Origin of the sequence: Streptomyces sp. NPDC051219 (assembly GCF_040682335.1) — a bacterium.
Taxonomy (GTDB): Bacteria; Actinomycetota; Actinomycetes; order Streptomycetales; family Streptomycetaceae; genus Streptomyces.
This window is the reverse complement of record NZ_JBFBAS010000013.1, coordinates 55908-170034: the sequence shown is the minus strand read 5'-3', so window position 1 is coordinate 170034 and position 114127 is coordinate 55908. Positions and strand designations below refer to the sequence as shown.

Sequence of the window (114127 nt, the reverse complement as noted above, 5' to 3'; positions counted from 1 at the left end):
TGCTGCCCTCCCGGATCACGAAAGGTGCTGACCAGCGGCTGTGGCGGCTTGAGTATGCCCGATCGTGGCCGTTCCGTCACGGGTTCCAAGATCCACAGCTGAGATCGGTCGCCGGTGTGCTCGACCGGGGTGCGGGGCACTCCGGCACGAACTCCCCCGGGGCGCCGAGCGGGTCCCCCGGCGTCCGCGCGGGAAGCGCACCCACGGTGTCCCGGTCCGGCTGCTGGTGAGCCGGCGAGTCCAGCGTGCCCCCGTCGACGCCGTTCAGCCAGCCGACGAGGGCGAGGCGGGCGAGCGGCGGAAGGTCCCGGTGTCCGTACACGCCGTTTGCGATGCGCCGGCACCTGGACGTCGTACCGGCGCCCCCGGGGGACGACGGTGCGGTGGCGGACCGGTGGATGCCGGGCGCGGTGGAGGTAGCCGTCGACGGTACGCCGGACTCGCTCGGCGCGCCGCAGCCCGGTGCCCGCGAACAACTCCGGCCGGTTGCTAGCAGTTGCGCGACGCGCTCCTGCGGCTACATCAGGCCGGCCTGGGTGACGAACATGGCGAGCACGACCACGAGAGTCCAGCCGAGGATGTGCTCCAGCAACTTGGAGTCTTCCTCGGGGCCGCCCGTGCGGGCGCGCGAGGCGGTGGTCGTGGCGGTGGCCGTGGCCGTGGTCGCAGTCATGGAAACTCGCTCGGTCGTCTGGCAGTGGACGTCCCCCCGTGGCCTTTCCAATGTGCCAGGAAACCCGGCGGCGAGGGAGAGAGGTTCGTCACTCCGCACCCCGCACGGCGGCTTGGCCGAGCCTCACGGACAGGGCCTAGCCTCGCGTGCATGGAGAAGACTCTGCACGGCGCCGAGGTGACACTCCGGCCCGCCATCCCCGCGGATGTTCCGGCACTGGCCGCCATCCGGGCAAAGCCCGAGGTCTACGCGCGCTGGCGCGGCGAGGCCGACCTCGCGGCGGAGACGGCCCGCGACCTCGACGATCCCGACGTCCGCGTACTGGTCGTCGAGCGGGGCGGCCGGACGGTCGGAGCCTGGCATCCCGAGCCCCCGTCCCCCGGCTCCGGGGTTTCCCGGCTCCCTCACCCGCGCGGTCAGAGGAGGCCGAGCGACCTCAGGGCGAGCCGCTGCCGGGCGGTCGGGTGGGCCGGAAAGTAGACGTAACAGACGCCACCGGTGCCGGACGCCACCTTGCCGCTCGCGTTGTACCTCTTGGTCCTCAGCCAGATGTTCTCCCATTCCCGCCGCCGGTAGACACGGCGTACCGCCGCGTTGCTGGGTGAGGCCGGGTCGTTGGCGATCACGTCGCCGTCCGCGGTGAAGCCGATCACGGTCATCAGGTGGCCGGCCGTGCCGTAGCCGGCCCCGGTCAGCTCCTCCTTCAGGAAGGACTGCGACGTTATGGCGGGGATGCCCGCACCGATCAGCGTCTCCAGGTCGGTGAGCGAGCCGAGCCGGGTGACGACGGCGCTCATGTCCTTGTACGTCGAGGCGTAGGCGGCATTGAAGGGCCAGTTGCCACAGCCGTTGTACTGGTAGTCGAAGGTGTACCGGGCGGCATGGCAGACCTGGGGGTCGGCGAAGGCGGGATTGACCCAGGCGAGGTCCTCGGCGGTGGGTCCGCGGCCCCAGTATTCGATGATCATCTGGGACGAGGTGGGGCTGCACCAGGCCTCGCCGCCGTTGTCGTACTCGGGGTACTGGCCGACATGGGTGTTCTGCGAGTAGCGCGGGACGACCAGTTCACGGGCCTGTCCCGGTGCCGAGGCCGGGACCGTAAAGCGGTCCGGGATGTCCGAGGCCATGGCGCCGATCCGCCAGACGGTCGGCGTGAGCTTGCTGCCCGGCTTGCGGTACAGCGTCAGACGCAGTTGGTACGAGGCAAGACGCAGACCATTGCTCGCATCGTCGATGGAGAAGGTGTCCGTCCAGATCGTGCTCCGGCCGTCCGTCTGGTCGTCCACGGATGTCCGCCGGACGTCCGCGTCACCCGCCGCCCAGCGCCCCATCACGTACCAGGGCGTCGCAGTGGCGTCCGAGTAGGTCCCGCGCAGCTCCACCATCAGCCAGGTACCGGTCGGCGTGCGGGCGTTCCAGGAGGCGATGACCTCCGTGGCCGGGACCCTGGAGCGGTGCACCGGCGAGGTCCAGGTCGCGTACTCCCAGGTGGCGGTCTTCCCGGTGTGCGGGTCGGTGTAGTCGGTACGGCCTGCCGGGGCGTCGATCGCCACTCCGGGACGGAGCCCGGCCACCGCCCTGGTCCCCTTCCGGGTGCCGGAGCGCCAGTCGGTGTACGAGGTCCAGAAGCGGTTGTCCACGGGCGAGGCCGGGCCACGCCGCATCGCCTCCTCCGCTCGGGCCGGCTCGGCCGGTCCGGCGGCAACCGCGGGCGAGGCCGCTGATCCCGCGGTCGCCGCCGCCGCGGCCGCGAGTGCGGCGGCCAGCACGGTTCTGCGCGGAGTGGGACTGGTCATGGGTGAGGCCCCCTCGTCATACCCGAGCCGTGTCCGGTCGGGGCAGCAGGTGCACGACAGTGGGCCAACTATTGCGGTTCCCCACGCAGTTCTGCCAGGGTCCCGGCGCTCGCCACGACCACCAACATAGGACTGGACCACTGGCGTGACCTGCGACGGCGCACCCCCGCTTAGGCTGAGAGGGTGGCCTCTCTCGACACGCTCGCCGCGGAACTGCGCGCCCTTCCTCCTTCCTGCGGCCCGGTCCGGCTGATCGCCGTCGACGGGCACGCCGGCTCGGGCAAGTCCACCTTCGCCGCCCGCCTCGCGGCGGCTCTCGGCGGCGCCCCCGTGGTGCACCTCGACGATGTGGCCACCCATGAGGAGCTGTTCGGCTGGACCCAGCGGCTCCTGGACCGGGTGATCGGTCCGCTGTCCCGCGGGGAGGCCGCGCGATACGCCCCGTACGACTGGACGCTGCGCCACTTCGGGCCCGACCGCACCCTGGAGCCCGCTCCCGTGATCATCCTGGACGGGGTGGGAGCCGGGCGTGGGGCGCTGCGTCCGTTTCTCACACGTCTGCTGTGGATGGAATTGGCGGAAAACCAGGCGTGGGAGCGGGGTCGCGACCGCGACGGAAAGGCTCTCGCGGGCTTCTGGGACGGCTGGGAGGCGGCGGAACGGCGGCACTTTCGCAATGACCCTTCCCGCCCCTTCGCCGACACCCTGGTACGACAGTGTGAAGAGGGGTACGAGTGGTCTTCCGGGGCTTCCGCGCCGACAGGATCAGGCCTCCACCCTCACCGAGGGTGACCGCCGGACGCAGGGGCTCCGAAGGGGCCGAAACCCGCCCCTGCGACCCGCCAACTCTGCTTGACCTCGGGGCCGTACTGGTCTTACGTTCTCAATGTGCGGTCTTTCGGACCGTCGCAGACGCGAAGCCCCCGGTTGTTCCCCCGTGATCGGGGGCTTCGTTCTGCCCTCTCCCCCTCTGTGCGGGCGCTGCGCGCCGCCATTCCCTCACCCTGGGTCACCGTGCTGTCGGCCGCTGTGGCCGCCCGCCGCCGAAGTGCGCTCTACGGCCGACCCCGTCTCCGCAGGTACGATGCCTGTCGGCACAACTCCCGTCCACGACGCGGCGGTTCAGCAATCCTGCCGGCGGGCGCTCGCCCGGCGGCACACCACGGGGGCACGGCTTGTGGGGGACTGATGGATTTCGGCACGCAGGGCACGCACGCCCCGGCCGATCTCGCGTGGCTGCGCGGCGTCGACGCCTACACGATGGGCGCTTATCCGCAGGCCGAGGAGGAGTTCCGGGCGGCCGTGCGGATCGATCCCGAGATGGCGGACGCCTGGCTCGGCCTGCACGCGCTGCGCATCGACACCACCACCGCACTGCTGCGGATGTTCCGCCACCGCGAGCGGTTCGGCGAGCAGCGCGCCCGTCACCGGCGCACTCTCAACTCCTGGTACTGGCTCGGCTGGTGGGTGCAGCCCGTGCTGGAGAGGCCGCGTGATCTGCTGCTGGCGCACGCCTCGCACTGGCTCGACGGCCGCCACGTGCCCGAGCTGGACCGTGCGCTGGCGGGGCTGCCGCCGGTGGACGCCGACCCCCAGGTCCGCTTCCTGCACGCCTGCCGCGCGTACCTGGTCAAGGACTGGGAACAGCTGGTCCGGCACACCGAGCCGCTGGTCGACGATCCGCTGCTCGGAATCGAGTCCGGGCTCTTCGGCGGCATGGCGCGGGTCCGCCTGGAGATGTACGGACAGGCCGAGCCGCTGCTCTCCGCCGCGCTGATGCGCTGCCGCAGCGAGCAGCCACAGCGCAAGGAGTTGCGCTACTGGCTCGCGAGGGCGCACGAGGGCACCGGCCGCAGCGCCGCCGCGCTCCCCCTGTACCGGGCGGTGCACCGGGTCGACCCGGCGTTCATGGACACCTCCGCCCGCCTCGCGGCGATCACGGACAACGACGGCTACGACGAGCAGGCCGACTACGCGGCCGTCTCGCCGGCGCTGGTCGGCCAGGACACCGCCGACGGTCCGGGCGATCCCGACCCGCTGCCGGCGTCCGACCCGCTCGACGGCCGCGACCTGAGGTTCGGGTCTGCGCCCGAGGTACCGCGGGGAGGAGCCGTACCGTCCGAGACCGCACGTCGCAAGGCGGCCGTGCCCGCCCAGCCCTTACGGTTGCCGTCCGGTCCCTCGGATCCCGAGCTGCTGGCCGAGGCGCTCGGGGAGCTGGAGCGGATGGTCGGCCTGGAGCCGGTCAAGCGACAGGTCAAGGCGCTCTCCGCGCAGCTGCACATGGCCAGGCTGCGGGCCGGCCTGGACCTGCCGGTGCAGCCGCCGAAGCGCCACTTCGTCTTCTCCGGTCCTTCCGGCACCGGGAAGACGACCGTCGCCCGGATCCTCGGCCGGGTCTTCTACGCGCTGGGGCTGCTCGGCGGCGACCACCTGGTGGAGGCCCAACGGTCGGATCTCGTGGGCGAGTTCCTCGGCCAGACCGCGGTCAAGGCCAATGAGCTGATCGACTCGGCGATCGGCGGGGTGCTGTTCGTCGACGAGGCGTACAGCCTCTCCAACTCCGGCTACAGCAAGGGCGACGCGTACGGCGATGAGGCACTTCAGGTGCTGCTCAAGCGCGCCGAGGACAACCGTGACCACCTCGTGGTCATCCTGGCGGGATATCCGGAGGGCATGGACCGGCTGCTCGCCGCCAATCCTGGCCTCTCGTCCCGTTTCACCACCCGGGTGGACTTCCCGTCGTACCGGCCGCTGGAACTGACGGCCATCGGCGAGGTGCTGGCCGCCGAGAACGGCGATCTGTGGGACGAGGAGGCGCTGGACGAGCTGCGCAGCATCAGCGGGCATGTGGTCGACCAGGGCTGGATCGACGAGCTGGGCAACGGCCGTTTTCTGCGCACCTTGTACGAGAAGAGCTGCGCCTACCGCGATCTGCGGCTCTCCGGCTACACCGGGACGCCGACGCGGGAGGACCTGGCGACCCTGCGGCTGCCCGACCTGATGCAGGCGTACGGCGAGGTGCTGTCGGGCCGCGGTCCTGTCGACCGCGGCCCGCAGGACCCGTCCGCCACGTAGGCGGAGGCGGGATTCAGCGGCCGGGAATCAGCCCGCGAGGGCCTGTTCGGATGATTCCCTGCGCGGATCCGCCAGCCGGGTGAAGGCCACCGGGGCCGTCCGGTGCGCGGGATCCCGTACCTCGCCCACCAGCATCTCCAGGACGTCCTCCAGCGCGACCAGGCCCAGCACGCGGCCGTTCGCGTCCGCGACCTGCGCCAGATGGGTCGCGGCGCGGCGCATCACGGTCAGGGCGTCGTCCAGCGGGATGTCCGCGCGCAGCGTGGTCATCGGGCGCCAGATGTGCTGCGGCACGGCCCGGTCACCGTCCTCCAGGTCGAGTACGTCCTTGACGTGCAGGTAGCCCATGAAGGGACCACTGTCCGACGCGCGCACCGGGAAGCGGGAGTACCCGGTGTGGACCGTCAGTTCCTCGACCTGGCGAGGCGTGACGGAGGGGTCCACGGACACCAGCGAGGCACGGTCCAGCAGGACGTCGGTGACCGGCCGGCTGCCCAGCTCCAGGGCGTCCTCCAGCCGCTCCTGCTCGACCGGAGCCAGCAGCCCCGCCAAGCGGGAGTCCGCGACGAGGCGGCCCAGCTGGGCGCTGGTGTAGACGGCCTCCACCTCGTCCTTGGCCTCGACGCCGAACAGCCGCAGCACCAGCCGGGCGCAGGCACCCAGCGCGGTGGTGACCGGCCGGCACAGCCTGGCGAAGCCGACGAGACCGGGGCTGAGCCACAGCGCGGTCTTCTCCGGGGCCGCCATGGCGAGGTTCTTCGGGACCATCTCGCCGATGACGAGATGGAGGAAGACGACCGCGGCGAGCGCGATGGCGTAGCCCAGCGGGTGGATGAGGCCTTCGGGCACATGGGCCGCGTGGAACGCGGGCTCCAGGAGGCGGGCCACGGTCGGCTCGGCCACCGCGCCGAGCGTCAGCGAGCAGACGGTGATACCGAACTGCGCGGCTGCCATCATCTGCGGCAGGTTCTCCAGACCGTGGAGCACCTGGCGGGCGCGCGCCGAGCCCGGCCGGCCGTCCCCGGGCCGGGCCAGCGGCTCGATCTGGCTGCGGCGTACGGAAACGAGCGCGAACTCGGCACCGACGAAGAACCCGTTGGCGAGCACGAGCAGGAGGGCGAAGAGGAGGAGGAGCACGTTCATCGCACTGCCTCCGTGAGATCGGCCGGCACGTCGGCCGTGCGGACCAGCCGTACGCGCTCGGCCCGGTAACGGCCCACTTGGCGTACCGAGAGCCGCCAGCCGGGGAGTTCCGCCCGGTCGCCGGGGGCCGGGATACGGCCGAGCAGATCCGCGACCAGCCCGGCCACCGTCTCGTACGGGCCCTCCGGTACCTCCAGGCCTATCCGCCGCAAGGTGTGGACGCGGCAGCTGCCTTCGGCCTCCCAGGCGGGGCGGCCGTCCTCGGACGGGACGGCGGACAGTTCCGGCCGTTCGGCCTCGTCGCCGTCATGCTCGTCCCTGACCTCGCCGACCAGTTCCTCGACGATGTCCTCGAGGGTCACGACACCGGCCGTACCGCCGTACTCGTCGACCACGACGGCCATCGGCTGCTCGCTGCGCAACCGCTCCAGCAGGGGCTGCACGGGCAGGGTCTCGGGCACCAGCAGGGGCTGTACGGAGATCCGGCCGACTGGGGTGCGCAGCCGCTCGGAGACGCGTACGGCGAGGGCGTCCTTAAGGTGCACCATGCCCACCACTTCGTCGATGCGCTCGTGGTAGACGGGAAAGCGCGAGAGGCCGGTGGCCCGGGTGAGGTTGAGGACGTCCTCGGCTGTCGCGGAGGACTGCAGTGCGCTCACCTTCACACGGGGCGTCATGACGTGCTGGGCGGTGAGCCCGCCGAGGGAGAGGGTCCGTACGAACAGGTCGGCCGTGTCCTGTTCCAGGGTGCCGGCCCGAGCCGAGTGGCGGACCAGGGACTCCAGTTCGCCAGGGGTGCGGGCGGAGGCCAGCTCGTCGGTCGGCTCGACGCCCAAGGCCCGGACCAGCCGGTTGGCAACGGCGTTGAGCAAGGAGATCACCGGGCGGAAGACACGCGAGAAGGCGTACTGCGGACCGGCGACGAAACGGGCGACCTGAAGCGGCCGGGAGACCGCCCAGTTCTTCGGTACGAGCTCGCCGACCACCATCTGCACGGCGGACGCGAGCAGCATGCCGACGACCACCGCCACGCCGGGTACGGCCCCTTGGGGGAAACCGGCCGCGGTGAACGGACCCGCCAGAAGACCGGCCAGCGCGGGCTGGGCGAGCATGCCGACGACGAGTGAGGTGAGGGTGATGCCGAGCTGGGTGCCGGAGAGCTGGAAGGAGAGTTCTCGCAGCGCCTCGACGACGGTCCGGGCGCGGCGGTCGCCTTCGGCCGCAGCGCGCTCGGCGTCGGGTTTGTCGACGGTGACGAGTCCGAACTCCGCCGCCACGAAGAAGCCGTTGGCGAGGATCAGGACGAAAGCTGCGGCGAGCAGCAGGAGGGAAGTGGTCATGCCGCCGCCTCCGGGCTGGGGGCGGCGCAGGTACTACCGGACGATCCGTCCATTGCTGGAGGGAGTCACTCCTCAAGTCGCAGGTGCCCCGGTGGCCGCGGAATCTCCCGCGGCACGGGGCGGAGGCGCACTCGGCGCCTCCGCCACCAGGGTAGTCATTGGGATGGGCGCCGCAATGTCGGGCCCGACACGCCTCAGTCGGTGTCGCGGGTACCGGTGCCTCGCGATTCGGCGAGCGCGCGCAGTGCGCGGGCGTCGGTGATGGCCTGCCGGCGGGCGATGCCCGGCTGGATGCCCATAGCGGGCAGGCTGGTGCCGTCGCTGAGGTCCAGGAAGACCCAGGGGTCGCCGGGGCGCAGGTTGACCCGCAGGATCTGGGCCCAGTCGAGCCGTCGCTTGCTGGTGAGGTTGACCACGGTGACGCCGGAATCGTCGGCGACCACCTTGGGGCGGCTCAGCAGCAGCAGGACTGCGAAGAGAAGGGCGGCGGTGAAGACGAAGCTGACCCGCTCCGCCGCGCTGAGTGTGGGAAGCAGCAGGGCGATGACCGTGATGGTGGCGAACACGACCGCACCTGAGGTCAGCAGAACGACCCGGGTCCGTGTCGGCCTGAAGGTGACCGGCAGAGCGGGGAGTTCGGGCCGGTTCGGGGGAGCAGACATGGGTTCTGTGGTCTCGGTCCTCAGAGGCGGCAGGCGTGGATTTCCGTGGTGAGGATGGCGCGGGCACCCAGCGCGTACAGGTCGTCCATGATCCGCTGCGCCTCGCGGGACGGGACCATGGCGCGGACCGCGACCCAGCCCTCGTTGTGCAGCGGGGAGACGGTCGGCGACTCGAGGCCGGGGGTGAGGGCGACGGCCTGCTCGAGGTGCTCGGCGCGGCAGTCGTAGTCCATCATCACGTAGCTGCGGGCGACGAGGACGCCCTGCAGGCGGCGCAGGAACTGCTGCACCTTCGGGTCGTCGGTCGGAGATCCGGTGCGGCGGATGACGACGGCCTCGGACTTGAGGATCGGCTCGCCGAGGACCTCCAGGCCGGCGTTGCGCAGGCTGGTGCCGGTCTCCACGACGTCGGCGATGACCTGGGCGACGCCGAGTTCGATCGCGGTCTCGACCGCGCCGTCCAGGTGCACGACGGAGGCGTCGATCCCCTGGTCCGCGAGGTGCTTGGCGACGATGCCCTCGTACGAGGTGGCGATCGTCATCCCGCCGAACTCCTCCGGGCCCTTGGCGGTGCCGGGCTTGGTGGCGTAGCGGAAGGTGGAGCGTGCGAAGCCGAGCTGGAGGATCTCCTCGGCGTTGGCGCCGGAGTCCAGCAGGAGGTCGCGGCCGGTGATCCCGATGTCGAGGCGGCCGGAGCTGACGTAGATCGCGATGTCGCGCGGCCGCAGGTAGAAGAACTCGACCTCGTTCTCGGGGTCGACGAGGACGAGCTCCTTCGACTCCTTGCGCTGCTGGTAGCCGGCCTCATGGAGCATCGCCGACGCAGGTCCGGACAGTGAACCCTTGTTGGGAACGGCGATGCGCAGCATGAGGTCGGCTTCCTTTGCTCTGTTCGTACGTACGGCTGGGCGGGCGGGTCGATCAGAGGTGGGCGTAGACGTCGTCGAGCGTGATTCCGCGGGCGACCATCATCACCTGGACGTGGTAAAGCAGCTGCGAGATTTCCTCGGCGGCGGCTTCCTTGCCCTCGTACTCGGCTGCCATCCACACCTCGGCCGCCTCCTCGACGACCTTCTTGCCGATGGCATGCACCCCCTTGCCCACCAGTTCGGCGGTACGGGAGGTGCTGGGGTCGCCGTTTGCGGCCTTGAGCTGGAGCTCGGTGAAGAGCTCCTCGAACGTCTTGTTGGACATGGTGCTTTCTACCCTACGCGGCCGCATGCTCGCTCTCAGCGCCAGGGTTCGGACACCGAGCGGAGGATGGAGGCGGTGGCGACAGCCGCGGTGACCGCCTCGTGGCCCTTGTCCTCGTGCGAACCCTCAAGTCCAGCCCGGTCCAGCGCCTGCTCCTCGTTGTCGCAGGTCAAGACGCCGAAGCCGACCGGAACGCCGGTCTCGATGGAGACCTGGGTGAGGCCCTGGGTCACACCCTGGCACACATATTCGAAGTGTGGCGTTCCGCCGCGGATGACCACGCCCAGCGCGACGATCGCGTCGTAGCCGCGGCCCGCGAGGACCTTGGCGACGACCGGCAGCTCGAAGCTGCCGGGGACGCGGAGCAGGGTCGGCTCGTCGATACCCAGTTCGTGCAGGGCGCGCAGGGCGCCGTTGACGAGTCCGTCCATGATCTTCTCGTGCCACTGCGCCGCGATCACGGCGACCCGGAGGTCGCCGCAGTTCTTCACGCTCAGTTCGGGTGCGCCCTTGCCGCTCACAGCTCTCCTCGGTTCTTGTGCACTGTCACTTACTGGTTGCCGCAGGTGGACGCGGTGGCCGCGTCCAGCCAGGGCAGGTCGTGCCCCATCCGGTCCCGCTTGGTCTGCAGGTACCGGAGATTGTGCTCGCCCGCCTGGACGGCCATCGGCTCCCGTCCGGTGACCCTCAGGCCGTGCCGGGCGAGGGCCGCGGTCTTCTCGGGGTTGTTCGTCATCAGCCGCACGCTGCGTACGCCCAGCTCGTCGAGGATCTGGGCGCCGGCCGCGTAGTCGCGGGCGTCCGCCGGCAGGCCGAGTTCCAGGTTGGCGTCCAGGGTGTCCCGGCCGCGCTCCTGGAGTTCGTACGCGCGCAGCTTGGACATCAGTCCGATGCCACGTCCTTCGTGACCGCGGAGGTAGACCACGACGCCGCGGCCCTCCTCCTTGATCCGCTCCATGGAGGCGTGCAGCTGGGGGCCGCAGTCGCAGCGCAGGGAGTGAAAGATGTCGCCGGTCAGGCATTCGGAGTGCATGCGGACCAGGACGTCCGCACCGTCGCCGATGTCACCGTGGACCAGGGCGACGTGCTCGACGCCGTCGACGGTGGAGCGGTAGCCGTACGCCGTGAACTCCCCGAAGGCGGTGGGCAGCCGGACCTCGGCCTCGCGCCGGACGGTGGGCTCCGACGAGCGGCGGTAGGCGATCAGGTCCTCGATGGAGATGATCGTCAGGCCGTGCTTGCGGGCGAACGGGATCAGCTCGGGCAGCCGGAGCATCACCCCGTCCTCGCCCGCGATCTCGACGATGGCGCCGGCCGGGCGCAAGCCCGCGAGGCGGGCGAGGTCGACAGCGGCCTCGGTGTGGCCGTCGCGGACCAGGACGCCGCCGGGCTTGGCGCGCAGCGGGAAGATGTGGCCGGGGCGGACGAAGTCGCCGGCGGTGCTGTGGCCGTCGGCCAGCAGCCGGAGAGTGGTGGCGCGGTCCGCGGCCGAGATGCCGGTGCTGACGCCGTAGGCGGGGCCGGCGTCGACCGAGACCGTGAAGGCGGTGCGCATCGACTCGGTGTTGTGCTCGACCATCTGGGGCAGGTCGAGCCGGTCGAGCTCAGGGCCCTCCATGGGGGCGCAGATCAGGCCGCGGCACTCGCTCATCATGAACGCGACGATCTCGGGGGTGGCCTTCTCGGCGGCGATGACGAGGTCGCCCTCGTTCTCACGGCTCTCGTCGTCCACGACGACGACGGGGCGGCCTGCCGCGATGTCGCGGATGGCCTGCTCGACCGGATCGAGGGCGAAGTCCTCGATGCCGTCCTCGCTGTACCAGGTGGGCTGGGAGGTCATGCCGGCACTCCTTCCAGGGCGGGCTTGGCACTGGTGCGGGAGCGCTGCCACCAGTCGTACGCGCCCCACAGGACGAGGGCGAAGTAGACGACGTACACCAGGCCGGAGAAGGCCAGGCCGCTGTTGAAGGCGAGCGGGACGCCGACGAGGTCCACCAGCAGCCAGGCGAACCAGAACTCGACCAGGCCACGGGCCTGGGCGACCATCGCGACCAGCGTGCCGACGAAGATGTACGCGTCGGCCCACGGGCTCCACGACAGCGAGGGGTAGAGCGTGAAGAGCCCACCGACGGCAAGCGTGCCCAGGACGGCTCCCGCCAGCAGCAGCCCCCGCTCGCGCCAGGTCGCGAACCGTACGGCGATCGAGCCGTCCTGCGCCTGCTGCTTGCCGCGCTGCCACTGCCGCCAGCCCCACAGGGCGACGCCTATGACCAGCAGCTGCTTGCCGACACCGCCGCCGAGCTGCGCGGAGGCGTAGGCGGCGACGAGGATGACGCCCGACAGGAACTGGGCGGGCCAGGTCCATATGGAGCGGCGCCAGCCGAGCGCGAGGGCGGCCAGGCCGATCGAGTTCCCGAGCATGTCGGACCACAGGATGTGCTGGCCGAAGGCCGTGAAGGCCTCGGCGTTGAGCCAGTCCAGGGCACTCACTTCGCGGTCTCCTTGGCGGCGGTCCGGGCGTCGGTCCGGGCGTCCGCATCGGCACCGGTCGTGGCACCGGCGCCGAGCAGCCGCTCGACGTACTTCGCGAGGACGTCCACCTCGAGGTTGACCGGGTCGCCGGCCTGCTTGATGCCTAGGGTGGTCAGCGCGAGGGTGGTGGGGATGAGGCTGATGGTGAAGTAGTCGGGGCCGGCCTCGACGACGGTGAGGCTCACGCCGTCGACGGTGATCGAGCCCTTCTCGACGACGTACCGGGAGAGGTCCGCGGGGAGCGAGACCTGCACGATCTCCCAGTGGTCGGACGGCTTGCGCTCGACGATGGTGCCGGTGCCGTCCACATGCCCCTGTACGAGGTGCCCGCCGAGGCGCCCGCCTAGTGCCATGGGGCGCTCCAGGTTGACGCGCGAGCCGGCTTCGAGCACTCCGAGGCTGGAGCGGTTCAGCGTTTCGGCCATCACGTCGGCGGTGAACTCGCCGTCCCCCGAGTCGACGACGGTGAGGCAGACGCCATTGACGGCGATCGAGTCGCCGTGCTTCGCGCCCTCGGTGACGACGGGGCCGCGGAGGCGGAAGCGGGAGGCGTCGCCGAGGTTCTCGACGGCGGTGACCTCGCCCAGTTCTTCGACGATTCCGGTGAACACTTAGCTCTCCTTGAGGGCTGGGGAGGGGACGGCGGTGATGCGCAGATCGGGACCGATGCGAACGGCTTCCGCGATGTCGAGGCGCAACGCTTCGGTGAGAGTGGAGATTCCGGCGTCGGCGAGGGCCGCGGGACCCGCGCCGAGGAGCACGGGGGCGAGGTAGCCGACCACCCGGTCCACGGCTCCCGCCGCGACAAAGGCCCCCGCCAGCGTCGGCCCGCCCTCCAGCAGTACGGAGCGCACACCCCGCGCGTACAGCTCCGCGAGCAGGGCGTGCACATCGATTCCGCCGGTGCCGCGAGGCAGCCGCAAGACGTCCGCTCCGGGCAGCTGAGAGGTGTCGGCGTCCTCGGCCACGGCGACGAGCGTGGGCGCCGCCGCGTCGAGGACCCGGGCGGTCGGAAGGATCGTCGCGTGGGTGTCCAGCACCACGCGCAGCGGCTGGGTGGCGCCTTCGGCGCCGCGTACGGCGAGGTGGGGGTCGTCGGCGCGGAGCGTGCCCGAGCCGACCACTACGGCGTCCGCCTCGGCGCGCAGCCGGTGGACGTCGGCCCGCGACTCGGGCGAGCTGATCCATCGGCTGGTGGCGTCGGCAGCCGCGATCCGCCCGTCGAGCGTCGCCGCGTACTTCCACAGGACGAACGGACGGCCCAGGCGTACGGAGGTCAGCCAGGCGGCGTTGCCCGCCTCGGCCTCTTCCGCGAGCAGTCCGCCCTCCACCTCGACCCCGGCGGCGCGCAGTGTCCCGGCACCGCCGGTGGCCTGCTGGTCCGGGTCGCCGACGGCGTAGACGACCCGGGCGATCCCGGCGTCGACGAGCGCCTGGGCGCACGGGCCGGTGCGGCCGGTGTGGTTGCAGGGTTCGAGGGTGACGTAGGCCGTGCCGCCACGGGCCTTCTCACCTGCGGCGAGCAGGGCGTGGACTTCGGCGTGCGGGCCCCCGGCCCGCTGGTGGTAGCCGGTACCGGCGGTCTCGCCCGAGGCGTCGAGGATCACGCAGCCGACGACCGGGTTGGGGCTGGTTCTGCCGAGGCCGTGGGCAGCGAGCTCAATGGCTCGGCGCATGGCGTGTGTGTCGGCTGTGCCGGCCACCGGGTCCTCCTGCCTCTTCGGGCACGGACTCCGGGGCCTGTCGATGACGACAGAGAGACGGACCAACACACAGAGAACGCCGAGGCCGGGAAAACGGCTCGTCGCTGACGAACCGCCGACGGCGGCGTACCTGATACTGGCCCGCCGCGCACTGCCTCCCATCCGGACTTTCACCGTCGGTCCAGGAATTTCACCTGGTCAACCGGCCGCTGGCTGCGGACGGGTCGCGGACTATAACCGCCGGTTCGGAATTACACCGACCCCGGAGTGCGCTGCTTCTGGTACACGGTCAGTCTGCCACGCCCACTCGTCCGCCATGCGGGCGAATGGCTGTGGCTTGACTCACAGGGTCACCCCTTCCGAGATTGGTCCATACCTATTGACCTACTGGTCTAGTCCTCTTAAGGTCTGCGGCACCCCGCGGATACGCCCGCCCGGTGTGCGCACATCACGGGCCCAACACGACTCACCCCGCTGTTCGTTGTGTTTCGCCGACGCCCCGGCGGGCGTGGGAGGTGCCCCACCTCAGCACAAATCGCACCAGTGGAAGTCCAAGTGGTGGACGAAGGGCGAAGAGCCCGGTACCACCGGTGAGTGGGGTGTCTGGCGGGACCTCGGGGCCTGCTGACCCCCGGCGAAGAACGCCCGGCGGCGGAGACCCGGCCCTTGCCGCCGCCGGGTCTCCGCCGCTGCCGCTGTCGTGGCGGCCATACGCCCTTCTGGGAAGGGAGCCGGGGGCGCCGCGGGTCACTCCAACCGCCCGGCACGGCCGACCGTGCGTCTTCGCCCCGCGGATGTCAGACTCGAAGTGCCTCGCTCGCGGTGCGGCCGCGCGCGGCAGTCCCCGACCCGACAGTTCAGTGAGGCACGCACCATGGCCTGGGCATCTTGGACGACCAGCGGAGTCTTCGCCGGGCCCGGGGGAGTCCCCACGGCGGAAGCCGACATGATCAGTGGTGACCTGACCGTCCACACCACGTGGTCGGACGGCCAGGCACAGATCGCCGTTCAGTTCAGCGGTTCCTCGGACTGGTTCACTCTCGTCGGCAGTCCGCTGCCCTGCCCCTCCGAAGAGGACAGCCGCGATCTGCACCAAGGCGTGGTGGAAGCCGTCCGGGCCGGTGCCGCGGCAGTCAGTGCCCTCAAGCCGACGCCGAACCGTTGACCCCAGGTGTCACATCCTCGCAGCCTCGCCCGTCCTGGAGGGTGACTGCTGTTGTCCCCGCCTCGAAGGGCTGATCTCGCGATGACCACAATCCTGGTGACCGGTGGTACCGGCACCCTCGGCTCTCTGGTGACGGCCCGGCTGCGCGCGGCCGGGCACGAGGTGCGCGTACTGAGCCGGCACGCCCAGCCGTACGCGGTGGATCTGCGCCAGGGAACCGGCCTCGACGCGGCGCTGGCGGGAGCGGACGCGGTGGTGCACTGCGCGACCACCCCGCGCGGCGGCGACGACACGGCCGCGGGGCACCTCATCGAGGCCGCGAAGCGGGCCGGAGTCCCCCACCTGGTCTATATCTCGATCGTGGGCGTGGACCGGCTTCCGCTCGGCTACTACAAGGTGAAGCGCAAGGTTGAGGGCATGATCGAGGACTCGGGCCTCGGCTGGACCGTGCTGCGCACCACCCAGTTCCACGACCTCGTCCTGACCATCCTGCAGACCTCGGCGAAGCTGCCGGTAATGCTGCTCCCCGCGGGCGTGAGGGTGCAGCCCATCGACACGGCCGAGGTCGCGGACCGGCTGGCCGAACTGGTCGCGGGCCCGCCCGCGGGGCGGGTGCCGGACATGGGCGGCCCCGAGGTCCGCACCCTCCCTGAGCTGGCCGGCGCCTTTCTGCACGCCACCGGCCGCCGCCGCCCGGTGGTTCCCGTACGACTGGCGGGCATGGCGTACGCGGGCTTCCGACGGGGGCTGCACCTCACTCCGGACCGGGCGGTGGGGAAGGGCGCGTTCGAGGACTTCCTCGTCACGCGGGCGGGCCGCCCGGGCCGCTGACCCGCCTCAGGCGCCCGCGGCGAACAGGTCCTCCTGAGCCGCGTCCCGGGCCGCCAGCAGTGCCCCGCGCAGCACCGCCGTTCCTCCCAGAGTTCCCGCCCGCACCTCGGTGCGCAGCGGGGACAGCGTGGCCAGCCGGTTCGCGACCCGGCCGGCCAGGGCCTCGCCGCCCGCCTGGCCGACCTCGCCGCCCAGCACCACGCAGCCCGGGTCCAGCACCGCGCTGACCGCGGCCGCGCCCAGGGCCAGCCGGGCGGCGAGGGCGTCGAGGAACGGGCCGCCTCGCTGGCCCGCCGCCACGGCAGCCCGTACGACCGCCTCGGCGGGCGGCGCATGGGCCTCGGCGACGGCGGTCACGCCGTGTTCGGCGGCCAGCGCACAGACGGCGGCGCTGCCGACGAGAGCGTGGAAGCCCCCGTCGCATTCGGTGGCGGACGGCAGGCCCGAGGTGCCCGGTACGGGGAGGAAACCGATCTCCCCGGCGCCGCCGGAGGCCCCCCGGCGGAGCCGCCCGTCCAGGACGACGGCCGCGCCCACCCCGTGGCCGAGCCAGAGCAGGACGAAGGTGTCGCGGTCACGGGCTGCGCCGAGGCGCTGCTCCGCGACGGCGGCGAGGTTGGTCTCGTTCTCCAGCAGCACGGCGGCCGGCAGCCGTTCGTGCAGTACGGCGACCAGGGCCCGGTGCCAGGCCGGCAGGCCGGTGGTGTCGCGGAGCTCTCCGGTGGCGGGGTCGACCAGACCCGGCGCGCCGATGCCGACGCTGTGCAGCGAAGTCGCGCCTGCCTCGTGTGCGGTGCGTTCCAGCAGGGCGACGGCCTGCTCCACGGCCGGTCCGGTGCCGGTGTCGCGGTCGACGGGCAGGACGGCTTCGGCGAGGGTCCGGCCGAGGAGGTCGGCGACCACCACGGAGACGCTGTGCGTCCGTACGTCCAGCGCGGCCAGGTGCGCGCGGTCCGCGACGATCCCGTACAGCCGGGCATTGGGCCCGCGCCGCTGGGCACCTGCTTCCCCGACCACCGCGACGAGTCCGGACGCCTGGAGCCGCTCGACGAGGTCGGCCACGGTCGGCCGGGAGAGTCCGGTCAGCGTCTTGAGCTGCCCCGCCGTCAAAGGTCCCTCCTGCTGGAGCAGTTCGAGGGCCAGCCGGTCGTTCATGGCCCGGGCTGTGCTGGGCGAGGCAGGCGGCATACCGGCGATCCTTGCAGATCTATCTATCAGGCAGGGTCCCTGATAGTTTACTGCCCCATGATGAGTGCAGTGGTCTTCGATCGGCAGCAGCTGAAGCGGGCACGGATCGCAGTGGCCGCGGTCTTCTGCGTGCACGGCGCGGTCACGGGCAGCTTCGCCACCCGCATCCCCTGGATCCAGGACCACGCCTCACTCAGCGCCGGCCAGCTCGGACTCGCCCTCGCCTTCCCGGCCATCGGCGCCTCGCTCGCCATGCCGCTGGCCGGCGCGGTCAGCCACCGGTTCGGCGCCCGCGCCGCACTGCGCGGACTGCTCGTTCTCTGGACTCTCTCGCTCGTACTCCCGGGCCTCGCCCCGAGCCTCCCCGCGCTGTGCGGCGCACTGTTCGTGTTCGGCGCCACGGCCGGTATGTCGGACGTCGCGATGAACGCGCTCGGAGTCGAGATCGAGAACCGGCTCGACCGCTCGATCATGTCCGGCCTGCACGGCATGTGGAGCGCCGGCGCCCTGCTCGGCTCCGCCGCCGGTACCGTCGCCGCGCACGCCGGCGCCGACGCCCGGCTGCATCATGCCGTCGCGGCGGCGGTCCTCACCGTCCTCGGCCTGATCGCCTGTCAGGGTGTGCTGGACCTGCGCAGCGCCCCGGACGACAACCCCCCGCCACGATTCGCCCTGCCGCCGAGGTCGGCACTGCTCATCGGCGCGGTGGGTTTCTGCGCCGTGTTCGCGGAAGGCGCGAGCCTGGACTGGTCGGCGGTCTACCTCAAGGACGTGCTGGACACCTCGCCCGGTCTGGCGGCCGCCTCCACCACGGCCTTCGCACTGACCATGGCGGTGGCGCGGATCGCGGGCGACAGGGTGGTCGACCGGTTCGGCGCCGTACGCACCGTGCGGGCCGGCGGCGTCCTCGCCACGCTGGGCGGGCTGCTGGTGGTTCTGGCGCCCAATCCGCCGGTCGCCCTGACCGGCTTCGCACTGATCGGCCTCGGTGTCGCGGTCGTGGTGCCGCTCGCCTTCGCCGCGGCCGGGCGCAGCGGCCCGGCGCCCGCCCAAGCGATCGCGGGCGTCGCCACCATCACGTACACCTCGGGCTTGATCGCCCCCTCGGCGATCGGTGCCGTCGCCGACGCCACCTCGCTGGTGGTGTCGTTCGGGCTGGTGACGGCCCTCGCGTTCGGGTTGGTCCTCGGCGCCGGCGCGCTGCGGCAGGGCAGCCGGGAGAGCGTGCGGGCCAAGGCTCCCGGCAAGGCGCTCAGCCCCTGACCGAACCGATCAGCCGCGAGCCAGCTGGTAGGCGTAGGACGGGGTGAAGGTACCCGCCGCGCCCTTGCAGCCGTCGGACTCCCCCGGCAGCTTGATCCACAGGTAGGCGTCGATCCGCGCCTCGCCCGTGCGGGTGGCCGGCGCCCGGCCGAGGGCACGGCCCGCCGGATCGCACCAGTTGCCCGGTGCCGGTGCCCCGTTGCCGTTCCTGCTGGTGTCGATGACGGCGCCCAGGTGGGCGGGGCCGCCGAGGGCGGAGAGGACCCGGCGGGCGTACGCGGTCTCCTCGGCGGTGCGGTGAAAGTTTGCGACATTGGTGAAGATGCCGTCGCCACTCGACGCGGCGCCGGCCCTGCTCAACGCGGCAGCCTGCTTCTCGGCCGGGTGCCAGCCGGAGTGACCGGCGTCGTAGTAGACCTTGGCCTTCGGATTCGCGGCGTGCACGGTGCGGCCGGCCCTGGCGAGAGACGCGTAACGGGCCTTCCGGTCGCCCGGCGAGAGGCAGTCGGCGAGCGCGATCGAGTCGGGTTCGAGGATCACGATGACCGGTCCGTCGCCGAGACCGGCGGCGAAGTCGCGCATCCAGCCGTCGTAGGCGGCGAGATCCGGCGCACCGCCCTGGGACGCACCACCGCAGTCCCGGCCGGGAATCGCGTACGGAACGAGCACGGGCACGCGGCCGGCGGCGGCGGCACCGGCCGTCACGGAGCGGACCTTGCCGGTGACCGCACCGGGGTTGTACTCGGCGAACCAGACTGCGGCCGGGCGCGCCGCGATGCTCGACTCGATGAGCGGGCGCCTCGGATCACCGCGGTTCGCAGCCACCCAGTCCAGGACCCGCGATTCGGGGTGGCGATAGAGCCCGGCGTCGGCGGGCGCCGACCGGGCCCGCTTCCTCACCGCCGGCTTGGGCGACGTGCCGGACGAGGCGGACGCCGAGGGCGACGGTTTCGCGGACGCCGGGGCGGACGCCGACGCGGAGGCGCTGGGCAGCCCCGGCAGTGGCCGGAGTGTCGGGCGCTCGGTCACCCCGGGCCGGGCGGAGTCGTCCGTTCCGCCCTCACCGGCCACCGCTCCCACCACACCGGCCACCGTGCCGACGGCCACCACGGCCGAAGCGGCGACGACCATGGCGGTGTGCCGTGCTGCCCGTCGGCGCTCGGCACGCCGGACGCGGTTCTGCGCGCGTAAGCCTGACACAGCTGATGTCCCCCACTCCCCCGGTGCCCGTCCTTCGCCCGAACCGGCGAAGACCGGGCGCAATGCCACCCGGTCGAGCCTAGTCCCTGGGACGCTGCCCCCATGGCGCAGATGGAACAGTTCGCGGTGCGCAGCCGTCCCGGCCACACGTCGGTAGACGCGGTCGTCGCCCGGCTGCGCGCCCTGGGGTCCGGCTGGCCGCCCTCGGACGGAGTGGCGGTGTTCAACCGGGTCTACCTGGCCGTCACGGAGGAGATCGGCCGGCGGATCGACCTCGGGGCGTTCCCCGTACGGAGGTCCGCGGCGACGCTGGACGTCCGGTTCGCCGAGCGCTACCTCTCGGCCGTGGACGCGGTGGCCGCGGGCCGGCGGCCACCTGCCTGCTGGCAACCGCTCTTCCAGTACCGGCGTCATCCGGGGGTACGACCGCTGCAGTACGCGCTGGCCGGGATCAACGCGCACATCGGGCACGACCTGGCGCTCGCCGTCGTGGACACCTGCCACGTCCTGGGCTGTGAACCCGCGGCGCTGGAGGGGGACTTCGACCTGGTGGGTGACACCCTGACCGCCCTGGAGGAGCGCATCCGGGAGGATCTGATGCCCGGCCCCGACCTGCTGGAGATCGCCGATCCGCTCACCCACCTACTGGGGGCCTGGAGCCTGGAGAAGGCCAGGGACGCCGCCTGGTCCGCGGCCCGGGTGCTCTGGGGGTTGCGGGGCCTCCCGGAACTCGCCGGGGAGTTCAGAGAGCGGCTGGACGCCGGCGTGGGACTCGTCGGGCGCTGCCTGCTGACGCCCGCCCGCTGAACGGCGCCGGGACTGGACACGGCCCGCCGCCGCGCTCTGCGCACGGCGGGCGGGCCGAGTATGTGGTTCCCGTGGATCCGGAGCGTTCGCGGATCAGTCCTCGGGGAGTTCGACCGGGGCGATCTCGTCGTAGAGGTCACCGGGGCCGGGGTTGGCGGCGTCCGTCGTACCGCCGAAGTGGTGCATGACGCCCCACACCGCGTTGAGCGCGGTCTGCACGGCGCCCTCGGCCCAGCCCGCGGTCCAGGAGATGTCGTCGCCCGCCAGGAAGATGCCGCGCTTGTCCTCGGGCAGCCGGTCCTGCATGAAGTGCGTGAACAGGCGGCGCTGGTAGCGGTAGTGGCCGGGCAGGTTGGCCTTGAACGCGCCCATGAAGTAGGGCTCGTTCTCCCACGAGACGGTCACCGGGTTGCCGATGATGTGGCGTCGGATGTCGACCTTCGGGTAGATCTCGCCCAGCGACTTGAGCATGACCTCCATCCGCTCGTTCGCGGACAGCGGCAGCCACTTGAGGCTGTCGTCGCACCAGGTGTACGAGAGGCAGATGACCGCCGGCTTGTCGGGACCGTTGTCCAGCAGGTAGGTGCCGCGGGTCATCCGGTCGGTCAGCGTCATCGACATGACGTCCCGGCCGGTCTCCTCATCCTTGTCCAGCCAGAACGGCCGGTCGACCGGCACGAACAGCTTGGAGGACTCCATGTAGTGGGTCCGCTCCATCGCCGTCCAGTGGTCGATGGGGAAGAGCGTGTCGTCGCAGGCGATCTTCGACAGGAGCATCCAGGACTGCGCGGTGAAGACGGCCGCGCGGTACGTACGGATGTCGCCGGAGGCGTCGGTGACGGTGATCCGGTTCCCGGCGGTGCGGTGCAGCCGCGTCACGGCCGGCTTTGGCGTGCCGTCGTGCAGCGACGAGAGCGAGGTGCCCTGCGCCCAGTACACGATCTTCTCCGGCTCGCGCTCCCACAGCCGCAGCGGAAGCTGCTGGCTGCCGCCGACGATGCCGCGGTGGTGGTCGTCCGCCTCGGTGTAGACGACGCGCAGGATCTCCAGGATGGAGTTCGGGAAGTCCGTGTCCCAGCCGCCGGTGCCGAAGCCGACCTGACCGAAGATCTCGCGGTGCCGGAAGGATTTGAACGCCGGGGAGTCGCACAGGAAGCCGTAGAAGGTCTGGTTGTCGAGGTTCTCGACGAGCTTCGACCAGATCTCGCGGATACGCGGGATGTCACGCTCGCGCAGGGCCGTGTTCATGTCGGAGAAGTCGGCGCCCTCCTCCAGACAGGAGTTCCAGGCCTCCATGACCTCGCGGTAGACCGCTGGCAGCTCGTCCACCGACGTGGCGTAGTGCGACTCGCCCTTGAGGTCGACAACGGTCGACGGGGTGTCGGGGGCAAGCGGGTTGGGGAACGGCTTCGTCTCCAGGCCCACCAGGTCGATGTAGTGCTGCAGCGCGGTGGAGCAGGGCGGGAAGCGCATGGCGCCCATCTCGGCGGTGAGCTCGGAATCGCAGCCGTCGAAGCCGACGGTGCGCAGCCGGCCGCCGATCTGGTCCGCCTCGTAGACGACGGGCTTGAGGCCCATCTTCATGAGCTCGTACGCGGCGACGATGCCGGAGAGGCCGCCGCCGATGACGGCCACCTCGGCGCCGTGTTCGGTCGCGGGTATCTGGCCGATCCCCGCCGGGTGGGCCAGGTAGTCGTCGTACGCGTAGGGGAAGTCCGGACCGAACATGGTGATCGGCGGCAGGGCGGGCGGCTGCTCGTCGTGAGCGGCGGTGGGCACCGTGGACGTCATGGGGTACGGACTCCTTGCGCGGAAACTGGGGCAGCGGGGCGGGGAGGGGGTCAGACCAGCGACGCGTACAAGCCGGGGCGGCGGTCGCGCAGATACGGATTGTTCGCGCGGGAGGCCCTCAGCCGCTCGGGGTCGGCCTCGCCGAGTACGAGTTCCTCGCCCCGGCCCGCTCGGGTCCGGGTGGTGCCGTCGGGGCTCGCCAGGCAGCTCAGGCCGACGAACTCGAACTCGCCCTCGCGGCCGGTCCGGTTGACGTACGCGATGTACATCTGGTTCTCGAAGGCGCGTACCGGGACGACGGATTCGGCGACGAACTGGAAGGGGTGCATCTGAGCGGTGGGAACCAGCAGCAGGTCGGTGCCGGCCAGCGCGTGGGCGCGGACGTTCTCCGGGAACTCCACGTCGTAGCAGATCATGATGCCGATGCGGAGTCCGCCGAGGCCGGCCTGTACGACAGGGACCTCGCCAGGGGTGAACCACTCGTTCTCGAAGCAGCCGAACAGATGCGTCTTGCGGTAGTTGGCCAGGCGCTCGCCGTCCGGGCCGATCAGCTGGGCCGCGTTGTAGACCTGCTCGCCCTCGCGCTCGGGGTAGCCGTACAGCACGGCGAGGCCGTGCTCGGCGGCGATGCGGGCCACGGCGTCGGCGCCGGGGCCGTCGGCGGTCTCTGCGAGGCGGTGGACGTCCGCGCCGATGGCGTAGCCGGTCAGGAACATCTCCGGGCAGACGAGCAGTCCCGCCCCCGCGGCCGCGGCTTCGCGTGCGGCGCCGGTGAGGACCTCGAGGTTCTTCGCGACGTCGCCGGGCAGGCCGGAGCTCTGGAGCAGGGCGGTGCGCAGCGGCGGCATGGCAGAACCTCGGGGAGCGTCGGTGTCGGGGGGACGTTTAGACGGTACGGGCCGGTGTTCGCCCTGGACAAGGCGCGTCCGTTGCGCGCCAATGGGTGATTCGTTGCGCGTTTCGACGCCGGTACGGAGATTCGTTGCGCACCTCCGGTCGCCCCTGACCCGGCCGGTACCGCCCCGCGGTCGTACGGGGCGGCCGGCCCTGTTACGTGGGCGAACCGGACGAGAACCGCCGCAGCAGCGGCGAGAGCACCAGTACCGACTTGGTGCGCTCCACGTACGGCTCGCCCGCGATCCGCTCGAGCACCCGCTCGAAGTGCCGCATGTCGGAGGCGAAGACCTGGACGATGGCGTCCGCGTCTCCGGTGACGGTCGACGCGGACACCACCTCCGGGTAGCGCGACAGGCCGCGGCGGATGTCCTCGGGCGAGGTGTTGTGGCGGCAGTACAGCTCGACGTACCCCTCGGTCTCCCAGCCGAGCGCCGCCGGGTCCACCCGTACGGTGAAGCCGGTGATGGCGCCCTCGGCCCGCAGCCGGTCCACCCGCCGTTTGACCGCGGGCGCGGAGAGGCCGACCTCGGAGCCGATGTCCGCGTAGGAGCGGCGGGCGTCCTCTGCGAGGGCGTGCACGATGCGTTCGTCGAGTTGGTTCAGTCGCACTGCGGGTGGATCACTTCTCTGCCGTTGCCAGTCGGGAGCGGCGCATGCCGTAAGCGAAGTAGATCACGAGGCCCGCGGCCATCCAGCCACCGAAGACCACCCACGTGGCGCCGGGAAGGCTGTACATCATGTAGGCGCAGAACGCGAAGCCCAGGATGGGGGTCACCGGGAACAGTGCGACCTTGAAGGTGCGCGACATCCCGGGCCTGGTGTACCGCAGGATGATGACGGCCACATTGACCAGCGCGAAGGCGAAGAGCGTGCCGATGCTGGTGGCGTTGGCCAGCTCGCCCAGCGGGATGGTGGCGGCGAGCAGACCGCAGAAGACCGAGACGATCAGGGTGTTGGCCCGCGGGGTACCGGTGCGCGGGTCCACCTTGGCGAAGACCTTGGGGACCAGCCCGTCGCGCGCCATGGCGAAGAGAATGCGGGTCTGACCGTAGAGCACGGCGAAGACGACGCTGGCGATGGCCACGACCGCACCCGCGGCGAGGACGACTCCCCAGAAGCTGTGGCCGGTGACGTCCTTCATGATCTGCGCGAGCGCGGCCTCGGTGCCTTCGAAGTCCTGCCACGGCATGGCGCCGACGGCGATCAGGGCGACCAGGCAGTAGAGCACGGTGACGATGAGCAGCGACAGCATGATGGCGCGCGGCAGATCGCGCTTGGGGTTCTTGGCCTCCTCGCCGGCGGTGGAGGCGGCGTCGAAGCCGATGTACGAGAAGAACAGCGTGGCCGCGGCGGCGCTGATTCCGGTGATACCGAGCGGGGCGAGGGGGGCGTAGTTACCCGCCTTGATCCCGAGGAACCCGATCGCGCAGAAGAGTACGAGCGTGGCGATCTTCACCACGACCATGATCGTGTTGACCCTGGCGCTCTCCTTGGCACCGCCCATGAGGAACACCATGGCAAGCATGATCACAACGAGTGCGGGCAGGTTGACGAACCCGCCCTCGCCCAGCGGAGCCGACACGGCCTGCGGGATGGTGACGCCGAAGATGCCGTCGAGAAGCTCGTTGAGGTACTCACCCCAGCCGACCGCGACGGCCGCGACCGACACGCCGTACTCGAGGATCAGGCACCAGCCGCAGATCCAGGCGACGATCTCGCCCATGGTGGCGTAGGAGTACGAGTACGAGGAGCCGGACACCGGTATCGAGCCGGCCAGCTCCGCGTACGAGAGCGCCGAGAACAGCGCCGTGAGACCGGCGATCACGAACGAGATCGCGACGGCCGGGCCCGCCAGCGGCGTCGCCTCGCCGAGAACGACGAAGATTCCGGTGCCGAGCGTGGCACCGATGCTGATCATCGTCAGCTGCCACATGCCGAGCGAGCGGCGCAGTGACCCGCCATCACCCTGGCCGCCCTCGGCGACGAGCTGCTCGACCGGCTTGCGCCGCATCAGCCGGCTGCCCAGGCCCGGACGCTCAGCATCCGGTTGGGGAGTGAGGGGTGGCGCTGCACCGTGGTCCAACACTGGGGTGGCTCCTTATCGCTGCCGATCGGGAGGCGGCGACCGCGGCCGTCCCCCTCCTCCGCAGAAGAGCGCGTGAGCACGGCGTGGACAGCCGTGCGCGCGGGAACCGCCGAGCAGACGGTCCCCGCCACTCCACGTACAGCGAGTGAGCCTACGAGGTGGGCGTTCCCGCACGTAATGCATCAATCTTGCGCATCGGCGATCGATCATTGCGTGCTTACAGTCACGGCAGCCGAACATTGCGCCCGTACGACTGGTCGTGTCACAGCTCCCGCAGGCGGTCGACGATTTCACGCAGCAGAACGGGGTCGCTCATCGCCTCGTGGGCGACCGGCGCGGAGATACGGATGAGGCCCGCCTCGACCAGGTCGACGAGCAGAACCCTGACGACAGTGAGGGGCAGGTCGGCGTCGGCGGCGATCTCGGCGACCGGGCGCGGGCTCCGGCGCACCAGGTCGAGCAGGGAACTGCGGGCATGGTCGAGCCGCTGCTCCTGCCCGCCCGCCCCCACCGCCGTAACCTGTGACAGCAGGTCGACGACATGTTCGGCCGCGGGACGAGTACGGCCTCGGGTCACGGTGTACGGCCGGAGCATCGGCCCGGTTTCGTCCTCGTACCAGTGGTCGCTCACGGGTTACGCGTCGGACGCCTCGTCGATCGAGCGGGTTGGCACGGCCATGTGCCGCCCCACTCGCCTGACCAGCAACGACATTTCGTGGGCGAGCTGTCCGACGTCGGTCTCGATGTCGCTGAGCACAGCCAGTCTGCTGCCGTCGCCGGCCGGGGTGATGAAGAGATACGCGTCCTCGAGCATCACCATGGTCTGCCGCACGCTGCCGGCTTCGAACCGGGCTCCGGCCTCCTTGGCGAGACTGTGGAAACCCGCGCAGACCGCGGAGAGGTGGTCGACATCCGTTTTGGCCATCCCGGCGGATGCGCTGGTGGCGAGGCCGTCCGCGGTCAGCAGCACGGCTTGGCGGACGTGGTCGGTCCTGGCAAGGAGATCGTCCAGCAGCCAGCCGAGATCCGACCGGTCGGGGGTGCCTCTGCCTTCGTCAGCCATCGTCGTCCGTCCGTTCGTCGTTCGTGCGGGGGCGCGGCGTGGCGTCCGGGGACGCCGGGTCCACTGGGTCGCCGTTCCGGCCCCGGTCGAGACCGCGCTGGAAGGCACCGAAGATCGAGCGCATCTCCTCCGGCGACACGTCACGGGCGGGAGCTTCCGCCGCCTCCGGCCGGTCTGCGCGCAAAGGGGCGGCAAGCGAGGCCTGCCGCACGCGAGTGGGCAGTCCCCGCACGGGAGCAGCCGGAGCACCGGCGGCGTCGCCCGCCGCCGCCTCGCCGACGGGCCGCACGGCCGTTGCCTCCGCCGGGCGCACAGGCGGCGCCTCCGGCGGCCGGGCGTGTACCAGGGGCACCGGGGCGGGCGGCGGAGCCGGAGGTGCCTCGGCGCCTGCCGTCGGCTGGGCATACGCCGGCAGCTGGGCGGGCACCGGCGCCGGTGCGTACGCCGGTGCGTACGCGTGCGGCTCGGCAGCCGATGCTGCCTCGGCCGAGCCGGGGGCCGGCTCGACGGGGGCCAGGACGGTGTGGGGCAGGAGGACCACCGCGGTGGTGCCGCCGTAGGGCGAGCGGCAGAGGGTGACCCCGATGCCGTGCCGCTCGGCCAGCCGCCCGACCACGTAGAGGCCCAGGCGCTCGTCCTGCGCCGGATCGAAGTCGCCGGGTCTGGCGAGGGTCCGGTGGGCCTGCCCGAGTTCCTCCCCGTCCATGCCCAGTCCGCGGTCGTCGATCTCCAGGACGAAACCGTTGCGCGCCGACCCGGTCCGCATCGTGACCTGGGTGTGGGGCGGTGAGAACACCGTCGCGTTCTCCACGAGTTCGGCCACGAGGTGCACCACGTCGGCCACTGCCTCCGCACGGACTCCCACCGAGGGCATCGGCGGCAGCACGACGCGGGTGTAGTCCTCGATCTCGCCGACCGCCGCACCCACCACCTCGACGACGGGCACCGGCTTGCGCCACCGCCGCCCCGGCGTGGCGCCGGAGAGGATGATGAGTCCCTCCGCGTGGCGACGCATCCGGGTCGTCAGATGATCGATCCGGAACAGGTCCTCCAGGGTGTCCGGGTCGGCGGTCCGGCGCTCCAGGGTGTCGACCAGCTTCGCCTGCCGGTGGACCAGCGCCTGGTTGCGGCGGGCGATGTTGAGCAGTACGGCGAACACCCCACGCCGCAGGGTCGCCTGCTTGACGGCGGCCTCGACGGCAGCCAGGCGCGCGGTGTTGAGGGCCCGGCCCACCTGGCCGATCTCGTCCAGGCCCCGCTCGTCGTCGCCGAAGTCCAGCGGCGGCGCCGCCGCGGCCGCGTCGACATCCTCGCCCGCGCCGAGCCGTTCCATCACGTCGGGCAGCTGACGGGTCGCCAGGACGTCGGCGGCGTCACGGAGCTCCTCCAGCCGGCGGGAGATGCGCCGGCCGCTGGCCATCGAGAACCAGATGGACAGTCCCACCGCCAGGAGTCCCAGCCCGCCGACTACCCCGGCCTTGACCACCTCCCGGTAGGCGAAGGCGCGTCCGCGCTCGGCGGTGTTCAGCGCCGACTCCGTGCACAGCAGCATGTACCGCTTCACCGCCCGGTCCGTCGCGGTCCGCCAGGAGTCGGCTGCGATGGCCTCACCCGCGCCGGACGGGCCGGCTCTGAGCAGCGCGTCCTCACCGGCGGTCAGCGCCCGGTACTCGTCGCCCTGCTCGAACTGCTCGAACAGGGCCCGCGAGTCGCCCGGAAGGTCGGGGACGTAGGTGCGGTGGAAGACACGCCGGTCCTCGACCGTGGCGGTGAGGGTGTCGTACTGACGGTCGGTCAAGGTGCCCGCCGCCCGCGCCCCCGCCACCAGCGCGTCCTCGCGGGACACGAACTCCCTTACGCGTACGAGCTCGACGACCACCTGCGCCTCGCGGGCCATCTGTCCGGCCTGCAGCGCGGTCAGGGTGGACTGCACGTCGAAGGTCGGTTCGATGACGGCGGTGTACGCGTCGACGGCGTTGTCCCAGGAGATCTGCCGGGCCATCACGCGCCCCCGCAGGGCGTCCAGCCGGTCGGCGGCCTCGGCCATCGCGTCCAGGGACTGCCGCTGACGGGCGGAGAGGTCGCCACGGAGGTCCCGGCTGCCGATCGCGTCGCGCATCGCCTGGACGGCCCGGTCGGTGGAGCGCTGCTGACCGGTCAGGGCCGCCACGGTGGCCGCGCTGCCCTCCTCCCCCGCCCCCAGGTACTCCGCGGCGATCCGGCGTTCGATCTGGATCTGCCCGACGGCGGTGTCCACCGGAGTGCCGAAGCTCTCGTAGACGCTCTGGACCCGGATCAGGGCGCGCAGGTCGCCCGTCACCGACACCATGGCGAAACTCCACAGCGCCATGAGCGCAAGGACCGGTACGACCGTAAGGGTCACGATCCGACCGCGGATCGTGGGACGGCGCAGTCGCCGGCGCATGAACTCCCCAGAGCATGTTGAACGACGGATCGACGGTGTAGTTACCGTCCGGTAGGGGCAGTCAAGCTACGCGATTTGGCATGCACAACGCAATGTTTCCCGAGGTAACCACGGCTCATGGCTGCAACGGGGTAGGAGTGGGATTCCCGTATCCCACGCTCGGAGGCGATCGATGGACTGGCTGGCCCCGGAACCGTTCCTGCGCGGAGTGGCCTGGCTCGACGACGGCCGCGCCGTTCGTGCGGACCCGGCCGACCTGGCCCGGCTGCCGTGGGACATCTGCGAGCGGTCCGCCCTGCCGATCGGAGTGCGGCTCGAATTCACGGCCGAGGACGCCACAGAGGTCGAGATCCGCTACCGCGCCACGGTCCCGGCGGCGGCCGACGCGTTGCGCGACCTCGCTCATGTCTTCGCCCTGTGGCACGGCGACACCCAGCTCGCCGAGGTCATCGCCGAGCCCGCCGAGGAGGCGGTGGTACGGATCGAACTGCCCGCCTTGGATGGACTGTTCACCGTCCATCTCCCCGAGTCCCAGTCCCCCGTCGTACTGGGCCTGCGGGCGCCGCAGGGCGGCCGGCTGGTCCCCGCGCGGACGCGCCCCCGCTGGCTGGTCCACGGCGACTCCATCACGGAGGGCTGGTGGTCCACCCGCCCCGCGCACGGCTGGCCGGCGGTGGCCGGGCGCGCCCTCGGCCTGGACCCCGTCAACCTGGGCTACGCGGGGGCCGCCCGCGGCGAACTCGCCACCGCCGAGCAGATCGCACGACTTCCCGCCGACCTCATCACCCTCGCCTTCGGCACCAACTGCTGGTCCGGCGCCCCCTTCACGGCACCGCTCCTGCACGAGACGACGCTGGCGTTCCTCGGGCTCGTACGCCGGGGCCATCCGGACACCCCGCTGCTGGTCGTCTCCCCCGCGCTTCGTCCCGACGCCGAGCGGACGCCGAACGCACTGGGGGCCACGCTCGCCGACCTGCGCGCCGCGGTGGAACGGGCCGCGGGCGAGCGCATCGACGCGGGCGACGGGAAGCTCGCTCTGCTGGCGGGCGGCGGGCTGCTCCGCCCGGAGCACCTGGCGGACGGCCTGCACCCGAACGACGAGGGCCACGCACTGCTGGCGGCGGCCGTCGCGACCGCGTTGCGGAAAGCGGACTTTGTCGCGTAAGCCGCCCATGGAACGCCTGGTTGAGGGGTAGGTGTGGACTTGATGACTGATGAGCCGCATGTGGTGGTCAGCTCGGCACCACACAAGGACAGCGCGGCGGCCAGGCGGGCCGCCGCGGACTTCCTTGCGCAGCACTGTCCGTGGGCCGACAAGGACGCGGTTCTGCTGGTGGTGACCGAGCTGGTGACAAACGCCCTGCGGCACACCACCGGCTGGTGGCGGCTGCATCTCACCGTGCGCGACCGGGAGTTGGTCGTGGAGATGGACGATTCCAGCCCCAGGCCGCCGGTCCCGCGCCGACCGGACTTCGCCGGGGGCGGCGGCTTCGGCTGGCAGATGGTGCAGCGCCTCGCGGGCCGGGTGGAGGTCAAGTCCCTGCCCGAGGGCAAGCGGGTGGCGGCCACCTGGCTGCGGCCGGTCCCGTCGCTCGCGACGGGCTGAGGCCAACGCGACCCAACAGGCACACGTACCCCGGAGGCGGAACCGGCTCACGCAGGCAGAACCGGCCACATCGACGCGTGTACACAGGTCCGGCGCACGCGCGTACTAAGGACTGCAAAAGCGGCGGAAGAGGCCCCTTGAGGGTGTCTTTCCGCCGCTTTCACTCACGGAACCGGTCTCACTCCGGCGAGCTCCGGCAAGGCCCCGGGGCTCATTCCACGGCGAGGAGGCCGGCCCGCAGTCGCCCGGTGATACGGGACAGCAGCCGGGACACATGCATCTGGGAGACACCCAGTTCGGCCCCGATCTCGGCCTGGGTCATCTCGGCGCCGAAGCGCATCCGCAGGATCTGCTTCTCCCGGTCGTCGAGTTCCTCGATGAGCGGCTTCAGCGCCTGGACGTTCTCCGCGATCTCCATGTCCGTGTCGGGAGCGCCCAGCCGGTCGGACAGCGGCGCCGACGCACCGTCGGCCGTGTCGTCCATCGGCATGTCGATCGAGCCGGCCGTATAGCCGTTGCTCGCGACGACGCCCTCGATGACCATCTCTTCGTCGATGCCCAGGTGCTCGGCGAGTTCGGCGGTGGTCGGCGCGCGGTCCAGGTGCTGGGACATTTCGTCGGTCGCCTTGGCCAAGTCGATCCGAAGCTCCTGGAGCCGGCGCGGCACGTGTACCGCCCAGCTCGTGTCGCGGAAGAAGCGCTTGATCTCTCCCACGATGTACGGCACGGCGAAGGTGGCGAATTCCACCTCACGCGAGAGCTCGAACCGGTCGATCGCCTTGATCAGGCCGATGGTGCCGACCTGGATGATGTCCTCCATCTGTTCCGACCGGTTGCGGAAGCGGTTCGCCGCGTACCGGACCAGCGCGAGATTGAGCTCGATCAGCGTGTTCCGCGCGTACTGGTGCTCGTGGGTGCCTTCTTCGAGCTCGGCCAGTCGCGTGAAGAACAGCTTCGAGATTTCCCGCGCGTCCTTGGGAGCCACCTCCCCGGGGCTCTCCAGATACGGCAGTTCCTGGCCCTCCAACGACTGGCCCAAGGTCACACCGTACTGGGTGAGTTCGGTCGGGACTGCGCTCGCCGTGGACACGATGTCCTCCCCTTCTCTGTGGTTGATGCAGAAGCGCGTCTACCCCGGGTCATGCAAGGCATGCCTGCCAATCGGAAAAACGCCGCGTCCGGCCCCCAACACGGTGGAGGCCGGACGGTCGAGCCGGGCGGCATCAAGGCTTCGGGGCGGATCAGCCCCAGCTGGCGTGCAGCGGCTTGCCCTCGGCGTATCCGGCGGCGCTCTGTACGCCGACGACCGCCTTCTCGGCGAACTCCTCGAGCGAGGCGGCACCGGCGTAGGTGCAGGACGAGCGGACGCCCGCGATGATCGAGTCGATCAGATCCTCGACACCCGGGCGGGCCGGGTCGAGGAACATCCGCGACGTGGAGATGCCCTCCTCGAACAGCGCCTTGCGGGCGCGGTCGTAGGGCGACTCCTCGCTGGTGCGGTTGCGTACGGCACGGGCCGAGGCCATGCCGAACGACTCCTTGTAGAAACGGCCGTCGGCGGACTGCTGAAGATCGCCGGGCGACTCGTACGTACCGGCGAACCAGGAGCCGATCATCACGTTGGACGCACCCGCGGCGAGCGCCATCGCGACATCACGCGGGTGGCGGACGCCGCCGTCGGCCCAGACGTGCTTGCCGAACTTCCGGGCCTCCGTGGCACATTCGAGGACTGCGGAGAACTGCGGCCGGCCCACGCCGGTCATCATGCGGGTGGTGCACATGGCGCCGGGGCCCACACCGACCTTGATGATGTCCGCGCCGGCTTCGACGAGGTCGCGCACACCCTCGGCGGCGACAATGTTGCCCGCCACGATCGGGACCTGTGGGTCGAGCGCGCGGACCGCCTGGACCGCGCTGATCATCGACTCCTGGTGACCGTGGGCGGTGTCCACGACGAGCGTGTCCACACCGGCGTCGAGAAGCTGCTTGGCCTTGCCCGCCACATCGCCGTTGATGCCGACCGCCGCGGCGATGCGCAGCTTGCCGTCGGCGTCGGTGGCCGGGGTGTAGAGGGTCGCGCGCAGCGCGGCCTTGCGGGTCAGGATGCCGACGAGCCTGCCGTCCTTGTCGACCGCCGGAGCCAGCTTGCGATGGCCGGCGTCGAGCCGGTTGAAGGCCTCGCGCGGGTCGATGTCGGCGTCGAGGAGCAGCAGCTCCCTCGTCATGACTTCGGACAGCTGGGTGAAGCGGTCCACGCCCGTCAGGTCGTGCTCGGTGACGACACCGATGGGGCGGTTCTGGTCGTCGACGACGACGCCGGCCCCGTGCGCGCGCTTGTGGAGGAGCGAGAGCGCGTCGGCGACGGTCTGGCCCGGCACCAGCGTGATGGGGGTGTCGAGTACGAGGTGCCGTGCCTTGACCCAGGAGATGACATCGGTGACGACGTCGATCGGGATGTCCTGGGGGATCACGACGATCCCGCCTCGCCGGGCGACCGTTTCAGCCATCCGTCGGCCCGCGATCGCGGTCATGTTCGCGACGACCAGGGGGATGGTGGTGCCGGTGCCGTCGGGAGCGGCGAGGTCGACGGCCTGGCGGGAACCCACCGCGGACCTTCTCGGCACCATGAAGACGTCGTCGTACGTCAGGTCGTACGGCGGCTTCTGGTCATTCAGGAAACGCATACTGACTCTCTCACCTGCGGTTTTGCGTAGTGGGGCGGGTGGGGAGTGAGCACGGACCAGCACGGTTCCGGCTGCGGCTCCTAGGCCATCATCGCCGATGTGACCAGGTCCTGGCGAGCTGCGGTCCCATGTGTGGATGTTCCGTCGAGGGGGTCCGCACCGGCTTGTGGGATCAGACAGCGGTGGGCCCGGCGGGAAGGGGATCCGCCGGGCCACCGCCGCTTCCGCGAAGTCAGTGCTCTCCGCGTCACCGCTTCCCGGCGTCCTTGATCTTCTGAATCGCCTCGCGCACGTCACCCTTCGCGCGCTCGGCGCGGCCTTCGGTGGTCATCCGCTCGTTTCCCACGGCACGGCCGACGGTCTCCTTCGCCGCGCCCTTGGCCTGATCGGCCTTGGCAGCGGCCTTCTTGTCTGCGGTCACGGTCGCACTCCCTTGCGTGTTGAGCGGTCTCCTTGACGCCGAAGCGCCTGCCCCGCCCCGAATCGGGCAAACCCGTCTCAGGCCAGCAGAACGGCGAGCAGTGCCAGGGCGCAGCAGTCCATGAACGCGGCCTTGGTCGTGACTCCGTCGAGGTCGAGGACGACCGTGGTCCAGTCGGCGGCCCGGGCGGTCGAGCGCCGCCGCCGCGACCCGTGACGCTGAGACGCGCCCCGCGGCCGCGGGGCGCCCGGGGTGCGGACGATGTATTGCCGGGGCAGGCCCACAGGACCAGGCAGCCGATCAGAGGGCCACGCACGCCGGCAGCCGAGCGCGGGCGGCCGGTGCTGCATGACGCCGATGCTGCCCACCGAACTGCTGCGTCCGCGATCGCGCTGGGTAAGGATGAATCCATGCTGCTCGCAGACGTCGCCAGGACCTCGCGGGAGATCGCGGCCACCCGCGCCCGCTCCCGGAAGACCGCCCTGCTTGCCGAACTGTTCCGCGAGACCGAGCCGGCCGAGGCCCCGCTCGTGGTCACCTACCTCGCGGGCAGGCTCCCGCAGCGCCGGACGGGAGTGGGCTGGAGCCTGCTGCGGGAGCGCCCGGCACCCGCGGCCGAATCCCGCCTCACGGTGCGTGAGGTGCACGAGACGCTGGACCGGATCGCGGCAGTCGCCGGCAAGGGGGCGCAGGCCGAGCGCAGGAGCCTGCTCCGGACGCTGATGTCCGCCGCCACCGAGGAGGAGCAGCAGTTCCTCCTGGGCCTGATCGGCGGCGAGCTGCGGCAGGGCGCGCTCGACGCGCAGGCCGCCGAGGGGCTCGCGGCGGCGGTCGCCGCGAATCCCGCCGAAGTCAGACGGGCCGTGATGCTGGCCGGCTCGCTCGGCACGGTCGCCGAGGCCCTGCTCGCCCGTGGACCGGCCGCGCTCGCGGACTTCCGGCTGGACGTGGGGCGGCCGGTCCAGCCCATGCTCGCGCACACCGCGAAGGATGTGGACGAGGCGCTGGACCGGCTCGGGCCGTGCGCGGTGGAGGAGAAACTCGACGGCATCCGGATCCAGGTGCACCGGGACGGCGACGACGTACGGATCTTCACCCGCACGCTGGACGAGCTCACCGAGCGGCTTCCCGAAGTGGTCGCCGCCGCGAAGGAGCTGGCGACCGACCGGGCTGTGCTGGACGGCGAGGTGATCGCGCTGGACGAGGACGGACGGCCGCGGCCGTTCCAGGAGGTGGCGGGCCGGGTCGGTTCACGTCTCGATGTGGCGGGCGCGCATGCCTCACTGCCGCTCTTCCCGGTCTTCTTCGACCTGCTGTCCGTGGACGGCCGTGACCTGCTCGGCCTTTCCGCGCGAGAGCGCCACGACGAGCTGGTCCGGGTGGCCCCCGAACCGCGCCGGGTGCGCCGTCTCGTGGTCGAGGATCCGGCGGACGAGAAGTCCCGTACCGCCGCCCGGGAGTTCGCCGCCCGCACGCTGGAACGAGGGCACGAAGGGGTGGTGGTGAAGGGCCTCGACTCGCCGTACAGCGCCGGCCGGCGCGGTATGTCGTGGCTGAAGGTGAAGCCGGTCCACACGCTCGACCTGGTGGTACTGGCGGCCGAGTGGGGCCATGGGCGGCGCGCCGGAACCCTGTCGAACCTCCACCTGGGCGCCCGTCGCCCGGACGGCACCTTCGCGATGCTCGGCAAGACGTTCAAGGGGCTGACGGACGCCACGCTGGCCTGGCAGACGGACCGGTTGCAGCAGCTCGCGGTCAGCCACGAGCGCTGGGGGGTGACGGTCCGCCCCGAGCTCGTGGTGGAGGTGGCCTTCGACGGGGTGCAGCGGTCATCGCGGTATCCGGAGGGCGTGACACTCCGCTTCGCCCGCGTGGTGCGCTACCGGGAGGACAAGCCGGCGGCGGAGGCGGATTCGGTCGCGGCGGTCGTCGCGCTGCACGGACCGCAGGGGTGAGGCCCGGCATGAACGGCGCACTTAACGATGCTGCCCGCGCGGAGGCCCGGCGGCTCACCGGCCTCGGCATCCGGGGGCTCGCCCTGACGTGGGTGGACAACGCGGGCCTCACCCGCGTCAAAGCTGTGCCCGTCAGGCGGCTCGCCGAGGTGGCCGGACGCGGGGTCGGCATGTCGCCGGTGTTCGACGTCTACCTGGTGGACGACTCCATGACCAGCAGCCCGCACGTCGGTGGCCCGGACGGCGATCTGCGGCTCTTCCCCGACCTCGCCCGGGTGACACCGCTCGCCGGCCAACCGGGCTGGGCCTGGGCCCCCGCCGACCGGTACGACCAGCTGGGGCGTACGCATCCGGTGTGCCAGCGGCAGTTCGCGGGGCGGATGGCGACGCGCGCCGCCGAGCGGGACATTGAGCTGCGGATGGGTTTCGAGACGGAGTGGGTCGTCACTCGGGGCAGGGGCCGGGACGGGCCCGGGGACACGACCGGGGCCACGGGCCTGGGAACGGGCGGGGACGAGGACGGGGACGAGCCACGCTACGCGGGCATCGGGCCGGCGTACGGCATGGCCCGGCTCGTGGAGCTGTCGGACTACCTCGGTGACGTGCTGGAGGCGCTGGCCGCGCAGGGTGTCGACGTCCTGCAGATCCATCCCGAGTACGCACCGGGCCAGTTCGAGGTGTCCGTGGCCCCCTCCGATCCGGTGGGAGCCGCCGATCTGGCCGTACTCGTCCGCGAGACGATCCGCGCGGTGTCCGCCCGGCACGGGCTCACCGCCCTGTTCGGGCCGATCGTGGCGGCCGGCGGGGTGGGCAACGGCTGTCATGTGCACCTGAGCCTGTGGCGCGACGGCAAGAACCTCTGCCGGGGCGGCGACGGACCATTCGGCATGACACGCCGGAGCGAGGCCTTCCTCGCCGGGGTGCTGCGGGAGCTGCCCGCCCTGCTGGCCGTCGGCGCGCCGTCCGTCGCAAGCTATCTGCGGCTGGAGCCGTCCCGCTGGGCGGGTGCGTTCCAGTGCTGGGGACTCGAGAACCGGGAGGCTGCGCTCCGCTTCGTCGCGGGGGCGCCCGACGACCCGGCCGGGGCGAACGCCGAGGTCAAGAGCTTCGACGCGGCAGCCAACCCGTATCTGGCCACCGGTTCGCTCATCGCTGTCGGACTGGCGGGGATCGACGCGGACCTGCGGCTGCCGGATCCCGTCGCCGGCGATCCGGTTCACGCCGGCCGTGAGCGCCGGCTGCCCACGTCCCTGCCGGAGGCCCTGGAGCACTTCACGGGTTCGGCGGTCCTGCGTGAGGCGCTCGGCGATCCGCTTTTCGAAGCGATCGCCGCGGTGCGTCACGCGGAGGCCGAGCTGTTCGAGGGCGCCTCCCCCCAGGAGATCGCGAACGCCACCCGAGGGCGGTACTGATGGATCTCAACCTGCCACCGCTGGTGGACCACCACTGCCACGGGGTCGTGCGCACCGACCTGGACGCGACGGCGTTCGAGGAGTTCCTGACCGAGTCGGACGCCCCGGCCGCACCCGGCACCACCTACTTCGACACCCAGCTCGGTTTCGCGGTACGCCGCTGGTGCCCGCCCGTGCTGGGCCTCGCCCCGCACTGCCCGCCCGAGGAGTACCTCGCCAGGCGACGCGAACTGGGCGGCCAGGCGGCCACCGGGATGCTGCTGCAATCGTGCGGCATCGCCGAATTCCTGGTGGACACCGGTCTGCCGGGCGATCTGACCACGCCCGGAGCGCTGGCCACGGCCGCGGGCGGGAAGGCGCGCGAGATCGTCCGACTGGAGCGGCTGGCGGAGGTTACGGCCGACACCACCGACGACGGCGACGCGCTGCTCGCCGCGCTGGACCGCAGGATCACGGCTGCCGCGCGCACGGCCGCGGGCTTCAAATCGGTGGCGGCGTACCGCCACGGACTCGATCTGGCGCCCGATCCACCGGCGCCGGCCGCAGTCCGCGAAGCCGCCGCCCGCTGGCTCATCGGGCGCCAGCCAGGGGGCAGGCTGAGTGATCCGGTCCTGCTGCGCCATCTGCTCTGGTCGGCGGCGCTGACCGGCCTGCCACTGCAGCTGCACACCGGCTTCGGCGACCCGGATCTGCGGCTGCACCGCAGCGATCCATTGCTGCTCACCGAGTTCGTACGGGCCGTACGCCCCACCGGCTGCCCGCTGATCCTGCTGCACGGCTACCCGTACCACCGGGGTGCCGCGTATCTGGCGAGCGTCTTCCCGCACGTCTACGTGGACGTGGGCCTGGCTCTCGGCCACACGGGGGCTCGGGCCGAGGCCGTGCTCGCAGAGATGCTGGAGCTGACCCCGTTCGGCAAGCTGATGTTCTCCACGGACGCGTACGGGCTACCCGAGCTGTACGTCGTCGGTGCGCAGCTGTTCCGCGAGGCGCTGACCCGGTTGCTGACGGCCTGGGAGGGTAGCGGCGCGTGGTCGGCGGCCGACGCCCGGCGCGTGGGAGCGATGATCGCGGCGCAGAACGCCCGCCGGGTCTACAGCTGAGCAAGCCGGGCCCGGGTCAGACGCCGTCCGGATCCGCTCGCTCGAGCGCCGGGCGCGAGCCGGGCGCGGATTCCGTCAGCAGGAAGTCCGCCGCCGCCGTGTCCGTGACGAGGCTGGTGACGAGCCCGGACCGCAGTACGGCGCCAATGGCCGCGGCCTTGCGCAGACCGCCCGCGATCGCCACGACCTCGGGGATCCGGCGGAGCCGGTCCGCCTCCACGGTGATGCACCGCTCGCCCAGGTCACGGCCGACCCGCCGCCCCTCCGAGTCGAAGAGGTGCGCGGACATCTCCGCGGCCACGCCGAGAGACGCGTAGTGTCCGCGCTCCTCGTCGGTGAGCATGTCGTGGACGGTGGAGATGCCGGGCTCCCAGGAGCCGATGGAGACGGCCGCGACGGTGACCTTGTCGAAGTACTCGAAGGCACGGGCGATGCCCGTCTGGTTGCGCAGCGCGGCGGCGGTGGCCGGGTCGGGCAGCAGCATCGGCGCGTAGATCGGGTGCGCCTCACCACCCGACACCTGGGCGGCGCGGCGGACGGCCTCGACCGAGCCGCGCTCGGCGGTGCCGGCGTCGTACACGCCCGTCAGCTGGACGACGGTGCACGGCGGCAGCCGGTGCAGGGCGGCGGCCATGTGGATGGTCGATCTGCCCCAGGCGAGGCCGAGCACATCACCCTCGGTGACCAGTTCGCCCAGCAGATCGGCGGCCACGGCGCCCAGGTTTTCCGGGTCCGGGGCGTCGGCCGTCTCCACGTCCGGGGAATCGGCCGGGGATTCGACGACGACTGCGTGCCGCAGACCGTAGCGGGCCCGCAGCGCGTCGGAACGCTCCGCGTCCAGCTCGGCCGGCACCCGGATCTCGATCCGTACGAGATCGCGCTCGAGCGCCGTCTCGAGGACCCGGGCCACCTTGAAGCGGCTGACGCCGAACTCCTCGGCGATCTGGATCTTGGACTTGCCCTCGAGGTAGAAGCGGCGGGCCATGGCCGCCGCCTGCACCAGCTCCGCGGGTCCCATCCGCAGGGCTGACCGACCCGCCGACATAGCAGACACCGCGATCTCCTCACTGCTGTTCACACTCTGGACTCGCCGTTTATCCTGTCAGATGCGGCGAGCCTTGATCGGCCCGGTCGGGCCCCGTTCACCTAGCTGTGGCTCAGTGGTTGCAGAGCCAGGGCGCCGAGGCCGAAACCTCGGCCGCCTGGTTGCGCAGCATGCGTACAGCGGCGGCCGGGTCGTCCGTCCCGTACACCGCGGAACCGGCGACGAAGACATCCGCGCCCGCCTCCGCACAGCGCTCGATCGTCGTCGCCGAGACACCGCCGTCGACCTGGAGCCACAGCTCCAGCCCGTGCTTGGAGATGAGCTCCCGGGTACGCCGGATCTTGGGAAGCATGATGTCCAGGAAGGCCTGGCCCCCGAAGCCCGGCTCGACCGTCATGATCAGCAGCATGTCGAGCTCGGGGAGGAGGTCCTCGTACGGCTCGATCGGGGTGGCGGGCTTCAGCGCCATGGAGGCGCGGGCGCCCTTGGCCCGGATTTCCCGGGCCAGCCGGACCGGCGCGGCGGCGGCCTCGGCGTGGAAGGTCACCGAACCGGCGCCCGCCTCGATGTACTGAGGGGCCCAGCGGTCGGGGTCCTCGATCATCAGATGGCAGTCAAGCGGAATGTCCGTGGCCCTGCTGAGCGACTCCACGACCGGCACACCGAGGGTGAGGTTCGGCACGAAGTGGTTGTCCATCACGTCGACATGCAGCCAGTCGGCGCCCTCGACGGCCTTCGCCTCCTCCGCCAGGCGGGAGAAGTCGGCGGAGAGGATACTGGGATTGATCTGAACGGCCATGCCCCAAGCCTGCCATGGACTTCCGGCATTCCCCTCCTCGGTCCGGACCAAAGCCTCCCGGGATCGGCACATGCGTAGTCCTCCGGTTTTTCGGCACCTCGAAGGGGCGGCTCGCAGCCGGCGCGACGGGCGTCCATGACCGACGCACAGACTCGGCGCAACCGCGGGGCGGGCCGGCTGGTGTGCGGCCTGCGCACCAAGGGGCTCGTCGTGGTGGTGTGGCTGCTGGTGGTGGCCGTCGCGTTCCCCCTCGCGTCGAAGCTCACCGATGCCCAGGACAACGACGCCGCCTCATGGCTGCCCGGCGGCGCCGAGTCGACCCAAGTGTCGGAGGAGTCGCAGGGATTCAGGCCGGAGGTCGTCCCGGCGATCGTCGTGGACGCCCGCGACGGCGGCCCTTGACGAAGGAGGCCTGACGGGGCGTATCACGGCTGGGACCACGTTCCCCGAAGGAGACTTCCGCAGCCGCTACTTCCGCGACGACCGCCCGGCGCAGGTCGAACAGCACGTCGGTGCGATCACTGCGGATCTGGGCATCTCCACCGCCGAGATCGCGGAAACGGCACTGCGGTACGTGCTCAGCGCGCCCGCCGTCTCCACGGTCATCCCCGGCATGCGGACGGTACGGAACGTGGAGCGCAACACCGCCGTGAGCGACGGACGCCCCCTCACCGCCGACCAACTCGCCGTACTCGCCAAGCACCGCTGGCGGCGCAACTTCTGCGCATGACCCGCGGCCGGCGCCGCCTCGTCGTGCCGAACCGACGGAGCCGGCGCCCGGCCGCGTCCACCGACACGCTCCACCGCCGCATGGTGACCGCGGAACATTCCTGAGGTGCCCCGATGAGGAGAAGTTTTCCGCCGGAGCGGCGCCATAACAAGAGAATCACATCGGTTCGCCCCCGCTGCTTGTTTCGGTGGGCGCCATCTAGAGTCACGCCAGCCGCCGCGCCAGCGGCCGATCTCCGGCCCTGACAGCGCGGTTGGCGCCCCGAAGGTGAAAGGACCGATCGTGCGTAACCGTTCTCTCATAGCTGTCACCGCCGCGCTCGCCGCTGGAGCACTCTCGCTCACGGCGTGCGGCTCCCGTGACACAGGCAAGGCCGACGACGCCTCGGGCGGCGGCTCCACCGTCGTCACCATCGGTTTCGACGCACCGTTGACCGGGGAGCTCTCCGCTCTCGGCCTCGGCATGAAGAATTCGGTCGACCTCGCCGTAAAGCGGGCCAACAAGGACAAGGAGGTGCCGGGCGTCACCTTCAAGATCGAGGCTCTCGACGACCAGGCACAGCCCTCCTCCGGCCAGCAGAACGCCACCAAACTGGTCGCCGACAAGAGCGTCCTCGGAGTGGTCGGCCCGCTGAACTCCTCCGTCGCCCAGTCCATGCAGAAGGTCTTCGACGTCGCCCAGTTGGCCGAGGTTTCGGTGAACACCAACCCTGCCCTCACCCAGGGGGACAAATGGAACACGGGCGAGAAGGTCCGGCCGTTCAAGACGTATTTCCGGACCGCGACCACGGACGCCATCCAGGGTCCGTTCGCCGCCGAGTACCTGTACAACACGGCGAAGAAAAAGAAGGTCTTCGTCGTCGACGACAAGAAAACCTACGGCGCCGGGCTGGCCGCGACCTTCTCCGCCCACTTCAAGAAGCTCGGGGGCGCGGTCGTCGGCACCGATCACGTCAACCCGGACGCCAAGGACTTCGGCTCCGTGGCCACCAAGATCAAGAACTCCGGCGCGGACGTCGTCTACTACGGCGGTGAGTACCCGGTGGCCGGCCCGCTCAGCGCGCAGGTCAAGAAGGCGGGCGCCGCGATCCCGCTCATCGGTGGCGACGCTATCTACAGCGACGAGTACCTCAAGCTCACCGGCGCCCGCGGCGACGGCGACATGTCCACCTCCGTCGGCGCGCCCGTCGAGGACCTGCCCTCGGCCAAGAAGTTCATCGAGGACTACAAGGCGGCCGGGTACAAGGAGGCGTACGGAGCCTACGGCGGGTTCTCCTACGACTCGGCCTGGGCGATCATCCAGGCGGTGAAGGCCGTGACCAAGGACGGCATGCTGCCCTCCGACGCGCGCGCCAAGGTCACCGAGGCCCTGCAGAAGGTCTCCTTCGACGGAGTCATGGGCAAGGTCTCCTTCGACGAGTACGGCGACGCCACCAACAAGCAGCTCACCGTCTACAAGGTCGCGGGCGGCGCCTGGAAGGCCGAGACCACCGGCACGTTCGGAGGCTGACCGAACGCGCGGTCGTACGTCGTCCCGCCGCTGGCCGGCTGCGACTGGCCCCGCCGGGTCTGCGCCGGCCGGTGATCATCCACCACAGCGGCAGTACGAGGCCGGGCTGCTCCCTTCTGTACGGACGGAGGGAGCGGCCCGGCCCGGCCTCGCTGCCGTTCCGCGCGGTGCCCGAGCCGGGGCGTGCCGCCGCGTTTCGGCCTCATGCCGGTGAGGTCCAAGAGGTCACCGGCGTTACTGGTCAACGTCACCCGAGCCCGCCATCATGGCGCATACATGCCAATTACAGAGCTCGCCGGACGGGCGCTCCGCGACGGAACGGGTGGTCGTGAACAGGTCTTTCGTCATATCGGCGCTGGCCGCCGCGATGCTGGGCGTACTGGCAGGTGCCTCGGTCGCTCCTCCGGCGACGGCCGAGCCGGGTCCCGCCGCCCCCGCGCGTGCCGGGCACACCACCGAACTCGCCGCCGTCCGGCCGGCCGAGGCATGGACCCCTCCGCTGAGTACCCGGGGCCGGTACGTCGTCGACGCCGACGGCGACCGGTTCAAGCTGAAGTCGGGCAACTGGCACGGGGCGAGCGGTACATGGACCGGTGCGGGCAGCCCCGACGACCCGGCGAACATCCACGCGGGCGAGAAGTCGGACCGTATGCCGCTGGGCCTGGACCGCGCTCCGATGTCCGAGATCGTCGCCGGATTCCGCGAACTGGGACTCAACAGCGTCCGCCTGCCCTTCTCCAACGAGATGGTCCACGACACCCGCCCCGTCGCGGACGCCTCGGTGGCAGCCAACCCGGCGCTGAAGGGGAAGACCCCACTCCAGGGCTACGACGCCGCCGTCGGCGCCCTGACGGACGCGGGCCTCGCGGTGATCCTGAACAACCACACCAACACGACACGCTGGTGCTGCGGCGTCGACGGCAACGAGCGGTGGAACGCGAGCCGGAGCACCGAGGTCTGGGAGAGTGACTGGCTGTTCATGGCCGGACGCTACCGGGACGATCCGCGGGTCGTCGGCGCCGACCTCTACAACGAGGTACGCCGCTCCGTACTCGACGACCCCAACTGGGGCCTCGGCGACCGGCACGACTGGTTCGCCGCGTCACAGCACCTCGGGGACCGGATCCTTCAGGAGGCCAATCCAGACCTGCTGGTGATCGTCGAGGGGATCAACTGGACCGGGATTCCGGTGGACGGACTCCCTTACGAACGGCCCACCCTCGAGCCCGTTCAGCGGCTCTCGCACACCCTCGTGCGGTCCGGGAAGCTCGTGTATTCAGCCCACTTCTACGACTACACGGGGCCGAACCACACAGGCGCCACCGGCACGGGAGAGACCTCCGACCCCCGCAACCGCGACTTCAGCCGCTCTCAGCTGCACGATGTGCTGCGGCGGCAGGCCTTCTACGTCGCCTCGCAGGCGAACCGGCACTTCACCGCACCGGTGTGGATCAGTGAGTTCGGCGTCGGTGGCCGGGAGGAGACCGGAGCGAAGCAGCGGGCATGGTTCCGCCACTTCGTCGACTACCTGATCGAGACGGACGCCGACTTCGCCTACTGGCCGCTCGTCGGCTGGCACGAGGACCGAAAGGGCAACGGCTGGGCGCTGCTGCACTGGGACTCGTACCGGCCGGGGCTACGGGTGGCACGCGACGGGCCCTGGACGGCGAAGACCCGGAACTCCGGTATCCAGATCAGAGTAGACGATGCCTCAGCTGGTGATCTGAGGGATGCAGAGGCGGGCAGGTCGGCGCGAGGCCGCGACCGGCCCTTTGTTCCGGTCGCGGCCCTCGCTGGTGTGAAGGCCGGTGATCGTCAGGTCAGCAACAGCCGCCGGCGGCGACCGGTTGGGCCTCGCTGGCCTCGGCGTCCGCACCGGCGCAGCAGGTGCTGCCCTGTTGCTTGGCCAGGGTGTCGGCGTCGGCCTTGACGACGTACACCTCCCAGGGCTCGTGGCCGGGGCCGTGCACCCAGACCTTGTCCTGGAGGGCGTAGCAACAGGTGGTGTCGTTCTCCTCTGCCGTGGCCAGGCCGGCATCGCTCAGGCGCGTGGTGGCGGCGTGGACGGCGTCGGTTGTCCCGACTTCGACGCCGAGGTGGTCCATGCGGGTGTCTTCGCCGGCGGTGCCTTCGATGAGGACGAGCTTGAGCGGCGGCTCGCCGATGGCGAAGTTGGCGTAGCCGTCGCGGAGTTTGGCCGGCTCGGTGCCGAAGAGCTTGGTGTAGAAGGCGATGGACGCGGCGAGGTCGGGGACGCGGAGTGCGAGCTGTATGCGAGACATGACGAGCCTCCTGCGGTGTTGGGTGAGGCGGGAGTCAGCAGCCGCCGGAGGCTGCCGGGGCTCCGATGCCGATCTGGATGGTGGACGGGGTGGCGCAGCAGCCGCCGCTGTCGCCGTCGGTGTTGGCAGCGTCGGGCTCGTCGAAGAGTCCCGCGCCGCCGCAGACTCCGGTCTCGGGCAGGGTCAGCTCGACGCGCTCGGCGGCTTCCTGGTCCCCGGCGAGGGCGGCGGCGATGGAACGGACCTGCTCGTAGCCGGTCATCGCCAGGAACGTCGGGGCGCGGCCGTAGCTCTTCATGCCGACGAGATAGACGTCCTTCTCCGGGTGGGAAAGCTTGTTCACGCCGTGCGGGTGGACGGTTCCGCAGGAGTGCACGTTCGGGTCGATGAGCGGGGCCAGCTCCACCGGGGCCTGCAGCCGCTCGTCGAGCCCGAGGCGGAGCTCTTCGAGGAACGACAGGTCGGGGCGGAGTCCGGTGAGGGCGATGACCTCGTCGACCGGGTCGAGACGGTGGCCGTCCTCGCCCACCAGCACCAGCTGGTCGCCCGACTTCTCGATCGCGCTCGTACGGAAACCGGTGACCGCGTCGGCATGGCCGCCTTCGACGGCAGCCTTGGCACGAAGGCCGAGAGCACCGCGGGCGGGGAGCTGGTCAGCCTCGCCTCCACCGAACGTGCTGCCGCTGATGCCGCGCCGCAGGACCCACACGGCATGCGTGGCGGGAGCGTCCTTCGCAAGGTCGGCCAGGAAGGCGAGGGCGGTAAAGGCGGAGGCGCCGGAGCCGATGACGGCGGTGCGCTTGCCCGCGTACCGGGCGCGTACGGCTGGGTCCTTGAGATCCGGGACACGGTAGGAGATACGGTCGGCGGCTGCCCGCTCGCCGAGGGCCGGCAGGCCGTTGCCGCCGATCGGGCTCGGGGTGGACCAGGTGCCCGAGGCGTCGATGACGGCGAGGGCGGTGATTCGCTCCTCCGTGCCGTCGGCGTTCGTGACGTGGACTGTGAAGGGCTGCTGCTCACGATCGGCGTCCACCACACGGTCGCGGCCGAGGCGGGACACCCCGGTCACTGTTGCGCCGAACCGCACTCGGTCGCCGAGGACATCGGCCAGTGGCTGCAGGTACTTCTCAGCCCAGTCACCGCCGGTGGGACAGGCGGCGCCGTCGGGCGCGGTCCAGCCGGTGGGGGCCAGAAGCTTCTCGGCGGCGGGGTCGACGACCTCGGCCCAGGTCGAGAAGAGGCGTACGTGGTTCCACTCCCGTACGGCGCTACCGGCACTGTGTCCGGCCTCCAGGACCAGCGGCTCGATGCCGCGCGCGACAAGGTGGGCAGCGGCGGCCAGGCCGACGGGGCCGGCTCCGATCACCATGGTGGGCAGGTCGGTGGTGGGCACGTCGGCGATCGCGGACACGGTGACTCCCCTACTCTGTTTCGACATCTGTCGATGGCTTGCGTTGCCAGCATGGCACCTGTTTCGATGGGCGTCAACATAGACATTCATCGAATTAATACTCAGAGCGCATGACGCGGGGCTCCGGTCCAGTCGCCGTTACCGAGCAGGTGCAGCCGCGGTTCTGCGACGGCTCTGGTGCCGGTGGTGGGGATGCGGCCGGTGGCGTCCCGCAGCCTCAGCGGCGACAGGTGTGAGAGGGCCGCCCGGAACCCGGTGCACCAGATCAGCGCATCGGCCCTCGCCCTCGCCCGTCCCCCCACGCGACGCCGCGCTGGTTGAGCCGCAGAACATCGGTGAGGCCTTCAACAGCCTGCCACGCGCCGCCTGCCTCGGCGTGGGCGTCGAGGATGGCGAAGTCCAGGCCGAGGCGGCGCAGGTGGTAGCCGGCGGCAAGCCCCGCCTGGCCACCACCGACCACCACCACCTGGGTCGCGTGCGTCATGCGGCGGGCTGCGCCGAGTCCGTCCGCGCCCGCGTGAAAATGAGGGCTACTAGAGCCAGCCCTACTACGGCGCCCGCGAGTTGGGCGCCGATGAATCCCGGCACCGAGCCGGGCGCGATGCCCGCGAAGGTGTCGGTGAACGCGCGGCCGATCGTCACGGCCGGGTTGGCGAACGAGGTGGACGAGGTGAACCAGTACGCGGCGCCGATGTAGGAGGCGACGGCGACCGGGGCGAAGCGCAGGCTCTCGGTGCGCGCCAGGCCGAAGATCAGCAGGATCAGCCCGGCGGTGGCGACGACCTCGCCCAGCAGCAGGTTCCCGGCGGAGCGGTCGTGCGTGGACCACTGGACCAGCGGCTCGCCGAACATCGCATCGGCCAGTACGGCGCCCGCGATCGCTCCCGCGATCTGGGCGGGGACGTAGACGGCTGCCTCGCGGGCAGTGACGCCGGCGCCGCCGCGGCGGGCCGTCCACCACTCGGCGAGGGTGACGGCGGGGTTGAAGTGCGCGCCGGAGACCGGGCCGAGAAGAACGATGAGGACACCCAGTCCGAAGACGGTGGCGATGGAGTTGGCGAGGAGCTGGACGCCGACATCCCGGCTCAGCTCGGTGGCCTGGATACCGGAACCCACCACCACCGCCACCAAAGCGGCGGTGCCGACCAACTCGGCGGCGGCCCGGGCGACCAGCGGCGCGCGGGGTGGAGTGCCGCCCGGCGCAGGCTGGGGTTCGGTCGCGGGTATCGCGGATTTCGCTGTGGCATCGGGGCCGGCGGCCTGGGTGGCGCTCAACAGGTCTCCTTGGTGCGGACGCGACGGGCGCGGGAATCAGGGGCAGGACCGCTTGACGTCCGCCTCTGCGGAGGCGCGCGCGGTCTCAGCGAGGTCGGTGAACTGGCCGGCGAGCTGGGCGATGACGTCTGGCTTGAGCCGGTAGTAGGTGAAGCGGCCGCACGGCTCGGTCTCCACCACGCCGGCCTCTCGCAGCACCCGCAGGTGGTTGGAGAGATTCGTCTGCCGGGCGCCTGTCTCCTCCACGAGATGGCTGGTGCACAGGGTCTCGTGGGCGAGCAGGGTCACGATCTGGAGCCTGAGCGGGTCGGCCAGAACCCGGATCAGCTCAGTGTCGACTGACGTCATCATGGGCTGATACTGTCACATCAGCGGCAGCTGACGCCACCAGGCGCTGATGTCAACCGCGCCTGATCCCACCGCCTTACAGTCGTCAAGACAAAAAGTCGCGAGACAAGAGAGAGACCTCCGATGGCCGACAAGCCCTCCGTCCTGTTCGTCTGTGTCCACAACGCCGGCCGTTCCCAGATGGCCGCCGCGTGGCTGACCCACCTGGCCGGGGACCGCGTCGATGTCCGCTCGGCCGGCTCCGCCCCGGCCGACCAGGTCAACCCCGCCGCCGTCGAGGCCATGCGGGAGGTCGGCATCGACATCACCGCCGAGACCCCCAAGATCCTCACCGTCGACGCGGTCAAGGCCTCCGACGTCTGCATCACCATGGGCTGCGGCGACACCTGCCCGGTCTTCCCCGGTAAGCGGTACCTGGACTGGCCGCTGGAGGACCCGGCCGGTCAGGGCGTCGAGGCCGTACGGCCGATCCGTGACGAGATCAAGAAGCTCGTCGAAGGCCTGATCGAGGAGATCGCCCCGGAAGAAGCCGAGTGACCGTCGAGACGGACGTCCGGAACGTCATCGTCATAGGCTCCGGTCCCGCCGGCTACACCGCCGCCCCCTACACCGCGCGCGCCTCGCTGAAGCCGCTCGTGTTCGAGGGATCGGTGACGGCGGGCGGCCCCCTGGTCCAGACGACCGAGGTGGAGAACTTCCCCGGATTCCGGGACGGAATCATGGGCCCGGACTGACGGACAACACGCGGGCCGCGATCCATGGCGAGCAGCAGCTCTCCCGCCTCACGTTGCGCGACACCAGGACGGGCGAGACATCCGAGCCGGCGGCCACCGGACTGTTCGTGGCCATCGGCCATCGGCCACGACCCGCGCACCGAGCTGGTCAGGGGCCAGCTCGACCTGGACGACGACGGATCCCTCAAGGTCGCCTCGCCGTCGACCCGTACGAACATCCCCGGTGTCTTCGCCGCGGGCGACGTGGTCGACCACACCTACCAGCAGGCCATCACCGCTGCAGGCAGCGGCTGCTCCGCCGCGCTCGACGCCGAACGGTACCTCGCCGCTCTCGCCGACAGCGCCAAGGCCGCAGTGCCGGAGACAGGGTGAGGAAGGCGCGTCGTCAGGCGGTTCGCCTCAGCAGTGCCAGGTACATCGCGTCCGTACCGTGCAGATGCGGCCACAACTGTACGTCCGGACCGTCGCCCAGTGCCGGTACCCCGGACATCAGCGGCCGCGCGTCGATCCACTCCGCGTCGACCGGCTGGAGGCCGCCCCGGCCCTTCAGCACGTCCTCGACGACGACCCGCGTCTCGGCGAGGTGCGGTGAGCAGGTCACGTATCCGACCACGCCGCCCACCCGGACCGCCGCCAACGCCTCGCGCAGCAGCGAGCGTTGCAGGGGGGCGAAGCCCTCCAGGTCCTCCGGGCGGCGCCGCCACCGGGCTTCCGGACGGCGGCGCAGCGCGCCGAGTCCCGTGCACGGCACGTCCATCAGCACCCGGTCGAAGGATCCGGGCAGCCACGGCGGGCGGGTCCCGTCCGCGGCGATGACCTGGTACGGGCCGGGGTTGCCCGCGAGCGCCCGTTCGACCAGACGCGCCCGGTGCGGCTGCTTCTCGGAGGCGAGCAGGGTCGCTCCCCGCTGCGCGGCGAGCGCGGCCAGCAGGGCCGCCTTGCCGCCGGGGCCCGCGCAGCCGTCGAGCCAGCGTGTGTCGGAGCCCTCGACCGGCGCGTTGGCGAGGGCGAGCGCGACCAGCTGGCTGCCCTCGTCCTGAACGCCCGCGCGCCCCTCGCGCACGGCGTCCAGCCCGCCCGGCTCTCCGCCTTCGGCAAGCCGTACTGCATACGGTGACCAGCGGCCCGGCAGACCGGAGTCCTCGCCGAGCGCGTCCAGCAGTTCATCCGCGGTGGAGCGGCCCGGCCGGGCGACGAGGGTCACCTCGGGCCGCTCGTTGTCCGCCTCCAGCAGGTCCTCGATGCCGGCCCGGCCGCCGCCGAGGGAGTCCCACAGGGCGGAGACGACCCAGCGGGGGTGCGAGTGGACGACCGCGAGGTGGTCCTCGGCGTCCTCGTCGTAGGGCGGTGCGACCCGCTCGAGCCAGGCGTCCAGATCATCGGCGGCGATCTTCCGCAGCACCGCGTTCACGAACCTCGCCCGCCCGTCACCGAGCACCACCCGGGCCAGTTCCACACTGGACGAGACCGCCGCGTGGGTGGGGATGCGGGTGCCCAGCAGCTGGTGCGCCCCCAGCGCGAGGACATCCAGCACCGGCGGGTCGACCTCGCGCAGCGGCCGGTCGATGCAGGCCGAGATGATCGCGTCGTACGTGCCCTGCCTGCGCAGCGTCCCGTACACCAGCTCGGTGGCGAGTGCCGCGTCGCGCGTGTCGAAGCCGCCACCCTCGCGCGCCTTGCGGAGCAGGGGCGGCAGGACGAGGTTGGCGTAGGCGTCGCGCTCGTCGACCGCCCGCAGTGCTTCGAAGGCGAGAATCCGGACGGGGTCCTTCTGAGGGCGCCGGTACGGCTTCGCCTGCTTGGCGGGCCGGCGACGAGGCTGCTCGTTCACGTGAAAGGTGCTCCGCTGATGGTGAGCTGATGGTGAGCTCATGGTGAGAGGGGGCGAACCCTCTCAGCGTACGTCCGCCATGTCCAGGTGCTCACCAGGGGCAATGCGCACCCCACGCGCCCAGTCGGCGGCCCGCATCGGCTTCTTGCCCTGCGGCTGGACCCAGTGCAGCTCGACGGCATGGGAGCCGGTCCCGGCGTAGACGTTGTTCTTGCCGGCGGACAGCTCACCGGGCGCGAGGTCCGTCCTCTCGGGCAGCAGCCCGATGGAGATCAGCTTGAGCCGCTCGCCGCGGAACAGCGTCCAGGCCCCGGGTGCGGGCGTGCAGCCGCGCACCAGCCGGTCGACCCGGAGCGCCGGAGACGTCCAGTCGACCTGCGCGTCCTCGACGTTGATCTTCGGCGCGAGCGAGACGCCGTCGGCGGGCTGCGGTACGGCCTTGAGCGCGCCGTCCTCGATGCCGTCCATGGTGGCGGCGAGCAGCCCGGCGCCCGCGAAGGCGAGCCGGGTCAGCAGGTCACCGCTGGTGTCGGTGGGCCGTACCGTCTCGGTCAGCACGCCGTAGACCGGCCCGGAGTCCAGTCCCTCCTCGATCAGGAAGGTGGACGCGCCGGTCACCTCGTCGCCGGCCAGCACCGCGTGCTGCACGGGAGCCGCGCCGCGCCAGGCGGGCAGCAGCGAGAAGTGCAGGTTGACCCAGCCGTGGGACGGGATCTCCAAGGCCACCTGGGGGAGGATCGCACCGTAGGCCACGACCGGGCAGCAGTCGGGCGCGATCTCGCGCATCCGCGCCAGGAAGTCCTCATCGCGCGGCCTGACCGGCTTGAGCACCTCGATGCCGGCCTCCTCCGCGCGCTGGGCGACCGGGCTGGCCACCAGCCTGCGGCCCCGCCCGGCGGGCGCGTCGGGTCGGGTGACGACGGCTGCGACCTCGTGCCGGTGGGAGGCGATCAGGGCGTCCAGGGCGGGTACGGCGACCTCGGGGGTACCTGCGAACACAAGCTTCACTGGGGACTTCCTCGCTATCTCGTGCCGACGAGCAGCGCACCAGTCTATGGGCCCCGGTCGGCCCCGGTCCCTGGGGCTTCCGGATCAGGGCGGATACGAAAGGACACCCCCAGGGGGCGTGCGCAAGCGAGTGCGCCCCTCGCATATGCCCATACGCCCCCACAGCGTGACCACATCGACCGGTGGAGCGTTGGGGTCAAGAGAGATTGACCGAACGGGCCGCTGCCGGCGGCCCCATCCGTTTCCACGCCGGTTCGAGAGGCTTGTTCATGGCCGACCACGCAACCCACGACGCCCAAGCGCGGGCCAGCCTGCACCTGCTGGTGCGGGACATCGAGCGGGTCCGCCGGCAGGTGGACGCTTTGCGTACGCTCACCGCTCAGCTCGGCAACGTCTACCGTCCGCGCCGCTCCGGTCCCTCCACCGGCTTCGTCGTCTACGGCCGGGCCCCCGCCCCCACGGTGCGCCTCGCCCAGGAGCTGCGGGACAGCGTCGAGACGCTGGTCACCGCGGCGGTGGACTTCGATCGCTCGCTCGGCTTCTCGTGGGACGCGGTGGGTTCGGCCCTCGGTGTCACCAAGCAGGCGGTGCACCGCCGTTACGGCGCCCGCCGCGCGGCGGCGCAGGCCGGTACGGCCGAGGTGGCCGAGGTGGCCGAGGTGGCCGAGCACGGAGCCGAAGCCGTTACGGCCACCGCAACCCGGCCGCTGCCGGTCGGATTGGGCCTGCCGTCCGTACCGGCCGCCCGGTCCATGCCGCCGCAGCCGACTTCGGGCAGCCAGGCGCTGCGCGAAGAGACCCGGACCAGCGCGTTCCCCGGCCCGCGCAACGGCTGACGCTCCCTGCCCCCGCCCCTCCCGGCGGGGGCAGCCGTCTGTCCGCGCCCGGCGATGCCCTGCCGGGGACCGGCTGCCGGCCCCGTCAGCCGATGTCCGGGGGGTCGATCCTGATGCGTACCGGATCGGCTCCGCCGCGCGCGAGGCGTGCCGCCTGCGCCGCCTTGAGTGCGGCGGCGAGAGCGGACCCGCTGCCCGGCGGGACCCGCAGCAGCGCCCGCTCCCACACCTCACCCGGCGGAGGATCGCCGGGCCGTCGGGGCCGGCCCGGATCCGCGACAGGCAGCGGTACCGGTCCCAACACCTCGGCGTCCCGCGGCAGTTCCGCCGCAGCGAGGAAAGCCGCCAGGACCTCCGGGCGACCGGACACCGCGGCCATCCGGGAGACGGGCGGGAAGCCCAGCTCGGCCCGTTCGGCGAGCTCACGCACCGCGTGCCCCACCGGGTCCCAGCGCACCAGCGCCTGCACGGGCCGCAGCGTCGGCTCGGCGACCACGACCACCGTGCCGCCCTCGGCCTGTCCGCGCACCAGCGAGGCCGCCCCGATCCAGCGCCGCAGCGCCTCCTCCCCCGCCCTCAGGTCGGGCCGGCCGAGCATGGCCCAGCCGTCGAGCAGCAGCGCGGCCGCGTACCCGCCCTCGGCGACCGGCTCCGCACCCGGCGTACTGACGACGAGCGCCGGGCCGGCCGGCACGGTGTCGAGCACGTGCTCGCGCCCGGACGTACGCACCGGAACTGCCGGGAACGCCCGCCCCAGCTCCTCGGCAGTCCTCCTGGCACCGACGATCTGCGCGCGCAGCCGCGTGCTTCCGCACTCCGGGCACTGCCGGCCGGACTCGGACCGTCCGCACCACCCGCAGTGCAGTGTCCGCTCGGCGGGCGCCTCCAGCGGTCCCGCGCAGTGCGCGCAGCGCGCGGGCGTGCGACAGCGCTCGCAGGCCAGCCTCGGTACGTACCCCCGGCGCGGCACCTGCACCAGCACCGGGCCGGCCTTCAGGCCCTCCCGCACGGTCTGCCAGGCGAGGCTCGGCAGACGGGCGGCACGGGCCGCCTCGTCCCGCGCCAGCTCGCCGTCGCCGATGGTACGGATCACCGGGGCCGCGGCCCGGACCTGTTCGCGATCGGCGGCCACCGGCAGCGCCCAGCCGGTCTCGACCAGCTGAGCGGCCTCCACCGTGCAGGTCGTGCCGCCGAGCAGGAAGCCGCACTTGCCGGTGGCGGCGCGCAGCAGCAGCACCTCGCGGGCGTGCGGCAGCGGCGCGTGCTGCTCGCTGTGGCTCGAGTCGCCGTCGTCCCAGATGGCGACCAGCCCCAGGTCCCGGACCGGGGCGAACATCGCTGCCCGGGTGCCGACCACGGCCCGCACCGAGCCACGTCGCACCGCGAGCCACTGCCGGTAACGCTTCTCCGGGCCGGCCTCGGCGGTGAGCAGTGCGTGCCTCCCCTCGCCCATCACCTCGGTGAGCGCGGCGTCCAGCCGCGCGGCCGTCCGTCCGTCGGGTACGACGACCAGCGCTCCCCGCCCGGACGACAGCGTGGCGGCCACGGCGCGGGCCAGTTCGCCTGGCCAGTGCGGCCCGGGAAGCGCGGTCCACACCGCTCGTGGCGCCCCGCCGCGGGCGAGCGCCTGGAGCAATGCCGGGCCCTTCGCGTACCGCTCCCAGGTCCCCGGATCTGGGGGGGCGGGGGCGGGCAGCGGCTCCGGCGAGGGCTTCGACTCGGCGCGCGCGTTGCGCGGGGGTATGGCGAGCTGCAGTACGTCGGCGAGGCTGCCGGCGTACCGGTCGGCGACCGCGCGGGCGAGCGCCAGCAGGTCGGGGCCGAGGACCGGTTCAGGGGAGACGACCCCGGCCAGCGCGGCGAGCGGCCCGTCGTAGTCGGACTCGGCCCGCCGCTCGACGATAAAACCGTCGATCAGCCCGCCGCCCTCACGCCGCCCCTCGCGCACCCGGTGCGCCCCGGCGCCGAACCGCACGCGGACCCGCACGCCGGGCTGGGCGGCCTCGTCCATGTCCTCCGGCACGGCGTAGTCGAAGAACTGGTCGAGATGGAGCACGCCCTTGTTCACCAGCACACGGGCGACGGGCAGTTCCCCGGCCAGTGCGGCACCCCGCCAGGTGCGTGGCTTCGCCTTGGGCGGTTGCGCCTTGCGGACCGTCTCCCGGATGAGCGCAAGCTGCTCCGGCGCCCCGGTACCGGGGGCTTCGGGCTGCTCGTCTTCGCTGCTCACAGCCAAATTCCTACCAGATGCCACTGACACGGGCGGACGCGCGCGGGATGGCCCCGGCCATGCGTACGGCCCCGGACCGATCGGTCCGGGGCCGTACGGAAAAACAGGTGCGACTACTGGCCGACCGCCCTGCGCAGCGCGTCCACGCGGTCGGTGCGCTCCCAGGTGAAGTCCGGCAGCTCACGGCCGAAGTGGCCGTACGCCGCGGTCTGGGCGTAGATCGGACGCAGCAGGTCGAGGTCGCGGATGATCGCCGCCGGGCGCAGGTCGAAGACCTCACCGATGGCGTTCTCGATCTTGTCCACCTCGACGGTGTTGGTGCCGAAGGTCTCGACGAACAGACCCACCGGCTCGGCCTTGCCGATCGCGTACGCGACCTGCACCTCGCAGCGCGCGGCAAGGCCGGCTGCGACGACGTTCTTGGCGACCCAGCGCATGGCGTACGCCGCACTGCGGTCCACCTTGGACGGGTCCTTGCCGGAGAACGCGCCACCACCGTGACGGGCCATACCGCCGTACGTGTCGATAATGATCTTGCGGCCGGTCAGACCGGCGTCACCCATCGGGCCGCCGATCTCGAAGCGCCCGGTCGGGTTGACCAGCAGGCGGTAGCCGTCGGTGTCCAGCTTGATGCCGTCGTCGAGCAGTGCCTTGAGCTCCGGCTCCACGACGAACTCGCGGATGTCGGGGGCGAGCAGCGAGTCCAGGTCGATGTCGGACGCGTGCTGCGAGGAGACGACGACCGTGTCCAGACGGATCGCCTTGTCACCGTCGTACTCGATGGTGACCTGGGTCTTGCCGTCCGGGCGCAGGTACGGGATGGTCCCGTTCTTGCGGACCTCGGAGAGCCGGCGGGAGAGCCGGTGCGCCAGGTGGATCGGCAGCGGCATGAGGGCCGGCGTCTCGTCGCAGGCGTAGCCGAACATCAGGCCCTGGTCGCCCGCGCCCTGCTTGTCGAGCTCGTCCTCGTCGCCCTCGACCCGCTTCTCGTACGCCGTGTCGACGCCCTGGGCGATGTCGGGGGACTGCGCGCCGATGGAGACCGAGACGCCACAGGAGGCGCCGTCGAAGCCCTTCTTCGAGGAGTCGTAGCCGATCTCGAGGATCTTCTCGCGCACGAGGGAGGCGATCGGGGCGTACGCCTTCGTCGTCACCTCACCGGCGATGTGCACCAGACCAGTGGTGATCAGGGTCTCGACGGCGACGCGGGAAGTGGGGTCCTCGCGGAGAAGCGCGTCGAGGATCGTGTCGCTGATCTGGTCAGCGATCTTGTCGGGGTGGCCCTCGGTGACAGACTCCGAGGTGAACAGGCGGCGGGACACATCGCTCCCTGGGGTTGCAGCGGCTGCTGGCTGATCAATGGTGGACCGGCCGGAGGCTGCGCCCGGCGTGGTTCCGTGACCAGTTTATCTGGCGCTTCCGTGCAGCGGACCACTCGTCTCGCTCCGTGGGAGCTCTGTGACCTGCGGCACTGCATTCTGCGGTACGACGATCGTGCCCGACAAGGGGACAGATTGCCGTTCTTGCCCGAATTGGAGACACCCGCAAGAAGGAATATAGAAGATCACCCGAGCCGGGGCGCCACGAGGTCCCAGATCGTGTCGGCGAGGGCTTCCTTGGGGCCGAACGGTACTGGCGTCTCCTCGCCGTCGGCGGAGAGCACGACCGCCTCGTTCTCCTCCGAGCCGAAGGTCTTGTGCTCCCCCACCTCGTTGACGACGAGCAGGTCGCAGCCCTTGCGCCGGAGCTTGTCCCGGCCGTTGGCGAGCACGTTGTCGGTCTCCGCGGCGAAGCCGACGACGACCTGGCCGGCCCTCGCCCGTTCGGCGGAGATCTCGGCGAGGATGTCGGGGTTGCGCTCCAGGACGAGCGGCGCGGGTTCCTGCCCGTCCTTCTTCTTGATCTTACCTTCGGCGTAGCTGGCGGGCCGGAAGTCGGCCACCGCGGCTGCCATGACCACGGCATCGGCGTCCGCCGCCGCCTTGAGGACCGCCTCGCGAAGCTGGACGGCGGTGCCGACCCGGACGACGTCGGCGCCCGCCGGGTCCGGCAGTCCCGTGTTGGCCTCGATCAGGGTGACTCTGGCTCCCCGTGCGACCGCGGTACGGGCCAGGGCGTAGCCCTGCTTGCCCGAAGAGCGGTTGCCCAGGTAGCGCACGGGGTCCAGCGGCTCCCGGGTACCGCCGGCACTGATCACGACGTGGCGGTCCGCGAGGTCCCGCTCTCCCGTGCCGCATGCCAGCACCCGGCGGCAGACCTCGAAGATCTCCTCCGGGTCGGGCAGCCGGCCCTTGCCGGTGTCGACTCCGGTCAGCCGTCCTACGGCGGGCTCGATCACGACCGCGCCTCGCCGGCGCAGCGTCGCGACGTTCTCCTGGGTGGCGGGGTGCTCCCACATCTCGGTGTGCATCGCCGGCGCGAAGACGACCGGACAGCGCGCCGTGAGCAGCGTGTTCGTCAGCAGGTCGTCGGCGAGGCCGTGGGCGGCCTTGGCGAGCATGTCGGCGGTCGCCGGGGCGACCACCACCAGGTCCGCACTCTGGCCGATCCGTACGTGCGGGACCTCGTGGACGGCGTCCCAGACCCCCGTCGAGACCGGGTGGCCGGAGAGCGCCGACCAGGTCGCCGCCCCGACGAACTGCAGCGCCGAGTCCGTCGGCACCACCCTCACGTCGTGCCCGGACTCGGTCAGCCGCCGCAGCAGCTCGCACGCCTTGTAGGCGGCGATCCCGCCGCTCACCCCAAGGACGACCCTGACGACCCTCGGCTTGTCCACTGCGTCTCCCCGCACTCGGCTCCGTACCCCCACCCAGGTATGACACACCACAGGCCCGACAGTCGCGCTGCCGGGCCTGTGGATGAAGCGATTCCGACGCCTACTGTGCCGGGCCCTCGATGGCCTCGGAGGTCAGCAGACCCGCGTTGATCTCACGCAGGGCGATCGAGAGCGGCTTCTCGTGGACGTGGGTGTCGACGAGGGGACCGACGTACTCGAGCAGGCCCTCACCGAGCTGCGAGTAGTACGCATTGATCTGACGCGCACGCTTGGCCGCGTAGATCACGAGGCTGTACTTCGAGTCAGTAGCCTCGAGCAGCTCGTCGATCGGCGGGTTGATGATGCCCTCGGGCGCAGTGATGGAAGAGGACACGCTCTAGCCTTCCGAAGAAACTTCAGGGAAATCCGGGAAAAACAGACAAAAGATCAAACAACTTCCATCAAGGCTAGCAGCTCACGGGCTACGTCCTCGACGGAGGTGTTGACCAGGGTGGTATCGAACTCGGACTCGGCCGCGAGTTCGACCTTGGCGGCGCCGAGCCGGCGCTCGATGACCTCGGGCGCCTCGGTACCCCGGCCGGTGAGCCGGCGGACCAGTTCGTCCCAGCTCGGCGGCGCGAGGAAGACCAGCTGGGAGTCCGGCATGGACTCCCGGACCAGCCTCGCACCCTGCAGGTCGATCTCGAGCAGGACCGCCTCGCCGGCCTCCAGGTGCTCGAGTACCGCGCGCCGGGGCGTGCCGTAGCGGTTGCCCGCGAACTCGGCCCACTCCAGCAGCTCACCGTTGGCGATCAGCTTGTCGAACTCTTCGTCGGTCACGAAGAAGTACTGGACGCCGTCACGCTCACCGGGGCGCGGCTTTCTGGTGGTGGCCGACACCGAGAGCCATACCTCGGGGTGGACTTTGCGCATATGCGCGACGACCGTGCTCTTTCCCACCCCGGAGGGGCCGGAGAGCACGGTCAGCCGCGGACGAACCTCTGCTGCCATGCAGCGATTATCCAGGTTCTCAGGAGTGCCTGAGAACGTCAGGCGGCACCGCCGCCGAACTCGCGCTCCAAGGAGGCGATCTGGTTGGAGCCGAGGCCGCGCACACGGCGGCTCTCGGAGATGCCGAGTCGCTCCATGAGCTGCTTGGCGCGGACCTTGCCCACGCCAGGCAGGGACTCCAGGAGGGCGGAGACCTTCATCTTGCCGATGACGTCGTTCTCCTGGCCCTGCTTGATGACCTCGTGGAGCGAGGCGCCGGAGTGCTTGAGTCGATTCTTCACCTCGGCCCGCTCCCGGCGAGCCGCGGCGGCCTTTTCGAGCGCGGCTGCGCGCTGTTCAGGGGTAAGGGGCGGAAGAGCCACGCCTACGTCACCTCGGATGTCGAACTGTCGGATACGGACCGGTGAGGAACCTGGTCGCCCCACACCGGGCGAGCTACGAGCACCTCAGGTGCACGTTCGCTCTCGACGGAGACTAGCGGCCATGACCGCTCCAGTCAGCGAGAACAGACTAAAAGTCCTGGTCAGCATCGATCCAGCGGGACATTTCAGTCAAATCGCCCGGGTTTTTAGTCAGGAAGTGGTCAAGCGGCGTCCGCTACGCGCCGGCGACGGCCTTCCGGACCTCATCCGCGTACCGCGCCGCCGACTCACGCAGCGCCGCCGCGTCCGGACCGTGGCGGAGTACGCCGCGGCTCACACTCGGCACCACATTGCCCACCGCCGCGCCGAAGACGCCGGGCAGGTCGGCGGGCGTCGCCCCCTGGGCGCCGATGCCGGGTGCGAGCAGCGGGCCGTTGATGTCCAGGTCCGCGCCGGCGTCGCCGAGCGTCGCGCCGACCACGGCTCCGACCGAGCCGAGCGGCTGCGCGCCCTCGTTCTCGGCGGCCATGTGGTCGAGCATCACCTGGGCCAGCGAGCGTCCGTCGGCCGCGGCGGCGCGCTGCACCTCCGCCCCCTCGGGGTTCGAGGTAAGGGCGAGGACGAAGACGCCGCAGCCGTTGATCACGGCGGCGTCCAGCGCCGGACGCAGCGAGCCGAAACCGAGATACGGGGAGACGGTCACCGCGTCCGAGAAGAGCGGCGAGCCCTTGTGGAGGTAGGTCTCCGCGTACGCGCCCATCGTGGAGCCGATGTCACCGCGTTTGGCGTCCATCAGGACCAACGCACCGGCGGCCCGCGCCTCCTCGACCGCCTTCTCCAGTACCGCGATGCCGCGCGAGCCGAAGCGCTCGAAGAACGCGGACTGCGGCTTGAGGACGGCGACCCGGTCGGCCAGCGCCTCGACGACCGTCCGCGTGAAGCGTTCCAGGCCCGCGACGTCGTCGTCCAGGCCCCAGGCCGCGAGCAGTGACGCGTGCGGGTCGATGCCGACACAGAGCGGACCACGGGTGTCCATGGCGCGGCGCAGCCGGGCGCCGAAGGGTTCGGGAGTCACGGGGTGGCCTTTCGGGTCTCGGCGCCGACAGCCTCGGCGAGGGTGGCGTACGGGGAGGCCTTGAGCCGGGCGGCCAGGCCCTTGTGGACGGCGCGGGCCCAGAAGGGGCCCTCGTAGATGAAGGCGCTGTAGCCCTGGACGAGGGTGGCACCGGCCAGGATGCGCTGCCAGGCGTCCTCGGCGTTCTCGATGCCGCCCACCCCGACCAGGGTGATCCGGCCGCCCACACGCCCGTACAGGCGCCTCAGGACCGCGAGTGAGCGTTCCCTGACCGGGGCGCCGGACAGCCCACCGGTCTCCTTGACCAGGGCGGGGTCGGATTCCAGGCCGAGGCCGTCGCGCGCGATGGTGGTGTTGGTGGCGATGACGCCGTCCAGGCCGAGCTCCACCGCGAGGTCCGCGACGGCGTCGATGTCCTCGTCGGCCAGGTCGGGAGCGATCTTGACCAGAAGCGGGACCCTGCGGTCGGTCACCGTGCGGTCGGCGGCCTCACGCACGGCGGTCAGGAGCGGGCGCAGCGACTCGGTGGCCTGGAGGTTGCGCAGGCCGGGCGTGTTCGGCGAGGAGACGTTCACCACGAGGTAGTCGGCGTACGCGGCGAGGCGCTCGGTGGAAGTCACGTAGTCGCCGACGGCTTCGGCCTCGGGGACGACCTTGGTCTTGCCGATGTTGACGCCGACGGTGGTCCTGCCGCGCTTCTTCCCGAGCGCGGCCGCACGGGCCGCCAGGCGTTCGGCGACGGCCGCCGAGCCTTCGTTGTTGAAGCCCATGCGGTTGATGAGCGCGCGGTCCGCCACCAGGCGGAACAGCCGCTTCTTGGGGTTGCCGGGCTGGGGCTGCGCGGTGACCGTGCCGATCTCGACGTGGTCGAAGCCGAGCATGGTCATGCCGTCGATGGCGACGGCGTTCTTGTCGAAGCCGGCCGCGAGCCCGAAGGGGCCGTGCATGCGCAGGCCGAGCGCTTCCGTACGGAGCGACTCGTACCGCGGCGCGAGGACGGCCGCGAGGAACGTGCGCAGTACGGGGACTCCGGCGGCGAGGCGGATCCAGCGGAATGCCAGGTGATGGGCCTGCTCCGGGTCCATCCGCTTGAAGACCAGGTTGAAGAAGAACTTGTACATGGCGTGCCTTCTGGGCGAGGGTCGGGAGAGGTGCTCACGAAGAGGGGGACACCGGATCCGGTGTCCCCCTCGTGTGCCCTACTCCTCGCGGGCCGCGATCAGATGCCGCGCGTGTTCCTGGAGGGAACGGACGCCGACGTCGCCGCCGGTGAGCGCGTCGATGCCCTGGACGGCGGCCGCGAGGGCCTGGACCGTGGTCAGGCACGGGACCGAACGGGCCACGGCCGCGGTGCGGATCTCGTAGCCGTCGAGACGGCCGCCGGTGCCGTACGGCGTGTTGACGATCAGGTCGACCTGGCCGTCGTGGATGAGCTGGACGATGGTCCTCTCGCCGTTCGGGCCCTCGCCCTCGCTCAGCTTGCGCACCACGGTGGCGTTGATGCCGTTGCGCCGCAGCACCTCGGCGGTGCCGGAGGTGGCGAGCAGCTCGAAGCCGTGGGCGACCAGTTCACGCGCCGGGAAGATCATCGAGCGCTTGTCCCGGTTGGCGACCGAGATGAAGGCACGGCCCTTGGTGGGCAGCGGGCCGTACGCCCCGGCCTGGGACTTGGCGTACGCCGTGCCGAACACCGAGTCGATGCCCATGACTTCGCCGGTGGAGCGCATCTCCGGGCCGAGGACGGTGTCCACGCCGCGCCCCTGGATGTCGCGGAAGCGGCTCCACGGCATCACGGCCTCCTTGACGGAGATCGGCGCGTCGAGCGGCAGGGTGCCTCCGTCACCGTTCTTCGGCAGCAGGCCTTCGGCGCGCAGCTCGGCGATGGACGCGCCCAGCGAGATCCGGGCGGCGGCCTTCGCCAGCGGTACAGCGGTCGCCTTCGAGGTGAAGGGCACGGTCCGGGAGGCACGCGGGTTGGCCTCCAGGACGTACAGGATGTCGCCGGCCATCGCGAACTGGATGTTGATCAGCCCGCGGACCCCGACACCGCGCGCGATGGCCTCGGTGGAGGCCCGCAGCCGCTTGATGTCGAAGCCGCCGAGGGTGATCGGGGGCAGAGCGCAGGCGGAGTCGCCGGAGTGGATGCCGGCCTCCTCGATGTGCTCCATGACGCCGCCGAGATAGAGCTCGGTGCCGTCGTAGAGCGCGTCGACGTCGATCTCGATCGCGTCGTCGAGGAACCGGTCGACCAGGACCGGGCGGGTGGGGCTGATCTCGGTGGACTCCGCGATGTACGAGGAGAGACGGGCCTCGTCGTACACGATCTCCATGCCGCGGCCGCCGAGTACGTACGACGGGCGGACCAGGACGGGGTAGCCGATCTCGTCGGCGATGGCCTTCGCCTCGTCGAACGTCGTCGCGGTGCCGTGCTTGGGAGCGGGCAGCCCCGCCTCGGCGAGCACCCGGCCGAAGGCGCCGCGGTCCTCGGCGGCGTGGATGGCCTCCGGCGGTGTACCGACGACCGGTACGCCGTTGTCCTTGAGCGCCTGGGCCAGGCCCAGCGGCGTCTGGCCGCCGAGCTGGACGACGACGCCCGCGATCGGGCCGGCGAGGGACTCGGCGTGGACGATCTCCAGGACGTCCTCCAGGGTGAGCGGCTCGAAGTAGAGCCGGTCGGAGGTGTCGTAGTCGGTGGAGACGGTCTCGGGGTTGCAGTTGACCATCACGGTCTCGTAGCCGGCGTCGCTGAGCGCGAAGGAGGCGTGGACACAGGAGTAGTCGAACTCGATGCCCTGGCCGATACGGTTCGGACCCGAGCCGAGGATGATCACAGCGGCCTTCTCGCGCGGCGCGACCTCGCTCTCCTCGTCGTACGAGGAGTAGAAGTACGGGGTCTTGGCGGCGAACTCGGCGGCGCAGGTGTCAACCGTCTTGTAGACCGGGCGTACCCCGAGGGCATGCCGGACCTCGCGGACGACGTCTTCACGCAGGCCCCGGATCTCGCCGATCTGGGCGTCGGAGAAGCCGTGCCGCTTGGCGTCGGCGAGCATTTCGGGACCGAGCTTGTCGGCGGCGGCCAGCTCGTCCGCGTACTCCTTGATCAGGAAGAGCTGGTCGACGAACCAGGGGTCGATCTTCGTGGCGTCGAAGACCTCCTCGGCGGTGGCGCCGGCCCGGATGGCCTGCATGACGGTGTTGATCCGGCCATCGGTGGGGACCTTGGAGATCTCCAGCAGTTCGGCCTTGTCCCCCGGCTCTCCGGTGAAGGAGAACTGGCTGCCCTTCTTCTCCAGAGAGCGCAGCGCCTTCTGCAGGGCCTCGGTGAAGTTACGGCCGATGGCCATGGCCTCGCCCACCGACTTCATGGTGGTGGTGAGGGTGGCGTCCGCGAGCGGGAACTTCTCGAAGGCGAAGCGCGGCACCTTGACCACGACGTAGTCGAGCGTGGGCTCGAAGGACGCCGGGGTCTTCTCGGTGATGTCGTTGGGGATCTCGTCCAGGGTGTACCCGACGGCGAGACGGGCGGCGATCTTCGCGATCGGGAAGCCCGTGGCCTTCGAGGCCAGCGCCGAGGAACGGGAGACGCGCGGGTTCATCTCGATGACGATGATCCGGCCGTCATCGGGGTTGACCGCGAACTGGATGTTGCAGCCTCCGGTGTCGACGCCGACCTCGCGGATGATCGCGATGCCGATGTCGCGCAGCCGCTGGTATTCGCGGTCGGTCAGGGTCATCGCCGGCGCGACGGTGATCGAGTCGCCGGTGTGCACGCCCATCGGGTCGAAGTTCTCGATGGAGCAGACGACCACGACGTTGTCGTGCTTGTCGCGCATCAACTCGAGCTCGTACTCCTTCCAGCCGAGGATGGACTCCTCCAGGAGCACCTCGGTGGTCGGCGAGAGCGTGAGGCCCTGGCCGGCGATGCGGCGCAGCTCGTCCTCGTTGTGCGCGAAGCCGGAGCCGGCGCCGCCCATGGTGAAGGAGGGGCGGACGACGACGGGGTAGCCGCCGAGCTCGTCGACGCCCTTCAGGACGTCGTCCATGGAGTGGCAGATGACGGAGCGGGCGGACTCGCCGTAGCCGATCTTGGCGTTGACGGCTTCGACGACCCCCTTGAAGAGATCACGGTCCTCGCCCTTGTTGATCGCCTCGACGTTGGCGCCGATGAGCTCGACGCCGTACTTCTGCAGAACGCCCTGCTCGTGCATGGAGATCGCGGTGTTGAGCGCGGTCTGGCCGCCGAGAGTCGGCAGCAGCGCGTCGGGGCGCTCCTTGGCGATGATCTTCTCGACGAACTCCGGGGTGATCGGCTCGACGTACGTGGCGTCGGCGATCTCCGGGTCGGTCATGATCGTGGCCGGGTTGGAATTGACCAGGATGACGCGGATGCCCTCGGCTTTGAGGACGCGGCAGGCCTGGGTGCCGGAGTAGTCGAACTCGGCGGCCTGGCCGATGACGATCGGGCCGGAGCCGATGACCAGGACGGACTGGATATCGGTGCGCTTAGGCACGCTGGCCCTCCATGAGCTCTACGAAGCGGTCGAACAGGTACGCGGCGTCGTGCGGGCCCGCGGCCGCCTCGGGGTGGTACTGGACGCTGAACGCCGGCCGGTCGAGCAGCTGGAGGCCTTCCACCACGTTGTCGTTGAGGCAGACGTGGGAGACCTCGGCCCGGCCGTAGGGCGTGTCGGAGATCTTGTCGAGCGGTGCGTCGACGGCGAATCCGTGGTTGTGCGCGGTGACTTCGACCTTGCCGGTCGTACGGTCCTGGACCGGCTGATTGATGCCGCGGTGGCCGTACTTGAGCTTGTACGTGCCGAAGCCGAGCGAGCGGCCGAGGAGCTGGTTGCCGAAGCAGATGCCGAAGAGCGGGGTCTTGCGCTCCAGGACCGCCTTGACGACGGTGAGGTCGGCGGTCGCCGGGTCGCCGGGGCCGTTCGAGAGGAAGACGCCGTCGGGGTTGACCGCGTACACGTCCTCGGGGGTGGCGGTGGCGGGCAGGACGTGCACCTCGATGCCGCGCTCGGCCATCCGGTGCGGGGTCATGCCCTTGATGCCCAGGTCTATGGCCGCGACGGTGAAGCGCTTGGTGCCGATCGCGGGGACGACGTACGTCTCCTCGGTCGCGACCTCGGCGGACAGGTTCGCGCCCACCATCTCGGCGCCCTGGCGCACCTTGGCGAGCAGCGTTCCCTCGTCGGCCAGAGCGTTGCCGGAGAAGATCCCGACGCGCATGGCGCCGCGTTCGCGCAGGTGGCGGGTGAGGGCCCGGGTGTCGATGCCGCTGATGCCGACGATGCCCTGCGCGACGAGCTCGTCGTCGAGCGAGCGCCGCGAGCGCCAGTTGGACGGGACCCGCGCGGGGTCGCGCACGACGTACCCGGCGACCCAGATCTTCCTGGACTCGTCGTCTTCGTCGTTGACACCGGTGTTGCCCACGTGCGGGGCGGTCATCACGACGACCTGGCGGTGGTACGACGGGTCGGTCAGGGTCTCCTGGTAGCCCGTCATGCCGGTGTTGAAGACCGCCTCGCCGAAGGTCTCCCCCACGGCCCCGTAGGCGCGGCCGCGGAAGCTGCGGCCGTCCTCCAGTACGAGTACGGCGGAAGCCTTGCCGGCTCCCCGGGTGGAGGTGGTCATCGTGCGCCTTCCGTCGTGCTCTGCTGAGTGCTCATGGTGCGGATGGTGGTGATCGCCTCGACCCAGGCGGCGTGCTCGGCCGCGCGGTCGGAGCGGAAGCCGGAGTCGATCAGCCGGTCGCCGTGCTGCCAGGTGACGATCAGCAGCCCGCCCTCGGAGAGGACCTTCCCGGCGATTCCCTTGTCGAGCCTGGCCTCCCGCAGGGCCGCGGCCGGCACGAAGAAGTCGGCCGCGGCGGGGCGTACGACATCCAGTCCGGCGTCGGTCAGCGTCAGCTCGACCCGGCTGCGGGTGCCCAGGCCGTGGGCGACGATCCGGTCGAGCCACTCACCGGCGGTCGTCGAGCCGTGGTAGCGGCCGGTCATGGTCAGCCTGGCCTCGGGCAGGCCGTCCGGCCGGCCGACCAGCTCGGGCAGGTCACCCTGCAGGGTGCCGCGCCACTTCCAGCCCTGGCGCATCAGCCAGTAGACGAACGCGATGAAGACCAGCAGTCCGACGACCCAGCCGATGCGCGCCGCCCAGTCCGTCACCTCCGCCGACTTCTGCTCGGCAGCAAGGGCGGCCACCGGGGCCAGATTGCTCAGTGCAGGTGTCACGCCAGCTTCCCGTCCACGACCGTTGCCCGGCCCCGCAGGAAGGTGTGGGTGACGCGTCCCGGCAGCTCACGGCCCTCGTAGGGGGTGTTGCGGCTGCGGGAGGCGAAGCCCGCGGGGTCCACCACTCCACGGTATGCCGGATCGACGAGGGTGAGGTTCGCGGGCTCACCAGCCGAGACGGGCCGTCCATGGCCGTCCAGGCGGCCGATGGCGGCCGGGCGGAAGGACATCCGGTCGGCGACACCGGCCCAGTCGATCAGGCCGGTCTCCACCATCGTCTGCTGGACGACGGAGAGCGCGGTCTCCAGGCCCACCATGCCCATGGCGGCCGCGGCCCACTCGCAGTCCTTGTCCTCGTGCGGGTGCGGTGCGTGGTCGGTGGCGACGCAGTCGATGGTGCCGTCGGCGAGCGCCTCACGCAGGGCAAGGACGTCGGCCTCGGTGCGCAGCGGCGGGTTGACCTTGTAGACGGGGTTGTACGTGCGTACGAGCTCGTCCGTCAGCAGCAGGTGGTGCGGAGTGACCTCGGCGGTGACGTTCCAGCCCTTGGACTTCGCCCAGCGGACGATCTCGACCGAGCCGGCCGTGGAAAGGTGGCAGATGTGCACTCGGGAGCCGACGTGCGCGGCGAGGAGGACGTCGCGGGCGATGATCGACTCCTCGGCGACGGCAGGCCAGCCGCCGAGCCCAAGTTCGGAGGAGACGATGCCCTCGTTCATCTGGGCGCCCTCGGTGAGGCGGGGCTCCTGGGCGTGCTGCGCCACGACACCGTCGAACGCCTTCACGTACTCCAGGGCGCGCCGCATGATCACCGCGTCGTCGACGCACTTGCCGTCGTCGGAGAAGACCTTCACTCCCGCGGCGGAGTCGTGCATGGCACCGAGCTCGGCGAGCTGCTTGCCCTCCAGTCCCACGGTGACCGCGCCGACCGGCTGCACGTCGCAGTAGCCGGACTCCCTGCCGAGCCGCCAGACCTGCTCGACGACGCCGGCGGTGTCGGCGACCGGGAAGGTGTTCGCCATGGCGTGCACGGCGGTGTAGCCGCCGACCGCGGCGGCCTTCGTACCGGTCAGGACTGTCTCGGAGTCTTCCCGGCCGGGCTCGCGCAGGTGGGTGTGCAGGTCGACGAGGCCGGGCAGCAGGACTTGGCCGTCGGCCTCGATCACGGTGGCGTCGCCGGCCTCGAGGCCGGTACCCACCGCTGCGATGGTCTCGCCGTCGATCAGGACGTCCTGCGGCTCGCCGCCGAGGACCTTCGCGCCGCGGATAAGGATCTTGCTCATGACTACTTGTTCTCCTCGGTGCGGGAGTTGTTCGTGACGGCGGGTTCGGCACCGCCGAGAAGCAGATAGAGGACGGCCATCCGGATGCTGACGCCATTGGCGACCTGCTCGACGGCCGTGCAGCGGTCGGAGTCCGCGACGTCGGCAGTGATCTCCATGCCGCGGTTCATCGGGCCGGGGTGCATCACGACGGCGTGCTCGGGCATTCGCGCCATGCGGTCGCCGTTGAGACCGTAACGGCGGGAGTACTCGCGCTCGGTCGGGAAGAAGGCGGCGTTCATCCGCTCGCGCTGCACACGGAGCATCATCACCGCGTCGGACTTCGGCAGCACCGCGTCGAGGTCGTAGCTGACCTCGCACGGCCAGTTCTCGACACCGATGGGCACCAGCGTGGGCGGCGCCACGAGGGTGACATGTGCGCCCAGCGTGTGCAGGAGCAGGACGTTGGAGCGGGCGACCCGGCTGTGCAGGACGTCGCCGACGACGGTGATGCGGCGGCCCTCCAGGTCGCGGCCGAGGCCGGCGTCCGGCCCGACGAGGCGGCGGCGCATGGTGAAGGCGTCGAGCAGCGCCTGGGTGGGGTGCTCGTGGGTGCCGTCACCGGCGTTGACGACCGCGCCGTCGATCCAGCCCGAGGTGGCGAGCCGGTAGGGGGCCCCGGAGGCGCCGTGCCGGATGACGACGGCGTCCGCGCCCATCGCCTCCAGGGTCAGCGCGGTGTCCTTGAGGGACTCTCCCTTGGAGACGGACGAGCCCTTCGCGGAGAAGTTGATGACATCGGCGGAGAGGCGCTTGGCGGCGGCCTCGAAGGAGATGCGCGTGCGGGTCGAGTCCTCGAAGAAGAGGTTGACGACCGTACGGCCGCGCAGCGTCGGCAGCTTCTTGATCGGCCGGTCGGCGACCCGTGCCATCTCCTCCGCGGTGTCGAGGATGAGGACGGCGTCGTCGCGGGTGAGGTCGGCGGCCGAGATGAGGTGGCGCTTCATCTGGGAGTACTCCGGTGTGAGGAGGGCGCAGGCATGCGGGCGGGCAGGCGGGCGGACCGTACGCACCCGGGTCGGCAGGGGCGTACGCGGAAGTGCTACTGCTCGCCGGCCGGGGCGGTCTGCTGGACGCCGAGCAACACGGCGTCGCGGCCGTCCTCCTCGGAGAGCTGGACCCTGACCGTCTCCCGCAACGACGTGGGGAGGTTCTTGCCGACGTAGTCGGCTCGGATCGGAAGTTCACGGTGGCCGCGGTCGACGAGGACCGCGAGCTGGACGGCGCGCGGCCGGCCGATGTCGCCGAGCGCGTCCAGCGCGGCGCGGATGGTGCGGCCGGAGAAGAGCACGTCGTCGACGAGGACGACCAGGCGTCCGTCGACGCCGTCACCGGGGATCTCGGTGCGGCCCAGCGTGCGGGCGGGCCGGAGCCGCAGGTCATCGCGGTACATGGTGATGTCGAGGGAGCCCACCGGCATCTTCCGGCCGGTGATCTCTTCAAGCTTGGCGGCGATCCGGCCGGCCAGGAACACGCCGCGGGTCGGAATGCCGAGGAGCACCACGTCGTCGGCGCCCTTGGCGCGTTCGACGATCTCGTGGGCGATTCGGGTCAGCACCCGCGCGATGTCGGGGCCCTCGAGAACAGGGCGGGCCGCATCGGCTGCGACTGATTCGGAGCTTTGGATGGCGTCCATACGAAACGGACCTCCTTCTCCGCCTCACGGGACGGACCTTAAAGGACGTCGGATTTACGCCACCCACGGTACCAGGGGCTTGCGGCGGCCCTCCGGGCGCCCCCTCGAAAGGCGCGGTCGGCAGCATTCGGCTTGACGCAGCCAAGTAACGCTGCGTAACCTCACAGTGAGTTACCAGCCGCGCGGCGGAGCCGCATGTTGTCACAGCGTCCGGGAGCGTTATGTCCAGCGAATACGCCAAGCAGCTCGGGGCCAAGCTCCGCGCCATCCGCACCCAACAGGGCCTTTCCCTCCACGGTGTCGAGGAGAAGTCCCAGGGCCGTTGGAAGGCCGTCGTGGTCGGCTCCTACGAGCGCGGCGACCGTGCCGTGACCGTGCAGCGCCTCGCCGAGCTGGCGGACTTCTACGGCGTGCCCGTTCAGGAACTGCTGCCGGGCACCACACCGGGCGGGGCCGCCGAGCCGCCGCCGAAGCTCGTACTGGACCTGGAGCGCCTCGCCCACGTCCCGCAGGAGAAGGCGGGCCCGCTCCAGCGCTATGCCGCCACGATCCAGAGCCAGCGAGGCGACTACAACGGCAAGGTGCTGTCGATCCGCCAGGACGACCTGCGCACATTGGCCGTGATCTACGACCAGTCGCCCTCGGTTCTGACCGAGCAGCTGATCAGCTGGGGTGTTCTGGACGCCGATGCGCGCCGGGCCGTCGCTCACGACGACGTCTGACGAGACTGCAGAAACGTGCCGCCGGGTTGGGCGGAGCCCAAGGCTCCGCCCCACCCGGCGGTTTTTTGCCGAGTACGCGATGTGCCGAGTACGCGAAGGGCCCGCCGCGGATATCGTCGGATATCGTGGCGGGCCCTTCGCATTCAGCCGGACGCGCGCTAGGCGCGGCGCAGGCTCGGCTTGAGGTCCTTGAAGCGGCCCAGCAGTCCGTTCACGAACGCCGGGGAGTCGTCGGTCGAAAACTCCTTGGCCAGCTGCACGGCCTCGTCGATCACCACCGCGTCGGGGGTCTCGTCGACCCACACCAGCTCGTACGCACCGAGCCGGATGATGTTGCGGTCCACGACCGGCATCCGGTCGAGCGACCAGTCCACCGAGTAGGTGGCGATCAGGTCGTCGATCCGGTCCGCGTAGTCCGCGTATCCCTCGACGAGCTGCATCGTGTACTCGTTGACCGGCGGCTGCCGGTCGTCCGTCCGGGCATGCCGGATCCAGTCCGCGAGGACCGTCTGCACGGACTCACCGCGCTGGTCGGCCTCGAAGAGGATCTGGAAGGCGCGCTTGCGGGCCTTGTTCCGGGCAGCCACGGTTAGCTGTTCACCCGGCCGAGGTACTCACCGGAGCGGGTGTCGACCTTGATCTTCTCGCCGGTCGTGATGAAGAGCGGGACGCCGATCTCGTAGCCGGTCTCCAGCGTGGCCGGCTTGCTGCCGCCCGTCGAGCGGTCGCCCTGGACGCCCGGCTCGGTGTGCTGGATGACCAGCTCCACGGCGGCCGGGAGCTCGACGTAGAGCACCTCGCCCTCGTGGGTGGCGACGCTGGCGGTGAAGCCCTCGATCAGGAAGTTGGCGGCGCTGCCGACAGCCTTGCGGTCGACCATCAGCTGGTCGTACGTCTCCATGTCCATGAAGACGAAGTACTCGCCGTCCATGTACGAGAACTGCATGTCGCGACGGTCGACGGTGGCCGTTTCGACCTTCACGCCGGCGTTGAACGTCTTGTCGACGACCTTTCCGGAGAGCACGTTCTTGAGCTTGGTGCGCACGAAGGCAGGGCCCTTGCCGGGCTTGACGTGCTGGAACTCGACGACGGACCAGAGCTGGCCCCCGTCGAGCTTGAGCACCATGCCGTTCTTGAGGTCGTTCGTGGAAGCCACGGTTGCGGAATCTCCTGGACTGAAGCTGGCGGGACCACGGTGTGCGCACTAGAGAGCGAGCAGTTCCTTGGTCGTGATGGTGAGTAGCTCGGGTCCGCCGTCCGCCTCTGGGCGTACGACGAGCGTGTCATCGATCCGGACTCCGCCCCGGCCCGGGAGGTGAACCCCCGGTTCGACGGTGACCGGCACACAAGCGTCCAGTTTACCCATGGCAGAAGGTGCCAACTGCGGGTCCTCGTCGATTTCGAGTCCCACACCATGTCCGGTCGAGGGCGCCAGCCCCTCTCCGTGGCCCGCGGAGTCCAGAACCTGACGTGCCGCACGGTCCACGTCACGGTACGCGGCGCCCGGCGCCAGGGCCTCGCGGCCGGCCCGCTGAGCGGCGAAGACCACGTCGTACAGCTCGATCTGCCAGTCGGCGGGGGTGGTGCCGATGACGAACGTACGGCCGATCTCGCAGCGGTACCCGCGGTAGTTCGCACCGAGGCAGACCGAGAGGAAATCGCCTTCCTCCACCCGCCGGTCCGACGGGCGGTGGCCGCCGCGGCCCGAATTCGGCCCGGTCGCGACGGAGGTCGGGAAGGCCGGACCGTCCGCACCGTGGTCCACGAGCCGGCGCTCCAGCTCCAGGGCGAGATGGCGCTCGGTACGGCCCACCAGGATCGATTCCAGCAGCTCGCTGAGTGCCTGGTCGGTGATCTCGGCCGCGATGCGCAGGCAGGCGATCTCCTCCTCGTCCTTGATGATTCGCAGCTGCTCGACCGCCTGTCCGAGATCGGCCAGCCGCAGCCGGGGCGCCACCGAGCCGAGCGCGTGATAGCGCGCGACGGTCAGGTGGTGCTCCTCGACGGCGAGGGACTCGGCTCCGGTGCCCGCGGCCATGTCCGCCGCGGCGACCGCCGTGTCCCCGCCCGGTGCGGGCAGGACGGAAAGCCGTAGCTGCTCGTCGAGCCGGCCTTCGGACGGTTCTCCCGTCGGAGTTCCGGCGCAGAGCAGGACGTCCTCGGCCGGGCCGAGGAGCAGGACGGCCCCATGTGGCGAGGCGCCCGCGAGGTAGCGGACGTTCGCGGGGCGGGAGATCAGTGCGGCTGTACTGCCGGCGGCGGCGCAACGGTCGCGCAGCTGTCCGCGGCGGGCCGCGTACACCTCTGACATGAGACGAGCCTACGAGCCCCGGCCGGAACCGGCCCGGCCAGCGCGTCCGGACGGGCGGCGCGCCCGCCCGGGCTACCAGCTGGGCGGTGAGGCGATGGCACGGGCGAGCACGTCGTCCAGGACCCGGGCCGTGGTCTCCACGTCGTACTTCGAGTTGTCGATGATCGGCAGTCCGGAGCCGTACCAGCCGGCCATCCGCCCATGGATACGGGCGACTTCCTCGTCGCTCAGCCGCCGGTTTCCGCTGCGCTCGGCGTTGCGCTCGAGGACGATCTCCAGGCCCGGCAGCAGGACGACCGGCAGCAGCCCCGGACCGACGTGACGCTTCCAGCCGCCGAGCCCGACGACCGGGCGGTCGGGGAAGACGGCGTCGTCCAGGATGCAGGAGATCCCGTTGGCCAGAAAGTTCCGGGCGGCGAAGCCGCAGGTGCGGCGGGCCAGCCGGTACTGCGCCTCGGAGTGGTCGTTCCAGCCGGCCTGAGGGTCGGCGAAGCCGGAGCAGACCCATTCGCGGACGTCGTCGAGGCTGATGTGGGCCGTCGGGACCTGGCGGCTCCTGGCCCAGTGCTTGGCGACCGTGGTCTTGCCGGCTCCGGCGGGGCCGATGAGCAGCACCGCGAGGGTGGTCCGTCCGGTGTCGGCGTGGGTGGGCCCGGCCGGGGCGGCGGGTACGGGCACCGGGCCGCCCGGGGGAAGCGGAATGTGCCCGGTGGTGTCCCGGGGCGGCGGCGCGGCCGACGAGTGCGCGGCAGAACCGTTCCAGCCCGGTGCGGCCGGACCCGGGTGGGCCGGCGTCGGGCTGTTCGGCGCGGGCGACGGACCGGTGTGCTGCCCCGCCGGCGACGGACCGGGGTGGGCCGGTGGCGTACCGGGGTGGGGTGGCGGGCTCTGCGGTGCCGGCGGACCCGGGTGGTGCCCTGCCGGCGGCGGGCCGGGGTGGTGGGGCCCCTGGGACCATCCTGTGGCCGTGCCCTGCCCCGGTCCGTGGGGCGGCGGCAGCGGAGCCCCCACTGCGTGCTGCATCCGGTGCCACTCCGTCTCGTACAGGCAACTGGCGCTGCGGCGCAGGCCTTCCCCCAGGGACACTCCGCGCCTGCTACCGAACGGTACCTTCCCCGCCCGCCGTTCAGTGAACGGGCGGGGAAGCGCGATGGTGCCCGGTCAGCCGGACAGTTCGTCCGCGAGGGCGCGCAGCGCCAGCCGGTACGAGCCGATCCCGAAGCCGGCGACCGTGCCGCTCGCGACTGCCGCGACCACCGACGTGTGGCGGAACTCCTCGCGGGCGTACGGGTTGGAGATGTGCACCTCGATCAGGGGCGCGGTGCGCTGAGCCGCCGCGTCCCGCATTCCGTACGAGTAGTGCGTGAACGCCCCCGGGTTGAGAATGACCGGAATTGAACCGTCCGCCGCCTCGTGGAGCCAGCGGATCATCTGGCCCTCGTCGTTCGTCTCCCGCACCTGGACCTCGAAGCCGAGCTCCTTGCCGAGCGTCTGGCAGGCGTCGACAAGACCCGCGTAGGAGGTGGCGCCGTACACGTCGGGCTCCCGCGAACCGAGCCGCCCCAGATTGGGCCCGTTGAGGACGAGCACCTGTCGCGTCACTTGGACACCTCTCCGTAGGCGGCCAGCAGTACCGCGGGATCCGGGCCTTCGAGCACGGTCGGCTTGGCGAGACCGTCCAGGACGATGAAGCGCAAGAGGTCGCCCCGCGACTTCTTGTCGACCTTCATGTTCTCCAGCAGTTTGGGCCACTGGTCACCGCGGTACGTCAGCGGCAGCCCGACCGACTCCAGGACCGCGCGGTGGCGGTCGGCCGTCGCGTCGTCGAGCCGGCCTGCCAGCCGGCCGAGTTCGGCGGCGAAGACCATGCCGATCGAGACGGCCGCCCCGTGGCGCCAGTTGTAACGCTCGTTCTTCTCGATGGCGTGCGCCAGCGTGTGCCCGTAGTTGAGGATCTCGCGCAGCCCGGATTCCTTGAGGTCACTGGAGACGACCTCGGCCTTGACCCGGATGGAGCGCTCGATCAGCTCGGCGGTGTGCGGCCCGGCGGGCGTACGAGCCGCCTCCGGGTCCGCCTCGATCAGGTCGAGGATCGCCGGGTCGGCGATGAAGCCGGCCTTGATGATCTCGGCAAGCCCGCTGATGTAGTCGTTGACCGGCAGCGAGTCCAGCGCGGCCAGGTCACAGAGCACCCCGGCCGGCGGGTGGAAGGCGCCGACGAGGTTCTTGCCCTCCGCGGTATTGATGCCGGTCTTGCCGCCGACCGCCGCGTCCACCATGGCCAGCACCGTGGTCGGTACGGCGATCCATCGCACCCCGCGCAGCCAGGTCGCGGCGACGAAGCCCGCCACGTCCGTGGTGGCACCACCGCCCACACCGACGATCACGTCGGTACGGGTGAAGCCGGTCTGCCCGAGCGCCTTCCAGCAGTACGCCGCCACCTCGACGGTCTTGGCCTCCTCCGCGTTGGGCAACTGGATGGCGATGGCTTCGAAACCCTGCGACGCGAGATCCTCGCGGATCGCCTCGCCGGTCTCGGCGAGGGCCTCCGGGTGCAGCACGGCGACCCGCTTGGCCTTGGAGCCGATCAGCCCGGGCAGTTCGCCGAGCAGCCGGCGGCCGACGAGCACCTCGTACGGGTCGGCTCCCTCGGTACCGCCGATCCGGATGCGTGTGGGCGTGTTGTCGTCGGTCATGCGTCCTTCAGCTCCAGTGCGTCGAGGACCGCTTGTGCGACCTCTTCGGGGGTGCGCTCGTCGGTGGCGACGACGGCGCGTGCCACCTGGTTGTAGAGCGGGCGCCGCTGCTCCATCAACTGCCGCCACTGCTGGCGGGGGTTGACGGCGAGCAGCGGGCGGGCGGTGTTCAGGCCCACTCGTCGGACCGCCTCGTTGACCTCCACGTCGAGGAAGACGACCGGCAGTCCGGTCAGCAGCTCTCGGGTGGACGGATCGAGGATGGCCCCGCCGCCGAGGGCCAGCACACCGGTGTGCCGCTCGACCGCGGTCCGTACGGCCTCCCGCTCGCGGGCGCGGAAGTACTCCTCGCCCTCCTCGACGAAGATGTCCGAGATGGGCCGGCCCTCGGCCGCCACGATGTCGGCATCGGTGTCCCGGTAGGCGGCGCCGAGCCGTGCGGCCAGCAGCTCGCCCACCGTGGACTTGCCGACGCCCATCGGCCCGACGAGGACGACCAATGGCGAGTTCATCGGATCGCTCACCGGATTTCGAGGTTGTCGAGGAAGGACCGCACATTGCGACGGGTCTCGGGCACGGAGTCGCCGCCGAACTTCTCCGCCACCGCGTCGGCCAGCACGAGGGCGACCATCGCCTCGGCGACGATCCCGGCGGCGGGCACGGCGCACACGTCGGAGCGCTGGTGGTGGGCCTGGGCCGCCTCGCCGGTGGCGACGTCGACCGTGGCGAGCGCCCGCGGGACGGTCGCGATGGGCTTCATGGCGGCTCGTACGCGCAGCAGCTCACCGGTCGTGAGACCGCCCTCGGTGCCACCGGAGCGGCCGGAGGTGCGGCGGATGCCGTCATCGGTGGAGACGATCTCGTCGTGCGCCTTCGAGCCCGGTACCCGGGCCAGCTCGAAGCCGTCGCCGACCTCGACACCCTTGATGGCCTGGATGCCCATGAGGGCGGCCGCCAGCCGGGCGTCGAGGCGCCGGTCCCAGTGCACGTGGGAGCCGAGGCCGACCGGCACGCCGTACGCCAGGACCTCGACGACTCCGCCGAGCGTGTCGCCGTCCTTGTGGGCCTGGTCGATCTCCGCGATCATCGCCTTGCTCGCGTCCGCGTCGAGGCAGCGCACCGGGTCCGCGTCCAGCTTCTCGACGTCGGCCGGGACGGGGTAGACGCCGTACGGCGCCTTGGCCGCGGCCAGTTCCACCACGTGCGAGACGATCTCGATCCCGGCCGTCTCCTTGAGGTACGAACGGGCGACCGCGCCCAGCGCGACGCGGGCCGCCGTCTCCCGGGCGCTCGCGCGCTCCAGGATCGGCCGGGCCTCGTCGAAACCGTACTTCTGCATGCCGGCGAGGTCGGCGTGACCGGGGCGGGGGCGGGTCAGCGGCGCGTTGCGCGCGAGTCCGTCAAGAATCTCGGCATCGACCGGGTCGGCCGACATGACCTGTTCCCACTTGGGCCACTCGGTGTTGCCCACCATGATCGCGACCGGGGAACCGAGGCTCAGCCCGTGCCGCACGCCGCCGAGAAAGGTGACCTCGTCCTTCTCGAACTTCATCCGCGCGCCACGGCCGTAGCCGAGACGCCGCCGGGCAAGTGCGTCCGCCACCATCTCGGTGGTGATCGGTACGCCGGCGGGGAGACCCTCCAGCGTCGCGACGAGTGCGGGGCCGTGCGACTCTCCCGCGGTCAGCCAGCGCAACCTGCTCAACGGTGCTCCTCATGTTCGCGCCTGGAACTGCGACGGCGCGACCGGGTGCGCGGCCCCGGCCCGCCACCATTGATCCTCCCACGTCCGGGCCCATGTCCCGGCCGCCGGTCCAGCACTCGGACGCCCGTGGACGCACCCCTGGCCACCCGACGGCGCTCGACGGCGCCCCCGGGAGTCAGCCCGAGTCGCCGCCCCGGCGCTGCTGGGGGGCGTACGCACCGAGGAAGTCGGCGCCGCTTGGCTCCTCGCGCTGCGCCTGCCGCGCGGGCTGCGGTGCGTAGGGCCCCAGGTGGTCGGCGCCGCGCCCCTGGTCGTTCTGCGCGGCCGCCACGGGCCGCGCGGACCGCGCGGCGCGGCGCTCTGCGCGGTTGCGCCGGAGCTTGCGGGCCCAGCCCAGAAAGACGGCCAGAATGATCAGGCTGAGCAGCGGGATCTCCAGCCAGTCCGGCAGAAAACCGATGACGGCTTCGAGGACCTCTCTGACAACGCCGTCGAAGACGGCTGAGGCAATGGATGCCTGCGGCAAACCGGTTTCCATGAGTCTTTCTCCCCCCTGCGCGATGCCGGACCCGGAGATCCTAGCGGGCGCCGAGCGCCTGTTCGCCTGCTCTGCGCATCGCGGAGAGCGGCGCAGGAGTCCGGCCCGTCATCTGCTCGACCTGCAGCACAGCCTGGTGGACCAGCAGGTCGAGTCCGCCCACCACGCCCCCGCCCCGCTGCGACCACTGGGCGGCCAGCGCGGTGGGCCACGGGTCGTACAGCACGTCGAACAGTGTTCCGGGCGCGTCCGGCACCGACGCGGCCAGAGCATCGGTCGTCCCGGCCGGTGTTGTGGCGACGACCAGCGGGGCACGGAACGCCTCGGCGGCGTCCACCCAGTCGGCCGTGCGGACGCCGACCCCCAGCCGCTCGCCCCACTGCCGCATCTCGTCCGCGCGCGCCCGGCTGCGTACGTACGCGGTGACCTCGCCCGTACAGATTCGGGAGAGCGCGGCCAGCGCGGAGGAGGCCGTGGCGCCGGCACCCAGAACGGCGGCCGCCTCCACCTTCTCCACACCGCGCTCGCGCAGCGCGGCGATCATGCCGGGGATGTCGGTGTTGTCGCCGACCCGTCGGCCGTCCTCGGTGAGGACGACCGTGTTGACCGCCTCGACAGAGGCGGCGGTGTCGCTGATCCCGTCGAGCAGCGGGATGACCGCGCGCTTGAGCGGCATGGTCAGCGAAAGACCGGCCCAGCTCTCGTCCAGCCGCTCGAAGAAGCCGGGCAGGCCGGGCTCGTCGACTTCGAAACGGTCGTACGACCAGTCGGTGAGCCCGAGCGCCGCGTAGGCGGCGCGATGCAGCACGGGCGACAGCGAGTGGGCGATGGGCGAGCCCAGTACGGCGGCCCGGTGGCCTGACATGGATCTAGTCGCCATTCTTCTGCCGCTCGTTGAACTGATCAACGAGCTTCTCGTGCTCGGCCAGCGTCTTGGTGAACTTCGTGGTCTGCCCGTCGATGGACACGAAGAACATCCAGCCGCCCTTGTCCGGCGCCAGCGCGGCGGTCAGCGCCTCCTCGCCCGGGTTTCCGATAGGCCCGGGAGTCAGACCCTTGTAGAAGTACGTGTTGTACGGGTCGTCGTGGCTCCGGATCTCCTCGACAGAGATATTGATCTTGCTCTGGTTCTTCAGGTAGTTGAACGAGGAGTCGAACTCGAGCTTCTGGTTGGTGACCGTGTTCGTCGGCTCGAGCCGGTTGTAGACGACCGCGGACATCTTCTTGAAGTCGTCGTGGGTGATGCCCTCGGCCTGGACGAGGCTGGCGACCGTGAGGACCTCGAGGGGGGAGTCGAGACCCAGCGTCTTGGCCTTCGCCTCGAGGTTCAGGCTCCCGTACTTCTCGTTCGCCCGCGCGACCATCTGCTGGAGCACCTTCTCCGGCTTGGTCGACTTGCCGATGTCGTAGCGCGAGGGGAAGAGGAAACCTTCGAGCGGGTCCTTGATCTTCGGATTGTCGTCCGCCCACGAGGGCAGCCCGAGGTTCTTCACCTGGGACGTCGCCACACCCTTGGTGGTGCCGGCCTTGAGGCCCAGTTGCTTGTCGATCGCCGCGTAGACCTGGACGTTCCGCATGCCCTCGCGGACGATCAAACCGCTCCGGCTGGCGGGGTCGGTCATCAGTTCCACGGCTGCCCTGGCGGACATCTCCTTCTTGAGGGAGTAGACACCCGCCTGAATGAACTTGGCGTCCGGGTCGCTCGCCTGGGCTGCGACAAAGGCGTCGACGCTCTTGACGACACCCTTCCGCTTCAGGATGTTGCCGATTTCGTAGCCGCCCGCGCCCTTGGGGATCTCCACCTCGACCTGGCCGGTGCCTTCGCCCGCGAAGTCCTCGGCCGCGCCGAATCGGTCCTGCCAGAACTGGTAGCCGTAGTAGCTGACTCCCCCGAGGCCGCCCACGAGCACCAGCGAGACGATCAAGCACGCGCAGCCGTTGCGGCGCTTCTGTTTGGACTTGCCGCGGCGTTCGCCACCGCCCCGCCCGCGGCGCCTCTCACCCGGGTCGTCGTCGTACTCCCCGTCGTCGTCGCGGCCGTCGCCGCCCGCGAAGAAGGGATGCTCCGGCTCGTCGGGCCCGTCCGGCTGCCACTCGGGGGTCTGCTCCGGGGCGGCGGGCCGGCGGCCGGGGGGCTGCGGCGGGGGATACGCGTCCGGGGTGCCGTACCGGTCGGGCGCCTCGGGCGGGTAGCCGCCGGGCTGCTGGGCGTACGGGTCGGCCGCGCCTGCGCCATAGGGGACGGCGACCGGGTTCTGGCCGGTCTCCCAGGCACCGTTGTACTGCTGGTTCTGGTGCTGCTCGGGATACTGCTGGGCCGAGTACTGCTGCCCGGGATACGGACCCTGCTGACCGGTGTACTGACCCTGCGGATCTCCGTACTGCGGCTGCTGCGGCTGCTGCGGGTATTGCTGCTGCGGCGGGTACTGCTGCTGCGGCCGGTCGCCGTACGGACTCCGGCCGTCAGCGGCCTGGTGCCCTCTCCACCCCGGGTCCCCGTACAAGGGGTCCTCGGGATGCCACGGTTCGGAGCCTGCGCCCCGGCCATACTCAGTCATCGATCCCCTAGAGCCGCGAGACGGCGGCCGCTGGGCACCGCTGCCTCGGCTTCCGGTCCGCCTCATTCGTATGCGGCGGCTGTTCGAACACCGGCGCATCGCGCGGAACGTTACCGTATCGCGATCAGACAACCACTTCGACGCCCTCGCCGGGCGCTGTGCCTGACGCCCGTTCGGACTCCAGAGCGTTCTGAAGGATCACCACAGCGGCAGCCTGGTCGATGACAGACCGGCCCTTCTTGGACTTCACGCCCGAAGCGCGGAGCCCCTGACTGGCCGTCACTGTGGTCATCCTCTCGTCCACCAGTCGTACCGGAACGGGCGCGATGCCGCGGGCCAACTCGTGTGCGAAAACTCGCACCTTGGCCGCGGCCGGACCCTCGCCGCCGCTCAGGGAGCGGGGCAGGCCGACCACGACCTCGATCGGCTCGTACTCCTCGACAAGCTGCCGCAGCCGCCGGTGGGCGGCTGGGACGTCACGTCCCGGCACGGTCTCCACCGGCGTGGCGAGGACCCCGGAGGGGTCGCACGAGGCGACCCCGATCCGGGCGTCCCCGACGTCGATCGCGAGCCGGCGACCGATGCGCATCGTCATGGTCACGCCGTCTCGGCGACGAGTCGCTCGACGGCGGCCACGGCGTCGCCGATGGCCTGCGGGTTCTGTCCGCCGCCCTGGGCTACGTCCGGCTTGCCGCCACCGCCGCCGCCGAGAGTCTTGGCGGCCGTACGGACCAGGTCGCCGGCCTTGAGGCCGCGCTCGCGGGCGGCCTCGTTGGTGGCGATGACGGTCAGCGGACGGCCACTCGCGGTGGTGAACAGAGCCACGACCGCCGGGCGGTCGCCGGCCCCCGACAATTGACCGAGCCGGCCGCGGACGTCGAGGACGAGCCTGCGCAGATCGTCGGCTCCGGTGCCGTCGGGCACCTGGCCGGTGACGACGGCGACGCCGTGTACGTCCTTGGCACCCGCGGCGAGACCGGCGGCGGCCTGGAGGACCTTCTCCGCGCGGAACTTCTCGATTTCCTTCTCGGCGTCCTTGAGCTTGGCGAGCATCCCGGAGATCTTCTCCGGCAGCTCCTCGGGACGGCCCTTGACCAGCTCCTGGAGCTGGGCGACGACCGTGTGCTCCCGGGCGAGGAAGTTGTAGGCGTCCACGCCGACCAGGGCCTCGATACGCCGTACGCCCGAGCCGATGGAGGACTCGCCGAGCAGCTTCACCAGACCCAGCTGGGCGGTGTTGTCGACGTGCGTGCCGCCGCACAGCTCCTTGGAGAAGTCGCCGATGGTGACCACCCGCACGCGCTCGCCGTACTTCTCGCCGAACTCGGCGATGGCGCCCTGCTTCTTGGCCTCGTCGATGCTCATGACCTCGGCCTGAACATCCAGTTCACGGGAGAGGACTTCGTTGATCTTCTGCTCGACGTCGGTGAGGACCGTGCCCGGAACGGCGTTGGGCGAGCCGAAGTCGAAGCGGAAGCGGCCGGGCGAGTTCTCCGAACCCGCCTGGGCGGCCGTGGGGCCGAGAGCGTCCCGCAGCGCCTGGTGCGTGAGGTGGGTGGCGCTGTGGGCGCGGGCGATGGCTCGGCGGCGCCGGGTGTCGATGACGGCGTGGGCGGGAGCGCCGACCGTCACCTCCCCGACCTGGACCGAGCCCTTGTGCACGCTGACGCCGGGGACCGGCTGCTGAACGTCGCGGACCTCGATGACGGCGCCGGAGTCGAGCCGGATCCGGCCCTGGTCGGCGAGCTGGCCGCCGCCCTCGGCGTAGAAGGGGGTGCGGTCGAGGACGACCTCGACCTCGTCGCCCTCCGAGGCGGCCGGCGACGGCACACCGTCGACCAGCAGACCGACGACGGTCGCCTCGTTCTCGGTGTGGGTGTAGCCGGTGAATTCGGTGGCACCCGAGTCGTCGGCGACAGCGCGGTAGGCGGACAGGTCGGCGTGACCCGTCTTCTTGGCCCTGGCGTCGGCCTTGGCCTTGTCCCGCTGGTCCTTCATCAGACGGCGGAAACCGTCCTCGTCCACGGACAGGCCCTGCTCGGCGGCCATCTCGAGGGTGAGGTCGATCGGGAAGCCCCAGGTGTCGTGGAGCAGGAACGCCTTGTCGCCGGGCAGGACCTGGCCGCCCGCGGCCTTGGTGTCGGTGATGGCGGTGTCGAGGATGTTGGTGCCGGCCCGCAGGGTCTTGAGGAAGGCGGCCTCCTCGGCGAGCGCGACGGTCTCGATGCGCTTGTGCTCGGTGATCAGCTCCGGGTACTGCTCGCCCATGGACTTGATGACGGTGTCGACGAGCTCGGCGACCACCGGGCCCGTGGCGCCGAGCAGGCGCATGTTACGGATGGCGCGGCGCATGATGCGGCGCAGCACGTAGCCGCGGCCCTCGTTGCCTGGGGTGACGCCGTCGCCGATGAGCATCACGGAGGTGCGCATGTGGTCGGTGACGACGCGCAGCGAAACATCCGACTCGTGGTCGGCGCCGTAACGGACGCCGGTCAGTTCCGTGGCCTTGTCGATGACGACACGCGAAGTGTCGATCTCGTACATGTTCGGCACGTCCTGCAGGATCATCGCCAGGCGCTCGAGACCGAGGCCGGTGTCGATGTTCTTGGAGGGCAGGTCGCCGAGGATCGGGAAGTCCTCCTTGCCGTCTCCGGCCCCGCGCTCGTACTGCATGAAGACCAGGTTCCAGATCTCCACGTACCGCTCGTCGTTGACGGCCGGGCCGCCCTCGACGCCGAAGTCCGGGCCGCGGTCGTAGTTGATCTCGGAACAGGGTCCGCAGGGGCCGGGAACACCCATGGACCAGAAGTTGTCCTTCTTGCCCAGGCGCTGGATGCGCTCGGCCGGGACGCCGATGACCTCGCGCCAGATGGTTTCGGCCTCGTCGTCGTCCAGGTAGACCGTGATCCAGAGGCGCTCGGGATCGAGCCCGTAGCCACCGTCCGCCACGGAGCTGGTCAGCAGCTCCCAGGCGTACTTGATGGCGCCTTCCTTGAAGTAGTCGCCGAAGGAGAAGTTGCCGCACATCTGGAAGAACGTGCCGTGGCGGGTGGTCTTGCCGACCTCTTCGATGTCCGGCGTACGGACGCACTTCTGGACGCTGGTGACGCGCGGGGCGGGCGGCTTGGCCTCGCCGAGGAAGTACGGCTTGAAGGGGACCATGCCGGCGGGAACCAGCAGCAGCGTCGGGTCGTCCGCGATCAGCGACGCCGACGGCACGACCTTGTGCCCACGCTCCTCGAAGAAGCGCAGCCAGCGGCGGCGGATTTCAGCCGACTCCATCAGTGGTCCTCATTCCGGTTGTACGAGTGCTTCGTCGTCGAGTGCTTCGGGTGCTTCGGGTGGTCAATGGCGGCGACCCGGCGGGGCGCGGCGAGCTCATGGACGTCGGGGGCGTGCAGGCCCAGCGCGTCGTTGAGCTCGTCCTCACGCTGCGCCATCCCCGCCCTGACGTCGAGAGCGAAGTCCTTGAGCCGGTGGCCCGCCTCGATCGCCTTGTCCGCGGCCTGCGCGGCGAGGCTCTCCGGGGTCAGCTGCCTGAGCTTCCGGTTGACCTTGGTGGTGGCCCACACACCGGCAGCAGCGCCTGCGGTGAACCAGAACGTACGGCGGAACATGGCTGCGTCAGTCCTTCGGTCCGCGGGAGCCTCGGCCGGTCTTCTTCGCCCGCCGGGCCGACGGCAGGGTGCGGCCGACGATCACCGTACGGGACGGCTGCGGCGGCACCTCTTTACGGCCCAGCGCCCTGCGCACGCCGTATCCGAAGGCGGCGACCTTGACCAGCGGGCCGCCGAAGGTGGAGGCCACCGTGGTGGAGAGCGCCGAGGCGTTCGACGTGACTTCCTGGACGTCCGTGGCGATGGCGTCGACCCGGTCGAGTTGGGTCTGCGCGGAGCGGACGGTCGCGGAAGCGTCGGCCAGCAGCGGGACGGCCTGTTCGGTCACGTCCGCCACCAGCTTGGTGGTCGCCTTGAGCGTCTGGGCCAGCCTCACCAGCACTACGGCGAGGAACGAGACCAGGATCGCCCAGAAGACGGCCACGAGGATCCCGGCCACCTCTCCACCGGACACGTTGCACCGCTCCCTGCACGTCGAAGTCGTCCCCCGACCCTATCGCGCCGCGGGTCCGGGGCCGTACCGCATTAGCGCGGCCGGCGACGGCGGTTGTCCGGTTGGATTGTACGCAGTGCGTACGGACCAGTACCCTCCGTGTCCCATGCGAAGAACCAACCTCCCCGCGGAACTGAGCGGGTTCGTGGGCCGCGAGGCCGAACTCGCGCTGCTGGAGCTCCGGCTGGAGGAGTTCCGGCTGGTCACCGTGACCGGTGTGGGCGGCGTGGGCAAGTCGCGATTCGCCAGCCGGGCCGCCCGTGACCTGCGGGATCACTTTTGCGACGGGGTATGGCTGGCCGAGCTGTCGCCCGTCCGTGACGCGGCGCTGCTCGACCACGCGCTGGTCGAGGCACTCGGACTGACCGACCACACCACCCGGGCGCCCAGATCCGTACTGGTCGACCATCTGGCCGGACGCGAACTCCTCCTGGTGCTCGACGGTTTCGAACACCTGGTGGAAGAGTGTGCCGGGCTGGTGCGGGAGCTGCTGCGGCAGGCCCCCCGGCTGACGGTGCTGGCCGCCGGCCGGCGGCCGCTCCGCGTGGGCGGCGAACAGGTTCTCCCGCTCGCGCCGATGCCCGCGGACGACGCGGCGCGGCTGCTCGCCGTCCGGACCGCGGCCGGGAGGCCGGGTTTCGAGGTGACGTCCGCGAACTGGGCGACGGTGCGGGAACTGTGCGAGCGGCTGGACGGAATCCCGCTCGCCCTCGAGCTGGCCGCGGGGCGGCTGCGGACTCTCTCGGTCGAACAGGTGCTGGAACGGCTGGACGACCGGTTCCAGCTGCTCACCGGCGGAAACCGGGGCGCGCTGCCGCGGCACCAGGCGCTGCGTACGACGATCGGGTGGAGCCATGAGCTCTGTACACCGCAGGAGCGGCTCCTGTGGGCGCGGCTCTCGGTGTTCGCCGGGCAGTTCGACCTGGATGCCGCCGAGTACGTCTGCGCAGGTCCCGACCTGCCGGCCGAAGGCGTGCTCGACGTGCTGGGCGAGTTGCTCGCGCAGTCCCTGCTCGTACGGGACGACTCGCCCGGGGCGGCCCGCTACCGGATGCTCGACACGGTCAGGGCTTACGGAGCGGGCTGGCTGGAGGCGCTGGGCGACACCGGGCGGATGCGGCGCAGGCACCGGGACTGGTACATGGGGCTGGCCACCTGGTGCGAGCTGGACTGGTTCAGTCCGCGCCAGGCCGAAGTGGCGGCCCGTGTCGACAGCGAACTGCCGAACCTCCGTCTCGCCCTGGAGTGCTGTCTGGCGAATCCGGAGGAGGCGCATCTGGGCCAGTACCTGGCCGGCACTCTCTGGTTCTACTGGGCGGGCTGCGGTCGCCTCTCCGAGGGCCGGCACTGGCTGGACCGGAGCCTGGAGCTGGAGTCGGACCACGACGCCTCCCGCCTGAAGGCGCTGTGGGTGCTCGGCTATGTGGCCGCTCTGCAGGGCGACAGCGTGGCGGCGACGGCCGCGCTGTACGAGTGCCGGGAGGAGGCCGACCGTACGGACAATCCGGTGGCCGCCGCCTACGCCGTCCACCGCATGGGCTGTCTCGCGCTGGTCTCCGACGACATGGTGCGGGCCGGGGAGCTGCTGCGCGAGGCTGTCGACCAGTACCGAGAGGTGGGCGAACTCAACAGCAATGTGCTGATGGCCCAGGTCGAGCTGGCGATGTCACTGGTGTTCCGGGGCGACCTCGACGCGGGCCTGGAGCTGTGCGAGGAGGTCCGGGAGATCTGCGAGGAACGGGGTGAGCTCTGGACCCGCGCCTACGCCCTCTACGTGCTGGGGTACGCGGCGTGGACGCGGGGCGATCACGCCGAGGCCCGCGCGTTGCTCTCGCAGTGCATTTCGATCAACCACACGTTCCACGACCTGCTCGGCCTGGTTCTGGCTCTCGAGCTGCTGGCCCTGGTGGCAGCCGGCGAGGGCGACCCGTCGGAGGCCGCGGTACTGCAGGGGGCCGCCGAGCCGGTCTGGGACTCGGTGGGGCTGCCGCTGTTCGGCTCGGGCTACTTCAGCACGCCCCGCGCCAGGTGCGCACAGCAGGCCGGGCGACTGCTGGGGGCCGAGCGGTACGCAGAGTGCCTGCGGCGGGGGCGTGCGATGGGTCTGGAGGCGGTGGTGGACCGGGCGCTGCGGGTCCCGTCGGCCGCACAGGTTGCGGCGGTGCGCGGCGCCCGCTCCGGCGCGCAGCCGGAAACGCGGAAGCCCGCCGGTTCCCCCTCCGCACAGGGCGGCGGGGAAACGGCGGGCTGACCAGCCTGAGTGGCTACGTCCGGATCAGCGGGCGTAGTACTCGACGACGAGCTGCTCGTCGCAGATGACCGGGATTTCCTTGCGGTTCGGGTCGCGGTCCAGGCGGAAGGCCAGGGCCTTCAGGTTCACCTGGAGGTAGCGCGGGGTCTCGCCCTCGCCGGCGTAGCCACCTTCACGGGCAACCTGGAAGGGGTGCTTGTCGCGGCTGCGCTCGCGGACCGTCACGACGTCGTCGGGACGGACACGGAAGGACGGCTTGTCGACCTTGCCGCCGTTGACCTGGATGTGGCCGTGGACGACCATCTGGCGGGCCTGGTAGATGGTGCGGGCGATGCCCGAACGCAGGACCAGGGCGTCGAGACGGCGCTCGAGCTCGACGACCAGCGCCTCGCCCGTCTTGCCCTCGGCCTTCTTGGCGCGGTCGTAGGCGCGCGCCATCTGGCGCTCGCTGATGTCGTACTGCGCGCGCAGACGCTGCTTCTCGAGCAGACGGACCTTGTAGTCCGAGTTCTGCTTGCGGCCACGGCCGTGCTCGCCCGGCGGGTAGGGGCGGGCTTCGAAGTACTTGACAGCCTTCGGCGTCAGCGCGATACCGAGCGCGCGAGACTTCTTGACCTTGGGACGCGACTGGTTAGGCACGTTCTCCAGACCTCCGTTGTAGGTTAGGTTAGGCTCACCTTACTCAAGGAGATCGCATGTCTCGCCCTGGGAACACCAAGCGCATCACGGACAGCACAAAGAACACCGACGCTTCTGAGAGCGTCGAGGCGACGGAGGTCCGATCAGCTCATGGTCAGCCGCGTCCCAGCGGGCTTGAGATTACTCGGATGCCGTCAGCAGCCGAGCGCACACGAACTCTCGTACAGAGTACATGCTCAGCCGTACTGCTCATTACCGGCCTGGAAGGCGCACGCCCCGACCAGCTGATGCCGGCCGGGCGGAGCGTGGGTCCCGACGGCGAGGTGTACCTCGACTTTCCGGCCGACTCACCCGCGGTACGCGCCGCCACACACGCGCAGGACGACGAACTGGCCGCCGTGCTGGAGATCACCGATGTCGCGCCGGTTTCCGTCCCCAACCGCATCCGGGGCCGCGCCTGGATCTCCGGCTGGCTCACCCGCGCTCCCGGCCTGGCCGAGCCCGGCCGGATGATGCTGCGGCTCGAGGTGGGCGAGGCGTCGGTGGACGACCTGTGGGGCGCGTCGGCCGTCGAGGCGGAGGACTTCGCGCACGCCGCCGCCGACCCCCTCGTCGCGCACGAGGCGGAGCTGCTCCAGCACCTCCACGCGGCGCACGGCGACCAGGTCCAGGAGCTGTGCGGGCTGCTGGGCGAGCGGGAGCACGGCTCCCACCGGTCCGCGGAGCGCGCGGTGCCGCTGGCACTGGACCGGTTCGGGCTGCGGGTGCGGTTCGACGGTGAGCTGTGCTTCGACGCTCGGTTCGACTTCCCCGAACCGGTGCGCGACATCACCGGCCTGCGCCGGGCCATGCACACCCTTTTCCAGGCGGCCTCGCACTGACTCACTGAGCCGCGTCGGACGAGCCCTCCCCACCGCGCAGCCGCTCACGGACCTTTTCCACCACGTCCGCGTACCGCGCTTCCGCGCCGTACCGCGTGGGCTCGTAGTACCGCTTGCCGTGCACCGCGTCCGGCGCGTACTGCTGGGCCGCGATCCCGCCCGGCAGATCATGCGGGTAGAGATATCCCTGGGCGTGGCCGAGCTTGGCCGCGCCCTTGTAGTGGCCGTCGCGCAGATGCGGCGGCACCGGTCCCGCCAGCCCGGCGCGCACATCGGCGAGCGCGGCACCGATGGCCGTGGTCGCCGTGTTCGACTTGGGCGCCAGGGCGAGTGCGATGGTGGCGTGGCTGAGGGTCAGAGCCGCCTCGGGAAAGCCGATCAGCGCGACCGCCTGGGCGGCCGCCACCGCGGTCGGCAGCGCGGTCGGATCGGCCAGGCCGATGTCCTCGCTGGCCGAGATCATGAGCCGCCGTGCGATGAAACGGGGGTCCTCCCCCGCTTCGATCATGCGGGCCAGGTAGTGCAGCGCCGCGTCCACGTCCGAGCCGCGGATCGACTTGATCAGCGCGCTCGCCACGTCGTAGTGCTGGTCGCCGTCACGGTCGTACTTCACCGCGGCCCGGTCGACAGCCTCCTCCACGCTCCGCAGGGTGACCTCCTGCTCGCCCTTGGCGAGAGCGGACCCCGCACCCGCTTCCAGGGCCGTGAGCGCCCGGCGGGCGTCGCCGCCCGCGATCCGGAGGAGATGTGTCTCGGCGTCCGCGGACAGCGTGACGGCTCCGCCGAGGCCGCGCGGCTCCGTGAGCGCCCGGTGCAGCAGGGCGCGCAAATCCTCGTCGGTGAGCGGTTCGAGCGTGAGCAGCAATGAGCGGGAGAGCAGCGGGGAGATGATCGAGAAGTACGGGTTCTCGGTGGTCGCGGCGATCAGCGTCACCCAGCGGTTCTCGACGGCCGGCAGCAGCGAGTCCTGCTGAGCCTTGCTGAACCGGTGGATCTCGTCCAGGAAGAGGACGGTCTCCTTGCCGAAGCCGCCCGCCGCGCGACGGGCCCCTTCGATGACGGCCCGCACTTCCTTGACGCCGGCGGTGATCGCGGAGAGTTCGACGAAGCGCTTCTGCGTGGCCTGGCTGACGACGTACGCCAGCGTCGTCTTGCCGGTGCCGGGCGGCCCCCAGAGGAGCACCGAGGAGGGACCCGCCGGCCCGCCGCCGCCCTCGCCCACCAGCCGGCGCAGCGGCGCACCGGGCTTCAGGAGGTGCTGCTGGCCCACCACCTCGTCAAGGGTGCGCGGGCGCATCCGTACAGCGAGCGGAGTGCTGGACGGATCCTTCTCCTGGCGGTCTTCTGCGGCGGCGGTGAAGAGATCGGGTTCCACGCGTGAAGCCTATGCCAGCCCAATGACAGTGCTGCCGGGCGTCGTGGGAGCGGGTTCCGGGGCGCGGCTCAGCCGGTCCAGAAGTCCCACCAGCGGGTCAGGATCAGCATCCCGATGACACCGACCCACACCACCGGAACCACCCAGTGGAACTCCAGGAGTCCGTTGCGCAGGCCGGCGGGAACGGGAATGAAGCGGTGCCTGATGTTGTGGAGGGTGACGTACCAGAACATCACGATGGTGGCGACCCAGGCCAGGCAGCACCACAGGCAGAGCGAGTTGATGGTGTAGAGCGACTGGTACTGGAGCCAGGTGCAGAAACCGACGCCGAACAGCGTGCCCGCGTTCAGCCCGAGCCAGTACCAGCGCCGGTAGCGCGCCCCCGCCAGCAGGCCCACGCCGATGGCGATCACCATGGCGTAGGCGACCAGGCCGATCATCGGATTGGGGAAGCCGAAGGCCGAGGCCTGCTCGCTCTTCATGATGTTGCCGCAGGAGACGATCGGGTTCAGGCTGCAGCCGGGGACGAAGTCGGGGTCCTCGAGCAGTTTGAACTTGTCGAGCGTGATGATCCAGGAGGCCAGCAGGCCCGCCGCACCGGTGATCACCAGAAGCCAGGCCGGCCCCCGCCCGGCGCCGACCGAACGCCCGGTCCCCTCGTCAGCCGCAGTCGTCGTCATATCGCCGTTCCGTCGCTCCCGTAGGCCTTGCAGGGCACGCCCATTCTGCCGCACCCCGGCGGCCATCATGCATGCTCCGGCGTTCGCCGGACATAAGCAGGGCCCGGAGCGTCGGGCGACGGTCCGGGCCCCCCATCAGGCCTGGTGTGTGGCCGCCCTTCGGGTCAGCCGCGGGCGAACCTCTCCCGGAGGTCTGTGACAACCGCGTCCAGCGCGACCGGCGCCTGCTCGCCGCTCTCCATGTCCTTGACCTGGACCACGCCTTCGGCGAGGTCACGCTCGCCCGCGACGATCGTGAAGCGCGCGCCCGAACGGTTGGCGCTCTTCATCGCGCCCTTCAGACCCTTGCCGCCGTACGCGAAGTCGGCCGCGACTCCCGCCCTGCGCAGCTCGGTGACCACGCCGAAGAGGAGCCGGCGGGCCTCCTCACCGAGCGGCACCGCGAACACGCTGGTGGCGGAGGGGAGTTCGAGCGTGATGCCCTCGGCCTCCAGCGCCAGCACCGTACGGTCCACGCCTAGCGCCCAGCCCACGGACGGGAGCGCAGGGCCGCCGATCATCTCCGAGAGACCGTCGTAGCGGCCCCCGCCGCCCACCGCGGACTGCGAGCCGAGCCCGTCGTGGACGAACTCGAACGTTGTACGGGTGTAGTAGTCGAGGCCGCGCACGAGCTTCTCGTCGTCCTCGTAGGCGACTCCCGCCGCGCCCAGCAGCTCGCGGACCTCCTCGTGGTACGCCTTGCACGCGTCACACAGGTAGTCACGCAGCATCGGCGCACCGGCCAGCTGCTTCTGCACCTCGGCGCGCTTGTCGTCGAGGATCCGCAGCGGGTTGATGTCGATACGCCTCCGGGTGTCCTCGTCCAGCTCCAGTCCGCGCAGGAAGTCCTGCAGGGCGGCCCGGTAGACGGGACGGCACTCCTTGTCGCCCAGCGAGTTCAGCAGGATGCGGAAGGTACGCAGCCCGAGCGACCGGTACGCCTGGTCCGCCAGGATGATCAGCTCGGCGTCGAGAGCCGGGTCCTCGGCACCGATCGCCTCGGCACCGACCTGCGAGAAGTGCCTGTACCGGCCCTTCTGCGGCTTCTCGTAGCGGTAGTACGAGCCCGAGTACCAGAGTTTGACCGGCAGGTTGCCGAGCTTGTGCAGGTTGGCCTCGAGTGCCGCGCGCAGCACCGAGGCGGTGCCTTCCGGGCGCAGCGCCAGCTTGTCGCCGCCCTTGGTCTCGAAGGCGTACATCTCCTTGGAGACGATGTCCGTCGACTCACCCACACCCCGCGAGAAGAGCTCGACGTTCTCGAAGCCGGGCGTCTCGATGTAGCCGTAGCCGGAGTTCCTCAGGGGTGCGGCGATCGCCTCTCGCACCGCGAGGTACTTCGCGGAGTCGGGCGGCAGCAGGTCGTACGTGCCCTTGGGGGCCTGAAAAGTGCTCACGGGAAGTCTCTCGTCACATTCCTCGTCGGGGAGCGGCGGTGAAGCCGTCTCCGAAGCCGGCGGCCACCTCGCGCAGATACGGGTTGGTGGCGCGCTCGCGGCCGATGGTGGTCTGGGGGCCGTGGCCGGACAGCACCACGGTCGAGTCGTCGAGCGGCAGGCACACGCGTGCCAGCGACTCGAGCATCTCGGCCTGGTCGCCGCCCGGCAGGTCCGTGCGTCCGACGGAGCCGGCGAAGAGCAGATCGCCCGAGAAGAAGACCTGCGGAATGTCAGCGCCGCCGGGGGCTTCGGGCATCGTGAACGTCACCGACCCCTTGGTATGGCCGGGAGCGTGCGCGACGGTGAACTCCATGGACGCGAGCTTCAGCCGCGCCCCGTCGGTCAGCTCCTGCACGTCGTCCGGCTCCCCCACGGTCAGCTCACCCATGAGCGGCATCCCGATGGAGCGGCCGAGGGCCTTCTCCGGATCGCTCATCATGTACCGGTCGGCGGGGTGGATCCACGCCGGTACGTCATGTGCTCCGCACACCGGCACCACCGAGGCGACATGGTCGATGTGGCCATGGGTGAGGACGACGGCGACGGGCTTGAGCCGATGCTTCCTGAGTGCTTCCTCGACTCCCTGGGCGGCCTGGTGGCCCGGGTCGATGATCACGCACTCCTCGCCTGCGGCGGGGGCGACCAGGTAACAGTTGGTCCCCCAGGCCCCGGCGGGGAACCCGGCAATGAGCACGATCGTCCTTAGGTGTTGTCCGGCATGGGTGGTACGGCTGGGATTGCAGCAGATCAGAGCCTACCGGCGCTGCTCATCACACAGCGAACCCATATACGGTACGGGCTAACCCGGCCGGACAGCAGTACCCGATACGCACAAGGAGACGACCCGGTGGTCACCAGCGATCAGCGGCGGCGACAGCTCGCCAGGGAAAAGTTCGAGCGTCAGCAGCAGCGCAGGGCCGAGGCCCGCCGCAAGGCACGGCGGCGCAACACGGTGATCGCGTCGGCACTGGCGGTGGTACTGGCCGCCGGCGCCACGGCCGCCGCGACCGGGGCCTTCGAGAAGGACAAGAAGGCCGGGGGTTCCGACGCCGCGGCCCCCTCCCCCTCGGCCAGTGAATCGAAGTCGGCGGAGCCGGCGATGACGATCGACAAGAAGGCGAAGTACACCTTCGCGATCAAGACGAACCAGGGTGACATCAAGCTCGCCATGGACGCCGCGAAGACTCCGCACACCGTGAACTCGTTCAAGTCGCTCGCGGACAAGGGCTACTTCGACGGTACGAAGTGTCACCGTCTGACCACGAGCGGCATCTTCGTCCTGCAGTGCGGCGACCCGAAGGGCGACGGCAGCGGCGGTCCCGGCTACACCATCCCGGACGAAAACCTGTCCGGCCTGGGCAAGGCGGGCGCGGACGGCTCGGTGACCTACCCCGCCGGCACCGTCGCCATGGCCAACACCGGGCAGCCCGGCTCCGGCGGCAGCCAGTTCTTCCTGGTGTACAAGGACAGCAAACTGCCTCCGACGTACACACCGTTCGGCACGATCGACGCGCCGGGTCTGCGGACCGTCAACGCGGTGGCCGAGGCCGGCGTCGGGGGCGGGGCACAGGACGGCGCACCGAAGAAGGCCGTCACCATCGAGAAGGCGACCGTGACCAAGTCCTGAGGTTGCGATTTCGGTAGCGCTGGATGCGGACAGCCGACCCGACGTTCGCCTATGTTGGCGTTGTGCAGGGCGGGCGCTGCCCGCCCCAGGAAACTGTGGACGATGCCCGGGGGGCGGCAAGCCCCCTCGCAGGCATCATGTGGAGGAGGCGCTGTGAGCAGCGACCCGTGGGGCCGCGTCGACGAGACGGGCACCGTGTACGTGCGAACTGCCGATGGCGAGAAGGTCGTCGGCTCGTGGCAGGCCGGATCTCCCGAGGAGGCTCTGGCCTACTTCGAGCGCAAGTACGAAGGCCTGGTTGTCGAGATCGGCCTCCTCGAGCGACGGGTACGGACCACCGACCTGTCGGCCAAGGACGCGACGACCGCCATCGAGCATCTGCGCCAGCAGGTCGACGAGCACCACGCCGTCGGCGATCTCGACGCGCTGCGTCAGCGTCTCGACAAGCTCGTCGCGACCGTGGACTCGCGCCGCGAGGAGCGCAAGGCGCAGAAGGCGAAGCAGACCGACGAGGCGAAGCACGCCAAGGAGGCACTGGTCGCCGAGGCGGAGGAGCTGGCCCAGAGCGAGCAGTGGCGGGCCGCGGGTGAGCGGCTGCGCGCGCTGGTGGACACCTGGAAGGGCCTTCCGCGGCTCGACCGGAAGTCGGACGACGAGCTGTGGCACCGCTTCTCGCACGCCCGCTCGGCCTTCTCCAAGCGCCGCAAGGCCCACTTCGCCTCGCTCGACGCGCAGCGCGAGGAGGCCCGGAAGGCCAAGGAGAAGCTGGTCGCGGAGGCCGTCGCGCTGTCCGGGTCCACCGACTGGGGTCCCACGGCGGCCCGCTACCGCGACCTGATGACGGAGTGGAAGGCGGCGGGCCGGGCCCAGCGCGAGGCGGAGGACGAGCTGTGGAACCGCTTCCGCGGAGCCCAGGACGTCTTCTTCGCCGCACGCAGCGAGGTATTCGCGGAGCGCGACGCCGAGCAGTCCGAGAACCTCAAGCTCAAGGAAGAGCTCGTGGTCGAGGCCGAGAAGCTCCTTCCGGTGTCGGACCTGAAGGCGGCCCGCGCCGCTTTCCGTTCCATCAACGAGCGCTGGGAGGCCATCGGCCACGTACCGCGTGATGCCCGGCCGAAGATCGAGGGCCGGATGCACGCCGTGGAGCGGGCCATCCAGGAGTCCGAGGAAGCCGAGTGGCGGCGGACGAATCCGGAGGCGCGGGCGCGTGCCGCCGGCCTCACGGGTCAGCTCCAGGCTGCTGTGGACAAGCTGCGCACGCAGGTCGACGCGGCGCGCGCGGCGGGCAACAACGCCAAGGCGGACAAGCTGGCCAAGGAACTCGAGGGCCGGCAGGCGCTGCTGGACCAGGCGCTCAAGGGCCTGGAGGAGTTCGGCGGCTGATGTGCCGAGCAGGACCGCGGCCCCGGTACGGAGATCAGTACCGGGGCCGCGGTCTGTGCCCCGGGCCTGTCACAGACCCGGGGCCGCGGGCTCAGGGCCTGCGGGCCGAGGTGACGCGGTAGACGTCGTACACGCCCTCCACGCCCCGGACCGCCTTCAGTACATGGCCGAGGTGCTTGGGGTCGCCCATCTCGAAGGTGAACCGTGAGGTGGCCACCCGGTCCCGCGAAGTCTGCACCGCCGCGGAGAGGATGTTGACGTGCTGGTCGGACAGCACACGCGTGACGTCCGAGAGCAGCCGTGACCGGTCCAGCGCCTCGACCTGTATGGCGACCAGGAACACCGAGGACTGGGTCGGCGCCCACTCCACCTCGAGGATTCGCTCCGGCTGCTGCGACAGCGAGTCGACGTTGACGCAGTCGGCGCGGTGGACGGAGACGCCGCTGCCGCGGGTGACGAAGCCGATGATCGGGTCGCCGGGCACAGGCGTACAGCAGCGGGCCAGCTTGACCCACACGTCGTCGACGCCCTTGACGACCACACCGGGGTCCGCGTTGGCGCGCCGCTTGCTGCGGCCGCGCACCGGGACCGCGGTCTCGGCGATGTCCTCGTTGGCCGCGTCCTCGCCGCCGAGGGCCTGTACCAGCTTCTGCACGACGCCCTGCGCCGCGACATGGCCCTCGCCGATCGCCGCGTAGAGGGAGGAGATGTCGGGGTAGCGCATCTCATGCGCGAGCGTGACCAGCGAGTCGCCGGTGAGGATCCGCTGGATCGGCAGGTTCTGCTTGCGCATGGCGCGCGCGATGGCGTCCTTGCCCTGCTCGATCGCCTCGTCGCGGCGTTCCTTGGAGAACCACGCGCGGATCTTGTTGCGGGCGCGCGGTGACTTGACGAAGCCCAGCCAGTCGCGGGAGGGGCCCGCGCCGACGGCCTTGGAGGTGAAGACCTCCACCAAGTCGCCGTTGTCCAGGGTCGATTCGAGGGGAACGAGCCGCCCGTTGACCCGTGCTCCTATGGTGCGGTGGCCGACCTCGGTGTGGACGGCGTACGCGAAGTCGACCGGGGTGGCGCCCGCGGGCAGCGCTATCACGTCGCCCTTGGGGGTGAAGACGAAGACCTCGTTGCGGGAGAGGTCGAAGCGCAGGGACTCCAGGAACTCGCCCGGGTCCTCGGTCTCCTTCTGCCAGTCCAGCAATTGCCGCAGCCATGCCATGTCGTTGACGGTGTCCTGGCCCGCGGTGCCCTTGCCGGCTCTCGGCACGTCGGTACGCACCTTGGAGGCGCCGGCGACGGTCTCCTGCTTGTACTTCCAGTGCGCGGCGATGCCGTACTCGGCCCGGCGGTGCATGTCGAACGTACGGATCTGCAGTTCGACCGGCTTGCCGCTGGGCCCGATGACCGTCGTGTGGAGCGACTGGTACATGTTGAACTTGGGCATCGCGATGTAGTCCTTGAACCGCCCCGGCACCGGGTTCCACCGGGCGTGGACGGTGCCGAGCGCCGCGTAGCAGTCGCGGACGGTGTCGACGAGGACGCGGATGCCCACCAAGTCGTAAATCTCGGCGAAGTCGCGACCTCGCACGATCATCTTCTGGTAGACGCTGTAGTAGTGCTTCGGTCGGCCGGTGACGGTGGCCTTGATCCGGGCGGCGCGCAGGTCGGACTGGACCTCGTCGGTGACGACGGCCAGGTACTCGTCGCGCTTGGGGGCCCGCTCCGCGACGAGCCGAACGATCTCGTCGTACATCTTGGGATAGAGGATCGCGAAGGCGAGGTCCTCCAGCTCCCACTTGATGGTGTTCATGCCCAGCCGGTGGGCCAGGGGCGCGTAGATCTCGAGGGTCTCGCGGGCCTTCTTCTCCTGCTTCTCCCGCTTGAGGTAGCGCATGGTGCGCATGTTGTGCAGGCGGTCGGCGAGCTTGATGACCAGGACGCGCGGGTCCTTGGCCATGGCGACGACCATCTTGCGTACGGTCTCCGCCTGCGCGGCCTCACCGAACTTGACCTTGTCGAGCTTGGTGACTCCGTCGACCAGGAGGGCTACGGAGTCGCCGAAGTCTCGGCGCAGCGTGTCGAGCCCGTACTCGGTGTCCTCGACGGTGTCGTGCAGCAGGCCCGCCATCAGGGTCGCCGGGTCCATGCCCAGCTCCGCCAGGATGGTGGTGACGGCCAGCGGGTGGGTGATGTACGGGTCGCCGCTCTTGCGCTTCTGGCCGCGGTGCCAGCGCTCGGCGACCTGGTACGCGCGCTCGATCTGACGCAGCGTGGAACTCTCGATCTTGGGGTCGTTGCTGCGCACTATGCGCAGCAGCGGCTCGAGAACGGGGTTGTACGGGCTCGAGCGCTGGACGCCGAGACGGGCGAGCCGGGCGCGTACGCGGTTGGACGAGCCGCCGGAGCGGGACGTCGGGCCGGGCGCGGGCTTCGCGGGCACGGGCTTCGCCGCGGAGACAGGGACCGGGGTCTGGGAGCTCGCGCCGTTGGACCGCGTGGAAGGCGGCTCCGTGGGCTTCTCGACGGGCCGCTTCGCGCTCTCGTCGGGCATGGCGGCTGCCGCCGCGGCCTTGTCGGCCGGCTGGTCGGGCTGCGCGGCGGCGGCCAGTGGCTGGACCTCGTCTGGCAAGAGCGCTCCTCGTGCGGATCCGGGTCCCGCGGTCAGGTCCGGATAGCCAATGGTATCGATCCCTGGCCCGAAGCTCGTCCCGGGCCCGTGAGAGAGGTCACGACGAACGGCGGCCGCCCGGGTTCCTCCGGGCGGCCGCCGTCGATGATGTGCCGTATGAGCGTATGGACTCAGACCGTGATCAGGGCCTCCAGGGGAGCTCCGCGCAGGGCGGGCTCCAGCCGTGCACGGCCCGCGAGGAAGCTCAGCTCCATCAGCACCACCACGCCCGCGACCTCGGCCCCGGACCGCCGGATCAACTCCAGTGAGGCCTCGGCCGTGCCGCCGGTGGCGAGCACGTCGTCGATGACCATGACCCGGTCGCCCGCGGCCAGATCCTCGGCGTGGATCTCGATCTCGGCGGTGCCGTACTCGAGCTCGTACGACTGGGACAGCGTCGCACCCGGCAGCTTGCCGGCCTTGCGGACCGGCACGAAGCCGATCCCGGAGCGGACGGCAGCCGGCGCGGCGAGGATGAAGCCGCGTGCCTCCAGACCGACGATCTTCGTGGCGCCGTGCCGTATGCACAGTTCGGCGAGCAGCTCGGTCAGGGCCGTGAAGGCCTCCGGGTCCGCGAGCAGCGGAGTGATGTCCTTGAACACCACTCCCTGCATCGGGTAGTCGGGCACATCCCGGATCCGGCTGAGCAGCAGCTCGTGCGTACTGGTCATCGGCGCTTGCCCCGACCGCGTCCGCCGCGCGGCGTGGGCTGCCGGCGCTGGCCGACGACCGCACCCGCGGTCTCCTCCTCGTCATCCCCGACCGGGTGCCCGTCCTGGGGCTCGCCGGGGGTGGGCTGGTCCGCCCACTCACCCTTGGCGGCAGCGGCGGCCCGCTTGGCGAGCACCCGCTTCTTCAGGGCCTTCATCTGCGGGTCGCGCTCCTTGAGGTCGGCGACCAGCGGGGTGGCGATGAAGATCGAGGAGTACGCACCGGCCGCGAGGCCGACGAACAGCGAGAGCGAGATGTCGTTGAGCATGCCCGCGCCGAGGAAGCCGCCGCCGATGAACAGCAGGCCGGCCACCGGCAGCAGCGCCACGACCGTGGTGTTGATGGAGCGCACCAGGGTGCCGTTGAGGCTGCGGTTGGCGATCTCGCTGTAGGTGAAGCGGGTCTGCTTGGTGATGTCCCTCGACCCCTCCTTGAGACCGTCGAAGACGACGACGGTGTCGTAGAGGGAGTAACCGAGGATGGTCAGCAGACCGATCACGGTGCCCGGAGTGACCTCGAAGCCGACCAGTGCGTAGACACCGACCGTGATGGTGAGGTCGTGGATCAGTGCGATCAGTGCGGCGACCGCCATACGCCATTCGAAGGCAATGGCAAGGTAGATCACCACGAGGACCATGAAGACGCCGAGGCCGGTCCATGCCTTGTTGGCGATCTGCTCGCCCCAGCTGGGGCCGACGAGGTCGGCGGCGATGTCGTTCGCCTTGACACCGAGGGTCTCGGCGAGGTCCTGGCGGACTTCGCCGGCGGCGTCGGTGTCCAGACCGCTGATCTGGATACGCATGGTGCCGTCGCCCAGCTTCTGGACGATCGCGTCGTGGCCGGAGGCCTGCTCGGCCTCCTCCTGCACCCGCGAAACGGAGAGGTCCGTCTTCGGCGTGGTGAGGACGGCACCGCCCTTGAACTCGATGCCCATGTTGAGGCCCTGTACGGCCAGGGCCACGATGGCGGTGATGGTGATCAGGATCGAGACGCCGTACCAGATCTTCCGCTTGCCGACGAAGTCGTAGCCGACTTCGCCCTGGTAGAGCCGGTGGCCGAGGCTGCCGAGTCGCGACATCTCACGCCTCCTTCGGGTCGACGGGGGCGGAGATACGACGGGTGCGGCGCAGCGGGGGCTGTACGCCCAGCCGCTTCGGGTCCAGCCCGGACCATGGATGACCGCCGCCGAAGAACTTCGTACGGGCCACGAGTGTCATCACCGGCTTGGTGAAGAGGAACACCACCACGACGTCGAGGAGCGTGGTGAGGCCGAGCGTGAACGCGAAGCCCTGCACCTTGCCGACGGTCACGACGAACAGCACCGCGGCGGCCAGGAAGGAGACGAAGTCGGAGACCAGGATGGTGCGCCGGGCACGCGGCCAGGCCCGCTCGACGGCCGGACGCAGCGTGCGGCCCTCGCGGATCTCGTCCCTGATGCGCTCGAAGTAGACGATGAACGAGTCCGCGGTGATACCGATCGCGACGATCGCACCGCAGACGGCGGGCAGGTTGAGCGCGAAGCCGATGCCCTTGCCCAGCAGCGTCATGATCGTGTACGTGAGAATCGCGGAGACCAGGAGGCTCACGATCGCGATGAGGGCGAGACCGCGGTAGTAGGCGACCAGGTAGATGACGACCAGCGCGAGGCCGATGGCACCCGCGATGAGGCCGGCCTTCAACTGCTCGCCGCCGAGAGCGGCGGTCACGGTCGTGACGCTGTCCTCCTGGAAGGAGAGCGGGAGCGCACCGTACGACAGGATGTTGCCGAGGTCCTCGGCCTCCTGCTGCTGGAAACTGCCGGAGATCTCGGCGCTGCCGCCCGCCAGCGCCTGGCTGACGGAGGGGTCGGAGACGACCTCACCGTCGAGCACGATGGCGAACTGGTTCTGCGGGGCCTGCTTGGCGGCGAGCTTGCCGGTGATGTCGGCGAACTTCTTGGCGCCCTTGTCCGTGAAGTCCATCTGGACGATCCACATGCCGCGCTGCTGGTCGAACGTGCCCTTGGCGTCGTCGACGTCGGTGCCGTTGACCTCGGCCGGGCCCAGGATGTACTTCTGCCACTGGCCGGCCGGGCTCTTGCCACAGGCCACCACGGTGTCGGTGTCCTTGGTGCCCTGACCGGCCGCCGCGCGGGACGCCTCCTTGGTGCAGTCGAGCGCGGTGAACTTCTGCTCCAGTGCGCTCGCCGCGGCCGACTCGGAGGGGTTCGGCGTGGGGCTCTTGGCAGCGTCGGGCTTCTTGGTGTCGCTGCTCTTCGGCGTCGGGGTGGCGTCGTCCTTCAGCGCGTCGGTGACGGCGCGGCCCTGGGTGGTCGGGCTCGACGTCGGAGTGGCCGTGGAGGTGGCCTTCTCGTCGGCGCCCTTGTCCTTGTCGCCCTTGTCCTGTGCCTTCGGCGCGCCGGAGGAGGCACCCGGGGAGGGCTCGGCGGAGGGCTCGGCGGCCGGCGGGCCACCTGGGGCGATCGTGAGGACCGGGCGGAAGAAGAGCTGAGCGGTCGTACCGACCTGCTGGCGGGCCTGCTCCTCGTCCATCCCCTTGGGGATGTTGACGATGATGTGCTCGCGACCCTGCTTCTGGACCTCGGCCTCAGAGACACCCAGACCGTTGACACGGCGCTCGATGATGCCGATCGCGGTGTTCATGTTGGTCTCGTTGACCGCGTCCGGGTTGTCTTCGCTCTTCGCCTTGAGCGTGATACTCGTACCGCCGGCCAGGTCGATGCCCAGGCGGGGCGTCGTCTGGTTGGAGAGGAACATCCCCCCGGTGAGCGCCACCATGGCGATCAGGATCAATGCCAGGGCACGCCCCGGCCTGCCCTGAGCCCCCGTGGACCCTCGGCCCTTCTTCGGTGCTGCCACCTTCTCGTTTCTCCCTGTCCAACCGCCGGCGCCGGGTGTGCGCCTGGCGGCCACGAAGTGTTGTGGGGACCTGCCCCCCGCAGAAGAAAGCACTCACGGGGGACCGTGGCAGGCGCCGGTGGGCGCGCCACGATCCCCGGCCGTGACTACTTGGCGTCGGGCTCGCCGTCGGTCTTGCCGTCGGCCCTGCCGTCGCTCTTGCCGTCCTTCGTCTCCGGCTCGACGTCGTCCGCCTCGGCCTTCTTGCCCAGGTCGATACGGGAGTCGTCGGCGGGCTCGGCGGGCGCCGTGGAGTCGGCGGGGCCGGTCAGGGCGGATGCGTCGTCCGGTACGACCGTGCCATCGGCATTGAGGTCCTCGGCGGAGGCACCGTGGACGATGCGGTTGTACTCCTCGTCGTCGAGGACGGCGCCGACGGCGTTCTTCGCGTAGACGGCGTGAACGCCGGGGGCCACTTCGAGGAGGAGCGTGTCGTCGTGGACCTCCTTCACAGTGGCGTACATGCCGCCGATGGTCCGGATGCCGGCGCCGGGCTGGACCTGATCGCGCATGTGCGCGGCGGCCTGCTGCTTCTTCTTGGCGGACCGGGTCATCAGGAACATGGCCCCGATGAGCACGATGAACGGGAGGAGAGTCACGATATCCACGGGACGGGTTTTCCTTCGCACGACCGCCAGATGTGCGGCCTGATCTTCGGGGGTGGGCACGCCGGCCTTGAAGGTCGGCATCGGCGGAGTCTAAGCGAGTCCGCACCGATGGAACAACGCTCAGCATGGCACCGTGGTTCCTGCCCCCGCGAGCCTCCGCGCCGTCACGCCCCGAAGAGGCCCTGTTGTCCGCTTGCTCCTGCGCTGTGCTGCGGCGGAACCAGTCCGAGATGGGCCCAGGCGGCAGGTGTCGCCACCCGGCCGCGGGGGGTCCGGGCCAGCAGGCCCTCCCGTACCAGGAAGGGCTCCGCGACCTCCTCGACCGTTTCCCGCTCCTCCCCCACGGCCACCGCCAGGGTGGACAGGCCCACCGGACCGCCGCCGAAGAGCTTGAGCAGGGCTTCGAGGACCGCCCGGTCCAGCCGGTCCAGTCCCCGGCCGTCGACCTCGTAGACGCGCAGGGCCGTCTCCGCCACCTCACGGGTGATGACGCCGTCCACCTTGACCTGCGCGTAGTCCCGGACGCGGCGCAGCAGGCGGTTGGCGATACGGGGCGTGCCGCGGGAGCGGCCGGCGATCTCGGCGGCGCCGTCGGCCTCGATGTCGACGTCGAGCAGGCGGGCGGAGCGGTGGATGACACGCTCCAGCTCGGCGGGGGCGTAGAACTCCATGTGCCCGGTGAAGCCGAACCGGTCCCGCAGCGGCGGCGGCAGCAGTCCGGCCCTGGTGGTGGCGCCGACCAGGGTGAAGGGGGGCAACTCCAGCGGGATGGCGGTGGCCCCGGGGCCCTTGCCGACGATGACGTCGACCCGGAAGTCCTCCATCGCCATGTAGAGCATCTCCTCCGCCGGGCGGGACATCCGGTGGATTTCGTCGAGGAAGAGCACCTCGCCCTCCTGGAGGGAGGAGAGGATGGCGGCGAGGTCACCGGCGTGCTGGATCGCCGGGCCGGACGTGATCCTGATCGGGGCGCCCATCTCGGCGGCGATGATCATGGAGAGGGTGGTTTTGCCCAGGCCCGGAGCACCGGAGAGCAGGACGTGGTCGGCGGTGCCGCCCCGCTGGAGCGCGGCGCGCAGAACCAGGTCGAGCTGCTGCCGGACCTTCTCCTGGCCGACGAACTCGTCCAGGTCCTTGGGCCGCAGTGCCGCTTCCACGGCGGTGTCCTCGCCGTCGGCATCCGCACCGACCAGCCGGTCTGGGCTCTCGGGGGCCGTGTCGTCCCAGTTCACTGGTGCTCGCCTCGTTGGTTCGTGATCATGTCAGCGGGTCCGGTTCAGGGTCTGCAGCGCGGCGCGCAGCAGCTGCGGAACGGGCGGGGCGGAGCCCGCGGCGACGGCGGCCTCGGCTTGAGGGGTGACCGCCTCCACCGCATCGTCGGCCTCCCTGGTCGCATAGCCCAGGCCGATGAGGGCGGCGTGCAGCTGCTCGCTCCAGGGCGCGGGGCCCCGCGCGGCGACGCGCTGCGCCCCCACGTGGGCGCCTGTGCCCAGCGGCTCGCCCAGGCGGTCCTTCAGCTCCAGCAGGAGCTTCTGGGCGCCTTTCTTCCCGATGCCGGGAACGGCCGTCAGCGCCTTCTCGTCCCCCGTGGAGACAGCGATGCGCAGGGCGTCGGGGCCGTGTACGGCGAGCATCGCCTGGGCGAGGCGGGGACCGACACCGCTCGCCGTCTGGAGCAGCTCGAAGACCTGGCGCTCGTCGTCCTCGGCAAAGCCGTACAGCGTGAGCGAGTCCTCCCGTACGACGAGGGAGGTCGCGAGCTTCGCCTCCTGGCCGATACGCAGTCCGGCCAGGGTGCCCGGCGTGCACTGGACGGCCATGCCCACTCCCCCGACCTCGATCACGGCGGTGGTCGGGGCAAGGGCCGCGACCGGGCCCGAGACAAAGGCGATCATGCGGTACGGCCTTTCGTCGTGTACGTCGTGCGGTGTGCGGCGACGGCCTGCTGGAGGCGGTTCTGCGCGGGAGCCCGCCAGATGTGGCAGATGGCGAGCGCCAGGGCGTCGGCGGCGTCGGCCGGTTTGGGCGGTGCGTCCAGCCGGAGCACCCGGGTCACCATGGCTCCGACCTGCTCCTTGCCGGCCCGGCCGCTGCCGGTGACGGCGGCCTTGACCTCGCTGGGGGTGTGCAGGGCGACGGGGATGCCCCGGCGCGAGGCGCAGAGCATGGCGACGGCGCTGGCCTGAGCGGTGCCCATGACCGTACGGACGTTGTGCTGGCTGAACACCCGCTCCACCGCGACCAGTTCGGGCCGGTGCTCGTCGAGCCAGGCTTCGATGCCCTGCTCGATGGCGACCAGGCGCGGACCGATGTCCGCGTCGGCCGGCGTCCGTACGACCCCGACGCCGAGCATCTTCAGGGGACGGCCCGCGACGCCCTCGACCACCCCGATACCGCACCGGGTCAACCCGGGGTCCACGCCCAGTACGCGCACCGCGCCCCTCCCCTCACGCCGTTCGACCATGTGTTCACGCAGGCTATCGGCTCGGACCGACAACGACAGGACGGGCCGACAGGGGCGTGTCCCCGTCGGCCCGTCCGTGCAGGTGCGTTGAGCCCCCGTCAGGCGTCGACCTTCTCCATGACCTCGTCGGAGACGTCGAAGTTGGCGAAGACGTTCTGCACGTCGTCGCTGTCCTCGAGCGCGTCGATCAGCTTGAAGATCTTGCGCGCACCCTCTTCGTCGAGGTCGACCTGCATGGTCGGCAGGAAGTTGGCCTCGGCAGAGTCGTAGTCGATGCCCGCCTCCTGGAGCGCGGTGCGGACCGCGACCATGTCGGTGGCCTCACTGACGACCTCGTACGACTCACCCAGGTCATTGACCTCTTCGGCGCCGGCGTCCAGGACAGCGCCGAGGACGTCGTCCTCGGTCAGCTCGCCCTTGGGGACGATCACAACGCCCTTGCGGTTGAAGAGATACGAGACGGAGCCCGGGTCGGCCATCGAGCCGCCGTTGCGGGTCATCGCCACACGCACGTCCGAGGCGGCGCGGTTGCGGTTGTCGGTGAGGCACTCGATGAGCACCGCGACACCGTTGGGTCCGTAGCCCTCGTACATGATCGTCTGGTAGTCGACGCCGCCCGCCTCGAGACCGCCACCGCGCTTGACCGCAGAGTCGATGTTCTTGTTGGGGACGGAGCTCTTCTTCGCCTTCTGGATGGCGTCGACGAGCGTCGGGTTGCCCTCGGGGTCCACTCCGCCGGTGCGGGCCGCGACCTCGATGTTCTTGATCAGCTTCGCGAAGAGCTTGCCGCGCTTGGCATCGATCACGGCCTTCTTGTGCTTCGTCGTAGCCCATTTAGAGTGGCCGGACATCCGCCTGTCTCCTTCGCGTAACCAATAACTGCTTTGCGTTCGCCAGAGATCCTACCGGGATCCCTTCACGACCCGGCGCGCACCATGTCCACGAAGTAGGCGTGAACACGGTGGTCGCCGGTGAGTTCCGGATGGAACGAGGTGGCGAGCACATGCCCCTGGCGGACGGCCACGGTGTGGCCGTCGTACGTGGCGAGGACGTCGGCGGAAGCGCCCACCGACTCCACCCATGGGGCGCGGATGAAGACGCCCTCGACAGGGCCGCCCTCGATGCCTGCGAAGTCGATGGACGCCTCGAAGGACTCGTTCTGGCGCCCGAAGGCGTTGCGGCGGACGATCATGTCGACGCCGCCCAGGGTCTCCTGGTCCTCACGGCCGTCCAGGATCTTGTCGGCGAGCATGATCATGCCGGCGCAGGTTCCGTACACGGGCATACCGGCCCGTACGCGCTCGCGCAGCGGCTCAAGCATGCCGAAGAGCACGGCGAGCTTGGACATGGTCGTGGACTCGCCGCCGGGTATGACGAGGGCGTCGACCTCGGCGAGCTCCTCGGGGCGCCGGACCGGCCTGGCCACGGCGTCCGCCGCGGCCAGGGCGATCAGGTGCTCCCGTACATCGCCCTGGAGAGCCAGGACTCCGATGACAGGGGTGTTCATGGGTGATTACCAGCCGCGGTTGGCGTAGCGCTCGGTCTCGGGCAGGGTGTCGCAGTTGATGCCGACCATGGCCTCGCCGAGGTTGCGGGAGGCGTCCGCGATGATCTTCGGGTCGTCGTAGAAGGTGGTGGCCTTCACGATGGCGGCGGCGCGCTTGGCCGGGTCGCCGGACTTGAAGATGCCCGAGCCGACGAAGACACCCTCGGCGCCGAGCTGGCGCATCAGCGCGGCGTCGGCGGGGGTGGCGACGCCACCGGCGGAGAACAGGACCACCGGGAGCTTGCCGAGCTCGGCGACCTCCTTGACGATCTCGTACGGGGCGCGGAGCTCCTTGGCGGCGGCGTACAGCTCGTTGTTGTCGTAGCCGCGCAGCTTGGCGATCTCGTTCTTGATCTGACGCAGGTGGCGGACCGCCTCGACGACGTTGCCGGTGCCGGCCTCGCCCTTGGAGCGGATCATGGCCGCGCCCTCGGCGATGCGGCGCAGGGCCTCGCCCAGGTTCGTCGCACCACAGACGAAGGGGGTGGTGAAGGCCCACTTGTCGGAGTGGTTGACCTCGTCGGCCGGGGTGAGGACCTCGGACTCGTCGATGTAGTCGACGCCGAGCGCCTGCAGCACCTGGGCCTCGACGAAGTGGCCGATACGGGACTTGGCCATGACCGGGATGGAGACGGCGCCGATGATCTCTTCGATCATGTTCGGGTCCGACATACGCGCCACGCCGCCGTCCTTGCGGATGTCGGCGGGGACCCGCTCCAGGGCCATGACGGCGACGGCGCCCGCGTCCTCGGCGATCTTCGCCTGCTCGGCGTTGACCACGTCCATGATCACGCCGCCCTTGAGCTGCTCGGCCATGCCGCGCTTCACGCGGGCGGTGCCGGTCTCGGGGGTCTGGGGGCTGGTGGGAAGCGTGCTGGACACGGTTTGACCTCGCTCGGTAATGAAAAAGGGGCACTTCCTACTACACCGCCGAGGAAACCTTTCCGGACCAGTCCACTGCAAGGGCCAATAGTGAGCCGGTGGATCGTTTACGAGCCCGGGCGGTCGGCGAGGGCGGCCGGAGGCTCGTCGTCCATCTCGAACGCGAGCGGGAACGGCGCGTGCCCGGCCAGCCGGAACCAGCGCACCGTGCGGTGCAGCCGCAGGGCGCGGGTGGCCCGTACCGAGTCGTTGTGGAAGCGCCGCGCCATGGGCACCCGGCGCACGGCCGCGGCCAGCTCGTTGGCGGTGTCCTCACCACCGGGGGCCTCCTTGACGGCGTCCACCTGGTCCACCTCGGCGAACACTGCACGCAGCGCCTGACTGAGCTCGCTCTCCGCGACCTCGCGCTCTTCCTCCTCGGCCTGCCGGGCGGCGTGGGCAGCCTGGTAGAGCACGATCGAAGCGGCCGGATCGAGTACGCCGGAGGTGGCGAGTTCCTGCGTGACCGAGGCACGGCGCAGCAGCTGCGCGTCGAGTGCTGCCCGGGAGGCGTCGATCCGCGCGTGCAGCCGGTCGAGCCGGCCGGCGGTCCAGCTGAGGTACAGGCCGATCGCGAAGAGGGCGACGGCGATCCAGATAAGGGTTTCGGTCACGGGCGGCCACGTTACCGGTGGCGTCGGGCGGGGCTGCGCCCGCCGGGGGCCCGTCCGGCCGGCGCGTGGCTGCGGCCGCCGAAGCCCTTGACGATCCCTGGGTCCAGCTGACCGCGGGCCGCGGAGCACTGCCCACCGGCTGACCTGGCGGCCGCGAGATGCGCCGGACCACCCGGGAAGCCCGGCGCATCACGCCCGGCCACGGAACGCCGGTCTGCGTCTGTTAGTCGCGGGCCAGGCCGAACCTCGCCCGGAAGCCCGTGCGGTCGTCCTCAGCCACCGATGCCGCGCCGTCCGTCACGGTTTCATACACGGCCAGGATGTCCGCCCCGACCGTCGACCAGTCGAAGCGCCGCACATGCGCACTCCCCCGTTCCCGCAGCTCCGCCCGCCGCTCCGGGTCACCCAGCAGCCGTACGGCCGCGGCCGCCAGCGCATCCGCGTCCTCGTTGCCGAACAGCTCTCCCGCCGCGCCCTGGTCCAGTACCTGCGCAAACGCGTCGAGGTCGCTCGCGAGCACCGGCGCACCGGCCGACAGCGCCTCGACCAGGATGATCCCGAAGCTCTCGCCGCCGGTGTTGGGAGCGACGTACACGTCGACACTGCGCAGCAGCCGCGCCTTGTCCTCGTCGCTGACCATGCCGAGGAACTCGACGCGCTCGCGCATCTCCTTCGGGAGGGAGGCCACCGCCTCCTCCTCGTCACCGCGGCCGGCGACCAGCAGCCGTGTCTCCGGGTATGCGGCGAGGATCTTCGGCAGGGCACGCATGAGGACCGGCAGGCCCTTGCGGGGCTCGTCGATGCGCCCTATGAAGCCGAGCGTGCCGCCCTGCCACTCCGCCTTCGGTTCGGCCTCGGCGAAGAAGTCGACATCGACGCCGTTCGGGATGACGACCGCGTCGCCGCCGAGGTGTTCGACGAGCGTGCGCCGCGCGTATTCGCTCACCGCGATCCGCGCGTTGATCTTCTCCAGCGCGGGCTGGAGGATGGGGTAGGCCGCGATCATGGCCCGCGAGCGCGGGTTGGAGGTGTGGAACGTCGCGACGATCGGACCCTGTGCGGCCCAGCATGTCAGCAGCCCCAGCGAGGGGGACGCCGGCTCATGGATGTGGATCACGTCGAACGTGCCGTCGTGCAGCCAGCGCCGCACCCGCGCGGCCGACAGGAAGCCGAAGTTGAGCCGGGCCACCGAGCCGTTGTACGGAACGGGCACCGCGCGGCCCGCGGACACGACGTACGGCGGGAGCGGGGTCTCGTCGTCCGCCGGGGCCAGGACGGAGACCTCCTGACCGAGCCGGATGAGGTGGTCGGCCAGGTCCCGGATGTGGAACTGAACGCCGCCCGGTACGTCCCAGGAGTACGGGCAGACGATGCCGATCTTCACTCTTGTTCCCTCTGCTCCCTCTGGGGGTCCAGGTCGGCGAGCCAGAGCCGCTGCAGCATGTGCCAGTCCTCCGGGTGTTCGGCGATTCCGGTGGCGAAGACATCCGCCAGCGCCTGTGTCATGTCGGACGTCTTCTCGGCCCGGCTACCTGACCCGGGTACCTCGACGGGCGGATATACACGCCCACGCATCATGGAGTCCTCGTACCAGAGCGTCGCGGGCAGCAGCAGGGCCCCGGTCTGCTGGGCCAGCAGAGCCGGCCCGGCCGGCATCCGCGCCGTCTCGCCGAAGAACTTCACCTCGACGCCCGAGGAGGACAGGTCGCGGTCGGCGACCAGGCAGATCAGGCCGCCCGAGCGCAGCCGTCGGGCCAGCGTGCCGAAGGCGCTGCCTCCGCTGTGCGGCACCACCTCCATACCGAGGCCTTCGCGGTAGGCGACGAACCGGTCGTACAGCGTCTCGGGCTTGAGCCGCTCGGCGACCGTGGCGAAGGGCACCCCGAGGTGGGTGGTGACCCACGCCCCCGCGAGGTCCCAGTTCGCCAGGTGCGGCAGGGCGAGGATCACGCCGCGGCCCGAGGCCAGGCCGTTCACGACGAGGTGAATGTCCTTGACCTCGACACCGGAGCCGATGCGGTCCCTGCCCCACGAGGGCAGCCGGAACGACTCCATCCAGTACCGCATGTACGAGCGCATGCCCGCCTTCGACAGCTGCGCCAGGCGCTCGGGCGTGGCGTCCGGCACCACGCGCGCCAAGTTGGACTCCAGCCGCAGCACGCTCGCGCCCCGCCGCTTCCACGTCGTGTCGGCGATACGCCGGCCCAGGCCGACGGCGACGGGCTCGGGCAGTCTCCTGACCGCGCTCCAGCCGAGGCCGTACAGCGCGTCGGTCAGACGGTCCCGCATCATGTCGCCTCGCTCCCCTGGCCGGTGTCGGCGGCCGTGCCCGCGTCCGCGGCCGCAGCCGCGTCGGCCTCCGCCGCTTCACGACGTACCGTGACGACCCGCTGCCCGAGCGTGACGAGGCTTCCCGCCGCCACGATCCACAGCGCGATCGGCAGCAGGGCGTCGATTCCCGCTACACCGAAATTGTGCAACCCGGCCAGTCCGGCCGCGACGAGAGTGATCACCAGCCGCTCGGCGCGCTCCACCAGCCCGTTGACGGCGACCGGCAGGCCGATCGCCTCACCGCGGGCCTTGGTGTACGAGACCACCTGGCCGCTGGCGAGGCAGAAGATCGCGACGGCGCACAGCATGTTGTTGTCGCCGCCGCCCGCGTACCAGAGGGCGAGGCCGCCGAAAATAGCCGCGTCGGCCACTCGGTCCAGAGTCGAGTCGAGGAAAGCGCCCCAGCGGCTGGAGACTCCCGCCTGCCTCGCCATATTGCCGTCGACCAGGTCGGAGAAGACGAACAACGTGATGACGATGGTGCCCCAGAAGAACTCCCCCCTCGGGAAGAAGGCCAGCGCACCCGCCATCACGCCGCCGGTTCCGACGAGGGTGACCGCATCGGGGCTGACCCCGAGGCGAAGCAGCAGTGCGGCGAACGGTGTGAGAACACGCGTGAAGAATGCACGCGCGTACTTGTTCAGCATGGCCTTCCCGGAGGGTCGCTGGGCCGCGCGGCCACTCCGGCCACCGGCGGGCCCATCGTAGCCACGACCCCGAGGGTCCATCGCCGGGCACCCACAGGTTCGCGTCACGTACGACGTATGGACGCCCTGTGACGGGAGTGCCAAGCTCGAAGGACCGCGGGCGTCGCCGGAGCCGCCACGGCCGTCGCGTCTCCCCCGGGTCCGCGCCCACCCTCCTCACCGTGCAATGAACCGGGAGGCAAGACTCATGGGCGACAAGACGAGTGCACACCCCGGAGCCGCCGGCAGGGCTCCTACGGCCGACCAGCCCTCCGACATACGGAACGTCGTGCTGGTCGGCCACAGCGGCTCGGGAAAGACAACTCTGGTCGAGGCTCTCGCCCTGACGGCGGGAGCGGTCAACAGGGCCGGCCGGGTCGAGGACGGCGCGACGGTCTCCGACTACGACGACATCGAACACCGCCAGCAGCGGTCGGTTCAGCTGTCCCTGGTCCCCGTCGAATGGGGCGGGATCAAGATCAACCTTCTGGACACCCCCGGATATGCCGACTTCGTGGGTGAACTCAGGGCCGGTCTGCGGGCAGCGGACGCGGCCCTTTTCGTCGTCTCCGCCTCGGACGGCGTCGACGGCGCGACACGGATGGTGTGGGACGAGTGCGCTGCGGTGGGCATGCCGCGGGCCATCGTGGTCACCCACCTCGAGGCGGCGCGGGCCGACTACGAGCAGATGACCTCCGTGTGCGGCCAGATGCTCGGCGACGACGACCCCGACGCCGTCCTCCCGCTCTATCTGCCGCTGCACGGCCCGCAGGGACCGGACGGGCACGCTCCGGTCGCCGGTCTGATGGGCCTGCTCTCCCAGCGGGTCTTCGACTACTCCTCCGGCGAGCGCAAAGACGTCGAGCCGGATCCGGAACAGCTGGCGCAGATCCAGGACGCCCGCAACCGGCTGATCGAGGGCATCATCGCCGAGAGCGAGGACGAGGGCCTCATGGACCGCTATCTCGGCGGCGAGGAGATCGACCTCAAGACCCTGATCGAGGATCTGGAGCGGGCTGTCGCCCGGGGCACATTCCATCCGGTGCTCGCGGCCGCACCCGCCGTCAACGGCTCCCGACAGGGACTCGGCACGGTCGAGGTGCTGGAACTGATCACCGGCGGATTCCCGACCCCGCTGGAGCACGAGAACCCGGCGGTGACCACCCCGCAGGGCAAGTCGCGCCCGCCGGTCACCTGCGACCCGGAGGGCCCGCTGGTGGCCGAGGTGGTCAAGACGTCGTCCGATCCGTACGTGGGCCGCGTCTCGCTGGTACGCGTCTTCTCCGGCACCCTTCGCCCGGACGAGACCGTTCATGTGTCGGGGCACGGACTGGAGGACCGCGGTCACGAGGACCACGACGTGGACGAGCGGATCGGCGCGGTCTCGTCGCCGTTCGGCAAGCAGCAGCGGCAGCTGTCCCGGGCCATCGCCGGAGACCTGGCATGCGTCGCCAAGCTGAGCCGGGCGGAGACGGGCGACACGCTCTCCTCGAAGGACGACCCGCTGCTCATGGAGCCGTGGGTGATGCCGGACCCGTTGCTGCCGCTGGCGATCCAGGCGCACAGCAAGCCGGACGAGGACAAGCTGTCCCAGGGGCTCGCGCGGCTGGTCGCCGAGGATCCCACGATGCGGCTGGAGCAGAACCAGGACACCCACCAGGTGGTGCTGTGGTGCCTGGGCGAGGCCCACAAGGATGTGGCACTGGAGCGGCTGCGCAGCCGGTACGGAGTCCAGGTGGACGTCGTCCCGCACAAGGTGTCCCTGCGGGAGACGTTCGGCGAGCAGGTCGCGGCCCGCGGCCGGCACGTCAAGCAGTCCGGCGGCCACGGTCAGTACGCGATCTGCGAGATCGAGGTGGAGCCGCTGCCTCCGGGCTCGGGCATCGAGTTCGTCGACAAGGTCGTGGGCGGCGCGGTGCCGCGGCAGTTCATCCCGTCCGTCGAGAAGGGCGTACGCGCCCAGGCGGCACGCGGCGTGGCGGCCGGCCACCCGCTGGTGGACGTGCGGATCACCCTGGTCGACGGTAAGGCGCACTCGGTGGACTCCTCCGACGCGGCCTTCCAGACCGCGGGCGCGCTGGCGCTCCGGGAGGCCGCCGCGGACGCGAAAATCCATCTGCTCGAGCCGGTCGCGGAGCTGACCGTGATGGTGCCCGACGAGTACGTCGGCCCGGTGATGAGCGACCTGTCCAGCCGGCGCGGCCGGGTGGTCGGCACCGAACAGGCGGGTGGCGGGCGGACGCTCGTACGGGCTGAGGTTCCGGAGATCGAGATCGGCCGTTACGCCGTGGACCTCCGCTCGATCTCGCACGGCACCGGCAGGTTCAGCCGCTCGTACACCCGTCACGAGCCCATGCCGCCGCAACTGTCGGTGAAGATCCGCGAACAGGCCGAGAAGGGTACGTAGGCACGTAGGCCCTGTCCGGGCGGTCTTCGGCGAGAGCGGCCGGACAAGACCGGCCGGACAGGGCCCGGTTGGGCAGGGCCCGGTTGGGCAGGCCGCCCGCCAACCGCAAGGTGGTGGGCGGCTTTTGCCCTGACCCCTGACGCGTGCGGGGCGCCACCGATACCCTGAGGTCGCAGCTCAGCAGGTGTGCCGGGAGCGGTGACGGGGAACAGGCCGCGGGAGCGGTGGCGTGCGGCGAGTGGGGGCAGCAGTGGCGGACGACGTATTCGACTTCAGGCCCGGGGCGCAGGTTCCGCTCTCGGGCTCGGCCGGCCAGACCGCGGCGACGCATGCCCTCGCCTCGGCCGCGTACCGCGACGGCAAGGTCGAGGAGATACTCAAGGCCAACAGCGAGTGGCACGCCTCCACCCTGAAGAAGGGCAAGCTCTCGCTCTGCGAGCCGAATCTCGGTGAGGCCTTCTCCCGCGCGGTGCAGGTGCGGATGCTCGGCGGGGCCCGCAAGCCGCTGATCCAGTCCTTCGGCACCGAGCCGCAGGCGATTGTCGAGCACTGCCTGGCGGCGACCCGTATCCGCAAGGAGCGCGACAAGAAGCTCACCCTCGTGATGCTGGTGTGCGGGCTTCTCTTCCTGCCGGGACTGCTGGTGTGGCTGGCCATGTTCCAGCTGCGTCGCACGATCGCGGGTGCCAAGGACAGGCGGGCCGGCGCGCTCGGCACCGCGCTGCTGGTCGCCTTCGGCGGTCTGGCCGTGATCTTCCTGATCAGGCTGCCGTTCGGTGGCTTCTGGGCGTACTACCTGCGCGCGATGATCGTCGCTCCGGTCGTCGGCTGGCTGTTGGCCAAACAGATCAGCGAGGCCACCGCGAAGGACCTGAGGGCCCGCTGGGACAGTCTGCTGGCGGGCGGCGGTGTGGGCGCCAAGATCCCCGAGGCGGTGCCCCGGAACCCGAACGAGACCGCGGCCGAGCAGCTGCGCCAGGGGCTCGCGAAACTCACCGCGGAGGACCAGAGCAACTCCGTCTTCTACGCCGGCCCCAAGGGGATACTCGGCATGGGTACGCGCTGGGGCAGCTGGCAGCTCGCCGAGGAGCTGCTGCCACGCGAGCCCGGCGCGGAGATCCACCCGTTCCGCAGCTGGGACGTCATCCGGGCGGTGCACGATCAGCTCCGCATGCTGGAGCGCGGTCCGCTGCACACCGGCGGCTTCCCGGTGCCCTCGATCAAGCACTGGATCGTGTCGCCGGTCGGTGAGAACGCCAAGGAGGTGGCCAGGCCCGTCGGCCAGGACGTGGACACCTTCCAGATCAAGGGCCACGAAATACAGCGGATATGCAACGAGCAGCAGTTCGGCAGTGGCAACCGGCATTACCTCGGCGTGCAGTTCACGCTGTGGGACGGTCAGTTGGTCATCACGATGCTGATCACGGTCACCGTGCTCCACCAGACGCTGCGGATCGAGGTGACGGGGCACGCGCTCGGACCGGTCCACTCGCTGTTCACCACCAAGCCGTTGCCCAAGACGGTCGAGGTCAGCAAGACCATCCGGTTCTGGGAGACCACCGAGAAGCATCTGCCACTGGTGGACGCCGCCGAGGTGGTACGCCTCGCCGTCCGGGCCCCTCTCACCTGGTTCCCGCCCGTCCTGGACTTCTTCGGCGGCAAGCTGATCCTGCCGGAGCCGTTCGGACTGCGGCACGCCTGGGCCGAGAAGCCCTGGCGCCACCGCTTCATGGCCGACGACGCGATCCGCACGGCGACTCCGGTACTGCGGGTGGTGCACACGGCCGCGATGCGGGTGCTGGAGGAGAACGGCGTGGACACCGAGCGCTTCACCAACCGCTCGCTCATCCTCAGCGGCCTGGTCCAGGACCCGGCACCGCGTAACGCCGACCTCTACGACGCGTAGCGGTCCGGCGTCACGGCGGGCGCGGGAGGATCAGCTCGGCCAGGCGTCGGCCAGCATCTTCCGGGTGTCGGCGAGGAGTTGGGGCAGGATCTTGGTGTGCCCGACCACCGGCATGAAGTTCGTGTCGCCGCCCCAGCGCGGCACGATGTGCTGGTGGAGGTGGGCGGCGATTCCGGCGCCGGCCGCGGCGCCCTGGTTCATGCCGATGTTGAAACCGTGCGCACCCGAGGCGGTGCGCAGAGCGACCATGGCCCGCTTGGTGAGATCGGCGAGTTCGGCCGTCTCCGCGTGGTCCAGCTCGGTGTAGTCGGCGACGTGCCGGTACGGGACCACCATGAGGTGGCCGCCGTTGTACGGGTACAGATTCAGCACGGCGTAGACGTGCCTGCCCCGCGCGATGACCAGCCCGTCCTCGTCCGACATCTCCGGGATCGCGCAGAACGGACAGCCGTCGCCGGCTTCCGGGCCGGTGGGCTTGTTCTCGCCCTGGATGTACGCCATCCGGTGTGGCGTCCACAGGCGCTGGAACGCGTCCGGCGTCCCGACTCCGATCTGCTGCTCCGGCTCAATCGTCATGCTGTGCAGCATATGACTTCGCCCGTACGCAGCGTGTCGCCGGGGCTGACGCCGGCAGGTGCACCGCGATGCTGGGCCAATGCGCGCCCCTGACCCCAAGCCCGAGCCGTCCGACCCGGCCGTCCCCGCAGCTCCCGCGGACCCCCGGCCGGGGCGCTGGGAGCAGCGCATCGAGATGCCACTGCTCATGGCCTCGCTCCTCTTCCTGGGCGGTTACGCGGTGCTCGTACTTGCGCAGGGACTGGAGCCGTTTTGGCGGGACCTCGCGCTCGCCGTGACGCTGCTGACCTGGCTGCTGTTCGCGGTGGACTTCGCGGTGCGACTGTGGCTGAGCGGACAGGGGCTGCGGTTCTTGCGGACGCACTGGCTGGACACCGTGGTACTGGTGCTGCCC

At 70.7% G+C, this 114127-nt stretch carries 108 protein-coding genes, 5 pseudogenes and 1 riboswitch (1 of these 114 running past the window's edge); of the genes and pseudogenes, 27 read left to right on the top strand and 86 right to left on the bottom strand.

The features are described 5' to 3' along the window. Positions 1-76 precede the first annotated feature (76 nt). Both AB0M62_RS17735 and AB0M62_RS17730 read right to left on the bottom strand, forming a co-directional pair. Positions 77-322: a hypothetical protein gene (locus AB0M62_RS17735; protein ID WP_366075111.1), complete on the bottom strand. Its 246-nt coding sequence runs from the start codon at positions 320-322 to the stop codon at positions 77-79. A gap of 195 nt (positions 323-517) precedes the next feature. Continuing rightward, positions 518-673 (bottom strand): SCO1431 family membrane protein, encoded by a 156-nt coding sequence (locus tag AB0M62_RS17730; RefSeq protein WP_366075110.1) that lies wholly within the window; start codon positions 671-673, stop codon positions 518-520. 150 nt (positions 674-823) lie between these two features. Here AB0M62_RS17730 and AB0M62_RS17725 point away from each other — a divergent pair, with 150 nt between their 5' ends. Beyond that, the gene (locus AB0M62_RS17725; protein ID WP_366075109.1) at positions 824-1153 is read left to right on the top strand and encodes a hypothetical protein; all 330 of its coding nucleotides are present in this window, start codon (positions 824-826) and stop codon (positions 1151-1153) included. On the opposite strand, the gene AB0M62_RS17720 is transcribed toward AB0M62_RS17725, so the two are convergent. Next, positions 1090-2469 carry a C39 family peptidase gene (locus AB0M62_RS17720; protein WP_366075108.1) on the bottom strand — a complete coding sequence of 460 codons (1380 nt, stop codon included), beginning with the start codon at positions 2467-2469 and terminating at the stop codon, positions 1090-1092. The genes AB0M62_RS17725 and AB0M62_RS17720 overlap by 64 nt on opposite strands. A 183-nt stretch (positions 2470-2652) precedes the next feature. On the opposite strand from AB0M62_RS17720, the gene AB0M62_RS17715 reads away from it, so the two are divergent. After that, positions 2653-3261, top strand: a complete 609-nt coding sequence (locus tag AB0M62_RS17715; RefSeq protein WP_366075107.1) for a hypothetical protein — start codon at positions 2653-2655, stop codon at positions 3259-3261. Positions 3262-3657: 396 nt separating this feature from the next. After that, positions 3658-5547 (top strand): AAA family ATPase, encoded by a 1890-nt coding sequence (locus tag AB0M62_RS17710; protein ID WP_366075106.1) that lies wholly within the window; start codon positions 3658-3660, stop codon positions 5545-5547. A gap of 27 nt (positions 5548-5574) precedes the next feature. On the opposite strand, the gene AB0M62_RS17705 is transcribed toward AB0M62_RS17710, so the two are convergent. From AB0M62_RS17705 to ribD, 10 genes are all read right to left on the bottom strand, one after another. Beyond that, the gene (locus AB0M62_RS17705; RefSeq protein WP_366075105.1) at positions 5575-6690 is read right to left on the bottom strand and encodes a hemolysin family protein; all 1116 of its coding nucleotides are present in this window, start codon (positions 6688-6690) and stop codon (positions 5575-5577) included. Beyond that, complete coding sequence (locus AB0M62_RS17700) at positions 6687-8030, bottom strand: hemolysin family protein (protein WP_366075104.1); 1344 nt, start codon at positions 8028-8030, stop codon at positions 6687-6689. Before AB0M62_RS17700 ends, AB0M62_RS17705 begins: the two co-directional genes overlap by 4 nt. Positions 8031-8224: 194 nt before the next feature. Beyond that, positions 8225-8692 carry a PH domain-containing protein gene (locus tag AB0M62_RS17695; protein ID WP_366075103.1) on the bottom strand — a complete coding sequence of 156 codons (468 nt, stop codon included), beginning with the start codon at positions 8690-8692 and terminating at the stop codon, positions 8225-8227. Positions 8693-8712: 20 nt separating this feature from the next. Then, positions 8713-9561, bottom strand: a complete 849-nt coding sequence (hisG, locus tag AB0M62_RS17690; protein ID WP_366075102.1) for an ATP phosphoribosyltransferase — start codon at positions 9559-9561, stop codon at positions 8713-8715. Between the two features lie 52 nt (positions 9562-9613). Then, positions 9614-9886: a phosphoribosyl-ATP diphosphatase gene (locus AB0M62_RS17685; protein WP_366075101.1), complete on the bottom strand. Its 273-nt coding sequence runs from the start codon at positions 9884-9886 to the stop codon at positions 9614-9616. Positions 9887-9921: 35 nt separating this feature from the next. After that, positions 9922-10407 carry a 6,7-dimethyl-8-ribityllumazine synthase gene (ribH, locus tag AB0M62_RS17680; RefSeq protein WP_366075100.1) on the bottom strand — a complete coding sequence of 162 codons (486 nt, stop codon included), beginning with the start codon at positions 10405-10407 and terminating at the stop codon, positions 9922-9924. Positions 10408-10436: 29 nt separating this feature from the next. Then, entirely contained in the window at positions 10437-11726 is a 1290-nt protein-coding gene (locus AB0M62_RS17675; RefSeq protein WP_366075099.1) for a bifunctional 3,4-dihydroxy-2-butanone-4-phosphate synthase/GTP cyclohydrolase II, read from the bottom strand. Further along, entirely contained in the window at positions 11723-12376 is a 654-nt protein-coding gene (locus AB0M62_RS17670) for a nicotinamide mononucleotide transporter family protein (RefSeq protein WP_366075098.1), read from the bottom strand. Before AB0M62_RS17670 ends, AB0M62_RS17675 begins: the two co-directional genes overlap by 4 nt. Then, positions 12373-13029 (bottom strand): riboflavin synthase, encoded by a 657-nt coding sequence (locus AB0M62_RS17665; protein WP_366075097.1) that lies wholly within the window; start codon positions 13027-13029, stop codon positions 12373-12375. Before AB0M62_RS17665 ends, AB0M62_RS17670 begins: the two co-directional genes overlap by 4 nt. Continuing rightward, on the bottom strand, positions 13030-14121 hold the full coding sequence (gene ribD / locus AB0M62_RS17660; RefSeq protein ID WP_366075096.1) for a bifunctional diaminohydroxyphosphoribosylaminopyrimidine deaminase/5-amino-6-(5-phosphoribosylamino)uracil reductase RibD: 1092 nt from the start codon (positions 14119-14121) through the stop codon (positions 13030-13032). A 144-nt stretch (positions 14122-14265) separates the two neighbouring features. Further along, positions 14266-14396: riboswitch (FMN riboswitch) on the bottom strand. Positions 14397-14995: 599 nt separating this feature from the next. Between ribD and AB0M62_RS17655 the strand changes: the two genes are divergently transcribed. Both AB0M62_RS17655 and AB0M62_RS17650 read left to right on the top strand, forming a co-directional pair. Then, positions 14996-15286: a hypothetical protein gene (locus AB0M62_RS17655; RefSeq protein ID WP_366075095.1), complete on the top strand. Its 291-nt coding sequence runs from the start codon at positions 14996-14998 to the stop codon at positions 15284-15286. A gap of 81 nt (positions 15287-15367) precedes the next feature. Continuing rightward, positions 15368-16117, top strand: a complete 750-nt coding sequence (locus AB0M62_RS17650; protein WP_366075094.1) for an NAD(P)H-binding protein — start codon at positions 15368-15370, stop codon at positions 16115-16117. Between the two features lie 6 nt (positions 16118-16123). Here the strand turns inward: AB0M62_RS17650 and AB0M62_RS17645 are convergent, their stop codons facing one another. After that, positions 16124-17272 (bottom strand): ROK family transcriptional regulator, encoded by a 1149-nt coding sequence (locus AB0M62_RS17645; protein ID WP_366075093.1) that lies wholly within the window; start codon positions 17270-17272, stop codon positions 16124-16126. A 93-nt stretch (positions 17273-17365) separates the two neighbouring features. Here AB0M62_RS17645 and AB0M62_RS17640 point away from each other — a divergent pair, with 93 nt between their 5' ends. After that, complete coding sequence (locus tag AB0M62_RS17640; RefSeq protein ID WP_366075130.1) at positions 17366-18568, top strand: MFS transporter; 1203 nt, start codon at positions 17366-17368, stop codon at positions 18566-18568. A gap of 9 nt (positions 18569-18577) precedes the next feature. On the opposite strand, the gene AB0M62_RS17635 is transcribed toward AB0M62_RS17640, so the two are convergent. Then, positions 18578-19699 (bottom strand): glycoside hydrolase family 6 protein, encoded by a 1122-nt coding sequence (locus AB0M62_RS17635; RefSeq protein WP_366075129.1) that lies wholly within the window; start codon positions 19697-19699, stop codon positions 18578-18580. 171 nt (positions 19700-19870) lie between these two features. Between AB0M62_RS17635 and AB0M62_RS17630 the strand changes: the two genes are divergently transcribed. Next, positions 19871-20575, top strand: a complete 705-nt coding sequence (locus AB0M62_RS17630; protein WP_366075092.1) for a DUF5995 family protein — start codon at positions 19871-19873, stop codon at positions 20573-20575. Positions 20576-20668: 93 nt separating this feature from the next. Here AB0M62_RS17630 and AB0M62_RS17625 read toward each other — a convergent pair whose 3' ends face one another. From AB0M62_RS17625 to AB0M62_RS17595, 7 genes are all read right to left on the bottom strand, one after another. Next, complete coding sequence (locus tag AB0M62_RS17625; protein ID WP_366075091.1) at positions 20669-22366, bottom strand: NAD(P)/FAD-dependent oxidoreductase; 1698 nt, start codon at positions 22364-22366, stop codon at positions 20669-20671. Positions 22367-22416: 50 nt separating this feature from the next. Continuing rightward, positions 22417-23214: a carbon-nitrogen hydrolase family protein gene (locus AB0M62_RS17620; protein ID WP_366075090.1), complete on the bottom strand. Its 798-nt coding sequence runs from the start codon at positions 23212-23214 to the stop codon at positions 22417-22419. A gap of 202 nt (positions 23215-23416) precedes the next feature. Next, complete coding sequence (locus AB0M62_RS17615; RefSeq protein ID WP_366075089.1) at positions 23417-23872, bottom strand: Lrp/AsnC family transcriptional regulator; 456 nt, start codon at positions 23870-23872, stop codon at positions 23417-23419. Positions 23873-23882: 10 nt separating this feature from the next. Continuing rightward, positions 23883-25349, bottom strand: a complete 1467-nt coding sequence (locus AB0M62_RS17610; protein ID WP_366075088.1) for an amino acid permease — start codon at positions 25347-25349, stop codon at positions 23883-23885. A gap of 262 nt (positions 25350-25611) precedes the next feature. Further along, positions 25612-25980, bottom strand: coding sequence for a DUF742 domain-containing protein (locus tag AB0M62_RS17605; protein ID WP_366075087.1), 369 nt, complete (start codon positions 25978-25980; stop codon positions 25612-25614). A 3-nt stretch (positions 25981-25983) separates the two neighbouring features. Further along, positions 25984-26412 (bottom strand): roadblock/LC7 domain-containing protein, encoded by a 429-nt coding sequence (locus AB0M62_RS17600; RefSeq protein ID WP_366075086.1) that lies wholly within the window; start codon positions 26410-26412, stop codon positions 25984-25986. Further along, on the bottom strand, positions 26405-28795 hold the full coding sequence (locus AB0M62_RS17595) for an ATP-binding protein (protein ID WP_366075085.1): 2391 nt from the start codon (positions 28793-28795) through the stop codon (positions 26405-26407). Before AB0M62_RS17595 ends, AB0M62_RS17600 begins: the two co-directional genes overlap by 8 nt. A gap of 214 nt (positions 28796-29009) precedes the next feature. Here AB0M62_RS17595 and AB0M62_RS17590 point away from each other — a divergent pair, with 214 nt between their 5' ends. Both AB0M62_RS17590 and AB0M62_RS17585 read left to right on the top strand, forming a co-directional pair. Then, complete coding sequence (locus AB0M62_RS17590; RefSeq protein ID WP_366075084.1) at positions 29010-30002, top strand: GDSL-type esterase/lipase family protein; 993 nt, start codon at positions 29010-29012, stop codon at positions 30000-30002. Between the two features lie 42 nt (positions 30003-30044). After that, positions 30045-30443 carry an ATP-binding protein gene (locus AB0M62_RS17585; RefSeq protein ID WP_366075083.1) on the top strand — a complete coding sequence of 133 codons (399 nt, stop codon included), beginning with the start codon at positions 30045-30047 and terminating at the stop codon, positions 30441-30443. A 211-nt stretch (positions 30444-30654) separates the two neighbouring features. Here AB0M62_RS17585 and AB0M62_RS17580 read toward each other — a convergent pair whose 3' ends face one another. The 4 genes from AB0M62_RS17580 to AB0M62_RS17565 all read right to left on the bottom strand — a co-directional run bounded on the left by AB0M62_RS17580 (position 30655) and on the right by AB0M62_RS17565 (position 33898). After that, positions 30655-31488: an RNA polymerase sigma factor SigF gene (locus AB0M62_RS17580; protein WP_366075128.1), complete on the bottom strand. Its 834-nt coding sequence runs from the start codon at positions 31486-31488 to the stop codon at positions 30655-30657. A gap of 196 nt (positions 31489-31684) precedes the next feature. Further along, positions 31685-33127 carry a GuaB1 family IMP dehydrogenase-related protein gene (locus AB0M62_RS17575; RefSeq protein ID WP_366075082.1) on the bottom strand — a complete coding sequence of 481 codons (1443 nt, stop codon included), beginning with the start codon at positions 33125-33127 and terminating at the stop codon, positions 31685-31687. A gap of 247 nt (positions 33128-33374) precedes the next feature. Continuing rightward, positions 33375-33548, bottom strand: a complete 174-nt coding sequence (locus AB0M62_RS17570; RefSeq protein ID WP_366075081.1) for a CsbD family protein — start codon at positions 33546-33548, stop codon at positions 33375-33377. A 77-nt stretch (positions 33549-33625) separates the two neighbouring features. Beyond that, positions 33626-33898, bottom strand: coding sequence for a hypothetical protein (locus tag AB0M62_RS17565; RefSeq protein ID WP_366075080.1), 273 nt, complete (start codon positions 33896-33898; stop codon positions 33626-33628). Between the two features lie 60 nt (positions 33899-33958). Here AB0M62_RS17565 and AB0M62_RS17560 point away from each other — a divergent pair, with 60 nt between their 5' ends. Genes AB0M62_RS17560 through AB0M62_RS17550 form a run of 3 tightly spaced genes read left to right on the top strand, consistent with a single transcriptional unit; the run spans position 33959 to position 38018 of the window. Continuing rightward, positions 33959-35503, top strand: coding sequence for an ATP-dependent DNA ligase (locus AB0M62_RS17560; protein ID WP_366075079.1), 1545 nt, complete (start codon positions 33959-33961; stop codon positions 35501-35503). Positions 35504-35511: 8 nt separating this feature from the next. After that, the gene (locus tag AB0M62_RS17555; protein WP_366075078.1) at positions 35512-36915 is read left to right on the top strand and encodes a glutamine synthetase family protein; all 1404 of its coding nucleotides are present in this window, start codon (positions 35512-35514) and stop codon (positions 36913-36915) included. Further along, positions 36915-38018, top strand: coding sequence for an amidohydrolase family protein (locus AB0M62_RS17550; RefSeq protein ID WP_366075077.1), 1104 nt, complete (start codon positions 36915-36917; stop codon positions 38016-38018). Before AB0M62_RS17555 ends, AB0M62_RS17550 begins: the two co-directional genes overlap by 1 nt. Before the next feature lie 16 nt (positions 38019-38034). Here AB0M62_RS17550 and AB0M62_RS17545 read toward each other — a convergent pair whose 3' ends face one another. Both AB0M62_RS17545 and rpe read right to left on the bottom strand, forming a co-directional pair. Then, positions 38035-39096, bottom strand: a complete 1062-nt coding sequence (locus AB0M62_RS17545) for a sugar-binding domain-containing protein (protein ID WP_366075076.1) — start codon at positions 39094-39096, stop codon at positions 38035-38037. 79 nt (positions 39097-39175) lie between these two features. Then, positions 39176-39862 (bottom strand): ribulose-phosphate 3-epimerase, encoded by a 687-nt coding sequence (rpe, locus tag AB0M62_RS17540; protein WP_366075075.1) that lies wholly within the window; start codon positions 39860-39862, stop codon positions 39176-39178. A 135-nt stretch (positions 39863-39997) separates the two neighbouring features. Between rpe and AB0M62_RS17535 the strand changes: the two are divergent. The 4 genes and pseudogenes from AB0M62_RS17535 to AB0M62_RS17520 all read left to right on the top strand — a co-directional run. Beyond that, a pseudogene (locus AB0M62_RS17535) lies at positions 39998-40258 on the top strand (hypothetical protein); the annotation flags it as partial. Further along, positions 40257-40592: pseudogene (locus tag AB0M62_RS17530) on the top strand (aldo/keto reductase); the annotation flags it as partial. The pseudogenes AB0M62_RS17535 and AB0M62_RS17530, both read left to right, overlap by 2 nt. Before the next feature lie 282 nt (positions 40593-40874). Then, entirely contained in the window at positions 40875-42101 is a 1227-nt protein-coding gene (locus AB0M62_RS17525) for a branched-chain amino acid ABC transporter substrate-binding protein (protein WP_366075074.1), read from the top strand. A gap of 367 nt (positions 42102-42468) precedes the next feature. Next, positions 42469-44031, top strand: a complete 1563-nt coding sequence (locus tag AB0M62_RS17520; RefSeq protein ID WP_366075127.1) for a cellulase family glycosylhydrolase — start codon at positions 42469-42471, stop codon at positions 44029-44031. Here AB0M62_RS17520 and AB0M62_RS17515 read toward each other — a convergent pair. The 6 genes and pseudogenes from AB0M62_RS17515 to AB0M62_RS17490 form a co-directional block, all read right to left on the bottom strand. Next, entirely contained in the window at positions 43922-44383 is a 462-nt protein-coding gene (locus tag AB0M62_RS17515) for an ArsI/CadI family heavy metal resistance metalloenzyme (protein ID WP_366075073.1), read from the bottom strand. The two genes, AB0M62_RS17520 and AB0M62_RS17515, sit on opposite strands and share 110 nt — an antisense overlap. Before the next feature lie 34 nt (positions 44384-44417). After that, positions 44418-45752, bottom strand: coding sequence for an NAD(P)-binding domain-containing protein (locus AB0M62_RS17510; RefSeq protein ID WP_366075126.1), 1335 nt, complete (start codon positions 45750-45752; stop codon positions 44418-44420). A 164-nt stretch (positions 45753-45916) separates the two neighbouring features. Beyond that, a pseudogene (locus AB0M62_RS17505) lies at positions 45917-46145 on the bottom strand (pyridine nucleotide-disulfide oxidoreductase); the annotation flags it as partial. A 22-nt stretch (positions 46146-46167) separates the two neighbouring features. Further along, positions 46168-46278 (bottom strand): annotated as a pseudogene (locus AB0M62_RS17500) (NAD(P)-binding protein); the annotation flags it as partial. Next, positions 46275-47021, bottom strand: coding sequence for an aquaporin (locus tag AB0M62_RS17495; protein ID WP_366075125.1), 747 nt, complete (start codon positions 47019-47021; stop codon positions 46275-46277). The gene AB0M62_RS17495 and the pseudogene AB0M62_RS17500, both read right to left, overlap by 4 nt. An 84-nt stretch (positions 47022-47105) precedes the next feature. Continuing rightward, positions 47106-47420: a metalloregulator ArsR/SmtB family transcription factor gene (locus AB0M62_RS17490; RefSeq protein WP_366075072.1), complete on the bottom strand. Its 315-nt coding sequence runs from the start codon at positions 47418-47420 to the stop codon at positions 47106-47108. Positions 47421-47540: 120 nt separating this feature from the next. Between AB0M62_RS17490 and AB0M62_RS17485 the strand changes: the two genes are divergently transcribed. Beyond that, the gene (locus AB0M62_RS17485) at positions 47541-47954 is read left to right on the top strand and encodes an arsenate reductase ArsC (protein ID WP_366075071.1); all 414 of its coding nucleotides are present in this window, start codon (positions 47541-47543) and stop codon (positions 47952-47954) included. Then, positions 47951-48523 (top strand): annotated as a pseudogene (locus AB0M62_RS17480) (FAD-dependent oxidoreductase). Before AB0M62_RS17485 ends, AB0M62_RS17480 begins: the two are co-directional and overlap by 4 nt. Before the next feature lie 13 nt (positions 48524-48536). Here AB0M62_RS17480 and AB0M62_RS17475 read toward each other — a convergent pair. Both AB0M62_RS17475 and fmt read right to left on the bottom strand, forming a co-directional pair. Next, entirely contained in the window at positions 48537-49982 is a 1446-nt protein-coding gene (locus tag AB0M62_RS17475; RefSeq protein ID WP_366075070.1) for a transcription antitermination factor NusB, read from the bottom strand. A gap of 63 nt (positions 49983-50045) precedes the next feature. Next, positions 50046-50990 carry a methionyl-tRNA formyltransferase gene (gene fmt, locus AB0M62_RS17470; RefSeq protein WP_366075069.1) on the bottom strand — a complete coding sequence of 315 codons (945 nt, stop codon included), beginning with the start codon at positions 50988-50990 and terminating at the stop codon, positions 50046-50048. Between the two features lie 269 nt (positions 50991-51259). Here fmt and AB0M62_RS17465 point away from each other — a divergent pair, with 269 nt between their 5' ends. Beyond that, a complete protein-coding gene (locus AB0M62_RS17465; RefSeq protein WP_366075067.1) occupies positions 51260-51826 on the top strand; it encodes a hypothetical protein in 567 nt (188 codons plus the stop codon). A gap of 85 nt (positions 51827-51911) precedes the next feature. On the opposite strand, the gene AB0M62_RS17460 is transcribed toward AB0M62_RS17465, so the two are convergent. The 14 genes from AB0M62_RS17460 to pyrR form a co-directional block, all read right to left on the bottom strand. Further along, positions 51912-54056: a primosomal protein N' gene (locus tag AB0M62_RS17460; RefSeq protein ID WP_366075066.1), complete on the bottom strand. Its 2145-nt coding sequence runs from the start codon at positions 54054-54056 to the stop codon at positions 51912-51914. A gap of 113 nt (positions 54057-54169) precedes the next feature. Further along, positions 54170-55378, bottom strand: coding sequence for a methionine adenosyltransferase (gene metK, locus AB0M62_RS17455; protein WP_366075065.1), 1209 nt, complete (start codon positions 55376-55378; stop codon positions 54170-54172). Positions 55379-55620: 242 nt separating this feature from the next. Next, a complete protein-coding gene (gene coaBC, locus AB0M62_RS17450) occupies positions 55621-56832 on the bottom strand; it encodes a bifunctional phosphopantothenoylcysteine decarboxylase/phosphopantothenate--cysteine ligase CoaBC (protein ID WP_366075064.1) in 1212 nt (403 codons plus the stop codon). A 100-nt stretch (positions 56833-56932) separates the two neighbouring features. After that, positions 56933-57205, bottom strand: coding sequence for a DNA-directed RNA polymerase subunit omega (gene rpoZ, locus AB0M62_RS17445; RefSeq protein ID WP_005319902.1), 273 nt, complete (start codon positions 57203-57205; stop codon positions 56933-56935). A 53-nt stretch (positions 57206-57258) separates the two neighbouring features. Continuing rightward, complete coding sequence (gene gmk, locus AB0M62_RS17440; protein ID WP_366075063.1) at positions 57259-57822, bottom strand: guanylate kinase; 564 nt, start codon at positions 57820-57822, stop codon at positions 57259-57261. 38 nt (positions 57823-57860) lie between these two features. Then, complete coding sequence (locus AB0M62_RS17435; protein ID WP_307664661.1) at positions 57861-58184, bottom strand: integration host factor; 324 nt, start codon at positions 58182-58184, stop codon at positions 57861-57863. 235 nt (positions 58185-58419) lie between these two features. Beyond that, entirely contained in the window at positions 58420-59259 is an 840-nt protein-coding gene (gene pyrF / locus AB0M62_RS17430; protein ID WP_366075062.1) for an orotidine-5'-phosphate decarboxylase, read from the bottom strand. Continuing rightward, positions 59256-60380 (bottom strand): quinone-dependent dihydroorotate dehydrogenase, encoded by a 1125-nt coding sequence (locus tag AB0M62_RS17425; RefSeq protein WP_366075061.1) that lies wholly within the window; start codon positions 60378-60380, stop codon positions 59256-59258. Before AB0M62_RS17425 ends, pyrF begins: the two co-directional genes overlap by 4 nt. A 78-nt stretch (positions 60381-60458) precedes the next feature. After that, positions 60459-63770: a carbamoyl-phosphate synthase large subunit gene (gene carB, locus AB0M62_RS17420; RefSeq protein ID WP_366075060.1), complete on the bottom strand. Its 3312-nt coding sequence runs from the start codon at positions 63768-63770 to the stop codon at positions 60459-60461. Further along, positions 63763-64899 carry a glutamine-hydrolyzing carbamoyl-phosphate synthase small subunit gene (carA, locus tag AB0M62_RS17415; RefSeq protein ID WP_366075059.1) on the bottom strand — a complete coding sequence of 379 codons (1137 nt, stop codon included), beginning with the start codon at positions 64897-64899 and terminating at the stop codon, positions 63763-63765. Before carA ends, carB begins: the two co-directional genes overlap by 8 nt. Then, positions 64896-65495 (bottom strand): hypothetical protein, encoded by a 600-nt coding sequence (locus AB0M62_RS17410; RefSeq protein WP_366075058.1) that lies wholly within the window; start codon positions 65493-65495, stop codon positions 64896-64898. The genes carA and AB0M62_RS17410 overlap by 4 nt, the downstream gene beginning before the upstream one ends. Then, entirely contained in the window at positions 65492-66778 is a 1287-nt protein-coding gene (locus AB0M62_RS17405; RefSeq protein ID WP_366075057.1) for a dihydroorotase, read from the bottom strand. Before AB0M62_RS17405 ends, AB0M62_RS17410 begins: the two co-directional genes overlap by 4 nt. 2 nt (positions 66779-66780) lie before the next feature. Next, positions 66781-67764: an aspartate carbamoyltransferase catalytic subunit gene (locus tag AB0M62_RS17400; protein ID WP_366075056.1), complete on the bottom strand. Its 984-nt coding sequence runs from the start codon at positions 67762-67764 to the stop codon at positions 66781-66783. Positions 67765-67859: 95 nt separating this feature from the next. Beyond that, positions 67860-68453 carry a bifunctional pyr operon transcriptional regulator/uracil phosphoribosyltransferase PyrR gene (gene pyrR / locus AB0M62_RS17395; protein ID WP_366075055.1) on the bottom strand — a complete coding sequence of 198 codons (594 nt, stop codon included), beginning with the start codon at positions 68451-68453 and terminating at the stop codon, positions 67860-67862. Positions 68454-68674: 221 nt separating this feature from the next. Here pyrR and bldD point away from each other — a divergent pair, with 221 nt between their 5' ends. Beyond that, positions 68675-69175, top strand: coding sequence for a transcriptional regulator BldD (bldD, locus tag AB0M62_RS17390; RefSeq protein WP_254369879.1), 501 nt, complete (start codon positions 68675-68677; stop codon positions 69173-69175). A 158-nt stretch (positions 69176-69333) separates the two neighbouring features. Here bldD and nusB read toward each other — a convergent pair whose 3' ends face one another. From nusB to AB0M62_RS17315, 15 genes are all read right to left on the bottom strand, one after another. Next, positions 69334-69762 carry a transcription antitermination factor NusB gene (nusB, locus tag AB0M62_RS17385; protein ID WP_366075054.1) on the bottom strand — a complete coding sequence of 143 codons (429 nt, stop codon included), beginning with the start codon at positions 69760-69762 and terminating at the stop codon, positions 69334-69336. A 2-nt stretch (positions 69763-69764) separates the two neighbouring features. Further along, positions 69765-70331, bottom strand: coding sequence for an elongation factor P (efp, locus tag AB0M62_RS17380; protein ID WP_366075052.1), 567 nt, complete (start codon positions 70329-70331; stop codon positions 69765-69767). Between the two features lie 48 nt (positions 70332-70379). After that, positions 70380-71486: an aminopeptidase P family protein gene (locus AB0M62_RS17375; protein ID WP_366075051.1), complete on the bottom strand. Its 1107-nt coding sequence runs from the start codon at positions 71484-71486 to the stop codon at positions 70380-70382. Between the two features lie 72 nt (positions 71487-71558). Continuing rightward, a complete protein-coding gene (locus AB0M62_RS17370) occupies positions 71559-72509 on the bottom strand; it encodes an AAA family ATPase (RefSeq protein WP_366075050.1) in 951 nt (316 codons plus the stop codon). A 138-nt stretch (positions 72510-72647) separates the two neighbouring features. After that, positions 72648-73088: a type II 3-dehydroquinate dehydratase gene (gene aroQ, locus AB0M62_RS17365; protein WP_366075049.1), complete on the bottom strand. Its 441-nt coding sequence runs from the start codon at positions 73086-73088 to the stop codon at positions 72648-72650. After that, a complete protein-coding gene (gene aroB / locus AB0M62_RS17360) occupies positions 73085-74182 on the bottom strand; it encodes a 3-dehydroquinate synthase (RefSeq protein WP_366075048.1) in 1098 nt (365 codons plus the stop codon). The genes aroQ and aroB overlap by 4 nt, the downstream gene beginning before the upstream one ends. Next, a complete protein-coding gene (locus AB0M62_RS17355; protein WP_366075047.1) occupies positions 74179-74694 on the bottom strand; it encodes a shikimate kinase in 516 nt (171 codons plus the stop codon). The genes aroB and AB0M62_RS17355 overlap by 4 nt, the downstream gene beginning before the upstream one ends. Positions 74695-74702: 8 nt before the next feature. Further along, entirely contained in the window at positions 74703-75887 is a 1185-nt protein-coding gene (gene aroC / locus AB0M62_RS17350) for a chorismate synthase (RefSeq protein ID WP_366075046.1), read from the bottom strand. Between the two features lie 175 nt (positions 75888-76062). Continuing rightward, positions 76063-76425, bottom strand: coding sequence for a hypothetical protein (locus AB0M62_RS17345; RefSeq protein WP_366075045.1), 363 nt, complete (start codon positions 76423-76425; stop codon positions 76063-76065). Positions 76426-76465: 40 nt separating this feature from the next. Further along, on the bottom strand, positions 76466-77290 hold the full coding sequence (locus AB0M62_RS17340; protein ID WP_366075044.1) for a shikimate dehydrogenase: 825 nt from the start codon (positions 77288-77290) through the stop codon (positions 76466-76468). A gap of 4 nt (positions 77291-77294) precedes the next feature. Beyond that, positions 77295-78983: an endolytic transglycosylase MltG gene (gene mltG / locus AB0M62_RS17335; RefSeq protein WP_366075043.1), complete on the bottom strand. Its 1689-nt coding sequence runs from the start codon at positions 78981-78983 to the stop codon at positions 77295-77297. Positions 78984-79107: 124 nt separating this feature from the next. Next, complete coding sequence (gene ruvX, locus AB0M62_RS17330) at positions 79108-79578, bottom strand: Holliday junction resolvase RuvX (protein WP_366075042.1); 471 nt, start codon at positions 79576-79578, stop codon at positions 79108-79110. 2 nt (positions 79579-79580) lie between these two features. Further along, positions 79581-82265, bottom strand: coding sequence for an alanine--tRNA ligase (gene alaS / locus AB0M62_RS17325; RefSeq protein WP_366075041.1), 2685 nt, complete (start codon positions 82263-82265; stop codon positions 79581-79583). Next, entirely contained in the window at positions 82265-82600 is a 336-nt protein-coding gene (locus AB0M62_RS17320; protein ID WP_366075040.1) for a DUF6167 family protein, read from the bottom strand. Before AB0M62_RS17320 ends, alaS begins: the two co-directional genes overlap by 1 nt. Positions 82601-82607: 7 nt before the next feature. After that, positions 82608-83054, bottom strand: coding sequence for a DUF948 domain-containing protein (locus tag AB0M62_RS17315; RefSeq protein ID WP_366075039.1), 447 nt, complete (start codon positions 83052-83054; stop codon positions 82608-82610). A 145-nt stretch (positions 83055-83199) separates the two neighbouring features. Between AB0M62_RS17315 and AB0M62_RS17310 the strand changes: the two genes are divergently transcribed. Next, positions 83200-85344 carry a tetratricopeptide repeat protein gene (locus AB0M62_RS17310; RefSeq protein ID WP_366075038.1) on the top strand — a complete coding sequence of 715 codons (2145 nt, stop codon included), beginning with the start codon at positions 83200-83202 and terminating at the stop codon, positions 85342-85344. A gap of 24 nt (positions 85345-85368) precedes the next feature. On the opposite strand, the gene rpsD is transcribed toward AB0M62_RS17310, so the two are convergent. Beyond that, complete coding sequence (gene rpsD / locus AB0M62_RS17305; protein ID WP_366075037.1) at positions 85369-85983, bottom strand: 30S ribosomal protein S4; 615 nt, start codon at positions 85981-85983, stop codon at positions 85369-85371. 188 nt (positions 85984-86171) lie between these two features. Between rpsD and AB0M62_RS17300 the strand changes: the two genes are divergently transcribed. Next, complete coding sequence (locus AB0M62_RS17300) at positions 86172-86864, top strand: DUF2470 domain-containing protein (RefSeq protein WP_366075036.1); 693 nt, start codon at positions 86172-86174, stop codon at positions 86862-86864. 1 nt (position 86865) lies between these two features. On the opposite strand, the gene AB0M62_RS17295 is transcribed toward AB0M62_RS17300, so the two are convergent. From AB0M62_RS17295 to AB0M62_RS17280, 4 genes are all read right to left on the bottom strand, one after another. Beyond that, positions 86866-88239: a replication-associated recombination protein A gene (locus tag AB0M62_RS17295; protein WP_366075035.1), complete on the bottom strand. Its 1374-nt coding sequence runs from the start codon at positions 88237-88239 to the stop codon at positions 86866-86868. A gap of 68 nt (positions 88240-88307) precedes the next feature. Then, positions 88308-88919, bottom strand: coding sequence for a vitamin K epoxide reductase family protein (locus tag AB0M62_RS17290; RefSeq protein WP_366075034.1), 612 nt, complete (start codon positions 88917-88919; stop codon positions 88308-88310). Between the two features lie 164 nt (positions 88920-89083). Beyond that, positions 89084-90352 (bottom strand): histidine--tRNA ligase, encoded by a 1269-nt coding sequence (gene hisS / locus AB0M62_RS17285; RefSeq protein WP_366075033.1) that lies wholly within the window; start codon positions 90350-90352, stop codon positions 89084-89086. A 13-nt stretch (positions 90353-90365) separates the two neighbouring features. After that, on the bottom strand, positions 90366-91088 hold the full coding sequence (locus tag AB0M62_RS17280) for an MBL fold metallo-hydrolase (protein ID WP_366075032.1): 723 nt from the start codon (positions 91086-91088) through the stop codon (positions 90366-90368). Between the two features lie 153 nt (positions 91089-91241). Between AB0M62_RS17280 and AB0M62_RS17275 the strand changes: the two genes are divergently transcribed. Both AB0M62_RS17275 and AB0M62_RS17270 read left to right on the top strand, forming a co-directional pair. Continuing rightward, complete coding sequence (locus tag AB0M62_RS17275) at positions 91242-92021, top strand: peptidylprolyl isomerase (RefSeq protein ID WP_366075031.1); 780 nt, start codon at positions 91242-91244, stop codon at positions 92019-92021. A 153-nt stretch (positions 92022-92174) separates the two neighbouring features. Further along, positions 92175-93404: a DUF349 domain-containing protein gene (locus AB0M62_RS17270; protein WP_366075030.1), complete on the top strand. Its 1230-nt coding sequence runs from the start codon at positions 92175-92177 to the stop codon at positions 93402-93404. Between the two features lie 91 nt (positions 93405-93495). On the opposite strand, the gene AB0M62_RS17265 is transcribed toward AB0M62_RS17270, so the two are convergent. From AB0M62_RS17265 to pgsA, 15 genes are all read right to left on the bottom strand, one after another. After that, complete coding sequence (locus AB0M62_RS17265; RefSeq protein ID WP_366075029.1) at positions 93496-96027, bottom strand: bifunctional (p)ppGpp synthetase/guanosine-3',5'-bis(diphosphate) 3'-pyrophosphohydrolase; 2532 nt, start codon at positions 96025-96027, stop codon at positions 93496-93498. 170 nt (positions 96028-96197) lie between these two features. Next, positions 96198-96737 (bottom strand): adenine phosphoribosyltransferase, encoded by a 540-nt coding sequence (locus AB0M62_RS17260; protein WP_366075028.1) that lies wholly within the window; start codon positions 96735-96737, stop codon positions 96198-96200. Continuing rightward, the gene (secF, locus tag AB0M62_RS17255) at positions 96734-97855 is read right to left on the bottom strand and encodes a protein translocase subunit SecF (RefSeq protein WP_366075027.1); all 1122 of its coding nucleotides are present in this window, start codon (positions 97853-97855) and stop codon (positions 96734-96736) included. Before secF ends, AB0M62_RS17260 begins: the two co-directional genes overlap by 4 nt. Before the next feature lies 1 nt (position 97856). Further along, positions 97857-99635 (bottom strand): protein translocase subunit SecD, encoded by a 1779-nt coding sequence (secD, locus tag AB0M62_RS17250; protein WP_366075026.1) that lies wholly within the window; start codon positions 99633-99635, stop codon positions 97857-97859. Between the two features lie 146 nt (positions 99636-99781). Beyond that, positions 99782-100282, bottom strand: coding sequence for a preprotein translocase subunit YajC (gene yajC / locus AB0M62_RS17245; RefSeq protein WP_366075025.1), 501 nt, complete (start codon positions 100280-100282; stop codon positions 99782-99784). Positions 100283-100446: 164 nt separating this feature from the next. After that, positions 100447-101514: a Holliday junction branch migration DNA helicase RuvB gene (gene ruvB / locus AB0M62_RS17240; RefSeq protein WP_366075024.1), complete on the bottom strand. Its 1068-nt coding sequence runs from the start codon at positions 101512-101514 to the stop codon at positions 100447-100449. A gap of 30 nt (positions 101515-101544) precedes the next feature. Beyond that, positions 101545-102177 (bottom strand): Holliday junction branch migration protein RuvA, encoded by a 633-nt coding sequence (gene ruvA / locus AB0M62_RS17235; protein ID WP_366075022.1) that lies wholly within the window; start codon positions 102175-102177, stop codon positions 101545-101547. After that, complete coding sequence (ruvC, locus tag AB0M62_RS17230; protein WP_366075124.1) at positions 102174-102716, bottom strand: crossover junction endodeoxyribonuclease RuvC; 543 nt, start codon at positions 102714-102716, stop codon at positions 102174-102176. Before ruvC ends, ruvA begins: the two co-directional genes overlap by 4 nt. Positions 102717-102844: 128 nt before the next feature. After that, on the bottom strand, positions 102845-103597 hold the full coding sequence (locus tag AB0M62_RS17225) for a YebC/PmpR family DNA-binding transcriptional regulator (RefSeq protein WP_328890028.1): 753 nt from the start codon (positions 103595-103597) through the stop codon (positions 102845-102847). Between the two features lie 65 nt (positions 103598-103662). Continuing rightward, on the bottom strand, positions 103663-104253 hold the full coding sequence (gene pdxT / locus AB0M62_RS17220; protein ID WP_366075021.1) for a pyridoxal 5'-phosphate synthase glutaminase subunit PdxT: 591 nt from the start codon (positions 104251-104253) through the stop codon (positions 103663-103665). A gap of 6 nt (positions 104254-104259) precedes the next feature. Beyond that, the gene (gene pdxS / locus AB0M62_RS17215) at positions 104260-105174 is read right to left on the bottom strand and encodes a pyridoxal 5'-phosphate synthase lyase subunit PdxS (RefSeq protein WP_366075020.1); all 915 of its coding nucleotides are present in this window, start codon (positions 105172-105174) and stop codon (positions 104260-104262) included. 107 nt (positions 105175-105281) lie between these two features. Beyond that, the gene (locus AB0M62_RS17210; RefSeq protein ID WP_366075019.1) at positions 105282-105827 is read right to left on the bottom strand and encodes a hypothetical protein; all 546 of its coding nucleotides are present in this window, start codon (positions 105825-105827) and stop codon (positions 105282-105284) included. Between the two features lie 223 nt (positions 105828-106050). After that, complete coding sequence (locus AB0M62_RS17205) at positions 106051-107211, bottom strand: glycosyltransferase family 4 protein (protein WP_366075018.1); 1161 nt, start codon at positions 107209-107211, stop codon at positions 106051-106053. Next, positions 107208-108116, bottom strand: coding sequence for a phosphatidylinositol mannoside acyltransferase (locus AB0M62_RS17200; protein ID WP_366075123.1), 909 nt, complete (start codon positions 108114-108116; stop codon positions 107208-107210). Before AB0M62_RS17200 ends, AB0M62_RS17205 begins: the two co-directional genes overlap by 4 nt. Continuing rightward, entirely contained in the window at positions 108116-108805 is a 690-nt protein-coding gene (pgsA, locus tag AB0M62_RS17195; RefSeq protein WP_366075017.1) for a phosphatidylinositol phosphate synthase, read from the bottom strand. The genes AB0M62_RS17200 and pgsA overlap by 1 nt, the downstream gene beginning before the upstream one ends. A 247-nt stretch (positions 108806-109052) precedes the next feature. On the opposite strand from pgsA, the gene AB0M62_RS17190 reads away from it, so the two are divergent. Beyond that, a complete protein-coding gene (locus AB0M62_RS17190) occupies positions 109053-111251 on the top strand; it encodes an elongation factor G-like protein EF-G2 (RefSeq protein ID WP_366075016.1) in 2199 nt (732 codons plus the stop codon). A gap of 250 nt (positions 111252-111501) precedes the next feature. Continuing rightward, positions 111502-113157, top strand: a complete 1656-nt coding sequence (locus AB0M62_RS17185; RefSeq protein ID WP_366075015.1) for a hypothetical protein — start codon at positions 111502-111504, stop codon at positions 113155-113157. A 30-nt stretch (positions 113158-113187) separates the two neighbouring features. Here AB0M62_RS17185 and AB0M62_RS17180 read toward each other — a convergent pair whose 3' ends face one another. Beyond that, a complete protein-coding gene (locus AB0M62_RS17180; RefSeq protein WP_366075013.1) occupies positions 113188-113745 on the bottom strand; it encodes an HIT domain-containing protein in 558 nt (185 codons plus the stop codon). 163 nt (positions 113746-113908) lie between these two features. On the opposite strand from AB0M62_RS17180, the gene AB0M62_RS17175 reads away from it, so the two are divergent. Continuing rightward, positions 113909-114127, top strand: the beginning of a protein-coding gene (locus AB0M62_RS17175) for a potassium channel family protein (RefSeq protein WP_366075122.1). 414 nt of this gene lie beyond the right edge of the window; only the first 219 of its 633 coding nucleotides appear in the window; its start codon is at positions 113909-113911; the stop codon falls past the right edge of the window.

Coding starts and splice junctions, on each gene's coding strand:
- AB0M62_RS17730 (WP_366075110.1), bottom strand. CDS start 673: ATGACTGCGACCACGGCCACGGCCACCGCCACGACCACCGCCTCGCGC.
- AB0M62_RS17725 (WP_366075109.1), top strand. CDS start 824: ATGGAGAAGACTCTGCACGGCGCCGAGGTGACACTCCGGCCCGCCATC.
- AB0M62_RS17720 (WP_366075108.1), bottom strand. CDS start 2,469: ATGACCAGTCCCACTCCGCGCAGAACCGTGCTGGCCGCCGCACTCGCG.
- AB0M62_RS17710 (WP_366075106.1), top strand. CDS start 3,658: ATGGATTTCGGCACGCAGGGCACGCACGCCCCGGCCGATCTCGCGTGG.
- AB0M62_RS17705 (WP_366075105.1), bottom strand. CDS start 6,690: ATGAACGTGCTCCTCCTCCTCTTCGCCCTCCTGCTCGTGCTCGCCAAC.
- AB0M62_RS17700 (WP_366075104.1), bottom strand. CDS start 8,030: ATGACCACTTCCCTCCTGCTGCTCGCCGCAGCTTTCGTCCTGATCCTC.
- AB0M62_RS17695 (WP_366075103.1), bottom strand. CDS start 8,692: ATGTCTGCTCCCCCGAACCGGCCCGAACTCCCCGCTCTGCCGGTCACC.
- hisG (WP_366075102.1), bottom strand. CDS start 9,561: ATGCTGCGCATCGCCGTTCCCAACAAGGGTTCACTGTCCGGACCTGCG.
- AB0M62_RS17685 (WP_366075101.1), bottom strand. CDS start 9,886: ATGTCCAACAAGACGTTCGAGGAGCTCTTCACCGAGCTCCAGCTCAAG.
- AB0M62_RS17675 (WP_366075099.1), bottom strand. CDS start 11,726: ATGACCTCCCAGCCCACCTGGTACAGCGAGGACGGCATCGAGGACTTC.
- AB0M62_RS17655 (WP_366075095.1), top strand. CDS start 14,996: ATGGCCTGGGCATCTTGGACGACCAGCGGAGTCTTCGCCGGGCCCGGG.
- AB0M62_RS17650 (WP_366075094.1), top strand. CDS start 15,368: ATGACCACAATCCTGGTGACCGGTGGTACCGGCACCCTCGGCTCTCTG.
- AB0M62_RS17645 (WP_366075093.1), bottom strand. CDS start 17,272: ATGAACGACCGGCTGGCCCTCGAACTGCTCCAGCAGGAGGGACCTTTG.
- AB0M62_RS17640 (WP_366075130.1), top strand. CDS start 17,366: ATGAGTGCAGTGGTCTTCGATCGGCAGCAGCTGAAGCGGGCACGGATC.
- AB0M62_RS17635 (WP_366075129.1), bottom strand. CDS start 19,699: ATGGTCGTCGCCGCTTCGGCCGTGGTGGCCGTCGGCACGGTGGCCGGT.
- AB0M62_RS17630 (WP_366075092.1), top strand. CDS start 19,871: ATGGCGCAGATGGAACAGTTCGCGGTGCGCAGCCGTCCCGGCCACACG.
- AB0M62_RS17625 (WP_366075091.1), bottom strand. CDS start 22,366: ATGACGTCCACGGTGCCCACCGCCGCTCACGACGAGCAGCCGCCCGCC.
- AB0M62_RS17620 (WP_366075090.1), bottom strand. CDS start 23,214: ATGCCGCCGCTGCGCACCGCCCTGCTCCAGAGCTCCGGCCTGCCCGGC.
- AB0M62_RS17600 (WP_366075086.1), bottom strand. CDS start 26,412: ATGGCTGACGAAGGCAGAGGCACCCCCGACCGGTCGGATCTCGGCTGG.
- AB0M62_RS17590 (WP_366075084.1), top strand. CDS start 29,010: ATGGACTGGCTGGCCCCGGAACCGTTCCTGCGCGGAGTGGCCTGGCTC.
- AB0M62_RS17585 (WP_366075083.1), top strand. CDS start 30,045: ATGACTGATGAGCCGCATGTGGTGGTCAGCTCGGCACCACACAAGGAC.
- AB0M62_RS17575 (WP_366075082.1), bottom strand. CDS start 33,127: ATGCGTTTCCTGAATGACCAGAAGCCGCCGTACGACCTGACGTACGAC.
- AB0M62_RS17565 (WP_366075080.1), bottom strand. CDS start 33,898: ATGCAGCACCGGCCGCCCGCGCTCGGCTGCCGGCGTGCGTGGCCCTCT.
- AB0M62_RS17560 (WP_366075079.1), top strand. CDS start 33,959: ATGCTGCTCGCAGACGTCGCCAGGACCTCGCGGGAGATCGCGGCCACC.
- AB0M62_RS17555 (WP_366075078.1), top strand. CDS start 35,512: ATGAACGGCGCACTTAACGATGCTGCCCGCGCGGAGGCCCGGCGGCTC.
- AB0M62_RS17550 (WP_366075077.1), top strand. CDS start 36,915: ATGGATCTCAACCTGCCACCGCTGGTGGACCACCACTGCCACGGGGTC.
- rpe (WP_366075075.1), bottom strand. CDS start 39,862: ATGGCCGTTCAGATCAATCCCAGTATCCTCTCCGCCGACTTCTCCCGC.
- AB0M62_RS17520 (WP_366075127.1), top strand. CDS start 42,469: ATGCTGGGCGTACTGGCAGGTGCCTCGGTCGCTCCTCCGGCGACGGCC.
- AB0M62_RS17515 (WP_366075073.1), bottom strand. CDS start 44,383: ATGTCTCGCATACAGCTCGCACTCCGCGTCCCCGACCTCGCCGCGTCC.
- AB0M62_RS17510 (WP_366075126.1), bottom strand. CDS start 45,752: ATGGTGATCGGAGCCGGCCCCGTCGGCCTGGCCGCCGCTGCCCACCTT.
- AB0M62_RS17490 (WP_366075072.1), bottom strand. CDS start 47,420: ATGATGACGTCAGTCGACACTGAGCTGATCCGGGTTCTGGCCGACCCG.
- AB0M62_RS17485 (WP_366075071.1), top strand. CDS start 47,541: ATGGCCGACAAGCCCTCCGTCCTGTTCGTCTGTGTCCACAACGCCGGC.
- AB0M62_RS17465 (WP_366075067.1), top strand. CDS start 51,260: ATGGCCGACCACGCAACCCACGACGCCCAAGCGCGGGCCAGCCTGCAC.
- gmk (WP_366075063.1), bottom strand. CDS start 57,822: ATGGCAGCAGAGGTTCGTCCGCGGCTGACCGTGCTCTCCGGCCCCTCC.
- AB0M62_RS17425 (WP_366075061.1), bottom strand. CDS start 60,380: ATGTACAAGTTCTTCTTCAACCTGGTCTTCAAGCGGATGGACCCGGAG.
- carA (WP_366075059.1), bottom strand. CDS start 64,899: ATGACCACCTCCACCCGGGGAGCCGGCAAGGCTTCCGCCGTACTCGTA.
- AB0M62_RS17405 (WP_366075057.1), bottom strand. CDS start 66,778: ATGAGCAAGATCCTTATCCGCGGCGCGAAGGTCCTCGGCGGCGAGCCG.
- AB0M62_RS17400 (WP_366075056.1), bottom strand. CDS start 67,764: ATGAAGCGCCACCTCATCTCGGCCGCCGACCTCACCCGCGACGACGCC.
- pyrR (WP_366075055.1), bottom strand. CDS start 68,453: ATGGACGCCATCCAAAGCTCCGAATCAGTCGCAGCCGATGCGGCCCGC.
- bldD (WP_254369879.1), top strand. CDS start 68,675: ATGTCCAGCGAATACGCCAAGCAGCTCGGGGCCAAGCTCCGCGCCATC.
- AB0M62_RS17375 (WP_366075051.1), bottom strand. CDS start 71,486: ATGTCAGAGGTGTACGCGGCCCGCCGCGGACAGCTGCGCGACCGTTGC.
- AB0M62_RS17370 (WP_366075050.1), bottom strand. CDS start 72,509: ATGCAGCACGCAGTGGGGGCTCCGCTGCCGCCGCCCCACGGACCGGGG.
- aroB (WP_366075048.1), bottom strand. CDS start 74,182: ATGACCGACGACAACACGCCCACACGCATCCGGATCGGCGGTACCGAG.
- AB0M62_RS17355 (WP_366075047.1), bottom strand. CDS start 74,694: ATGAACTCGCCATTGGTCGTCCTCGTCGGGCCGATGGGCGTCGGCAAG.
- AB0M62_RS17345 (WP_366075045.1), bottom strand. CDS start 76,425: ATGGAAACCGGTTTGCCGCAGGCATCCATTGCCTCAGCCGTCTTCGAC.
- AB0M62_RS17340 (WP_366075044.1), bottom strand. CDS start 77,290: ATGTCAGGCCACCGGGCCGCCGTACTGGGCTCGCCCATCGCCCACTCG.
- mltG (WP_366075043.1), bottom strand. CDS start 78,983: ATGACTGAGTATGGCCGGGGCGCAGGCTCCGAACCGTGGCATCCCGAG.
- ruvX (WP_366075042.1), bottom strand. CDS start 79,578: ATGACGATGCGCATCGGTCGCCGGCTCGCGATCGACGTCGGGGACGCC.
- alaS (WP_366075041.1), bottom strand. CDS start 82,265: ATGGAGTCGGCTGAAATCCGCCGCCGCTGGCTGCGCTTCTTCGAGGAG.
- AB0M62_RS17320 (WP_366075040.1), bottom strand. CDS start 82,600: ATGTTCCGCCGTACGTTCTGGTTCACCGCAGGCGCTGCTGCCGGTGTG.
- AB0M62_RS17310 (WP_366075038.1), top strand. CDS start 83,200: ATGCGAAGAACCAACCTCCCCGCGGAACTGAGCGGGTTCGTGGGCCGC.
- AB0M62_RS17300 (WP_366075036.1), top strand. CDS start 86,172: ATGCCGTCAGCAGCCGAGCGCACACGAACTCTCGTACAGAGTACATGC.
- AB0M62_RS17290 (WP_366075034.1), bottom strand. CDS start 88,919: ATGACGACGACTGCGGCTGACGAGGGGACCGGGCGTTCGGTCGGCGCC.
- AB0M62_RS17260 (WP_366075028.1), bottom strand. CDS start 96,737: ATGACCAGTACGCACGAGCTGCTGCTCAGCCGGATCCGGGATGTGCCC.
- secF (WP_366075027.1), bottom strand. CDS start 97,855: ATGTCGCGACTCGGCAGCCTCGGCCACCGGCTCTACCAGGGCGAAGTC.
- ruvA (WP_366075022.1), bottom strand. CDS start 102,177: ATGATCGCCTTTGTCTCGGGCCCGGTCGCGGCCCTTGCCCCGACCACC.
- AB0M62_RS17225 (WP_328890028.1), bottom strand. CDS start 103,597: ATGTCCGGCCACTCTAAATGGGCTACGACGAAGCACAAGAAGGCCGTG.
- pdxT (WP_366075021.1), bottom strand. CDS start 104,253: ATGAACACCCCTGTCATCGGAGTCCTGGCTCTCCAGGGCGATGTACGG.
- AB0M62_RS17200 (WP_366075123.1), bottom strand. CDS start 108,116: ATGCGGGACCGTCTGACCGACGCGCTGTACGGCCTCGGCTGGAGCGCG.
- pgsA (WP_366075017.1), bottom strand. CDS start 108,805: ATGCTGAACAAGTACGCGCGTGCATTCTTCACGCGTGTTCTCACACCG.
- AB0M62_RS17190 (WP_366075016.1), top strand. CDS start 109,053: ATGGGCGACAAGACGAGTGCACACCCCGGAGCCGCCGGCAGGGCTCCT.
- AB0M62_RS17180 (WP_366075013.1), bottom strand. CDS start 113,745: ATGCTGCACAGCATGACGATTGAGCCGGAGCAGCAGATCGGAGTCGGG.